The sequence below is a fragment of the Blastomonas sp. CCH9-A1 genome (assembly GCF_001557175.1).
Taxonomy (GTDB): Bacteria; Pseudomonadota; Alphaproteobacteria; order Sphingomonadales; family Sphingomonadaceae; genus Blastomonas; species Blastomonas delafieldii_A.
In genome coordinates this window covers 1-113,975 of record NZ_LSHM01000005.1, presented here as the reverse complement: position 1 = coordinate 113,975, position 113,975 = coordinate 1, and the positions used below count along the sequence as shown (strand labels likewise).

Sequence of the window (113,975 nt, the reverse complement as noted above, 5' to 3'; positions counted from 1 at the left end):
ATGATGGGCATGCCATCGCTGGCCCATCCGGCTGCCACGGGCCTTGCCTTTATCGCCGCGAGCGTCAGTTTTGCGGCGCGGGGCAAGCTGTTCGCCCGCAGCGCAGCCGACAAGGGCTGGTGGATCGCGATGTTCGTGGTTGCCGGCGAGGCTGCGATGCTCGGCACAGCGGCGGCCATGCCGGGGGCTCTGCCGGACTGGCTACTGGTGTTGCTGCCGGCGCAATGGGCCAGCATGGCGATCCAGACTGCGCTGACAGGTGCCGGAACGATCGCAGCCGGCTCCGCGCTGATCGCGCTGGTGGGCACCGCAGCAGTGACGTTGCTGGTCGCGCGGCTGCTGCCCCGGCGCTGGCCCTATGCGCTGATGTTCTCGGCCTGGCTGGGCCTGTCCGCGCTGGTGTGGCATTACCCGCCGCCGCCGTCGCGCGCAGCCTTGAGCGACGGCGGTACTAGGCCTGCAGAGACGGGAATGCGAAAGGCTAGCGGGTTTTCCGCACCGGGCGCGGACAGGCCGCATGCAGCTGTCGCAGCGCCGACCAGACCGGCAGCGAAAGCTGCGCCGCATCGTCCACGGTCAGCGCTGTGATCTGCCACCCGTCATTTGTGGGGCCGAGCTCCAGCGCACTGCTGTTGCGGACGGCCAGCGCGGTCGGCGGGCGGAGATCGACGATGCGGCTGGCGGGCATATAGCCATAGGCATCGTCGCTGGCGCCGAGCTGGTCCGACAGCGACACCACCAGCTCGCAGCCGGATGCCGCATATTGCACGGCCGATACCTTGCGCCGCGACCAGAAGCGATAGTTGCTGGTCCCCTTGACCTGCCTGGCGCCCATGAAGAAACCAAGCTTACCCTCGCGCGCCAGCCGCGAGAGATAGGCGACCCTGCCGACCGGCGATGCCGCGGTCTTGAGCATGTCGGCCTGGTTCGCACCGATGATGTCGGACAGACGCAGCAGGAATTGCGGGTCCTCCAGCAACGCGGCCATGCCCGACAGCGCGGCGAGGAAATCGAGATCGACGAGATTGCGGCGCGCAAGCTCCTTGAGCGAGGCTTCCAGTTCCTCTGCCGATCCCGAGGCCGCCGCTAGCTGCGCCTGCGTCCTGTAGATTTCGGGATAGGCCGGATCGGCAGCGGCGGCGGCGCTCAGCGCCGGGCGCGCTTCCGCCAGGGGCAGGCCGGCCGCTTCCTTCACCCTGGCTGTCGCGATCTGTCGGAGCACAGGCTGCAGCTTGGCGAGCTCTGCTTCCGCGCTGTCGGCTGCGGGACTGCCGGGCAGAGATTCGCGCACCTGCCGCAGCACGCGCGCTGCATCGACCGGCTGGTTGAGGCGCCCGGCATAAAGCTCGGCAGCCTTGAGCGCATAATCTGGCGCGTTGCGCCCGGCCGCCCAGCCCTCCTCGTACAGCCTCGCAGCCTTGCCGATCAGCCCTTCGGCCAATGCCGCATCGGCTGCGCCGACATTCTGGTTGCCCGTTTTCAGCGAGCGGATGGTGAAGACCAGCTTCTCGACCGCCGCACGCGCGCTGGCGGGCGCCTGCGCCAATGCCTGATTGGCCTGCGTCTCCGCCGCGTCATATTGCTGCAGCCCCATATAGGCCATGGCGACATAATAGCTGGCGCGATAATCGGCCGGGTCGACACGCAGCGCGTCCTTGGCGACCGCGAGCGCCTCGATATAGCGGTCCTCGGAAAGAAGCTGTTTCGATGCCTCAATCTGGACGTCGTTCGCCCCCTGCAGCGCCAGCGCAGGCGCAGGCAAGCCGAACGCGGCAATGGCGAGAAGCACCACCGGAGCCGCGCCGGCGGCAAGTCGCTTGCGCGTCATGCTGGGTCCCTTCATCCGATCAGCTTCCCGATCCGGGCGTGTTGGCCAGTTCGCGCTCGCGCGCCTCAGCCTCGGCCTGGCGGCGTGCCTCTTCCTGCTGGCGCTCGAGCGCCGCCGCCGCCTCCTGCTGGCGCTTCAGCTCCAGCGCGGCAGCCAGTCGGGGTTCGATCTGTGCCAGGGCACGGTCGAGCTTCGCCAGTTCCTGGCTGGCCGACGTGTTGTAGCCGGGAGCAGCGCCGATGAAGAGACTGCTGGCGCGCGCGATGAACTCCGCGACGCGCGGCAGGATCTCACCGAACCCGGCGGCGTCATATTTGCCCATGCGGAAGGTATAGCCTGCACCGGCAATAGTCGGGCCGTCGCTGCCGCGTCCCATCAGGGTGGTCAGGATATTGAGATAGCCTGCAAGGCCGAATGCGGTGATCCTCGATGCGACCTCGTTGGCGGTGGACTGCACGCTCGCGGTCTGTCGCTGCGCGGTATTGTCGTTGTTGGTCAGGCCCGTCGCCATGCGCGCGCGATCGTCGGCATGGCGGTCCTCGCATTTGGCCAGCGCATCGCTCCAGGTGCGGGCATCGGCGATACAGGCCTGCAGCGCGGGAATGGTCTGGGCGGTACCGGCATCCTTGATGACCGCATCGATCTGGCGGCTGATCACGGTGCGCTGCTGGACGTAATCCTGCGCATCGAAGGCGAATTCCTGGCGGATGATGCCGCGCTCCATGCTGGTGGCCGTGCGCCACAGCCCCATGCCCTCGAACAGCTGGCTGCGGATCGCATCGATATCGGGCGACAGCTTGGCGAGCTTCGCCTTCGCATCGCGCAGCTGCTGCGCCAGCCGGTCGATGCCCTGTTGCAGTTCGCGCTCCTTCGCGGCGATCTGCTCGGGCGTAGGCTTGATGATCGACTGGCCCGAATGCGGGAACTGCTCGCCCTTCGAGATGATGTCGGACTTGGTGCGCCCGCAGCCCGAGCAGAACAGGCCCTGGCGATATTCGTCGAGGATCGCCTCCTTGTTGCGGATGGCTTCGTTGAGCTTGTCGGTCAGCTGCTTCTCTTCGGTCTGCAGCTTGCCGATCTGATCGGCCGTCGCTCCATAGGCTCGCACCAGCGACAGGATGGCGCTGGTGACGCTGTTCGCCATGTCGCGGGCATATTCGGGACCCTTCCAGTCGGGCGGTCGGTTCGAGCGGGTGGCCAGCGCTTCGGTGCCGACACGGCTGCTGCGCAGGCGGGTCGGGTCGAGCAGATCCTGCGCTGAGGCCAGGTTCGCCCCCATGGCCGGGAGCGCAACCAAGCCGACCACGACGGCACGACGATCAACGGAACTCCGGTCTTCATGGCAGCACGGGCACCGCGTGCCGTGTCGATCGTCCATCGCACACCCCTTTGCGATCTTGCGGTTATGTTGACGACCCTTTTGGCCATGGATAATGAAATCGCACCGCCATGGCAACGGGTGCACCGGGCCAAGCGATTGAATTATCTTGCCTCAGCCCCCTGGCGCTTGAGGCCATCGGTCGGAGCCTGGACGTTGAAAATAGCCCCTATCCTGTCCGCCGCCGCTTTGGCCTTCGCATCGGCTGCCTTGTCGTCGGCTCAGGCCCAATCGGGATATTATCCGGTCTTTTGCCAGGGCATCGCCGTGGGATCGGGGGGCAACAGCATGTTCCTGTCGTCCGGCTTCTACCAGGCGCTCAGCACCCCGCCAGAAGGCTATCTGATCACCGATGCGACGCTGACGGCCGACTTTGCCAAGGCGGTCAAGGCGCAGACCGGCGAGACGGTGCTGGGGCAGACCTGCTATACCCGCGCCGATCGCCAGGAGCTGGAGGCCTTCATCGCCACCACCCGCGCTTCGAACGGCGGCAACTGGAAGCTGGTCGACGTGACCTGGCTGCCGACGGGCGCCTATCCGCTGACGACAAACCTGGCCGATCTTCAACCGGGTGGCGGCCCATCGTCTCGCGCCACCCCTGCTCCTGCCGCGCCTCCGGCATCGAGCGCCGCCGCTACGGCGCGATCGGCAGAGGCGGACCGGGTGGCGATCGAACTGCGCCAGCGCGAGCAGGCCGAGCGGGCTGCGGCAGCCGCACAGGCCGAAGCCGAGCGGCGGCTGGCCATCGCCAAAGCCGATGAGGAGCTGCGCGCCGTCAACGCCCAGCAGGCGCAGATGGCCGAAGCCCAGCTGCGCAAGAATGCCGAGGAGCAGCGGATCTTCGAGGAAAAGCAGCGCGTCTACGAGGAGCGCCAGCGCGCCTTTGCCGCTGCCGAGGCGAAATACCAGGCCGAGGTCAAGGCCGCCGCCGAAGCGCGCAGGAAATGGGAGGCCGATGTCGCTGCCTGCCAGGCTGGCGACACGACACGCTGCGCCCCTGCTCCCCAGCCATGACGGCAAGCGGCTGACGCCCTTCGGAGCTGAGGCCGCATAAGCATACCGGGTGGAGATGGCAGCCAGGGGGAACCATGGCGCGCGGCAAACCGTTGCGGCCATGTAGATACAGCCCATCGGACCCCGCCATTGCCGCGTCGTGTCCCTGCAAGGAGGACCGCCATGCCTGCCCGCCCATCGTGGAAGGGCCAGATTCGTCTGGCGCTGGTTTCGATACCGGTGGAAATCTACCCCGCGACGAAAAGCGGCGCTGGCATCCGTTTCCGCCAGATCCACGAACCGAGCGGCCAGACGATCAAGTACGAAAAGACCGTGCCCGGCATCGGCCCAGTCAAACCGGCGGATATCCTCAAGGGCTTCGAATACGAGAAGGGCAGCTATGTGCTGCTCGACGAGAAGGAGATCGAGGCCGTCCGGCTCGAAAGCCGCAAGACGCTCGAGCTGACGCAGTTCGTGTCGCTGCACGACATCCCCGTGCTCTATTACGAAAAGCCCTATTTCGTGGTCCCCGCCGACGATCTCGCCGAGTCCCCGCCGACGATCTCGCCGAAGAAGCGTTCATCGTGCTGCGCGAGGCGCTCGACCAGGCCAAGAAGGTCGGTCTGGGTCAGCTGGCGATGCGCGGCCGCGAATATATCGTCGCGCTTCGCCCCTGCGGCCGCGGCATCATCATGGAAACGCTGCGCTATGCCGACGAGGTCAACAAGGCCGCGTCCTATTTCCGCGAGATCGGCGACGAGAAGCCCGATGACGAGCTGCTCGAACTGGCCACCACTCTGATCGACAAGAAGACCGCGCCGTTCGATGCAGGCGAGTTTCACGACCGCTATGTCGATGCCCTGCGTGACCTGATCGACACGAAGATGAAGAACAAGGGCAAGCGCGTTACGCCCGATGACGAACCGGCAGCGCCTGCGGGCGGCAATGTCATCGACTTGATGGCCGCGCTCAAGAAATCGGTCAACGCCAAGGCAGCGAGCGCGGGAGGCGCTAAGCCCGCCGCGAAGCGCGCTTCCGCGAAAAAGGCGCCTGCCAAATCGTCGCCCAGGCGCAAGGCAGGCTGATCATGGCGGATCGCACGCCCGATCCGCTCGTCGAATATGCCGCGAAGCGGGACTTTGCCCGCACACCCGAGCCCGACACCGCGCCGGTCCGCCGCAAGGGCAAGCAGCCGCCGATGCTGGTGGTGCAGAAGCACGATGCGACGCGGCTGCACTGGGACCTGAGGCTCGAGGCGGACGGCGTGCTCAAGAGCTGGGCGGTGACGCGCGGTCCGAGCATCGACCCCAGGGACAAGCGGCTCGCGGTCCGGACCGAGGACCATCCCTTATCCTATGCCGATTTCGAAGGCGTCATCCCGGCGCGCGCCTATGGCGGCGGCACGGTCATGCTGTGGGATACCGGGCATTGGGAACCCGTGCCCGGCAAGAGCGCGAGCGATATCGACAAGGGCCATCTGCATTTCATCGCGCACGGCCAGCGAATGCGTGGGCAGTGGATCCTCGTCCGGATGAAGCCGCGCGCCGGTGAAAAGCGCGAGAACTGGCTGCTGCGCAAGGTCGAGGATGCGGAGGCGGGCCAGGGCGACGGGCTGGTCGAACGTGCGCTGACCAGCGTCAAGACCGGGCGGACGATGGATCAGATCGCCTCTGGCGCTGAGCCGGTCTCGCCCCGGCGCAAGCGCGCGAGTGCGGCAGGTTTGCGCGCCAAAAACCCCATGCCGGCCTTTCATCCCCCGATGCTGGCGACGCTGGTGCACCAGCTGCCCGGCGGCGAGGACTGGCTGTTCGAGGTGAAATATGACGGCTATCGCTGCCTGGTCGGCTTGGGCAAGGATGGCGCAGTCGGCTGGACGCGCACCGGGCTTGACTGGAGCGACAGGTTTCGGTCGGTGCTCGATGCGATGCAGGCCGTGCCAGCCGCCTCGGCGCTGTTCGACGGCGAGATCGTGGCGCTCGACGAAGACGGCCGCCCCAGCTTCTCGGCCTTGCAGCGCGCGCTGAAATCGGGCGGGCCGCTTAGCTATTTCGCGTTCGACCTGCTCGCGCTCGATGGCGAGGACCTGACGCAGCGGCCGCTGGCCGAGCGCAAGCAGCGGCTTGCAGCGCTGCTCGAGCGCGTAGACCCGCCGATCTTCTATTCCGACTATATCGAGCGCGACGGGCGCGCCCTGTTCCAGGCGATGGTCGACAAGGGCTATGAGGGCGTGATCGCCAAGCGCGCTTCCAGTCGCTATGTCGGTGAGCGGAGCGATGCATGGCTGAAGATCAAGGTCGAGCGCCGCGAAGAGTTCGTGATCATCGGCTGGATCGCCAGCACCAAGCGCGGACGGCCCTTTGCCTCGCTGCTGCTGGGCCAGCATGAAGGCGGCCAGCTGGTCTACAAGGGTCGCGTCGGCACCGGCTTCGATACCGACACGGCAGCAGAGCTGCAGGCGCGGCTGGCCGACCTCGCGCGGACCGAGCCCGCCATCGCCGATGCCAAGGCTGTGGCCGGCAAGGCGCACTGGGTCGAACCCGTGCTGGTCGCGGAGGTGCGCTATGCCGAATATACGCATGACGGTGTGCTGCGCCATGCAAGCTTCATCGGCCTGCGCGGCGACAAGCCGGCAGCCGAGGTGACCGGGGAGATCGAGATGAACCAACCTGCAGGCTGGATCGCGCCCCAGCCGTCGATCCGCATCACCCATGCCGACCGGCCGCTGTTCGGGGCTGACGGCCCGACCAAGGGCGATCTCGCGAGATGGTACGAGGCGGCCGCCCCGCTGATGCTGCCCTTCATCGCCAATCGCCCGGTGGCGTTGCTCCGCTGCCCGCAAGGGATCAGCGAACAATGTTTCTTTCAGAAGCATGTCCAGAAAGGCTGGGGCAAGGAAATCGGCTCGCTGATGATCGAGGAGGCCGATGGCTCGACCGATCCCGTCTTTGTGCTGGGGGACAAGGCTGCGATCCTGCGCTGCGTGCAGATGGGCGCGATCGAGTTTCACGGCTGGGGATCGCGCGCGGACGATATCGAGCATCCCGACCGGCTGGTGTTCGATCTCGATCCCGATGAAGGCATGGACTTTCCAGATATCGTCATGGCGGCCCGGCAGATGCGCGATCATCTCGCCGATATGGGGCTCGTCACCTTTCCCATGGTGACCGGCGGCAAGGGCATTCACGTGATCGCCCCGCTCGACCCGGGCGCGGACTGGGCGATGATCGAGGGGTTCGCCAAGAGCTTTGCTCAGGCGCTCGAACAGGCCGAACCCCGGCGCTACACCGCGTCCATGTCCAAGGCGCGCCGCAAGGGCCGCATCTTCATCGACTGGATGCGCAACCGGCGCGGATCGACCGCGGTCCTGCCCTATAGCGTGCGTGCGCGCGACGGTGCCCCGGTCGCAGTGCCGGTCGCGTGGGACGATCTCCCGTCGCTCGCTGGGGCCAACCGCTTCACGCTGCTCGATCCCGGAGCGATCCTGGAACATGCCAGCAGCGTTGGTGACGATTGGGGCAAGGCCAGTCAGAGGCTGACGATCGGCGATTAGTCAGGTCGCTCCGGCATCTGGGTCTCGGGGCCATCGAACTGGCTGGATCGATCGCCGGAATTGCTGTCACCTCGCAAAATGTTCTCCTATGCATCACAGGATGGTGCGGGCAGTGAGCGGCTGCCTATCGCCTGGATGGACCTACCGAGGAGCGGGCCGAATGGATCACACCATGGATTATGGTGGTTATATGCCGCACGGCATGTGCCTGTTGTGGGAGCCGTGGCTGGTGCTGCTCTGGGCGGGATCGGACCTGCTCATCTTCCTGTCCTATACCGCCATCCCCATCGCGCTGCTCCGCGTGCTGCGCCAGCGCACCGAGGTGCCGCATGGCGGGTTGGTGGCGCTGTTCGCGTCTTTCATCCTGCTGTGCGGCCTCACCCATGCGCTCGGCATCGTCACGCTGTGGATTCCGATCTATCCCTGGACCGGCTGGGTGAAGCTCGCCACCGGCATCGTCTCGATGACCACGGCGGTGGTGCTGTTCCGGCTGATCCCGGACATCATCCGCCTGCCCTCGCCCGCATCGCTGGCTGCGGTCAACCAGACGCTGAGCGACGAGATCGCGGCGCACAAGGCGACGCTCGCCTCGCTCGACCGGCAGGTGCAGGAGCGGACCCGCGAACTCGAAAAGGCGACCGCCGCGCTGGCGGTGCAGGCGCGCGAGGCGGTGCATCGCAGCGGCAACCTGCTCGCGGTGGTGCATTCGCTGGCGACGCAATCGGCGCGCGGCACCGAGCGGACCAGCGACTTTCTCGACGCGTTTCTGGGCCGGGTCCGTGCGCTTGCCGATACCACCCGCGCGATCGCGCGCAGCGACAAGTCATCGGCCGAGCTCGAGCAGCTGGTCGAGACCGGGCTGGAGGTTCTGAGGAGCACTTATGGCCCGCGCATCGCGATATCGGGTCCGGCACTGTCGATCGATCCGGTGGCGGCGCAGCAGCTGAGCCTCGCGCTCTACGAGCTGGCGACGAACACGCAGAAATATGGCCTGGGTGCCTCGGATCAGGCCGAGGTCGCGGTGCGCTGGAGCGTGGATGGGGGTCGCTTCACCTTTGTCTGGCACGAACGCGGCTTGCCTGCGGCGGTCAGCGACGCGCCGCCCAATCCCGATGGCTTCGGCACCAAGCTGCTGCTGCAGATCGTACCGCGCATGATCGGCGGCGCGGCGGAACGCAAGCTCGCGGGAAGCGAGATGGTCTATTGCCTGTCCGCGCCGGTCGAAGCGGTGGTCGCCGAAGAAACCGATGGCAGCGGCGACCCGCTTGCGGCGCGGATCATCGACACCAGTTTCGGCATTGAATAGCCGGGAACACGCCGCACGCCTCAGGATGCGCGGCGCGCGGGCGCGACCTCTGCAATCGCGCAGCCCAGCGCCTTGCCCTCTTCATCCTTGAGCGCCGCCTCGCGCAGCGCGGCGATCTGCACTGCAGCGTCGGGCCGCCCGAGCAGATGGCGCTCCGCGGTCTCGAGCACCGCCTCGAGATTGGCGATGCCGCGCTCGAACGTATCCGAATAGCCCTTGACCAGCGCCTGACAGGCCAGGATTTCGGCGGCGGCGGCAACATTGCTCGCGGCGGCACGTTCGGCCAGCGCAAGCCAGCGTTCGATCCGCGCCTGCTCCACCGCATAGCGCAAGCTCTTGCGGCGCATCGGACGCATCGCGGCCAGCCCGCGCAGCATCAGGAACCATTTGAGACCGGTCGTCTCGACATGGCGTCCGCGTGCGAAGAACGGCTCCAGCCGGCGACGCAGGCCGGGGCTGTTCAGGATGCGCTCGCCCAGACCGCGCGGCAGCGTTTCGCACACCTCCTGCAAGCGCGGATGCATGTATTCGGTGACGCGCAGCACCTGCCCTTCGCTCACGCGCACCTCCTGTGCGATGCGGCTGCTGCGCGTGGCGCGGATCTTGAGATCGGCGACGCGGATCGGGTCCTCGAAGGCCATCCACAGCGCGAGGTGGCGTGCCACCGGTGCTGCGAGCGCCGGGTCGAGCGCAGCAAAGCGCTCCACCCGGTCGAGATAGAGTTCGGCATAGGCCGCGTCCTGATAGTCCATCAGCCGCGCGGCACCCTCGGTAGCGAGCGCATGCGCATTTTCAGGCAGCGTGCGGCACAGACGTGCGTGCAGCGCGCGGCCCGCCGCAGTGGTGGGCTTGCGGTCCTGCTGGGCCTCGGACACGGCGGCGACACCCTTTTCCGCCGCCTCGAAGCCCAAGGCAAAGCCCTTGAGATTGGCGGCAACCGCCTTGCCGCCGTGGCGCACCGCCTCTTCGAATGCCTCGCGCGAGAAAGGCAGCGCGCCGCTCCCCGCGAGCGCGCCGAACATGACCGAGCTTATGACGCTGCCCGCGCCTTGCGCCGCCGCCGCCATGTCGAAGCCGATGAACCGCGCCGCGCGCCGCTCTGCCGCATCGAGAATGCGGGCATTGGCGCCGGTGCCGTCGCCAAGCGCTGACTTTTCCGAAATCGCATAGACGCGGTGGGTCGATCCGATCAGCGTCGTGCGATCCTGGCTCACGAAGCCGCGCAGGATCGCGCGCCCCGCCTCCATAAGTTCGGACGCGATGACGATGTCCACATCGCCTGGCACCGGCATCATCGCCAGCACCGGATCGGGGCGGTTGTCGCCCTGCGATCCGACGCGGACCAGCTCGATATAATAGACGGTGGAGCCGGTGCGCTGCGCCACGCCAGGGACCGAGGTGCCCTGCGCGACATAGCCGTTCGCGCGCGCGACCACCTGCACCCATTCGGCGAGCACGCCGCCGCCCTCGCCGCCGAGCGCGAGAATGGCGATGGTGATCCGGTCGCGCCCCTGGTTGAAGATATCCATCAGAACGCCCTTGCTGCCAGCGCCCGCTCGTGACGGCGCTGCATCTTCGCGATGATCCAGCCGCGCAGCTTCGCCGCCGTCCGCTCCCACCAGCCCGGATTGGTCACCACCGTCGCCTTCCAGAACGAGGGGCAGAGCACGGCCGCATGCGCCACCTCGCCGCAATTGCCGCAGCCGACACAGCTGTTGTCGATATGCGTGACCGGGTGCTGGCGCAGCGGATCAGGATTGGGACGGATGCTGAGCGAAGGACAGCCCGACAGCCGGATACAGGCATGATCGCCGGTACAGGTATCGGCATCGACTCCGAAGCGTTCGCGCACGACGCGCTTGCCCTCGCTCGCCGCCTTGGCGAGCTGCGGCTTGATGCGGCGCTGCTTGTTGAGCATGCACTCGGACTGGGCGACGATGACCTTGGGCCCCTTTTCCGGTGTTGTCAGCGCCTCGCGCAGCGCGTCGCGCATCCGGGCGACGTCATAGGTGCGGGTCAGCGTCCGCGCCCAGCGGACCCCCATGCCGCGCACCGCCTTCTCGATCGGATGCTTGGTCGTGCGGATATCGTTGTCGGCGCGCGAGGAGAGGATGTCCTGCCCGCCGGTCGCCGCCGAATATCCGTTGTCGACGACGATGGTGACGGTGTCGTCCTGGTTGAACACCGCATTGCCGATGCCCGAGGTCAGGCCATTGTGCCAGAAACCGCCATCGCCCATCATGGCGACGGCGCGCTTGCCGCTGCCATTGGGCTTGAACGCGGAAGCCCCTGCAGTGCCCAGGCCATAGCCCATGGTGGTGTTGCCGATATGGAAGGGCGGCAGGATCGAGAACAAGTGACAGCCGATATCAGCCGAGACATGCAGCTGGCCGAGCTCGCGCTGCACCAGCTTCATTGCCGAGAAGATCGGGCGTTCGGGGCAACCGGTGCAGAAGCCGGCGGGCCGCGCCGGAACATTGGCGGCAAGCTCAGGCTCGGCGGGCATGGACTGGGCACGCGTCGGCGCGCGATCGGGCGCCCATGTCTCCAGAAAGCGCGCCAGCCCCTCGCCGATGACCTGGCCCGAATATTCGCCCGCACGCGGCATCACGTCCTTGCCGACGACCCGGGTCTGGATGTCGGCGCGGCGCAGGATGGTGTTGAGTTCGTGCTCGATGAATTCGGGCTGGCCTTCCTCGAGAACGAGCACCGCCTTTTTCCCGGCGCAGAATTGCGTGACCTCATCGGCAATCAGCGGATAGACGGCGTTGAGGCAATAGACCGGCAGCTTCGTGCCGCCCCAGGTATCGGACAGGCCGGCCAGTTCGAGCGCGCGATTGAGCGTGTTGAACAAACCGCCCTGCACGATGATGCCGATCTCGTCGCGCTCGGGGCCGAACCACTCGTTCAGACGGTTATCGCGGATGAAGGCCTGCGCGGCGGGCCAGCGCCTTTCCACCTTCTCGATCTCGTGCAGGAAGATCGCGGGGGGCAGCACGATCCGGTCGAGATCGCGCGTCGGGCTCTCGGCCGCATCGCCCACGGTCATCGCCGGGCGCCGGTTGTCCTTGGCAACGAAGCTGCCCGTCATATGGCAGCTGCGCACGCGCATCTCCAGCATTACCGGGGTGTTGGACGCTTCGGAGAGCTCGAACCCCTTTTCCACCATATCGACGATGGTCGAAAGATTGGGCCGCGGATCGAGCAGCCACATCTGCGATTTCATCGCGAAGGCATGGGTGCGCTCCTGCATGATCGAGGAACCCTCGCCATAATCCTCGCCGATGATGATCAGCGCGCCGCCGGTGACCCCGCCCGAGGCAAGGTTGGACAGCGCATCCGAAGCGACATTGGTGCCGACCACCGACTTCCACGCGACCGCACCGCGCAGCGGATAGTTGACAGAGGCAGCCAGCATCGCACCCGCCGCCGCCTCGTTGGCGCTCGATTCGAAATGGACGCCCAGCTCCTTGAGCAGCGGATCGGCATCAGCGAACACGTCCATCAGATGGCTGATCGGCGATCCCTGATAGCCGCCGACATAGGCGACTCCGGCCTGGAGCAGCGCCTTGGTGACGGCGAGTATCCCCTCGCCTTCGAAATTCTCGCCCGCGCCCAGGCGAAGCTTCTCGACCTCCTTCTTGAACGACCGCTCCGCCATGGCTCAGCGCTCGACAAAGGCCAGCACGCGCAACGGGCTGCCCGATCCTCGCGCGATCTTGAGCGGGGCGGCGACGATAAAGGCTCCGGTCGGCGGCAGCTTGTCGAGATTTTCGAGGCATTGCAGCCCATAGAGCCCCGCACCGTGCAGCAGCGTGTGCGCGGGATAGGCCGGATCCATCAGATGCGCCTGCCCGGCATCGGTGCCGATGGTCTCGACACCAAAGCCCAGGATGCGGCGCTCTTCGATCAGATAGCGCATCGCATCGGGATCGGGACCGGGCGTGTGCGCGCCATCCTCGCCCCGGTTGGTATAGGCATCGCCGGTGCGCTTCGACCAGTCGGTGCGGAACAGCACCCAGCTCCCGGCGGGGATCTCGCCATGCACCGCCTCCCAGGCGCGGATGAAATCGGCGGTGAGCACGAAATCGCTGTCGGCGGCGGCCTGGGCCGAGGCATCGATCACCACCGCCGGGCCGACAAAGCGCTGGGGCGGGATGGTGTCGACGGTGTTGTCGGCCAGGTCCTTGCCGGTCACCCAATGCACCGGCGCGTCGAAATGCGTGCCGGTATGCTCGCCGGTGGTAAAGTTGTTCCAGTGCCAGGCGACGCCACGCTCGTCATAGCAGGAAATCTCCTCACGGCTGAATGCGGCGGTCTGGCCGAAGGGCGGCGGCAGCACCAGCACCGGGGTTTCCTCCGACAGTGGCTGCGTCAGATCGATCGTCTCGATCGCCCCGCTGGCAATGGCGGCGGCAAATTGAGCAAGCGTGGTTCCCGGCATGATTCTCTCCCCGAACAGGCAATGGCCGAAAGAATGTGCCAGACTTGCGTGCACATGCAACTAAAATGTTGCAAATGCACGTTGTGCCCATTCTGCCGCAGCGTTAAGGCAGGCCAAAACAGAGGAATGGACTGGTGGACAAACGACTCTTGGGCGATCCGGGGACCCCGGCCTTTCAGGTGACGTCCTACCCCTTCTACCTGATCAACCGCCTGGCCAGCCGCTACAATGCCGCCATCGAGGCTATCCTGCGCGACATCGATCTCGACATCCCGAGCTGGCGGGTGTTGATGATCCTGGGCGAGGAAACGCCGCGCGGCGTGCGCAGCATCGCCGAGGCGGCGGTCATTCCGCTTTCCACCATGACCCGGATCGTCCAGCGCATGGCGGCTGCGGGGCTTGTCCATTCCGCACCCAGCGCGCGCGATGCGCGGGTGACCGAAGTGTCGCTGACAGCCGAGGGCGAGGAAAAGCTGGCGCTCGCCCGCAAGGCGACCTCGCCGATCTATCACAAGGTGATCCGCGATCTTTCCGCCGAAGATTTCGGCCAGCTGATCGGGCTGCTGAACCGGCTCTACGACAATCTCGGCGACGGCTGACGGCTCAGGTCGGCTTCGCCCTGCGGTCGAAAGGCGGCACCCCCATACGCATGCACACCGATTATTGGATCCATTAATGCTTGGAAGCCTCTCGAAGCTGTGCCAAGCATCGCTCCGCACTGGCTCCCGATGCGGGGCTCGAATGATCAGGGGAGGACATCATGGCCTTTATCGCGACAACGCATGTGGGGTCGATGCCGCGCGGGCCGGAGCTGACCGAGCTGCTGCTCGCACGCGATGCGGGAAGGCCCTATAATGCGGCGGAATTCGACCGTGCCGTGTCCGATGCGGTGAACCGCTCGGTCGCCTTCCAGCGCGATTGCGGCGTCGACATCGTCAGCGACGGCGAGATGGGCAAGGTCGGCTATTCGACCTATATGATCGAGCGGCTGTCGGGCTTTGGCGGGCATATCGACCGCAAGCCCGCCGCCGATCTCGCCGAAGTGCCCGATCTGGCGAAAAAGCTGTCGGCGATCATGGGCAGCCAGGAATTCGTCCGCGCCTCGTGCATCGGCCCGGTCAAGCTGGTGACGCTCGAGCCCCTGCACGATGACATCCGCCGCTTCCGCGCCGCAATGGACGCCTATGGGCAAGGCGCACGCGGCTTCATGAATGCCGCCTCGCCCGGCCTGATCACCGCGTTCCAGGTCAACCGCCATTATCCCAGCCACGAGGCCTATCTTGCCGATCTCGCCGATGCGATGCGCGAGGAGTACGAGACCATCGTCGCCGCCGGGTTCGACCTGCAGCTCGACTGCCCCGATCTCGCGATGTCGCGTCATACTGGCTATCAGGACCTGAGCGAGGCGGAATTCCTCAAGGTCGCCGCTGCCAATGTCGAGGCGCTCAACGCCGCGACGGCCAACATCCCGCCCGAGCGGATGCGGATGCACATCTGCTGGGGCAATTACGAAGGCCCGCACGACCACGACATTCCGCTCGAGCGGGTGATCGATATCGTGCTCTCGGCCAGGCCCGCCACGGTGCTGTTCGAAGGCGCCAACCCCCGGCACGAGCATGAATGGACGGTGTGGCGCGATGCCGCGATTGCCGATGACAAGCTGCTCGCCCCCGGCGTCATCGACACCTGCTCCAACTATGTCGAGCATCCCGAGCTGATCGCGCAACGGATCGAGCGCTTTGCCGGTATCGTCGGCGCAGACCGGGTGATTGCCAGCACCGATTGCGGGTTCGGCACGTTCGCGGGCTATGGCAAGATCGACCCGCTGGTAACGGCGAAGAAGCTCAAGGCACTGCGCGAGGGTGCGGATATCGCGGCGGCGCGGCTATGAGCCCTGCGGAACGCCAGGCCATCGAATGGGAATGCGCGCGGTTGATCGCGCTCTATGCCAACCTCAATGACGCGCATCGCTGGGAGGACGTAGTCGCGCTCTACCATCCCGACGGGCTAATGACGCGCCCCACTGCGCCCGATATCGAAATCCGCGGACACGAGGCCATTCTCGCCGCGTTCAAGGCGCGCTCGCCGCGGACCACGCGGCATTTCTGCAGCAATGTGGTGATCGACGTCGAGGACGCGCAATATGCGCGCGGCGAGAGCGCGATCCTGCTGTTCACCGGCAGCAGCGCGCCGCTGGTCGGGTCGTTCCACGACCGTTTTATCGCCACCGAACAAGGCTGGCGCTTCCTCGAACGGCGCGGGTCGCTGACCTTCCAGCCCTGAACCGGGCTCAGTGCCCTGCGGGCGCTGGCCTGGCCGCGAAGATATTGCCCGGCAGCCTGGCGGCCAGCAGCACGCTGATGCCCAGCAGGCTGGCGATTACCGCGATCGCTGCGGTCGAGGGCGGGACGCTCGCGCTGCGCCCCCAGGCGAAATAGACGCTGCCGGCGAGCGCAATGCCCAGCGCGCCGCCGACCTGCTGCGCGGTCTTCATCATGCCGCTGGCGGCACCGGCGTGATCGCGATCGACCTGCGCCACAGAGACCGGCGCGATGCAACCCGAAAGCGAACCCATGCCGAGCCCGGCAACGACCAGCACCGGCGCGAGCGAGGTCCACGAAAGATCGAGCATGCCGATGCCGAGCAGCACCAGCGCGCTCGCCACCAGCATCGTCGCCCCGCCCAGCACCAGCACCCATTTGCCGTAACGCGGCAGGAAGTTGCGGCCGAGCACCGCGATGCCGATCATCGCGCCCAGGCCGAAGGGCATGTGCAGCAATCCGGTGGTGAGCGCGCTTTCGCCACGCTCGCTCTGCAGCGCAAAGGCGAAGGTCAACAGGAACCCGGCATTGGCGGCGGCGAACACGATCGAGATGCCAAGGCCCAGCCGGAAGGGCAGGATCGACAGCAGCGATGGATCGAACAAGGCAGGCTGACTTGCCCCTACCCGCGCTGCGACATGCCGCCACACCGCGAACAGCAGCGGGGCCACCAGCAGCAGCGCGCCGATCTCGGCCATGCCCCAGCCCGTCTCCGCGCGGGTTAGCGGCCAGAGCAGGCAGAAAACGGCGATCCCGAACAACAGCACACCGATGAAATCGAAGCCGGCGGGATGCGACGACTTGCGATCGGGCAGGAAGAACCAGCCCGACACCAGCGCAAACAATCCGACCGGCAGGTTGATCAGGAAGATCAGCCGCCAGCCCAGGCCGAACAGGTCAAGCTGGATCAGCAGCCCGCCCAGGATCGGCCCGGCAATCGCGGCCAGCCCGCCGACCAGCCCGAACAAGGCCAGTTTCGACACGCGCTCGAGCGGCGTGAACAGCACCTGCATCAGCGCCAGCGCCTGGGGCGACATGATTGCGCCGCACGCGCCCTGCGCCAGCCGCGACAGCACCAGTTGCTCAGGCGTCTGCGCCAGCCCGCAGGCGACCGAAGCGAGCGTGAACCCGGCGACGCCCCAGAGGAACACGCGACGATATCCCAGCGAATCGCCCAACCTGCCGCCCGCCATCAGCAGCAACGCGAAGCTGAGGGCATAGCCCGCAACGGTCCACTGAATCGCCTCGGCCGAGGCATCAAGGCCCGAGGTTATCGCGGGCAGCGCAGTGTTGACGATCGTCAGATCGACAATCTCGAGCACCACCGCGACGATCAATGTCACCAGCGCCAGATTCTGCTGGCGCTTGGTCAAGGGAACGGGTTCGCTCACGGTCAGATCTTGCCTTCGCGCAGCATCGAAGCGGCGGCATCTGCGGCGCGCGCGGTCAGCGCCATATAGGTCAGCGAGGGGTTCTGGCAGGCCGACGAGCTCATCTGCGCGCCATCGGTGACGAACAGGTTCGCGATGTCATGCGACTGGCTCCATTTGTTGAGCACCGATGTCGCGGGGTCATGGCCCATGCGCGCGCCGCCCATCTCGTGGATCGCGGTGCCGCCCGCCCCCGGCTGGTCGAAGCCCATGATGACCTGGCCACCGGCCCTGGTCAGCATTTCGCCTGCGTCGGTCTTGGCCTGGGCAAGCGCGGCGCGCTCCTCCTTGCCAAACGCAAAGGCGATGTTGAGCTGCGGAATGCCATCGGCATCGACCGCCTTGGGATCGAGCGTCAGCCGGTTGCTCGCGCGCGGTACGCAATCGGCAAAGGCCACCAGCACCATCCGCCACATGCCCGGCTTCTGGAGCTTCTGCTTGAGCTCTGCGCCGATGCCCGGATCGCGCTTGCCCGCGGTCCAGGTGCTCTGCAGCGCCCCGCCCTGGAACGAATAGCCGCGCGTGTGCCCCTCGCCGTCCATCGCGTCCATGTTGCGATAGCGCGCGACGACCACGCCGGTGGGACGGTTACCGGTGGTGGTGCGGTCCTCGAAGCCCGGCATCAGCGCGATCGCCGAAAGGGTGTTGGCATGGTCCATGATGTGCGTGCCCAGCACGCCGCTGCTGTTGGCAAGGCCATTGGGCATCGCCTCGCTGGCCGAATTGAGCAGAACGTGCACCGAGTTGAACGCGCCGGCATTGAGGAACACCATCCGCGCGGTCGCGGTCTTGCGCTCCCTGGTATTGCGGTCGAGATAGCGCACACCGGTGATCCGGCGGGTCGCGGGATCGTAATCGAGCTTTTCCACCACCGCGTCGGTGATGACGGTGAGCCGCCCGGTCGCCATCGCGGCAGGCAGAGTGCTCGACTGGGTCGAGAAATAGGCCCCATAGGAACAGCCGCGCGCACAGATCGAACGGTTCTGGCAGACCCCGCGCTCGCCCTTGCCTTCGGTCAGGTTTGCGGTGCGGCCGATGGTCAGGCGGCGCTCGGGCCAGTTGGCCTGCATCACCTCGCGCACATGCTGCTCGACCGGGTTGAGTGCCATCGGCGGCTGGAAGCGGCCATCGGGCAGCTGCTTCAGACCTTCCTTCGCGCCGGAAACGCCAATGAACTCCTCCACCTTGTCATACCAGGGCGCAAGATCGGCATAGCGGATCGGCCAGTCGGTGCCGTGCCCGTCGCGCTTGTTCGCCTCGAAGTCATAATCCGACCAGCGATAGGACTGGCGCCCCCAGGTCAGCGAGCGACCGCCGAGCTGGTACGAGCGGAACCAGTTGAAATCGGTGCCTTGCGCCTTGCTGTAAGGGTTCTGCGCATCGTTGACGAAATGGTTCTGGGTATATTCGTTGAAATGCCGGTTGAGCATCTGCACCGCATGCTCGCGCGCGTACATTTCCTGGTCGCCGATCCCACGGAACGGCATTTCCCAGGGCGTCTTCAGCTCGGTCGTGTAATCCTGCTGGTGGCGGATATTGCGCCCGCGCTCGATCATCAGCACTTTCAGGCCCGCCTCGGTGAGCTCCTTGGCGGCAAGGCCCCCGGTAATGCCGGAGCCCACGACGATTGCATCGAAATCCATGGTCTTTCCCTTCCCGCTCAGCCGAAATCGACCGCAGTCCAGTCGCTCGAAAAGGCGCGGGTCTGCGGCGTTACAGGGACGTCGGGGTCATAGGTGCCGGGCACCAGGTTGAATTGCAGCTCCTGCGATCCGCCCGGCTCGCTGGTATAGAAACCGGTCAGGATCAGCGCCTTGACCGTGCGCCAAGGGTGTTCGCGGACACCTTCGGCATAGGCTTCGGCATCGAGCGCGGTGAGCCACCCCGCCTGCGCCTCGGGCGCGGCCTTGAGGAAATCGCCCTTGGCGCGCGCATCGAGCTCGGCCTCGAGCCAGGCCGCCTGGTCGAGCGAGCCATCCTTGCGCGCATGGCGCGTGAGCGCGTCGGGCGCATCCTTGGCCAGCGGCGCCCGCGATTTCTCAAGCCCGTGCGCAAGGCCGAGCAGGACGAAATCGCCCGCGCCGACATCACCTGCGCCCGGCGTCTCGGTCTTGGGGATCACGATCTGGCTGACGGTGCGCATCAGCTCGCGCTGGCGCTCGCTTGGCGCTTCGTCGGCTTCGAACAGGTCGAGCCGGATCGCGGCCAGCGGCACGCCGACCACCGCCGCCAATATCGCCGCGCCACCCAGAAACCGCCTGCGGCTCCAGCCCTTGGGCCGTTCTCGCTCCATGATAACCCGCCTCTCCCGTGCGCCTGTGCGTCTTGTCCCACTTTAGAAAATCACGTATCAGAATACAAATTCTATTTATAAAAGGAGAGAGACGATGCTGAGATGGTCCCGCCAGCTGGATTATGGCAAACATGCCGCGCCGTTCGCGCTGCCCGATACCGATGGGCGCATTCGCACGCTGGAAGAGTTCGAGGCCCCGGCACTGCTCGTCGCCTTCATCTGCAACCATTGCCCGGTGGTGCTGCACCTGCTGCCCGGCCTTATCGATTTCGCGCGCGAATATGCATCCAGGGGGCTGCAGGTGGTGGCCATCTCGTCGAACTCGCCGGAAGACTATCCCGAAGACGACTATCCGCACATGCAGCAGTTTGCGAAGGACCACGACCTGCCCTTCCCCTATCTGCACGACGAGAGCCAGGACGTGGCGCTGGCCTATAACGCCATCTGCACCCCCGATTTCTTCCTCTACGGACCCGATCGTGCGCTCTTCTATACCGGCCAGTTCTGTTCCAGCCGCCCCAAGCTGCCGCACCCGCCGGTGCCGGGCGCACCGCCGCAGCGCACCGATGTGCCCGTGACCGGCGAGGACATGCGCGCCGCTGTCGATGCGCTGCTGGCAGGCCAGGCAGCGCCGGAGCATCAGGTTCCGAGCGCGGGCTGCTCGATCAAGTGGCTGCCCGGCAAGAACCCGTCCTGGGGCTGAGGCGATGACGATCATCGCGCGGCACTGGGTGCCAGCCGCCTCCGTGGTGCCGCAGGAGCGCGGGCCCGAGTTCCTGGGCCCCGTCGATGGCGCGGACTGGTCCGATGGCACGGGCTTCTATCGCGGCTTCTTCACCAGCTTTCGCGTTCGCGCGGGCAAGGCGGTGTGGTTCCACTGGCCGCTGCCCACCCCGGTCGAGCTGGGCGACCATCGGGTAGCGCTCCATTCGCTCAGCCTGCTTTGGGAAACCGGCGATGGCGCCCTGCTCAACTGGGCGACAATGCAGCATGGCGGGATGGACCGGATCGAGCTAATCCCGCGCCTCACCGTTCCACCCTCGGCGCCGGTGCCGTTCGAACCGACACCAGAGTTCCGCCCCTATTGCCCGGAGAACAACCGGCAGCTGAGCGAATTCGTGCTGCCCGCGCCGCTGCCGCTGCGCTTCGGCGTGCAGCTGTGCGTGATGGTATCCGCGCCCGAGGATCGCGACGGGCTGGTGCGCTTCTATGGCGCGGGGGCCGATTTCACGGCAGCCGCCGACTGAACGCAAAAAGGGGCGGGTCCCGCCTCACCGGACCCGCCCCCTCTCGTCATCCGCACCCATCCGGGGGCCACCACATACGCCCCCGGGTCCCCTGGTGCAGATCAGAAGTCGAGCAGCATGCGCACGCCATAAGTGCGCGGCGCGCTGAACTGCCAGTTGTAGATGTCGTCGTTGCCCGCAGCCGTGAAGGCGGCATAGGTCAGCGGCTGGTTGTCCTCGAGATTGCGGGCGAACAGCTGGATGCCGAACTTGCCGGTCTCGTCGCGCCATTCGAGCGTTGCGTCGGTCTGGAAGAAGCTGCTCTGGCGCGAATCGCGGAAGTTGAACACGTCCATGAAATAGGCCGACTTGAAGCGGGTGAAGACGCTGGGGGTCAGCGTGCCTGCGCTGCCCAGATCGAACACATGCTCATAGCCTGCCGCGACCACCCATTTCGGCGCCAGCGGGGTGCGATTGCCCGCCAGGTTGGGCTGGACCACCGGGTTCGAGGTAATGTCGCTGTCAAGATCGCCAAGGCCGGTCAGGCAGCCGAGCGTCGGGTGCGTTTCCGAGGCGCAGAACACGGCATAGGACGCCAGGAAGTCATCATATTTCGAGCTCAGATAGTTGATGCTCGCGGTAAAGCGCCCAGAGTCGAACACCTTGATCGACGCATCGAGTTCGAGACCCCAGATGGTCGCGCCACCGGCGTTGAACACCTGGCCACCGATGGTGTTGTCCAGAAGAACGGCCGCCTGGAGATCCTTGTAATCGTAATAGAAGCCCGAGAAGTTGATCGTGCTGGGGCCGAAGCTGCGCTTGATGCCCGCTTCATAGGCCGTGTTGGTTTCAGGCGCATACTGGCCGATCGTGTCGAAGCCACCCGCCTTGAAGCCGGTCGAGACCTTGGCATAGACCAGCGTATCGCTATCCGGCTTGTAGTTGACGCCGACCAGCCATGTCAGCTTGTCCGCCTTGGCGCGGAGAATATCGGTGCGCTGCGGCGCGGCGGTGATTCGGCGGATGCCGGTGTTGAACAGCGGCGACGTCGGGTTGCCCAGGCCGCCCGGATAGAAGGGGAAGATGCCGGTGCGGCTGTCGTCGGTATAGCGCGCGCCTGCGGTCACCGACAGTTCGTCGGTGATCGGAATATCGACCTGGCCGAAAGCCGAATAGCTGCGGCTGCTGACGTCGCGGCGGAAATAGTTGATGAAGGCGCCATTGGGGCCGGTCAGGAAGGCGGGCAGGAACGGCGGGCCGTTGAACAGGCCGCGCTCGATGAACAGATCTTCCTTGAAATAGAAGCCGCCGAACTGCCATTCAAAGCTGCCCGGGCTGCCGCCGTTCAGCCGAAGCTCGTGGCTCTGGGTTTCGACGTTGTTGGCGAAGTTCTTGAACAAAAAGGCCGGGGTCAGCGCCGCGTCGAAGGCTTCGACGGTACGGCGATAGCCGCCGGTATAGGTCAGCGTCGCCGCTTCGAAATCATAGGCGATCTTGCCGCGCACCACCTTGGAGTCCTGCTCGTTGCGGCTCGGTGCGCGCGCCGAGGTGACATAGTTCTTGCGGTCGATCGTCGCCAGGCCGTTGGTGTTCTGCGGAATGCAGACCACGAAGCGCGGATCGGCACCGATCCTCGTCCAGCCATTCTGGTTGCACCCCGGTCCGGGAACCAGAGCGGGATTGGAGCCGAGGCCGTTGTTATAGTTCACGAAGGCGTTGCCGGCGATGATGTTGTCCACCGCGCTCACCTCGAACGCGAGATCGAGCGTCAGCGGATCGATCGGGTTCAGGTGCAGGCTGACACGGCCCGCGCGGCTGTTGTCATTGCCGGTGCGGACATTGACATTGGGATGGCTGAAAAAGCCGTCGCGCTTGGAATAGCTGCCCGAGAAGCGGATGCCGCCGATATCGCCGATCGGCAGATCGACACCGCCCTGAACCAGCACGTGATCGAAATTGCCGTAGGAGGCGGCGAGGTTGAAACCGAAATCGTCGCCGGGCTTGCGGGTGATGAAGTTGACCGCGCCGCCGGTGGCATTGCGCCCCTGCAGCGTGCCTTGCGGCCCGCGCAGCACCTCGACGCGCTCCAGATCGAACAGCGATGCGTTCATCACCGTCGGGCGGTTGATATATTCGCCGTCGATATTGACGACGATCGAGGCGTCCTGCGTTTCGGCATTGTCGTTGGTGCCGATGCCGCGCAGCGTGACGCGCGTCAGGTTGGTGTCGTTGGTGATCTGCACTGCCGGAGCGAGGCGCTGGATGCCGGTCAGATCGCTGATCCCGGCCTTTTCGACATCTTCGCCGCTGACCACCTGAATGGCGATCGGAACATCCTGGACGTTCTGGACGCGGTTCTGCGCAGTAACGACGATTTCCTTGTCGGCATCGACTTCGGTAGCGTCCTGCGCATGAGCAGGCGCTGCGAGCGCTATCGCGCCGACCCCCAGCAACAGCGCAGCACGAATGGCGTGTGAGTGCATCTCGGCAATCCTCCCCTCAAAGGCCCGCCTGCGGATCTGCCCGCTTATGACGGCGTGATTAGAACGACTAAAACTAGAATGATGATTTTATATATCGACCTCGCGGTGTCAAGCTTTAGCCCAATCGATTGAAATTATCCGAGACAATCCGTTTCATGAATGCTCTTTGCCCTGATCAACGGAAAACCGCCATTTAGCGCGCCGTGGTTGCAGCAGAAACCAGTCCGCGCCTTTGACATTCGCGCAACAGGCTATGCAAAAAATGCGTTGCCAAGCCATATCGCGCAGCTTTATACGAATCAGCATTCTAATAAATAGCAGCCAGTCGGAGCTGCCAGGCGATCCAGGCCGCAAGGCCGATCGGTGCCGCTGCATGGGGAGAGGAACCATGTCCGGGACACGTTTGCGGCTGACCGAAAAGCTGAGCTATGGCTTTGGCGATATGGGCTACAGCCTGCCCTACAACATGGCGAGCGGCTTCCTGCTGCTCTATTATGTCAATGTCGTGGGCCTGCCCGCTGCGGCCGTCGGCACGATCTTCCTCGTGGCGCGTTTGATGGACGCGGTGATCGACATGGGTGTCGGCATTGCCGTCGACCGGACGCGGAGCCGCTGGGGCCGCACCCGCCCCTATTTCCTGTTCACCGCCCTGCCCTATGCCCTGCTGTTCGTCGCGACCTTCGCCGTGCCTGCCGGCTGGAACCAGACCGCCCAGCTTGCCTATGCCTTCATCACGTTCAAGCTGCTCGGCATCGTGATGAGCTTCGGCTCCATCCCCTATAGCGCGCTGCTGCCGATGATGAGCAGCGACCGCAGCGATCGTCTGAAGCTGGGCGGAATGCGTTCGATCGGCACCTCGGTGGGCGTCGTTCTGGGCACAGCAGCGGTGCAGCCGATCCTCGCGGCCTATGGCGGCGAAAAGCAACCCGGCGGCTATCTCGCCGCCGCCGCGATCTTCAGCGTGCTGTCGATGCTCTGCATCCTCGCCCTGTTCCGCAACTGCCGGGAGCGGGTGGTCGACGACGCGTCTGCGCGCTTCTCCATTCTGCCGGAGATCGGCAAGATGCTGCGCAACCGCGCCTGGCTGGTCTCCTTCCTGTTCTGCCTGGTCTATTTCGTCCGTTTTGGCGGAATGATGGCGATTACCGCCTATTTCGCGATCGATGTGATGCAGGCGCCCTGGATGATCGGCGTGATGCTGCCGGCGGTGGCGGGCATGCTGCTGCTCTCGGCGTTCGTCGCCCCCACCATCCTCGCCCGCACCGGCATCCGCAACGGTTGCGTTGCGATGCTCGGCATCGCCGCGCTGCTGTTCGCCATCCTGCCGCTGGTCGAAGGCCAGCCGACGGTGTTTCTTGCCATTTACATTGCCGCATGCCTTGCCACGTCGGTCACCACCACCGCCGCCTTCGCGATGATCGCCGAGACGGTGGATTATCACGAGGCACAATTCGGCGTGCGTCGCGAGGGCTTGCTGTCCGCGGGCGTCAGCCTTGCCACCAAAGTCGGCATGGCGCTCGGTACGGCGGGCATCGCCTTCATCCTGGCCGGTGCCGGCTATGATCCCGCCGCAGTCACCGATGGTGCGCGCGCAGCGATCCGCTGGACCTATTATGGCGGGATCATCACCCTGCTGCTCGCGCAGATCGGCATCGTGCTGGCATGGCCGAATGCCCAGACCCGACGGAGCCCGGACGAGGAAGAAGGCGAAATCGGCCTGACGCCATCCAGCATCTGAGCGCTCACCGGAAAGGGCTGTCGGTGCCGCAGGGGCTGTTCTAGAAAGCCCGTATGGACGCGAAATACGACACCATCGGTCTCAACTATGCCGAACTGCGGCGCCCCGATCCCCGGATCGGCGCGCGCATCGCAAAGGCGCTCGGGCCGGCTCGCACGGTCGTCAATATCGGCGCGGGGACAGGATCCTATGAACCATCCGACCGGGATGTCACGGCGGTCGAGCCATCGATCGAGATGATCCGCAAGCGGTCGCCTGGCGCGGCGCCCGTAGTGCAGGCGAGCGCCGACAGCTTGCCTTTCCCAGACCGCAGCTTCGATGCGGCCATGGCCGTCCTCACCATCCATCACTGGCCGGACAAGCAGGCAGGCCTGCGCGAAATCCGCCGGGTAACGCGCGGTCCGATCGTCATCCTGACCTTCGACCCCGGCGCCCGCCCCTGGCTGACCGACTATTTTCCGCAGCTGTCGGCGCTGGATGAGGCGCAGATGCCCTCCCTGACCGATTATGCCCGCTGGCTTGGGTCCGTGCGGATCGAGCCGGTGCCGGTCCCGCGCGATTGCAGCGACGGCTTTCTCTACGCCTGTTGGGTTCGCCCCCACGCCTATCTCGACGCGCGCGTCCGCTCGGGCAGTTCGTCGTTCTGGTCGATCGACGATGTCGGTAGCGGGCTAGAGCGGTTGCGCGGCGATCTGGAAACCGGGGAATGGCAGCGCGCTTATGGGCATCTGCTGCACCAGCCGGATTATGATGCGGGCTACCGGCTGGTCATCGCCGATTAGCGCCCAAAAGCAAAAAAGGGGGTGCCCGTGGCCGGGGCACCCCGAGTGGGAAGCGCGTTGGAGCGGCTGGCCGTCAGGCGGCGAGCGCGCGGATATGCGTCAGCGCTGCAGCGGTATCGCTGGTGCTGGGGGTCAGTTCGAGGCCCAGCGCACCGGTATAGCCGACGCTTTCGATCAACTTCAGCATCGCAGGCCAGTCGATCTGACCGGTGCCCGGCTCAGCCCGTCCCGGCGCATCGGCGATCTGGATATGGCCGACCAGATGCGCGACCTTGGGCAGGACCTCGGCTGGGTTCTCGCGCTCAGTGGTCGAATGATAGAGATCATAGAGCAGCTTGACCTGCGGGCTGCCGATCTTCTCGATCACCGCGACCGCATCCTCGGTCATGCCGAACAGCACGCCGGGATGGTCGACCCGGGTGTTGACCGGCTCGAGCAGGATGGTCAGGCCATGCGCCCCGGCCACTGGCACGACGCTGGCGATCGCCCCGGCGACGATGTCGAGCTGCGCCGGACGCTTCATATAGGGCACCGCGATCCCCGACGGCACGACGATATTCGTCGCCCCCAGCTCGGCTGCCTCTGCAGCTGCCTGCGCGAACATCTCGCGAAAGCGCTCGTGCTGATCGGCCATCACCAGCGCGATGCGCGGATCGGTGACGGTGGCGAGCAGTTCGCACCCCGTCTCTGCCAGCGCGGCCTTGAGGCTGGGCACGTCACGATTGGCGGTGGTGAAGATTTCCACCTTGCGGAATCCCGCCCTGGCCGCTGCGGCCATGCGGTCCTCGAGCCGGTCGCCGGCCTCGTGGAACATGTATTCCAGGTTTACGCTGAGTTCGAAGGGCATGAATTGGTCTTTCGTTGAGACAAAGTCAGTAGGCGAAGGTTTCGCTGAAGGTGCGATAGGGTTCGGGCGGACGCGCCTCGAGCCGCTGGGGGGTGTCGGTGCGGTACATGTTGCCCATGACCGTGGCAGGGCCATCGACCGGCGGCATGAACACCGGTTTGCCATCCTCGCCGACATACATCAGGTCGACATTGAACGAGTCATCCTGGGCAGCGGCGGCGAAGGGAATCCAGCCCATGCCGTAGGGCGCGCGGGCGACTTCGAAGCAGTGGAAATGCCAGATCTTCCACTCGCCATCCTGCTTGATGAAGTCGATGCCGTATTTGAGATACACATTGTGCATCCACACCTTCTTGCCGTTGACCAGCTCCTTCTCGAACATCCAGGCGGGCATGTTCTTGGCATGCTCCGGATCGACCAGGCCCGATTCGATGCCGTTGACGATCCACAGGCCCTTGGCGGTCTGGCCGTCACCGGCAATCTCGATGATCGGCGTAGTGACATAGTGCATGATCAGCTTGCCGCGAGGCGCGGGCCGGCCCTGGTGATAGGAGATGATCTTGTCCCAATCGGTGTAGACGCCGAGGTTGGAATATTGCGCGCGCACGTCGGGCGTGCCCTTCCTGGCCCAGAGCGGAATGATGTCGGTGTCGCGAAAGGCGTTGTGCAGATACATGTAGCGCGAGAACAGGTTTTCCACTTGGGCGCGATCCTGCGCGACCGAGGCGACCTGGCGCAGCGTGGCCAGTTCCTTCTCGAGTGTGGCGACTCGCTGGTCGGCGGTCTCGGCCTGCGCGGTGAATGGCAGGAACAGCGCTCCGCAAGCCATGGCGGCGGCAGCGCCCATCATGTGACGACGGATGGTCATCTTCTCTCTCCCGTTCTGCATGTTTCTACTGAATAGATATCATAATTCTAATTCTGTCAATCCGTCGAATCCGGCTGGAATCCGCCGAATCTCAGGGGTTGACCTCGAAGGAAAATTATACGAATATTGGTTCTAATTAAGGCTTCGGCCCCAGGGAGAGGGGATTGGCAAACCGCCGCAGCGCGGCCCTGCCCTCTTCCGATTCGACCCGTGCGATCCCAGTGGAGAGGACCCAAATGACCTATGACATCAAAAGGGGCGTCAGCCTCTATTCCTATCAGAACGATACCTTTGACGGCACGCTGACCCGCGACGACTGCATCCGGATCTCGTGCGAGCTGGGTGCGAACGGCATCGAGGTGATCGGTGAGCAGAGCTTCTGGGGCTGGCCCGAATGCGGCGTGAACGAAGCCGATGTCGCCGCCTTCCACGAAAGCATGAAGCGCTATGGCGGGGTCGGCGTCAGCCACGATTTCATGCTCGACTACAAGCGCTACAAGGGCCGCCCGATGCCGTTCGAGGAGCAGGTCGCGAGCGTCAAGAAGGACATCGATTTCGGTGCGCTGCTGGGCATGAAGTTCATCCGCGCGCTGGTCTCGATCGCGCCCGAGGTGCTGGTCGCCGCTGCGCCCTATGCCGAAGAAAAGGGCATCAAGATCCTGATCGAGGTGCACGCGCCGCTGCATTTCGACCATCCCTGGATCATCCGCCATGCGGAAGCCTTTGAAAAATCGGGCTCGGACGCGCTGGGCTTTCTGCCCGACATGGGCATGTTCCTGTTCCGCTTCCCGCGCGTGTGGAAGGAAAAGTTCATGCGGCTGGGCGTGCCGAAGAACATCGCCGACTATATCGAAAAGGCCTATGAGGACCGCGTGCTGTCCGAGTACGTCATTCTCGACGTGCGCGAGATGGGCGGCACCGGCCCGGCCATCGCGATGGCCGAGACGCTGCGCCACAATGCCGCGTTCGAACCCAAGCGCATGCTCGACTACATGCACCGCATCCACAATATCCACGGCAAGTTCTACGAGATGACCGAGGATTATGTCGAACCCTCGATCCCCTATGACGAGATCGTCAGGGTGCTGAAACAGGGCGGCTACAAGGGCTATATCTGCTCGGAATATGAGGGCAATCGCTGGATCGAGGACCATGAGGAGCCGAACTCGGTCGAACAGGTCCTTCGCCAGCAGGTGATGCTGGCCCGGCTGCTCGGCGAGACCGAAACCCCCGCGCTCAAGACCCCGCTGGCCGCCTGAGGAGACTGATACCATGATGGACCACAAGATGATCGTCGCAGGCAGCCTGAAGGCTGTCGAGGGTGGCTTCGCGCTCGAGGCACGCCTGCCCTATTATCGCGGCCTCGGCCTGTCGATGGTGGAGGACGTTGCCGTCACCGTCGACGGCACCACCTATCCGCGCGAGGCCGTGCGCTTCACCGTGCGCGAGGCGACCTACACGCTCGATGAGATGGAAACCTGCTACGACAATCGCTGGAATTTCGGTGAGAAGGCGCTGATTACCGTGCTGGGCGCAGAGCTTGCCCCCGGCGACCACAAGGTGACCGTCGCGGTGCGCAAGCGCATCTCGTACCTGCCCTTCATCCCGACGATGACGGCAAGCAAGGACCTGGCGCTCGCCGCCTGATCGCCTGCTGGCAGAAAAAAGCCCTCCGGAATCGTGCGATTCCGGAGGGCTTTTTTCTCGTCTCGGATGCGCCGGGCTCAGTCGATCCCCATCAGCCGCTTGTTCAGTTCCCGGTCGGCACCGCCCGCCGCGAAATCGTCGAACGCATGCTCGGTGACGCGGATGATGTGCTTCGCAATGAACGGTGCGCCCTCGGCCGCGCCCTGTTCGGGATGCTTGAGCGCGCATTCCCATTCGAGCACCGCCCAGCCGGCAAAGTCATTGGCCGCCATCTTGCTGAAGATCGCGGGGAAATCGACCTGTCCGTCGCCCAGGCTGCGGAAGCGTCCGGGCCGGTCGACCCAGGACTGATAGCCGCCATAGACGCCGCTGCGGCCATTGGGGCGGAATTCGGCATCCTTGACGTGGAAGCATTTGATCCGCTCATGATAGATGTCGATATAGGCCAGGTAATCGAGCTGCTGCAGCACGAAATGGCTGGGATCGTAGAGGATGTTGGCGCGCGGATGGTTGCCGACGCGCTCGAGGAACATCTCGAAGGTCACGCCGTCGTGCAGGTCCTCGCCCGGATGGATTTCATAGGCGGCATCGACACCATTCTCGTCGAACACGTCGAGGATCGGCTTCCAGCGGCGCGCCAGTTCGTCGAACGCATCCTCGACCAGACCTGCGGGCCGCGCGGGCCAGGGGTAGAAATAGGGCCAGGCAAGCGCGCCGGAAAAGGTCGCGTGCGCGTTCAGCCCCAGCTTGCGGCTGGCGATCGCGGCATTCTTCACCTGCTGCACCGCCCATTCCTGCCGCGCCCTGGGGTTGCCGTGGACCGATGCCGGGGCAAAGCCGTCAAACTGCGCGTCGAAGGCCGGGTGCACCGCGACCAGCTGGCCCTGCAGATGCGTCGACAGCTCGGTAATCTCCAGCCCCTTGTCGGCGAGCATGCCCTTGATCTCGTCGCAATAGGTCTGGCTTTCCGCAGCGAGCGTCAGGTCGAACAGCCGCTCGTCCCAGCTCGGTATCTGAATGCCCTTGTAGCCCAGGCCCGCGACCCAGTCGGCGATGCTTTCCAGGCTGTTGAACGGCGCAGCATCGCCCGCGAACTGGGCGAGGAAGATCGCCGGGCCCTTGATGGTCTTCATGGGGATTCCTTTCAAACGGTGAGCGGCACCCAGCCGGAGGCTTCCCGGCTGGCACGGACGGCAGTGTCGACAAAACTCATGCCGCGCAGCGCATCTTCGATGCCCGGCAGCAGCGGCGCAGGCTCGCCACGCAGCAGCCCCGCGAAATCGCGATAGATATTGGCGAAGGCCTCCAGATAGCCCTCGGGATGGCCGGTCGGCGTGCGCGTGCGGCTGGCGGCATCGGGGCCGAGTTGAGGGCCGCCGGCATGCACGATCTCGGTCCGGCCATCCAGGCTGTGCAGGGTGAGCGTGTTGGGCACTTCCTGCCGCCAGACGAGGCCGCCCTCGTCGCCATAGACGCGGATGCGCAGCCCGTTCATCTCGCCAACCTCGATCTGGCTGGCGAGCAGCACGCCGCGCGCACCATTGTCGTAGCGCAGCAGGACGGTGCAATCGTCGTCGACCGGACGGCCCGGCACCACTGCTGCCAGATCAGCGAGCAGTTCAACCACTTTCAGCCCGGTAACGAACTCGGCCAGCTGGAAGGCGTGCGTGCCGATATCGCCGATGCACCCGCCCGGGCCCGAGCGCGCAGGATCGGTGCGCCATTCGGCCTGCTTGCCCACCGCCTCGCCCGCGAGCCAGCCTTGCGGATATTCGACTACCAGCTTGCGGATGGTGCCCAGCGCCCCCGCCGCGATCCTGGCTCGGGCCTCGCGCACCAGCGGATAGCCGGTATAGGTATGGGTGAGCGCATAAGGCAGCCCGGCGGCAGAGACGCATTCAGCCAGTTCCTGCGCCTCGGCCAAGGTCGCGGTGGCGGGCTTGTCGCTGATGACGGGGAAGCCTGCGGCGAGCGCCGCGCGCGCAGCGGGCAGATGGTGGTGATTCGGGCTGACGATGCTGACGAAATCGATCCCGTCCTCGCGCGCTCTTTCGCCCGCGGACATGGCGTCGAGCGAGGGATAGGCGCGCTCCGGATCGATGCGATAGCTTTCGCCCGCCTCGCGGCTGCGCCCGGCATCGCTGGAAAAGCACCCTGCGACCAGCTCGATCTCACGGTCCATTTCCGCTGCAATCCGGTGAATCGGCCCGATGAACGAGCCTGGGCCGCCACCAATCAATCCCATTCGCAAACGCCGCATCGTCGATCCGCTCCTGCCTGTCATTTTCGAATTCATATTCTAGTTTGTACCGATCGCGCTCGTCAAGGCAGGTTGTGCGCAAGGCTGCTCCGGGCAAAGCTGAGGCTTGACCGGAGCAGCAACGCGCCATAAACTCGAATGCATATTCTAATAATCAGCCGGATCGGCGGCAGGAGAGAGCAGTGCAGGCATTGGCCAATTTCTATCGGGACCTTACCCTCAAGCCGCAGGGCGTCATCGTGGTGCTCGCGGCGTTCCTGCCGATCATCGCGATCGTCGCCATGGGGCCTGCGGTCCCTGCTATGATCCAGCATTTCGCCAATGATCCCGAGGCGCGCGCCAAGGTGCCCGCGATGATCGGCGCGCCGGGCCTGGCCATGGCGCTGATCGCGCCGTTCGCGGGGCTGCTGGTCGACCGCTACGGACGTCGTTCGCTGCTGCTCTTGTGCACCGCGCTCTATGGCGTGTTTGGTGCCGCGCCGCTGTTCCTCAACGACCTTGATCATATCTATTATTCGCGGCTGCTGCTCGGCGTGTCCGAGGCGGGAATCCTGACTGTCGTCAACACGCTGATCGGTGATTACTGGGACGACAAAGGCCGCAAGAACTGGCTGTTCCTGCAGGGGCTGCTCGGCCCCTTCCTCGCTGGGTTCGTCGCGCTGATCGTCGGTTTTGCCACGACCGTGCAGTGGAACGGCGTGTTCCTGGTCTATCTCGTCGCCTTCCCCATCTGGGCAGCGATGTTTGTCTGGCTGTTCGAGCCCAAAAAGGCCGCGGACAAGGGCGTCACCATCGCCGCTGCGCCCGACGGGCGGAAAACCCCCTTCCCGCTGATCAGCCTGATCCAGGTCGCTTCGGTGACGCTGTTCTGCTCGATGCTCTATTACGTGTTCATCATCAACGGCGCGCTGGTCTTCCGCGAGGTGGGCGTAACCGAGCCGCAGAATTACGCCGCGATCATCTTCATCCCGCAATTCTTCATCCTGGCAGGCGCTGCCCTGTTCAAGCTGCTGTCGGATCGGAGCCACGCGGTGCAACTGGGAACGTTCCTGTCGCTGATGGGGCTGGGCCTGGCCGGCATGGGCCTTGCGCATACGCCCGTAATCATGGCCGCTGCGCTGATCGTGCAGCAGACCGCCGCGGGCATGGCGGTGCCTTCGCTGATCAACTGGACGCAGACCAAGTTCGACTATCACCATCGCGGCACCGGCATGGGCATCTGGACAGCCTCGTTCTTCCTGGGCCAGTCGCAGTCGCCACGGATGGTTCACATGATCGATGCGAGCGCCGGATCGATGCAGGGCGCATTTCTGATCGCCGGCTGTGTCGCGCTGGGCGGCGCGGTGCTGGCGATTGTCACCAGCCTTGCTGCACGTCCGCAAGTGGTCAGGGCATGATGCTGCGCGCGCTCGTCTGTGCAACGGCACTGGCCCTCGCCCTGCCCGTCCAGGCGCAACACACTCCTGCCTTCCAGTTCAGCGATGCGGCACGCGCCGATTATCCCGGTGAAATCGTCCTCCGCACCGGCCTCGGGCAGCCGAAGGAAGAATGGTTCCGCCAGGATGGCGCCTTGCAGGTGCGCAACATCAGCCAGGCCACACTCACCCCGTTCCTGCCCGATCCCAAATCGGCGACCGGTGCGGCGGTGATCGTGGCGCCCGGAGGCGGCTTTCTGGGGCTCGCGATCGAGGATGAAGGCTTTCGCGTCGCCCGCTGGCTCGCCGATCACGGCATCGCGGCCTTTGTGCTGAAATATCGCGTGCTGCCCACGCCGGCCGACCCTGCGATCTTCCGCCGCGAGCTGGTGGCGGTGCGAACCGGCAAGGGCCAGGCCAGTTTCCGTCCGCCCGCCGACACCCCGCCCGAGGCGCTGGCCGACGGACAGGCCGCGTTGCGCCATGTGCTGATGCAGGCTAGCGAATATCGGATCGACCCCAGGCGCACCGGCATGATGGGTTTTTCGGCCGGCGCCTTCCTGACGCTGTCGGTGATGTCCGCCGATGCGCCCGATGCACGCCCTGCCTTTATCGCGCCGATCTATGGACGGCAGTCTGCGGTGGCGATGCCCGCCAAGGCACCGCCGATGTTCGCGCTGATCGCGGCGGACGATCCGCTGTTCGCCCGCGATGGCTTTGCGCTGGTCGATGGATGGCGCAAGGCCGGCGCACCGGTCGAGTTCCACTTCCTGCAAAATGGCGGTCATGGCTTCGGCCTCGGGCGCGCCGGAACCACCAGCACCGACTGGATTTACGGTTTTCACCGCTGGCTTGACGTGAACGGCATGCTGGCTTCGGAACCTTGACTCGCATTTCGCGGTTGCACAAAGTCAATCTTCGCCGCATGTCGGCTGCCACGTAAAGGTGCGATGACGGAAAACTTGATGCCAAACCTGCCCCTGCCCTCCCCTTTCTGCACGCAAGGAGCCGCGCCATGCCCGGCAGCGTGAAGAAGAAGAAGCAGGAGGCTGCGAACGGCTTTGCGGTCGCCGATGTCAGCCGCAAACCGCAACAGGGCCGCTCGCTGGCATCGCTCAAGCGCATGCTGGAAGCCGCACGCGAGCTGATGCTCGAGCGTGGCAGCGAGGAATTCACGCTGCAGGAAGTCAGCGAGCGCGGCCAGGTGTCGATCGGCTCGATCTATCTGCGCTTCGAGAGCAAGGACAATCTGGTACGCGGCGTCATCGCCGAGGCGCTGGAGGAACAGTCCGCCGAGGAAGCCGCCATGGTCCAGCGGCTGAGCACCGAATGCGCGGATCTGGCCAGCTTCGTCTTCGAATATGTCGAAGGCTATGCCGAGGTGCTGCGCAAGCACGCCCCCTTGCTGCGCCTCACGATGATGCGCGCCGAACATGATCCGCTGGTTGCGGCCCCGGGCAAGCAATATGCGCTGCGCGCGGAAACCGATGCGACCCAGGCCATGCTGGCGCATGCTGCGGAATTCGGCGGCGAGGATGCCAGGGACCATGAGGTCAAGGCGCAGTCGGGTTATCACGTGATCTTCGCCACGCTGGCGCGCCAGCTGAGCCTGGGATCGACCGGCGAGTCCGCCCATGCCTATGACTGGAACCTGATGAAGCGCGAACTGGCACGCATGTGCCTGGCCTATCTGCGCGCGGATTGACAATCGCCAAGGCTTAATTAGAGTTCTGATTCTAATAATGGCGCAACGGTAGAGCTGCGCCGGAATCAGGAGACGAGGCCATGGCATCTGCCCCCCCTCTTGCGCAGCGCCTGTCTTGGCCGCAGCGTCTGGCATGGATGGTCTGCGCCATGCCCGAGCTGGTGAAATCTTTCGCCTGGGACGCCTTCGTGCTGTTCTTCTATGCGCAGGTGGTGGGCCTTTCGGGCTGGCTGATCGGCATCGCGATCGCGGTGATCATCGTCTTTGACACATTGGTCGATCCCTGGATCGGGGCGTTTTCCGACCGCTTGACCGGCACCCGGTTCGGACGACGGCACAGCCTGATGTTCGCCGCGATCCTGCCGTTCAGCATCGGCATCGCCATGGTGTTCGCGCCGCCAGCAGGCCTAGCGCAGGTGCAAATTCTCGCCTGGCTGCTCGGCTGGGGCCTCCTCGCGCGCTGCGGCATCTCGTTCTGGACGGTGCCCGCTTATGCGCTGGGGGGTGAGCTGACCAGCGACACGGTCGAGCGGCGGCTGGTCGCGGTGCTGCGCAATATCGGCAACCAGCTCGTCATCCTCACCGTCCCGGCGGTGGCGTTCGAAGTCTTCTTCGTCGCCTCCCCCGCCTTCCCCAAGGCGCAGCTCAATCCTGCTCCCTATCCCGGTTTCGGGCTGTTCGTCGCGATCCTGGGCGGCACGCTGATGCTGCTTGGCGCGCTTGGCACCTATCGCCGCGCGCGCCAGATCGAGGCGCAGGAGAGCTTCAAGCCGAAAAGCGAAGAAGGCAGCGGCCCCATCGCGGTGCTGCTGCGGATGGTCCGGGCGATCCGCATCACACCCAATATCGGCAAGCTGCTGCTGGTCGCATTCCTGGTGCTGTTCGTGAACTCGGTGATCAACCAGCTCTCGCTGCACCTCGCCACCTATTTCTGGCAGCTCGACCCCAGCTGGACCCCGCGCCTGCTGATGGCAGCGACCTTCGGATCGCTGCTGGCGATGCTGCTCGCGCCGCTGTTCCTCAAGCTGTTCTCGACCCGTCAGGCGATGGTCATCGGACTGTGCGGCTTCTTTGCGGTGCAGGCGCTCGCGGTGCTGCTGCCTTTGGGCGGGTTTGCCCCGGCTGCCGGAACCGCTGCAATCGGCGCGCTGATCGCGGGCCTGCGTTTTCTCGGTGGCCTGGCCTATGGCCTGTATGTCGTGCCCTTCAACGTCATCACCTACGAGATCGGCGACGAGCACGCCTATGACACCGGACGCCCCGCCCAGGGGCTGGTCTCGAGCTTCATGTTCATCGGCCTGCAACTGGGCAGCGGCGCGGTAGCGCTGCTGGCGGGATCGTTCCTCGGCGTGATCGACTTTCCGGTCGGCCTGCCCGTGGAGGCCATGCCGCAGGACAAGGTCGATGCGCTCGCCTGGTTCGTGCTGGCGCTGGTGACGCTGGCGGGCGGCGCGATGGCGTGGCTGGTCAGCACGTTCAGGATCAATCGCGACAAGGTCGATGCCCTGCGCACGGCACCGGCGGAAGGAACAGCATGATGCGAAACAAGACCCTTTTCCTCGCCCTGGCCGCCGCGCTGACATACGCCTGCACGGCCGCGCCGCTGGCCAGCCCGACCGAGGCGAACCGGGCGATCGTCGAGGATTTTGCGCGCATCTTCTATACCGAGCGCGACGTGCGCCGGGCGTTCGAAAGGCATGTCGCGCCGGACTATATCCAGCACAATCCGGGGATAGCCGATGGCCGGGAGGCGGCGATCAAGGCGCTGACGCCGATGTTTTCCCGGCCCGAGGCGCGCTTTGAAGTGAAGCGCATCCTGGTCGATGGCGATCTGGCGGCGATCCATCTGTTCGGGCGCGGAGATCCTGCCACGCCGGGCGCGGCGGTGGCCGATATCTACCGGCTGAAGGATGGCAAGATCGTCGAGCATTGGGACATATTGCAGCCCATCCCCACCAGGTCCGCCAATCCGCACCCGATGTTCTGAGCGAATGGCAAGAGAAGGGGCGCGGACCGCAAGGCCCGCGCCCCTTTTTTCGTCAGGACCGGATCAATGGCCGGCGAATATCCGGCGGCACATCGCCTGGTGCTTTTCGACCTGATCGAAGCCGTCATCGCCCAGATAGGCATGGCCTTCCCATTCGCTCACCAGCGTGCCGGTGAAGCCGCCGTCACGGAACAGCGGAAGAATGGTCTCGTAATCGATCGCTTCCTCGCGGCCATCGTCGCCCATGCCGTAGAACTTGCCATGGATGTGGATGGTGCGGTCAACCAAAGCCGCCCAGCTCTTGGGGTCGTGGTTCGACAGAATGAAGAAGGCGAGGCTGGCGGCCTGGATATGGTCGGGCTCATGCCCCTCCTTCAGCGCCCATTCGCGCAGTCGGCCGGCCTTTTCGTGGCTCATGCCCGGCTCGACCCAGACCTCTTTCAGCTTGTCGAGCAGGCTTTCCTTCGCGCCCTTTGCGCGCGCGGCGTTGAGCATCGATTCGGGGATGCGGCTCGCCGTGCCGCCGAAATCGGGAATCCAGCCGAGATAGGGCGTGTCGAGCTTGTCGTACATCTCGCCATAGGCCTGGACCGCAGGGTGACCGGCCCACATCGGCGCGTGCACTTCCACGCCCATGCGGATGTCGAGCTCTTCGGCATAGGGCGCGATCTCGGGCAGCAGCTCGACCGGCAGCGCGAACTGATAGCGCACCAGGCTGAAGCCCATCTTCTTGGCCGAGCGCAGCTGGCGCTTGTGATATTCGACCAGGGTTGCATCGTCGATCGGCTGTGCTCCGGGACGCAGGAAGCGGTCCGAGTTGATCGCGCACGAGGTGGCGTTGAGCCCCGCCTCGGCCATCATCGCCTTGAACTGCTCGGCAAATTCATCCGACACGTCGGGGAATTCGCGGAAATTCTGAAAGCCGATGATCTCGATATTCGGCCCCATGCCGCGCCGGGCGACTTCGTTGAGCAGGCCGTCCAGCTCGAACTTGCGGTTGAGCCAGGCATTGGTGAACGAATAGAGCGTGACGCCGGTCTGCGGGCCGGTGCTGGTTGCGGTGTTGGTCATGTCGATCAGGTCCTTCAGGCGACGCGTAGCGTCTGCGTCTGGGTGTTGGCGCGCTTCATTCCGGGGATGTAGGGCGGGCTGATGAACATGCTCAGCGCCACCTCATGCTCGCTGCCGGGCGCGGCGCTCTGGCCGGGGATATGGAGAAAGGCGCTGTCGCGGACGAACCAGAAGGCATTGGTTTGCTCGCCCAGATCCTTGAGCGGCCATACCGAGCCGTCGAACTCGACCCTGGCGTCGGACAGGTCCACTGGCGCGCCATCGATGTGCACCGAATCGATCTCGACAATGGAAAACGGCAGCGACCTGTACCAGGGCAGGCGCATGGCCAGGCGCAGCCCTTCGGGCGTCGCACTCAGCCCCTCTTCTCCGATGATACGTTCGACCGGAAGCATCGCTCTCTCCTCGCTTAATTAGAATGCTGTTTCTAATTGTCGCTTGACAGCCGGTCAAGGCTGGTGTTGAAAAAATCAGAACAACAGTTCTAGATTGTGCGCTCGTTTTCTGCAGCGCTGCCAGGGGAGAGGGGCTTGGCCCGGTTCGACTATATCATCGTGGGCGCTGGCTCGTCGGGCTGCGTGCTCGCCAACCGGCTCAGCGCCGATCCGCGTCATCAGGTGCTCCTGATCGAGGACGGCGGGCGCAACGACCATCCATTCATCCTGATGGCGGGCGGCTTCGTCAAGATCATGGGCAATCCCGCCTATTTTCGCGCCTATCCGGTCGCACAGCAGCCCGGCCGACGACAGGAAATGCACGCCTATGGCCGAGGCCTCGGCGGTTCTTCGGCGATCAACGGCACCTGGTATCTGCCCGGCATGCCCGGCGACTATGACGGCTGGGCGGCCATGGGCCTGACCGGCTGGGGCTGGGACGAGATGGCGCGCTGCATCCGCAAGGTCGAAAACTACCGCGCGCCCGGTGCGCATCCCGGTCGCGGCCATGACGGCGAGCAGCAGATCACCCCGTCCGACTACAAGGGCCCCGTGTTCGAGGCGCTGGCCGGGGCCTTCGCGCAAGGCGGCATGCCCTGGGTGGACGATATCACCACGCCCGGCATCACCGGCGCGGGTCGCTCGCAATATACGGTCGATCGCGCCGGCCAGCGCCAGTCAACGTATGAGGCGTTTGTCGAACCGATCCGCCACCGCCCCAACCTCACCATCATCCACCCCGTTGCCGTCACCCGGCTGACCGTCGCCGAGGGCCGCGTCACCGGCGTGGTGACCGAGCGCGAGGGCGTGGAGGAAACGCACCAGGCGGGCGAGGTGATCGTCAGCGCGGGCGTCTATGGCTCGCCGCAGCTGCTCCAGCTGTCAGGAATCGGACCGGGAGCGGAACTGCAGCGGCTGGGCATTCCGGTCGCGCACGAGCTGGCCGCCGTGGGCCAGAATTTCGCCGATCACCAGAAGATGGGCGTCTCGTTCGACCTCCACAACAATCCCGGCAACAATCGGGAATTCCTCGGCTGGCGGCTCTATCGCAACGCGATCCGCTATTTCCTCACCCGCACCGGCCCGCTGGCGCGCGTCGGCATGCCGATCACCGGGCTGATCTCGACCGAGGGGCTCGACGACTGGCCCGAATTCCAGGTGGCCGCGGCGCCCTTTGCGATGCGCACGATCAACGAGATGGCCGAACGGCCGGGGAGCCCGCTGACCGACCGGCCCGGCCTCACCTTCTCGGGCTATCACCTGCGCCCGAAGAGCCGCGGCACGGTCACGCTCACCTCGCCCAGCCATCGCGACGCGCCGGTGGTCGACCCGAAAATGTGGTCCGACCCTTATGACCAGCAAAAGGCGCTCGAACTGTTCAAGCTCTTCCGCAGGCTCGCCAGCATGCCCGCGCTCGCGCCCTATATCGGCGATGAGCGCATGCCCGGCGCTGCGATCCAGGACGAGGACGCCCTGATCCCCGAGGTGCGCAAGATGACCGAATGCGGCCTGCACGGCACCGGCACCTGCTCGATGGGCACCGATGCCGCGAACTCGGTGGTCGATGCGCGCTGCCGGGTACACGGCCTGCAAGGTCTGCGCGTGGTCGATTGCTCGATCATGCCGACGCCGGTTTCGGGCAACACCAATGGCCCCGCGATCGCGCTGGCCCAGCGCGCGGCCGAGCTGATCCTGGAAGACGCGCGGGGCTGAACGTATGTTTCTGGGCATCGACATCGGCACTTCGGGGGTCAAGGCGGTATTGCTGGGCGCGAAGGGTCATGTCATCGCCCATGCCAGCTCTGCCCTCACCGTGCAGCGCCCGCACCCGCTCTGGTCCGAACAGGACCCGGCGGCCTGGTGGAACGCCACGCAAGCGGCAGTGCTCGCGCTGCCCGCCGATCTGCGCGCGCGAGTCGAGGCGGTGGGCCTTGCCGGACAGATGCACGGTGCGACGCTGCTGGGTGCAGACGATCGCCCCTTGCGGCCTGCGATCCTGTGGAACGACGGGCGCAGCCATGCCGAATGCGCCGCGCTGGAGGCTGCCGTGCCCGATCTGCGCAGCATCGCGGGCAATATCGCGATGCCCGGCTTCACCGCGCCCAAGCTCGCCTGGGTGCGCGCGCACGAACCCGAAATATTCGCCGCGACCCGCAGCGTGCTGCTGCCCAAGGATTATGTCCGGTTGGTGATGACCGGCGAGAAGATCAGCGACATGTCCGACAGCGCGGGCACGCTCTGGCTCGATGTTGCAAGGCGCGACTGGTCGGACGAACTGCTCGCCGCGACCGGGCTCGACCGATCGCAGATGCCGCGCCTGGTCGAAGGCAGCGCTATCGGTGGCACGCTGCTGCCCGAGGTTGCGGCGCGCTGGGGCATGGGCAGCGTGCCGGTGGCGGGCGGCGCGGGCGACAATGCGGCAGGCGCAGTCGGCGTCGGCGTGGTGCGCGATGGCGATGCGCTGCTCTCGCTCGGCACCTCGGGCGTGATCTTCGTCGCCACCGACCGGTTGCGGGCCAATCCCGATGGCGCGGTGCATGCCTTCTGCCACTGCCTGCCGGGCCTGTGGCACCAGATGAGCGTGCACCTGTCCGCTGCCGTGTGCCTCGATTGGGCCGCGGCGATGATGCACCTCGACGTCCCCGATCTGCTCGCCGCCGCCGAAGAGGCTGGCGCCGGTCAGGGCAGCGAACTCTTCCTGCCCTATCTGTCGGGCGAGCGCACACCGCACAACGACCCGCATGTGCGCGGATCCTTTCTGGGCCTTGGCCATGACAGCAGCCCAGGGCGCATGGCGGCGGCGGTGCTGGAGGGCGTCGCCTTCGCGCATGGCGATGGCCTGGCCGCGCTTCAGGCCGCTGGGACCCGGATCGAGAGCCTTTCGGTGATCGGCGGCGGCGCGCGATCGACCTGGTGGGGCCGCATCATCGCATCGGCGCTGAGCGTTCGGCTGGATTATCTCGACGGCGGTGAGGTCGGCCCGGCGCTGGGCGCGGCGCGGCTGGCGCAGATCGCCGCCACCGGCGCCGATCCTGCCAGCGTCTGCACCCGCTCGCCGGTGCGCGAGAGCATTGCGCCCGATCCCGAGCTGGCCGAGCGGCTGGCGCCCAGGCTGGCGCGCTTCCGCGCCGCCTATGCCGCCATAAGAACGATCTGAGAGGAAACCCGCATGTCCGCCGAATATTTTGCCGCCTTCGACACCGTCCGTTACGAAGGGCCCGACAGCACCAATGACCTCGCCTATCGCTGGTACGACAAGGACCGGGTGGTGATGGGCAAAAGGATGGAGGACCATCTGCGCTTTGCCGTGTGCATGTGGCACAGCTTCTGCTGGCCGGGCAGCGACGTGTTCGGCGCGGGCACCTTCAACCGCCCCTGGCTGCAAGGGCCGATGGACGCCAAGAACGCCGCCGCCAAGCGCGAGGCGGCGCTCGCCTTTGTCGAGAAGCTCGACCTGCCTTTCTATTGCTTCCACGATGTCGACGTGATGGCCGATGCCGAGAATATCGGCGACTTCCGCAGCAGCTTTGCCGAGGCCGTCGATCATCTCGAGGCACTGCAGGCGCAACACGGCCGCAAGCTGCTCTGGGGCACCGCCAACCTGTTCAGCCACCCGCGCTACATGGCGGGCGCGGCGACCAATCCCGATCCGGAAGTCTATGCCTGGGCCGCATCGCAGGTGCGCGATGCACTGGACGCGACGCATCGCCTGGGCGGCGCGAACTATGTGCTCTGGGGCGGGCGCGAGGGCTATGATTCGATCCTCAACACCGAGATCGGCACCGAGCAGGAAAATTTCGGCCGGTTCCTCAGCCTCGTCGTCGATCACAAGTACCGCATCGGCTTTACCGGCACGATCCTGATCGAACCCAAACCGCACGAGCCGAGCAAGCATCAATATGATTTCGACACGCAGACCGTCTATGCGTTCCTCAAGCGCTTCGGGCTGGAGAACGAGGTCAAGGTCAATATCGAGGCCAACCACGCCACCCTGTCCGGCCATACGTTCGAGCATGAAATTGCCATGGCGCGCGCGCTCGGCATCCTGGGGTCGATCGACGCCAATCGAGGCGACCCGCAAAATGGCTGGGATACCGACCAGTTCCCCAATTCGGTCGAGGAGCTGACGCTTGCCATGCTCGAGGTGCTGCGCGCAGGGGGCTTAGGCAATGGCGGCTTCAACTTCGATGCCAAGGTGCGCCGCCAGTCGATCGACGCGGTGGACCTTTTCCACGGCCATATCGGCGGGGTGGACACCATCGCCCGTTCGCTGCTGCGCGCCGCCGCGATCATCGAGGATGGCCGGCTCGAGGCGTTCCGCGCCGAGCGCTATGCCGGGTGGAAGGGTGAACTCGGCCAGATGATCCATGCCGAAGGCACGACGCTTGCGGCCATCGCCGACCGCGCCGTAAGCGCCAACAGCGCGCCCGAATTGAAGTCGGGCCGTCAGGAATATTGCGAGAATCTGGTCAATCGCTTCTGAGATCGCGCACCCCTCGCGTCCGCTTGTGACGCAAGGGGTCGCATGATAGCCTTGAGCCATCATGGCAGAGGCCGAACAGCACGCCGCCGTCATCCGGTCGGCCATCGCCTCCCCCGCTGCGGCGGCGCAATCCTCGCTGGCTGCCTCCTGGTGCCGATCGGCGCTGCGCCACGGGCTCGACCCGGCGCATGGCCCGGCCGCAGACCGGCTCGATGCGGTGCGGCTGGCCGAGGCGCGGCAGGCCAATGCCCGGCTGCTCCACCATGCCCGGCCCGTGCTCGACACGCTTGCGCGCAGCATCGTGCGCACCGGGCGCTGCCTGCTGCTCACCGACGGCAACAGCCTGATCCTGGAAGGTCGGATGACCGATGGCGATGCCGCGATGTTCGACCGCGCGCGGCTCGTCGCCGGCGAATGCTGGTCGGAAGCCGCGGAAGGCACCAACGGCATCGGCACCTGCGTGGTCGAGGACCGCCCCGTCGCGATCCTCAAGGACCAGCATTTCCTCAGCAGCAACACCCAGGTGAGCTGCATGGGCGTGCCGATCCACGGCGCGGACGGGGGGATCATCGCGGCTCTCGACGTCTCGACCAACCGCTATGACCACGACCTCGATACCACCGCGCTGGTGATGGCCGCGCTGCAGGACGCGGCGGGCTCGGTCGAGCGGCTGATGTTCGCCGATGCGTTCAGCGATTGCCGCATCGTCCTGCTCGACCAGCAGACACATGGCCAGGCCGCGATGGTGGCGGTCGATCGCGACGATCTGGTGATCGGGGCGAGCCGCGCCGCGCGCCACCACGCGCTGCTCGCCGGAGTCAGCGCGGCTGCGCCCGTGCCGCTCGCCGATCTGTTCGGCCTGCCCGAAGAGGACCCGCTTGCCGCTGCAGAACGACGCGTACTGCGTCAGGCGCTCGCCCGGTGCGGCGGCAATGTCGCCGCTGCAGCGCGCAGCCTCAAGATCGGCCGCGCGACCTTCTATCGCCGCATGGAGCGCGCCGGACTGAACTGATTGCAGGGCCGATCTGTCTCACTCTTGAGACAGTTGCTCATTGGAACCTCCGCCGCCCCGCTCGTCCGCGTGCTTCGCCCGTGCAAGCCTCTCTTTCGCAAACCGCCGAGTCCCGGATGTCACGGGCCGGCGACCAAGCGAGAGGAGACACTTCATGGACATGCACACCCCAGCCGCGCTGCTGATGCGCCCGCCGCTGAAGGCGCATTACGACAACTGGATCGGTGGCCGCTGGGTGCCCGCGAAAAGCGGCGCGACCTTCGACAATGTCTCGCCGCTGACCGGCAAGGTCATCGGCACCATCGCGCGTTCGGGTCCTGAGGATATCGAGGCCGCGCTCGACGCAGCCCATGCCGCCCGGGTCGCCTGGGGCCAGACCAGCGTGGCCGAACGCGCGCTGGTGCTCACCCGCATCGCAGACCGGATGGAGGAGAATCTCGCCCATCTCGCCCAGGCCGAGACCTGGGACAATGGCAAGCCGATCCGCGAGACCATGGCCGCCGACCTGCCGCTCGCCATCGACCATTTCCGCTATTTCGCCGGGTGCATCCGCGCGCAGGAAGGCGGCATTTCCGAAATCGACCGCAACACCATCGCCTATCATTTCCAGGAACCGCTGGGCGTGGTCGGCCAGATCATCCCGTGGAACTTCCCGCTGCTGATGGCCTGCTGGAAGCTTGCGCCTGCGCTGGCCGCCGGCAATTGCGTGGTGCTGAAACCCGCTGAGCAGACCCCCGCCTCGATCATGGCGCTAATCGACATTATCGGCGATCTGCTGCCCGATGGCGTGCTCAACATCGTCAACGGCTTCGGGCTGGAAGCGGGCAAGCCGCTCGCCTCATCCAAGCGCATCGCCAAGATCGCGTTTACCGGCGAGACCTCGACCGGGCGGCTGATCATGCAATATGCGAGCGAAAACCTGATTCCGGTCACGCTCGAACTCGGCGGCAAGTCGCCCAACCTGTTCTTCGCCGATGTGATGGCCGAGGATGACGATTATCTCGACAAGGCGATTGAGGGCTTCGTGATGTTCGCGCTCAACCAGGGCGAGGTGTGCACCTGTCCTTCGCGCGCGCTGGTGCAGGAATCGATCTACGACCGGTTCATGGAGCGCGTGCTGAAGCGCGTCGCGGCGCTCAAACAGGCCAATCCGCTCGATCCCGAAACCATGATCGGCGCGCAGGCCAGCGTCGAACAGCAGGCCAAGATCCTGCGCTATATCGATATCGGCCGGGCCGAGGGGGCGGAGGTGCTCGCCGGGGGCGCCGCCGCGCAGCTCGGCGGCGATCTGGCCGGGGGCTATTACGTCCAGCCCACGGTGCTGCGCGGCCACAACAAGATGCGCGTGTTCCAGGAGGAAATCTTCGGCCCCGTCGTCTCGGTCACCACCTTCCGCGACGAGGACGATGCGCTGGCCATCGCCAATGACACGATGTTTGGGCTGGGCGCGGGCGTGTGGAGCCGCGACATCAACCGCTGCTATCGGCTGGGCCGGGGCATCGAGGCGGGTCGCGTCTGGACCAATTGCTACCATGCCTATCCCGCGCACGCGGCGTTCGGCGGCTACAAGCAATCGGGCATCGGCCGCGAGACGCACCGCATGATGCTCGACCATTATCAGCAGACCAAGAACCTGCTGGTGTCCTACGAGCCGAAAAAGCTCGGCTTTTTCTGACACCTGACGCCGGGCGCGGCATCGCGCCGCGCCCGGTCCTCTATGTCAGCCAAGGGCGCAACCTCATGCGGGCAGGTTCGTACGCTCCTCGACCCCCCCTCATAAGGATAAAGCCCCCATGACCCTCAAAGCCGTCGCGATCAATTGTACCCTCAAGCGCTCGGGCAAGGAGAGTTCCTCGACCGATGCGATGATCGAGCTGATCGCCGAGCAACTCTCCAAGCACAAGGTCGAGCTGACCGAGACGATCCGCATCGCCGATTACAACGTGCTGCCCGGCGTCAGCTCCGACGAGGGCGATGGCGACGAATGGCCGGACCTTCGCAAGCGCATCCTTGCCGCCGATATCCTCATTTTCGGCACGCCAATCTGGATGGGCCAGATGTCGAGCATCGCCAAGCGCGTGCTCGAGCGGATGGACGCCTTCATGAGCGAAACCGACGAGACGGGCCGGATGCCCAGTTTTTCCAAGCTCGCGGTCGCGGCGATCGTCGGCAACGAGGACGGCGCGCACCGCATTTCGGCCGACCTGTTCCAGGCGCTGAACGATGTCGGCTTCACCATCCCCGCCGGGGCCGCATGCTACTGGGTCGGCGAGGCGATGGGCAGCACCGATTTCCAGGACCTCGACGAGACGCCTGAAGCAACCTTCGAAACCGCGCGCATGCTCGCCGCCAACACCGCGCATCTGGCCGGGCTGCTCAAGGCCAAGCCCTATCCGGGCGACGAGGAGCATGACGACGAGAGCTGATTTCTGCGGCGCATGACCGTCACGTCCCCGGTTGCACGATGGATCAAGCTTGTATAAGCATACCATCAAAGCAGGAGAGGCGTGATGGTTTATGTGCTGGGCGGATACCAGAGCGATTTTGCGCGCAACTGGGCGCGCGAGGGGCTTTCGATAGGCGACGGGTTCGTCGAGACGGTTCGCGGAGGACTGGATGCGACGCGGCTCGATGCCGACGAGATCGAAAGCGGCCATGTCGGCAATTTCGTCGGTGACCTGTTTGCCGGGCAAGGCCTGCTCGGCGGCTTTTTCGCTTATGTCGATCCCGCGCTCGACGGCCTGCCAACTTCGCGCCACGAAGCGGCCTGCGCCTCGGGCAGTGTATCGGTGCTCGCCGCAGCGGCGGAGATCGAGGCGGGGCGCTATGACCTTGCCTGTGTTGTCGGCATCGAGATGATGCGCAACGTTCCGGGACAGAAAGCCGCGGAAAATCTCGGCGCTGCCGCCTATCATGGGCGCGAATTTGCCGACGCGCAGTTCCTCTGGCCGCGCGCCTTTTCCGATCTCGCCGAGGAATATGACGCGCTCTACGGCCTGAACTACGACCATTTGGGCCGCATCGCCGAGATCAACTTCGCCAATGGCAGGCGCAACCCCGCCGCGCAGACGCGGCAATGGCAGTTCGGCCCGAAGAGCTTTACCGAGGATGACGAGGCCAATCCGGTGGTCGAGGGGCGCACGCGCAAGAACGATTGCGGCCAGGTGACCGATGGCGCAGCGGTCGTCTTCCTCGCCTCCGAAAGCCGTGCCCGCGAATATGCGGCGAAACGTGGCATCCCGATGGAACAGCTGTCGCGCATTGCTGGCTGGGGGCATCGCTCCGCCGCGCTCGGCTATCGCGACAAACGGCGCATCGCGCGCGACAGCGCTTACGTCTTCCCCCAGGTCAAGCGCGCGATCGACGATGCCCGCGCCCGCGCAGGCGTGTCCGGGGTCGAGGCGATCGATGCGGTCGAGACGCACGATTGCTTTGCGATGACCGAATATATGGCGATCGACCATCTCGGCCTGACAGCTCCCGGCGAGGCGTGGAAGGCGGTGGAGGCGGGCGATATCGAGATCGGCGGCAAGCTGCCGATCAACCCCTCGGGCGGGCTGATCGGTCTCGGCCATCCGGTAGGCGCGACGGGCGTGCGCATGCTGCTCGATGCGCATCGCCAGGTCACCGGCCAGGCGGCGGACAATCAGGTCGAAGGCGCGCGCCGCGTGCAGACACTCAATATCGGCGGATCGACCACCACCACCGTCAGTTTCATCGTGGAGCAGGCCGCATGACCGACACCCGTTTCAACCAGTTCAAGCAACTGATCGCCGCTTGGACCCGCAAGGATGCCGAAGCCGTGCTCGCCATGCTGCACGACGATGTCGTCTGGCATTATGCCGCCGCCATCGCCCCGCCCGCGCGCGGCAAGGCCGAGGCGCGCGCGTTCATCGAGCGCTTCGGGTCGACCATCGCAGAGGTCAACTGGCGCATTTTCGCGCATGCCGAGACCGCCGACCGGCTGTTCGTCGAGGGCGTCGACGAATATGTGACGACCGACGGCGTCCGCGTCGCCGCGCCCTATGCCGGCATCATCGAATATCAGGGCGACAAGATCATCGGCTGGCGCGATTATCTCGATCGCGGCACGGTCGATGCGATCAAGGCGGGCAAGCCCTACCCTGCCCAGGTCAAGGAACTGATCGACCGGCCCGCCGCATGACCACGACAATGCTGGCCGATGCCCCGTTTCGCGAGGCGGAGTTCATGCCCGTCGACCTCGATGTCGAGCGGCGCGCCGATGGCATGATCATCCTGAAGAGCCGCGTGCCACTGCGCGCCTTCGACGCCAATATCCCGCGCGCCTTTGCCGAGCGGGCGGCGCTCAAGGGCGATACCCCCGCGATCGGCTGGCGCGGGACGGACGCGCAATGGGCCTATCGCAGCTATACTCAAATCAAGCGCGACATGGACGGCGCGACACGCTGGCTGGCGGAGAATTTCCCGCGCGGCACCCGGCTGCTGATCATCGCGGAAAACAGCCTGCCGGTCGCGGTGATGACCTTTGCTGCCTGGGCTGCGGGGATGATCATCGTGCCGGTGAGCATTGCCTATGGGCTCGCCGGTGGCGATCATACGCGACTTCGTCACGTCATTGCGCGGACCCAGCCGGATGTGATCCTTGCCGAACCGCACCCGGCCATCGCCGCCGCGCTTGCTGCGACCGCGCCGGGCGCGCGCATCGTCAGCAGCGACCCTGCGCCGTTTGCCGATGCCTCCGCCTATGCCGATGTGATCTCCACCGACCCCGGTGCATTTGCAAATGAGGCCATCGCTGCGGTCGATCCAGCTGCACCCGCCATCTACATGCTCACCTCCGGCTCGACCGGCCTGCCCAAGATTGTGCCGCATTCGTTGACCGCGCTCGCCGCGTGCGGGGCGCAGGGGCTGGACATGATCGGCAAGGCCGCGGGCTGGGACGATGTGATGCTCGACTGGCTGCCCTGGCACCATGCCGCAGGCGCGTCCGTCATGCGCACCTGCCTGCTGGAGGGTGGCACGCTGCATATCGACGCGGGCAAGCCGCTGCCCGGCCTGTTCGACCAGACCATCGCCAATCTGCGCGAGATTTCGGTTTCCTATTTCAACAATGTCCCCACCGGCTATGCGATGCTGGTCGAGGCGATGGAGCACGATGCCGAGCTGCGCGCGCGCTTCTTCGCCAAGATGCGGCTGATGCTCTATGGCGGCGCGGGGCTCCCTCAGCCGGTGTACGACCGGTTGCAGGAACTCGCTATCGCCGAGACCGGCCACCGCATCCACATGACCACCGGCTATGGCATGACCGAGACCGTTTCGGGTTGCATGGCGATCCATTTCCCCGCGACGCGCGTCGGCATCGGCCTGCCCGCGCCGGGCCTGTCATTAAAGCTCGTGCCCTGTGACGGCCGCTATGAGGTGCGGCTCGCCGGGCCGAACGTCATGAAAGGCTATCTGGACGAGCCCGAGAAGACCGCCGCCGCGTTCGACGACGAGGGCTATTATCGCACCGGCGATGTCGCAGTGTTCCATGACGAGAACGACTATGGCCAGGGCCTCGCCTTTGCCGGGCGGCTGGCCGAGGAGTTCAAGCTCGCCAATGGCAACTGGGTCTATGGCGGCGCGGTGCGCGAAAAGCTGCTCAAGGCGTGCGATGGCCTGATCGCCGATCTGGTGCTCGCCGATGACGGAAGGCCGTATCTGGCGATGCTCGCCTGGCCCAAGCCGGGCGCGACGCTCGACACGGTGGCCGAGGCGGTGCGCGGCTATAATCGCGAGGCGCGCGGCGGCGCGGTAATCCGCCGGGTCGCGCTGTTCGACACCCCGCCCAATCCAGGCGCGCACGAGCTTTCCGACAAGGGGACGATCAACCGCCGCGCGGTGCTTGATGGGCGGCGCGAATGGGTCGAGCGGGTGTTTGCCGATCCGCCGGACGAGGGCGTTGCCATCACCGGCTAGAACGCTGGAACAATTCATAAAATTGGGAGGAAACGGGATGCTGACGATTCTCGCGATCAATGCGGCTGTGCTGGCCGCATGCTTTGTCGCGCTATGGCTGATCTGTCTGGGGACGCGCGATGTTACCCCGGTGGACAGCTTCTGGGCCTGGGGCATGCTGGTGATGGCCGCTTCCACTTTTGTTCAAGCCGAGGGCGATCCGACGCGGATGCTGATGTTGCTCGCCATCTGCGGCCTGTGGGCGGCGCGGCTGGGGACGTTCATGCTCTGGCGCTGGCGCAGCCATGGGCCCGACCGGCGCTATTCGGCGCTGCTCGGCAAGGCGCAGCAGCACAAGGGCTGGAGCTTCGCGCGCGCCTCGGGCCAACTGGTCTTCGCCACGCAAGCCCCGCTGCTCTTCATCGTCTGCCTGCCGGTGCAGCTGGGCCAGATCGATGCCGCGCCGCCGGTCGGAACGCTGGGCATGATCGGCGCAAGCATCGCATTGTTCGGTATCGCGTTCGAGACGATCGGCGATGCGCAGCTCGTGGCGTTCAAGGCGAAGCCCGAGAACCAGGGCAAGCTGATGACCAGCGGCCTGTGGCGCTATACCCGCCACCCCAATTATTTCGGCGATGCGACGACCTGGTGGGGCCTGTGGCTGATCGCGGCGGAAACCTCGACGGGCCTTGCTGCGATCATCGGACCCGTGCTGCTGACCTGGACGCTGATGAAATGGTCGGGCGCGCCGACGGTGGAAAAGCGGCTCGCCAAGACGCGCGAGGGCTATGCCGAATATGTCGCGCGCACCTCGGGCTTCATCCCGATGCCTCCCAGGCGCGGCTGAAACCGGCGGGTCAGTTGGTCTCGGCCCGCTGACCCAGCCGCTCGGCGGCGGCGCGGAAGCCGGTCTCGATCTCGTCGACTATTGCGCTCACCGGCTCAACGCTGCGCACCGTGCCGACGCCCTGCCCTGCCGCCCAGAGATCCTTCCACTTGGCATGCGGATCGCCGCCATAATCGCGCGTGGCGGGCTTGCCGAGGTCCTTCGGGTCATAGCCGCAGGCGACCAGTGAGGGGATCAGCCAGGACGCGGGCGTGCCTGTAATGGCGGGGCTGACCACGAGATCCTCGATATGGCTGTCGACCACCATCTGCTTGTAGCCCGGCACCGCCATGCTCTCTTTCGCCGCGAGGAAGCGTGTGCCCATGTACACCAGGTCCGCCCCGGCGGCGATCGCGCCCGCCAGCGCCGCGCCATCGGCGATGCCACCGCCGACGCAGATGATGCCGTCGAACTCGGCGCGCAGCGCGGTGATGAAGGCGAAGGGGGAGAGGAAGCCGGTATGCCCGCCCGCGCCCGCCGAGACGCAGACCAGTCCATCTGCGCCCGCCGCCGCTGCCTTGCGCCCCAAAGCCACCGAGATCACGTCCGCCAGCACGATGCCGCCATAGGCGTGGACGGTATCCACCGCCGGCGCCGGGCTGCCCAGCGCCGTAATCACGATCGGCGGCTTGTGCTTCGCAATCAGCGCCAGGTCATCGGCGAGCCGCTGGTTGCTGCTGTGCGTGACAAGGTTTGCCGCCCAGAGGCCGGGCGCGCCTTCCGTCTCCGCCGCGATCCGCGTCATCCACGCATCGAGGTCCGCCGCCGTTCGGCAATTGGGCGTGGGAAAGGCCCCGATAATGCCCGCGCGCGCCGCCGCGATCACCATTTCTGGGCCGGACACCAGGAACATCGGCGCGGCCACCACCGGCAGGCGCAATTTGTCGATTTTCATTCAGATACGCTCCACTATGGTTGCCACGCCCACGCCCTGCGCCCCGGTCGCGACGACCAGGCCCAAAGTGCCGCCGGATTCGGTCAGCGCGTCGATCAGGGTCGAGAGCAGCACGCCGCCAGTCGCGCCCATCGGGTGGCCTTTGGCGACATGACCGCCGCTGACGTTCACCTTGCTCGGGTCGGGCGCGCGGTCGCGCAGGAACTTGGCATGGGTGACCGCAAAGGCTTCCATGAACTCGATTCGGTCCATATCCGCGAGCGTCAAACCGGCCTTGGCCAGCGCCTTGTCCATGGCAGCAAAGCCGGCGGTCAGCGAATCCCAGGGATCGCCCCCGACCTCCTGATGCGCGACGATGCGCGCGATCGCGCCTTCGCGCGGGCCGATCAGCGCCAGCGCCGCGCCATCGGTCATCGGCGGGGCATGCGCGACGGTGTGGCGATGGTCGATCTGCCGGTCGCCCAGAATGTCGCGATAGGCTTCGGCCAGCGGGGGGAAGGCAGGCGGCAAGGATTGCAGCCGCTCGAGCGTCATCGGCCGCACCGCTTCCTCGCGGTCCAGCCCCGCCACCGCGATGCGCGAGGCGAGCAGGCCCGGCTTGGCCTCTGCCGCTGCGGCGCGTGCCTGCGATTCCAGCGCGACCGCATCGAGTTCAGCGCGCGATATCCCCTCCTTCTCCGCGAGCAGATCGGCGGCGAGCGCGACCTGGATGTAGCGCCGGTCGGGCGGCATGTCGGTGGCGGTATAATAATCCGCCTTGTCGGCCATGAAGGCGACTTTGGACAGCATCTCCACCCCGCCGCCCAGCGCCCATTGCGCCTGGCCCGAGGCGACCGAGGCTGCCGCTGCCCCAACTGCCGACAGGCCCGAGGCGCAGAAATTGTTGAGCGTGTGCACCGCGACGCCATCGGGCAGCTCGGCCTTGAACTTGGAAACCAGCGCGATGTGGCCGCCCTGCGCCCCAACCTGGCCGACACAGCCCAGCGTCATGCGCTCGGCGCGCCCGCGCGGATCGTGCCCCCGCGCCTCCATCGCATCGACCAGATGCGCGACCAGCCCGTGCGGCGTCTCGCTGGCCAGCCCGCCATCGGGGCGCGCCTTGCCGCGCGGGGTGCGCAAGGCGACGTGCAGATAGGCCTCGCTCATGCCGGGGCTCTCCACGCGCTGGGGGGCTGAAAGGCGAACAGGCCGGGCGGCGCGGCAATCACGGCGGGGATGGCGTTGATCGCCACCGCGACGGTCGCATCGGTCAGCGCGCGCGACGGCGGCGCGGTCGGATCGGATTCGGTAATGTCCATGGTCAGATGGATATTGGGCCGCCCCTCGATGCGCACATCCCAATGCCCGCGCCCGCCCTCGTGCAGCCCGGGATCGGCGGTCCACAGGATCGACAGGGTGAAGCGCGCGCCGCACGCATAATGCGCGGTCCAGCGCCATTCGGTCGCGGCAACCGTACCCCTGGGGATGGTCCCTGCCGGAATGACGATATCCGCTGGGGCAAGCGTGAGCTGATGATCCGGGTCGATTCGTTCGACCGATGTACCCATCTGGTACCCAGCGAACACCAGCACCTCGGAAAACAGCGCGCGATACAGTTCGGCCAGCGGGCCGGTGCGGATGTCGCGGACGGCAGGATCGCTGCCCAGCCCCATCAGTTCGAACACGAAGGCGGCGCTCGCCATGGCCGAAGCATCGACCGTTTCGCTGACCCGGATATGCTCGACCTCGACCGACATGGCGGTGGCGGCGAGCGCGATGCGTTCGACGATCATGCCAGGGCTGACCCCGACCCCCGCCAGCGTCGCCCCGCCCTCGATCGCGGCGCGGTGCAGCCGTTCGGCATAATCCGGCCCTTGTGCAGCAGGCCAGTGGAAGCCGGCGGTGGAGATCACATTCTTGCCCGATCGCAGCAGCGCCTCGACATCCGGCACCAGCGCGTCATAGGGCAAGGTGATGCGCGGCGTGTGGATCACGACATCGGCGTCCGTTGCCAGCGTCTGCGCCAGGTCGTTCGTCGTCAGCACCCCGGTCAGCGGACGCCGGGCGATCTCGCCGGCATCCTTGCCCGCCTTGTCTGCCGAATAGACATGCACGCCCGCCAATGTCAGCGCGGGATCGTTGATGATCCGGCGCAACGCGGTGCGCCCCATCGCGCCGGTCGCCCATTGAATGACATTGCAGGTCATGCCCGCCCTCCCCTTCTGCCGTCTCTTCTGGAAGCCGAATAATCGCACTCCGCGCCGCAGCTCTGGCTTGCCTTGGGCTTAGGTATCTTTATGAAAGTTGTAAAGCACAGACAGGAGAGAGCGATGTTTCTGACCCCGGCAGAGAGGATTGCGGACTATCAGGCGCGCGGCTGGTGGGAGGGGAAAAGCGTCGATGCGCTGTTTTGCAAAGCGGTGGCCGAACGCGGCGACGCGCTGGCGCTGGTCGATCCGCTTAACCGCGACACGCTCGACGGATGCGCGCCCGAACGGCTGAGCTGGACCGAACTCGATGCCAGGGTCGACACGATGGCCGCCGCGCTGATCGAACTGGGGCTGAAGCGCGACGACGTGGTCTGCGCACAGCTGCCCAACACCGTCGATGCGGTGATCCTGTTCCTCGCGGTCGCGCGGCTGGGGCTGATCATCAGCCCGATCGTGATGCAGTATCGCGAGCATGAGCTGGGCCATATCCTCTCGCTCACCGATGCCCGCGCCTTCGTCACCGTGCCCGCCTTTCATGGCCATGACTATGCAGCGATGGCGGCGGGACTGATCGCCCAGCGCCCCGGCATGATGCTGCTGACCATGGGAGCGGCTGAGCATGGCGCCGACCTCAAGGCCCTCGCTGCCAGTGCCGATCCGGCGAGCGTCGCTCCCTGGTGCGCCGCGCATCCGGTGCAGGGCGGCGAGGTGCTGACCATCTGCTGGACCTCCGGCACCGAGGCGCGGCCCAAGGGCGTGCCGCGCGATCACAACCATTGGCTGCTCAACGCTAAGGTGGTCGTCTGGGGCACCGGCATGCAGCCGGGCGATGTACTGCTCAACCCCTTTCCGCTGGTCAATATCGCCTCGATCGGCGGGCTGATGCTGCCCTGGCTCGAGGTGCGTGGCACGATGGTGCTGCACCATCCGTTCGACCTAGGCGTGTTCCTGAAGCAGATCGCGGCCGAGCGCGTCACCTATACCATCGCCCCGCCTGCGGTACTGACCGCCTTGCTCAAGCAGCCGCAGATCGCCGCGTCGGTGGACCTGTCCTCACTGCGCGCGATTGGCAGCGGATCGGCTCCGCTCACGCCTTGGCTGATCGAAGGCTGGGCAGAGACGCACGGGATCGAAATCTGCAACATCTTCGGATCGAACGAGGGCATGGCTCTGATGTCCTCGCCCGGCGACGTGCCCGACCGGGCCGAACGCGCGCATTATTTCCCGCGTTTCGGCGCCGAAGGAGTGGAGTGGGACAGCCCCGTCTCTGCGGTCATGCGCACGAGGCTGGTCGATCCCGATACCGGCGCGATCATCACCGAGCCGGGCCAGCCCGGCGAGATGCACATTGCAGGCGGCACGGTCATCTCGGGCTATTGGCGCTCGCCCGAGCTCAATGCGGCGAGCTTCGACGGCGAATGGTTCCGCACCGGCGACCTGTTCGAGATCGCGGGAGATGGCGCGCTGTCGCGCTTCTACCGTTTTGTCGGACGCTCGAAGGAGATCATCGTGCGCGGCGGGGTGAACATCTCCCCGGCGGAGATCGACGAGCTGCTGGTCAGCCTGCCGGGTGTGCGCGAGGCGGCGAGCGTTGGTATTCCCGATGCCGATCTAGGCGAGCGGATTGCGGTCGCGGTGGTGGTCGATGACGGCGTCACCCCGCCCGATGTTGCGGCGGTCGGCGCGCATCTCGCAGCGGCGGGCGTGGCGGTGTTCAAGCGGCCCGAGCGGCTGGTCGTTCTGCCCGCATTGCCGCGCAACGCGATGAACAAGGTAGTGCGCGCCGATCTGCGCGCGGCGGTGCTGGCGGCGCTGGAGAGTTAGGCGGCGCTCAGGCCGCCGTCGCCATCATCCGTTCGCGCCGCGCTGCCCGCTCGCGCAGCGCTTGCTTGTCGCGCTCCAGCACCTCGCGCTCAACCCAGTGCGAGTGCGTGCCGCTGCTGATCTTGTGCGGCAGCGCGATGCGGCAGATGGGGCCATCGGCAAAGCGCTTGCAGTCGATGATGATGCACTCGGACGTGCCCTGGTTCTCGTCGATCACAAAGCTCACCAGATAGCCGTCATCCTCGTCCTCTGCTCCCACGCGCGGGGCGAACGGCGCTTCGGAGGCATAGCGGCCCTCGGGCAGCGTGATCGTGGTCGATTCGCCGGTTTCCAGGTCGTGCTTGACGAAGCCGTTGAACAGGAACCAGCCGGGCCTGGTCGTGGTCGAATAGGCATAGCGATAGGGCTGCGCCAGATAGCGCTGGTTGATCATGCCGAATTCGACCAGCTGATCGCCCAGCGACTGCTCGCGCGTCTCGCCGGTCCGCAAGTTGAACCGCCAGCGGTGGAGCGTGGGCCGGAAGCTGTTCTCGTCGATATGCGCCATCATCGCGCCCAGCCCGCCATCGTGCGGCAGCGGATCGGGCGTGGGATTGTTCTGGAAATAGCCGTCGAGCACCACCTCGTCGCCCTCTTCCCAGGCGTTCAACCAGTGCAGCACATAGGTCGGCGCGGCATCGAACCAGCGGATGTCGCTGGGGTCGTTGCGGTTCACCAGCGCGAAGCGTGAGGGCAGATCGTGCAGCCGCACCGCATGGATATTGTGTTCGAGCAGCGCCTCGTCCCAGAAGACCGGGAAGTCGTTGAGGATCGCCCAGTTCTCACTGAACGCCATGTCGTGCGGCAGGCGCGGCCCCGGCAGCGGCACCGGCGTGTAGCTCTTGAGCCTGCCGTCGGCATCGACCACGCCATAATGCATGTACGGCGCGTGCTTCGAATAGTTGAAGAACAGCAGTTCGCCGGTGCGCTCATCCACCTTGGGATGCGCCGAGATCCCGTCGATCGGCACCCAGGGCGCGGGGCCCAGCTGCTCGAGCGTTTCGGGGTCCATCACATAGCCCTCGCCGCACTGGTAGAAGGTGGCGATCGCCTGGCCAGCATGGACGATGATGTCGGTCGAGGCGCTGTCCTTCAGGCTGCCATGCGCGCCGAAACCGGGGCGGCGCGACAGGCTGGGCTTGTCCTGCAGGCCGCCCCAGAGCGATCCGCCCGCCTCCTGCTCCGCCTGGAAGCAGCGCGAGCGGACGAAACGGTTGCGATAATGCGCCTTGCCGCGGCGGAAATCGATCTGGTGGATCATCCCGTCGCCATCAAACGGATGATATTTGCCCAGCGGCTGGTGGATCTGGTTTTCGGTGTTGCGGAGATAAATGCCGTCGAGATCTTCCGGTATCGCGCCTTCGATCACCTCGAGGTCATAGGCGTTGACCTCTTCGTGCTGGGGTGTCCAGGCTCCGGTCAGATACGGGTGGTTGCTCGGCTGCAATGTGCTGCGGATCGCGGGCAGCCGCTCAATCTTCATGACCATGTCCTCGCCTCTTCCCTGGCTTTTTCGAATGTGTTCCCCGGATAGCAGAATGGTCTGGTTACGCAAGTCTCTTTGCGATACACCGTGCATGCAGGCCGGGATCACCGGCCGCATCAACCGGAGGATGCCATGACGAAATTCCGTATCGCCGCGAGCATGTTCGTGGCCGTTGCAGGGCTGATGCTGCCCGGCGCGGCTGCGGCCGAAACCGCCCCGGCACCCGCCGCCCCCAAGGAGAGCACCATGACCGACCCCAAGATTGCCGTTGTCGAGAAGATGATCGACGCCTGGAACCGCCGCGACTGGAAGCTGGTGGGCGATCTGTTCGCCGAGGATGGCGTGCTGCATTCGATGATGATCGAGCCGGTCAACGGCCGCCCCGCCATTGCCGAGCGGATCAACGCGCTGGGCGCGGGCATCGAGAGCATCACGCTGCACATTCACAATATCGGCCGCATCGGCGATGTCGTCGTGATCGAGCGGACCGACGAGTTCGTGTACAAGGGCCATCACGGCAAGGTGCCGGTGGTCGGAATCCTCGAGGTCGAGGGCGATCATGTGAAGGTCTGGCGCGAATATTACGACCGCGCCGAGCTGCTGCGCGAAATGGGCATCGGCGAAGAATTTCACAAACCCGCTGCGGCGCATTGAATAACAAGGGCATGCCGGAGCGAAAGGCTCGACGTATCGCTCCGGCGTGCTTATTGTGGTGGGCGTGACTGTTGAACCACAACTCATTCGTACCTGCTCGATCTGGCGGGCGCTCGAAGTGGTGGGCGATGCGCCCACGGTGCTGGTGATCGAGGCGATTTGGCTGGGCACCCGCCGCTTCGATGCGCTGCGCAAGCGCACCGGCCTGCTGAAAGCGTTGCTCAGCGACCGGCTCAAGCGGCTGATCGCCAATGGCATGATCGAGAAATGCCTGAGCAGCGACGGCGGCAACCGGCACGAATATGTGCTGACGCAAAAGGGTCGCGATCTCTACTGGACCTCGCTGATGCTGCTGCGCTGGGAACAGCGCTGGGGCGCGGGCCGCACCAAGCTGCGCGTCGAACTGACGCACAAAAGCTGCGGCCATGTGTTCGAGCCAGAGCCCGCATGCAAGGCGTGCAACCAGACGATCGATGCGACGCAGATGGAATGGGAACCCGGCCCCGGCGTCGGCATGATGGAGCCGGTCTATTCGCGCCGCCGCCAGCAGCGCGAGACGACCGAAAGCGCGGCGACCCTGTTCGATGAGGCCGCGCGGATCATGGGCGACCGCTGGGCTAGCCTGATCATGCGGTCGATCTTCACCAACATCAACCGGTTCGACGACATCCGCCGCGACACCGCGATCGCCACCAACATCCTCGCCGAACGGCTCGCCTGGCTGACCTCGATCGGCGTGATCCGGCAGGAGCAATATATCGAAAGCCCGCCGCGCTTCGAATATCGCCTGCGCCGCAAGGGCGTCGATTATTACCCGGCGCTGCTGATGCTGATGATGTGGGGCGACAAGTATTTCTGCTCGCCCAACGGCCCGCCGGTGCTGCTCACCCACCGCAATTGCGGCCACAGGCTCGAACCCCAGGTGGTCTGCTCGCACTGCCGCGAACCGCTCGAGGCACATGAGGTCGATTTCCGGCTGATCGAGGTGGCGGGCGATGCGGCGGAGGAGCGCCAAGCGGTTTCGGCGTAAAGGCACTGCTCTGGCTTCATTTCTTATCGTCACCCCCGCGCAGGCGGGGGTCCCGCTATGTCGGATAGGGTGAAGAAAGCGGGATTCCCGCGTTCGCGGGAATGACGGGATTGCGCTAGGATGGGATGCGCTGTGACAACCCTGGCCCCACCCGCATTTATCACTTTCATTATCATACCAAACTGGCTAGCCTCGCTTCAGCGGGAGAGAGAAAGCCATGGATTCCAGCGTCGAACGCGCGGTCATCGTCACGGGTGCGGGCAAGGGCCTGGGCGCAGCCTTTGCCAAGGCACTGGCATCCGAAGGCACGGCGGTGCTGGTCAACAACCGGCTGCGCAAGGGCCAGCCAGACAGTGCAGGTGCGGTCGCCGACAGCATTCGCGCCAACGGAGGTAGAGCCCTCGCCAACTATCAGGACATCGCTGCCCCCGGCGCGGCCCAGGCGCTGGTCAAGGCTGCGCTCGAGGCGTTCGGGCGGATCGATGCCATCGTATTCAACGCCGGGATTATCGGCCCGGCGGCCAAGCTGCCCGATATGGACATGACGGCGCTTGGCGAGGTGCTGAATACCAATTTCGTGGCGCAGGTCGCGCTCGCCCAGGCCGCGCTGCCGCATCTGCTGCAGGGCCCCGCCGGGCGGATGGTGTTCGTGTCCTCCTCCGCCGGGCTGCATGGGGTGCGCGGGCGCATTCCCTATGCCGCGTCCAAGGGCGCGCTCAATTCCATGGCGCTAACCCTGGCCGACGAACTGAAGCGCACGCCGATCAGGGTGAACGTGCTGTGCCCCTATGCGTCGACACCCATGACCGCGCAGGATGGCGTCGCGGGCGATCCCCGGCTCGATCCGGCTTATGCAGCGGGAATGGCCGCCTATCTCGCGAGCGAGGCGTGCAGCGTCAACGGCCAGATCTTCCTCGCCGGGGGCCGTCGCTATCGCCGCGCGCACATGGTCGAGGGGCGCGGTGCTTCCGCCCCCGATGACAGCACCACCTGGGTGGCAGAGCATCTCGAGCAGATCGCGTCGATGGACGGCGCGCGCGAATTTCCGGGTGCCGAGAGCGCCTTTGCCGATCTTTACGCCAGCATAGACATAACCAGTACCGGAGAATGAGGATGCGATTGACCGTGGAACAACTGCTCGACCGGCAGGAGATAGAGGACATATTGATCGGCTATGCGCGCGGCGCCGACCGCGCCGATGTCGACCTGATCCGCGCCGCCTATCATCCCGATGCGATCGAGGATCATGGCGGGGTCTATGTCGGCCCCGCCTCCGACTATGTCGCGCTGATGGCGAAGATCCTGCCCACCGCGCCGCTGATGTCGCACCTGTGCACCAACATCTCGGTCGAGTTCGTCGAGGCCGATCTTGCGGTCACCGAATGCTATTTCCTCACCTTCTCGCGCCGCGAGTCCGAGAGCGGATCGTTCGACAGCCTGACCATGGCGCGCTGCGTCGACCGGTTCGAGCGGCGCGACGGCGCCTGGAAGATCGCGCATCGCCGCCTCGCCTGGGAATGGAACCATGAAATGCCGATCAACGAGACCTGGGGTCGCGGCATGATCATCCCCGATATGGGCAAGGCTGTGCGCGGCGCGAAAAAGCCCGATGACATTCTCTACGGCGCCTGGGCGCGTCAGCGCAGCGGTGAGGAGATCGCAGCATGAAGATCGAAGGATGCACCGCCATCGTCACAGGCGCCAATCGTGGCATCGGCTTCGGTTTTGTCGAGGAGCTGCTCGATCAGGGCGCGGCCCGGGTCTATCTCGGCGCGCGCCAGCTCGCCGATGCCGAGGAAGCCGCGCGCAGCACGGGCGACACCCGTGTCGTGCCGGTCCAGCTCGATGTCACCAAGGCTGAGGATGTAGCCGCCGTCGCGGCGCACTGTACCGATGTCGATCTGGTGGTGAACAATGCCGGGGCCTTCCATCGCCAGACGCTGCTCGAAGCCGAGGACATGAGCTTCGCGCGCAACGAGATGGACACCAACTATTTCGGCATGCTGGCGATGGTCCGCGCCTTTGCGCCGGTGCTCAAGGCCAATGGCGGCGGCGCGATCGTCAACGTGCTGTCCGCCGGCGGAATCTGCGCAGTGCCGAACATGGGCGGCTACAGCCCCAGCAAGTTCGCCGCGCGCGCCGCGAGCGACTGCCTGCGCGCCGAGCTCGAACCGCAGGGCACGCATGTCGCCGCATTGATCGTCGGATCGGTCGACACGCGCATGGCCGAGCATGTCACCTGGCAGGCCAAGTCGAGCCCGCGCGACATCGGCAAGGCAGGGCTCATGGCCGCCGCACGCAAGGTCGACGAGCTTGATACCGACCCGCATGCCGAGTCCGTTCGCGCCTTCCTGGCGCGTGATCCGTACACATTGAAGCGCTCGATGGCCAAGGCGCTGCACGACGGGAGGCGCTGAGATGAAATATGCCAACACTCTGGAGACGATGCTCGCCAAGCAGGACATTGCCGATTGCCTCGCCCGCTATGCGCGCGGCGTCGATCGCGCCGATGGCGAGCTGCTGCACAGCTGCTATTTCGACGACAGCATCGAGGAGCATGGTTCGAGCTATTCGGGCCCGGCGCGCGCCTATATCGACGGCGCGATCCAGCGGATGCAGGGCGGCGACGTGATGGGGCATTACCTGTGCAACCTGCATGTCGAGTTCGAGAGCGACACCCTCGCCTATGCCGAATGCTATGTCCTTACCTTCGCGCGCTTCCCCAAGGACGGGGAGCGCTGGGACACGCTGACCGGCGGGCGCATCGTCGACCGGTTCGAGAAGCGCGACGGCGAATGGCGCATCGCGCATCGCAAGATCACGCTCGACTGGAATCGCGACATGCCGATGGCGGAAACCTGGTGCCTGGGGCTGTTCAAGCCCGAGGACCCGCGCATGCATATCGGCGAAAAGGGCAAGGGGGACTTGAGCTACAGCCGCTTCTGACCCCGCCCGGTCAGGCCAAAACAAAAGGGGCAGCCGGATCGCACCGGCTGCCCCTTTCTTTTCAGCCTGGTCAGGCCGTTCAGAACTTGACGGAGACCTCTGCACCGTATTGGCGGGGGGCGCCCAGACGGCTGACTTCATCGCCGAAGAACGCGATGATGTTGGTGCGATACAGCGTGTTGGTGAGGTTGCGGCCCCAGAGCGAGAAGGTGATGTTGCCATTGCCCGGGGTGAACGAGACGCGGCTGCCCAGCTGGCCATAGCCGCCTTCGCGCTGCAGATTGTCGGGTGCCCAGAACAGCCGCGCCTGGTGGCTGTAATTGACGTTGAAGCGCAGCGCGTCCGACCAGTCGCCAATATCGGTGACGAAATCCGCCGCGACATTCCACTGCGCCTTGGGCGTCCGCTGAAGGAAGTTGCCCGAATTGTCGTTGCCGAGCGAATCGATGAACGCGATATATTTGGTGTCGAGTAGCGTCAGGCCGCCCGACAGCGTCAGCCCCGTCGCCACCGCGACGGTCGCTTCGGCCTCGATGCCCTGGATCTTCGCGTCCGCCGCATTGTCGGTGATGTTGCACAGGCACGCCGCAGAGGTCTGGGTGACCTGCAGGTTCTTGTACTTCATGTCGAACAGCGCGACGTTCAGCCGCAATCTGCGGTCGAACAGGTCGAGCTTGCCGCCAATTTCGAAGCTGGTCACGGTTTCAGGGTCATAGCTCGATACCGCCGCTGCCGCATTGGCTGGATCGTCCTCGAAGCCGCCGCCCTTGTAGCCAGTCGAGAAGGTGCCGTAGAACAGCATGTCATCATTGGGCTTGAACTCGATCGTCGCCTGCGGCGTGATCTCGCTCCAGCTGTCCGAATAGCGTGCGGTAAAGCTCTGGCCTTCGCGGAACGTGCCCGCCAGAGGGGTCAGTGCAACCTGATCATTGGGGTTGAACTTGTCGCCGCCTTCGGTCGCCGTGCCGGTCACGATGCCCGACTTGCGATCTTTCGAATAGCGGATGCCCGCGACCACACGCAGCTTGGGCGAGAAGCGATAACCCAGCTGGCCGAAAAACGCATAGCTCTCGTTCGTCGCGCGGTTGTCCCAGCGGCTTTCGCCCGACAGGGTGGTGAGCACCGTCAACGGCACTTCGGCCCAGAACCGGTCGAGCTTGCGCACCTTGTCATGCTGGTAATAGGCACCGAAAATCCAGTCGAAACCGCGATCGGACTGTTCCTCGGACACCACGCGCAGTTCCTGGCTGAACTGGCGGATATCCTCGTCCTCGTTGACCGGGAAGGTGAACAGCGTCGGCGAAATGACGCCAAAGCCGTTATCGGGGCCGATGCCGGTCTGATCATAGACGTTGAACGCCTCGCCCTTGCGATAGCCGGTGATCGAGGAGAGCGTGCCGAACCCGCCGAGCCCCTGGTCCATGCGCAGCGACAGGCCCCAGGCCTCGCGGTTGAGCTGTTGCGGCGTATCGGCGGTGTCGCCCTTGTAGCGCGGCCATTCGGGCAGGCCTTCGCGCAGTTTGAGCGGGCGGCCCCGGATCGTCCCGATGGCGGCGCGCGCGGCGCTCCACGGGCCAGAGCCTGCAGCGGGGCCATCGATCGCGACCGAGTGGAAGCCGTTCGATTTGTCCTTGGTGTAATCGAACACCAGCCGCGCGGTGAAATCGCTGTCGTCGGGTTCGACCATCAATTGGCCGCGGAACTGGATGCTGTCGACATCGTCGAGATCGACATCGTGCAGCAGATCCTGGTTGAAGCCATCACGGTTGCGATACTGGAAGCTCAGGCGCCCGGTCAGCGGACCGCTGATCGTGCCGGTAATGTGCCCGCGCGCCAGCTTCTCGTTGTAATTGCCATAGGATACCGCGAGCGAACCACCGGTATCGGCCTGGGGCCGCGCGCTGTAGATGCTGATCGCGCCGCCGACGACGTTGCGGCCCAGCAGCACCCCCTGCGGCCCGCGTACCACCTCGACCCGCTCGATATCGTACATGTCGAAATTGAACAGGCCCGAGCGGCCGACATAGACGTCATCGACGAAGATGCCGATCGACTGGTCCGCCGAAGGGCTGTCGAGCCGGGTGTTGGTGATACCGCGAATGTTGAATTCCTGATCGATCGGCGACAGCGCGGTAAAGCTGAGCGACGTCGCCTGCCCGGCCAGGTCCTCGAAGCTCAGGATGCGCGCGGTCTCGATCGATTCCGCGCTGAATGCCGAGATGGCTGCCGAGGTATCCTGCACCGTCGAATCGCGGCGCTGCGCGGTCACGACGATATCGGCGATCTGCGGTCCCTGGCTGTCCTGCTCGCTCCCGGCCTGCTCACCGGCGTTCTGCGCGGCGGCAGGTGCGGCGACCGCTGCCATTAGCGCCAGGCCGATCGCGGTCATCGAAAAACGGTTGAATCGGCAACGCGCAACAAGATTGTGCTTCAGCATCAATCAGTTCCTCCCCTCAATGCCAGCGCTTGTCGCCGGTCACTTGCAATACTAGACCTATGATAAAGGTTCGTCAATGCAAGTTACTGTTGCCGTTACGGGAACATGGCAAAACGCCCGACCAGCAGGGCTGACCGGGCGCGGGGAAACAGGCAAAATGGGGATATCGGCCCGTCAGACGGGCAGACCGACATAGTTTTCCGCAATCGCGGTCTGCATCGCGGGTGATCGGGACAGGTAATCCATCTCCGCCACCTGCATCTGCCGCTCGAACGCGTTCTGGTCGGGGAAGCTGTGCATCAGCTTGGTCAGTGACCAGCTGAACCGTTCCGACTTCCAGATGCGTGCCAGGGCGCGGTCGCGATAGCCGAGCAGCGCGGTCTCATCCTTGCGCTTGTAATGCGCGATGATCGCATCCGAGAGATAGAGTACGTCCGATGCGGCAAGGTTGAGCCCCTTGGCGCCGGTCGGCGGCACGATATGCGCCGCATCGCCCGCCAGGAACAGCCGCCCGTAATGCATCGTCTCGAACACATAGGACCGCAACGGCGCGATCGACATTTCGAGCGCCGGGCCACGCGTCACGCCATGCTGCGAGATGGTGTTGAAGCGCAGTTCCAGCTCGTCCCACAGCCGGTCCTCGGGCCAGTCCTCGATCTTCTCGGTCAGCGGCACCTGGATGTAATAGCGGCTGCGCGTCGGCGATCGCATCGAGGCGAGCGCAAAACCGCGCGGACCGTTGGCATAGATCAGCTCGTCATGGCAGGGCGGCACATCGGCCAGGATGCCAAGCCAGCCGAACGGGTATTCGTGCATATACTCGCGCGCCAAGCTGGCTGGAATCGCGCGGCGCGAGGGGCCGTGAAAGCCGTCGCAACCGGCAATGAAATCGCACTCCAGCGTCACCGGCACGCCATCCTTGGTATAGGTGACCTTGGGATGCGCGCTTTCGACGCCGTGCAGCGCCAGATCGCCTGCCTCGAACACGATCTCGAGCTCGCGCTGCGGCGCGGCGGCGATCAGGTCGCGGGTCAGCTCGGTCTGGCCATAGACGACCACGGTCTTGCCGGTCAGCGCCTTGATGTCGATGCGGACCATCTGGTCGCCATCGGCGAGGTTGAAGCCGTCCTCGACCATGGCCTCGCGGTTCATCCGTTCGTCCAGCCCCAGCCGGTGCATGAGATCGGTGGTCACCGTCTCGAGCACCCCTGCCCTGATCCGGCTCTCGACATGCTCGCGGCTCGCGCGTTCAAGCAGCACGCAATCAATGCCTTCGGCCTTGAGCAGGTGGCCGAGCAGCAGCCCGGCAGGGCCCGACCCGATGATCGCGACCTGGGTGCGACGCGCGGTCATGCGAGCAACTGCGCTTCGAGTTCGCCGAGCACCCGGTAGCAATCGAGCACCTGTGCGACCGAGCTGTTGGGCTCGCGGCCTTCGCGGATGGCGGCAATGAATTCGCGGTCCTGCAGTTCGATGCCGTTCATCGAGACGTCGACCTGGCTCACATCGATCGGCTCTTCCTTGCCGTTTACGAGGTCATCGTAGCGCGCGATATAGGTGGCGGTGTCGCCGATATAGCGGAAGAAGGTGCCGAGCGGCCCGTCATTGTTGAAGCTCAGCGACAGCGTGCAGATCGCGCCGCTTTCGCTCTTGAGCTGGATCGACATGTCCATCGCGATGCCGAGATCGGGATGGTGCGGCCCTTCGAGCACGTTCGCCTTGACGATGCGGCCTGCCTGATAGGCGAACAGGTCGACCGTGTGCGCGGCATGGTGCCACAGCAGATGGTCGGTCCAGCTGCGCGGCTCGCCTTTCGCGTTCATGTTCTTGCGGCGGAAGAAATAGGTCTGCACGTCCATCTGCTGGACGTTGAACTCACCCGCCTTGATGCGGTTGTGGACGTACTGGTGGCTGGGGTTGAAGCGCCGGGTATGGCCGACCATGCAGACGAGCCCGGTTTCCTGTTGCTTCGCCAGGACCGCCTGGCTGTCCGCCCAGCTGTCCGCCAGCGGAATTTCGACCTGCACATGCTTGCCCGCGTTCATGCAGGCGATCGCCTGAGCGGCGTGCATCTGGGTCGGCGTGCAGAGGATCACGGCATCGACATCGTCGCGCGCCAGCGCCTCGTCGAGCTCGGTCGTCGCGTGGATCGCGCCATATTTCTGCGCGACGGCTTCAGCCTGTTCGAGGCGGCGGCTGACGATCGAGACGATCTCGACCCCGTCGATCAGCTTCAAACCATCCAGATGCTTTTCGCCAAACGCTCCGGCGCCGGCAAGGGCAATACGCATGAGACACTCCTGTTCATCGATGCGGTGCCCGGATCGAGCACCTCAAACGGCAATTTTCCAATCGACCTCATATCGCTCGATCAAATCCTGCATCACCGTCTTGAATTCGATGAAGCAGTCGTGAACCCGGTCAAACGACGCCATGAAATCGGGACCATCGAGCACCAGCGTTTCGATCGGGTGCTGTTCCTGATGTCTGGCGAGCTTGGCCCGGCAAACCTCGACCGTAGCCTTGAGCACCCGAGCATCCCGCCTGCTCATTCCCAAATCATGGTTTGCCAAATTAACCATCTCGGTTAAGCATAATCCGAGCTGGCGACGATATGATGCGTAGCTTGCTTTCCAGTCCTCCGGCTGGTTTTCGACAATAGACCGAAGCTCAAAAGCGAGACGATCCAGTTCCTTTATTACGGCAGTCAACACGATATGCTGTGACATGACGCTCTCCTTGCCTTTCGGCACAATGGGGACTTCCCCATGCGAGAGCGTCAATTACAGACATTGAGAAATCCCTAATTTGGGGCCAATACGATATGGCCAATGGCGGTGTTGCTGCAGGGCACGTGATAATGGCGGTGCAGCGTCTTCACGCGCTGGCCCAGCGCACCGCGCATGATCAGCCACATCACCATCTCGATGCCTTCCGATCCGGTTTCGCGCAGATACTCGATATGCGGGATATGGCGGACGGCATCATCGTCGGCCTCGAGCAGGTCGAGAAAGCGGTTGTCCCATTCGGGGTTGATCAGGCCCGCACGCGCGCCCTGAAGCTGGTGGCTCATCCCGCCGGTACCCCAGATCTGCACGTTCAAGTCCTCGGGGAAGCTTTCCACCGCGCGCGCGATCGCCTCGCCCAGCGCCCAGCAGCGGTTGCCCGATGGCGGCGGATAGGTGACGACATTGACCGCGAGCGGAATCACCGTGGTCGGCCATTGCTCGCACGCGCCGAACATCATGCTCAAGGGCACGGTGAGACCATGGTCGACATCCATCTCGTTGATGATCGTCATGTCGAATTCATCGAGGATCAGGCTCTGCGCGATATGCCAGGCGAGATCGGGATGACCGGTGACATCGGGCACCTTGCGCGGCCCCCAGCCTTCGTCCGCCGGCTTGTATCGCTCGCCGCAGCCGATCGCGAAGGTCGGGATGAACTTCATGTCGAAGGCCGATGCATGGTCGTTATAGACCAGGATCACGACATCGGGCTTTTCCTGCTTCTCCCAGTCGCGGGTCCAGTCATAGCCCGCGAAAATGGGGCCGAAATAGTCGTCGCGCTCCTTGCCCTGGTCGTGCGCCACGCCCAGCAGCGGCACATGGCTGCTGCCCACACCTGCGGTAATCCGGGCCATCTATCGTCCCTCCCTGATCGAACGGACGCCTTGCGGAGAACGGCCGCCGTCGAGCATCATCTGGCGATATTCGGGCCAGCTCATGTCGGTCATCGTGCTGACCGCCTCGGCAAAGGCGATGCCGTCGGTCGAGAACAGCTTGGACAGGAAATAGATGTTCCCGCCCATGTCGAGCAGCGCGTTGTAATCACGCGCCAGCACCGCCAGCTTGGCCTCCTCGCTGATCGCCCATTCGTCGAGATAGGCGCGCTCGTCGGCCTTGAACCGCTCGCGATTCTCGGGCTTCATCAGGCTCATCGCGAACTGGTTGAGGTGATAGCCCTGCCGCGCACGCTTGGCCGTGAACACGCGGGTGCCGGGAATGTCGTCGAACTCGGCGAGATAGGCGTGAATGTCCTGATGGCTCACAGTCCGCGCTCCCTCAGTTTCGCGTCGAGCCGGGGGAAGACGCGGCGGGCATTGCCCTCGAAGATCATGTGCCGCTCCTCATCGCTGATATCGAGCGCATCGACATAGCGCTTGGTATCGTCGAAATAATGGCCGGTGGTGGGATCGATGCCGCGCACCGCGCCGACCATCTCGCTGCCGAACAGGATGTTCTTGTTGTCGATCACATCGGCGAGCAGATCGATGCCGGGCTGGTGATAGACGCAGGTGTCGAAGAAGATGTTGTTCATCAGATGCGTGTCGAGCGCGGGCTTCTTGAGCATGTCGGCCAGCCCCCGATAGCGCCCCCAGTGATAGGGCACCGCGCCGCCACCATGCGGGATGATGAAGCGCAGGGTCGGGAAATCGGCAAAAAGGTCGCCCTCGAGCAGCTGCATGAAGGCGATGGTGTCCGCCGCGATATAATAGCCGCCGGTGGCGTGCATCGCCGGGTTGCAGCTCCCCGAGACATGGATCATCGCCGGGACGTCGAGCTCGACCATCTTTTCGTAGAAAGGGTACCAGTAACGGTCGGTCAGCGGCGGATGAGTGAAATGACCGCCGCCCGGATCGGGATTGAGGTTGCAGCCGATAAAGCCGAGCTCGGTGACGCAGCGTTCGAGCTCCTCGATCGAGCCCGCCATGTCGGCCTTCGGGCTTTGCGGCAACATGCACACGCCGACAAAGGTCTCGGGGAACAGGCCGACGACGCGCGCGATCAGGTCATTGCAGCGCCGCGCCCATTCGCGCGCCACTGCCTCATCTCCGACATGCGGCGCCATGGCTGAGGCGCGCGGCGAGAAGATCGTGAGGTCCGCTCCGCGCTCCTTGATCAGGCGCAACTGGTTCGCCTCGATCGTTTCGCGGATCTCGTCGTCCGAGATTTCGGGATAGGGCGGGCACGGCGTCCCGGCCTTGAACGCGGCCTTCTGTTCCTCGCGCCAGGCGTCATGTGCCTTGGGCAGGACCGTGTAATGGCCGTGGCAGTCGATGATCAAAGTCATGCGGTTCTCTTGAGCTGGGGCGTTTCGAGTGCGGCGAGCTTGGCCTGCAGGCCATCGGGCGGCGACATGCGGAGCGTGCCAATCTCGCGCTGGCGCTGGATCGTGCCGCGCGACATCACGGGGTCGACACCCAGATCGGCGAGCGTCGCGGCAACCTCTTCCATCTCGGCGGCGCGGCGAAGCCCGTGCGCCATCATCCGGTCGAGATTGTAATCAAACCGCTCGGCCCAGCTTTGCTGCTTCCAGCTGGCATCGAGCGAGGCGGTGACGGCATCGAGCACGCCCGCCTGGGCTGCCGCGAGCGCGCATTCCGCAGAGAGCGCCTCCAGCCCCTTGACCATCACCGACCGGATCATCTTGATCGCGCTTGCCTGACCGACTGCGTCACCGGCATTGGAAACATTTGCAAAGCCAAGCGCCTGCAGCGTTTGGACGGCCCCGGCGGCGTGCGGACCAGATACCAGCAGCGGCACGTTGCGACGCTGCGGCAGCACCGGCGCCATCACCGCGACATCAGCATAACGCCCGCCCGCTGCCTCGATCACGGTGGCTGCTTCCGCCTTGGAATTGGGGGCAACACTGTTCATGTCGAGCCACAACGCGCCGGGCCGCAGCATCGGCGCATAGGCTCTTGCCGCAATAACGGCCTCATCGGCAGTCACCAGACACAGCACGACTTGGGCATCGGCCAGCGCGGTGGCGACCTCCTCCTCGCCCTGCACCCCGGCCTCGGCATAGGCGGCGAGCATCGCGCCGCGTTCTGCCAGCAGGTCGGTCTTGCGATCGAACGCGCGTGCGCCTGACCACGCAAAGGCCCTGCCCACCTCGCCAAAGCCGATAAAGGTTGCGTTCAACGTCATGCCAGCGGCCTAGGCGATGGCACGCCCCCGCCACCAATCCAATTGAGCTGCCGCTTATTGGTTTTCGTGAAGTCTTGTTTCATACGATGCGAGATGGATCAGATCGATCAGCCGCTGCTGCGCCTGAGTCGGCCGCCATCCACGCCGCGTGGTGAGGCCGATGGTACGCACGGTGCCGGGCAGATCGACATCGATCCGCACCAGCATCTCAGCATCCAGTTCGACCGAAATCTGGTCGGGCGACAGCAGCGTCAGCAGGTCGCTCTGCATGATCAGGCCGCGGATCACCATTACCGACCCGCATTCGACCGGCACCGGCGGCGGATCGCCCGCGAACAGCGCCTGCCAGTGCGCGCGCAGGGGCGTGCCCTGCGGCCCCACCACCCAGGATTGCGCCTGCAGTTCAGCGAGCTCGACCCGTCGTCCGGCGAGCGGATGGCCCTTGCGCGCGAACACCGCGAGCCGATCGGTGAACAGCGGCACCTGTTCGACATCGGCGGGCGGCGTCTCGCGCAGCGCGCCGATGGTGAGGTCGATCACGCCATCGAGCAGCGGATCGATCAGCTCACGCCAAGAGCCCTCGATCACGTCGACAACCGTGCCAGGGCAATCATCAAGAAAACGCGCAATCGCGCGTGGTACGACGAGCGCGCGGCTGAGCGGCATCGCACCGATCGCGATGCGGGTCGCCGGATGCGCTTCCCCCAAAGCCTCGGCAATTCCGGCAGCGAGCTCGCCCGACGCCAGGCGCACGCCGCGCGCCATCGCCCGCCCTGCGGGGGTCAGCGCCATGCCGCGTCCGCGCCGCTCGGCGAGGATCTGACCGCTGATCTGCTCGAGCTCGCGCACCGCGCGGTGGATGCCGGGCTGAGACAGCCCGCTCGCCAGCGCGGCGCCTGCGAACCCCTGTGCATCCGCAAAATGCAGGAATGCCTGAAGCTGCGTGCTCGTCATCAGCTGCTCGGGGCGGGAAAAGCCGCGCGTCCCTGCCCGGCCCTGCCGCCGCACTGCCGCTGCCAGATGCACGAACGCCCGCTCGACGCGCTCGGCGAGCGCCTCGCCCGCCAGGGTCGGCTCGACCCCGCCCGAATGCCGGTCGAACAGCAGCACGCCCAATTGCCGCTCGAGCTTGGCCATGCCCTGGGTCAGCGCCGGTTGCGACAGCCCCGCCGCCTCCGCCGCGCGGTTGAGGCTGCGCAAGGACACGACGCTGACCAGCGCGCGCAGATGCCGCAAATTGAGATCGAAGGGCTGGATCATGGACACAACACATAGCAAAATCTTATTACCCGTCCATAATCTGGATTGGCATGAGACAGGCGCGCGGGGCCACGGCAGGAGCAAAGGAGCATCGCCATGGGAATTGTCGTCCAGAATATCGAACGCACCGATCTTGTGCTGGTGGATGGGCTTGCAAGCGCAGGCGTCGCCACGGTGCACGAGGCGCAGGGCCGGACCGGCCTGCTGGCGCATCATATGCGGCCGATCTATTCCGGCGCGCGGATTGCGGGCAATGCGGTCACCATCTCGGCCCCTCCTGGCGACAACTGGATGATCCATGTCGCGATCGAGCAGTTGCAGCCCGGCGACATCCTCGTCCTCGCGCCCACCAGCCCGTGCGTCGACGGGTATTTCGGCGACCTGCTCGCGACCAGCGCGATGGCGCGCGGTTGCCGGGGTCTGGTGATTGATGCCGGCGTGCGCGACGTGCGTGACCTGACGCAGATGGGCTTTCCCGTCTGGTCCAAGGCGGTGTTCGCCCAAGGCACGGTCAAGAACACGCTGGGCAGCGTCAATGTGCCGATCGTCTGTGCGGGTGCAGCGATCGAACCGGGTGATGTGATCGTCGCCGATGACGATGGCGTGTGTGTGGTCAAGCGCGCCGATGCTGCGGCCGTGCTGGAGAAAGCGCAGGCGCGCGAAGCCGCCGAAGAGGCCAAGCGCCAGCGGCTCGCGGCGGGCGAACTGGGCCTCGATATCTACAACATGCGGCCGCGCCTCGCCGAAATGGGCCTGAAATATGTGTGAGCTGGCGTCACGATCCCTCTCCCTTCGGGAGAGGGAAGGGGCCCACGCGGCGCAGGCGTGTGGGAAGGGTGAGGGTGAGGCCGGCCACATCGCCCTCACCCTTCCGGCGCTTTGCGCCTCCCTCCCTCTCCCGGCGGGAGAGGGAATGTGAACAGCGCCCGCTGCATGTGGATGCGTGGAGGGACGTCCAAGGGCGGCTATTTCCTGAAATCCGACCTTCCCGCCGATAGCGCCGAGCGCGATGCGTTCCTGCTGCGCGTCATGGGATCGCCTGACCCGCGCCAGATCGACGGCATGGGCGGCGCGGATCCGCTGACCAGCAAGGTCGCGGTGGTGAGCAAATCCGATCGTCCGGGCGTCGATGTCGATTATCTGTTCCTGCAGGTGTTCGTCGATCAGGCGATCGTCACAGATGCGCAGAATTGCGGCAACATCCTGGCTGGCATAGGCCCGTTCGCCATCGAGCGCGGGCTGGTCCAACCGACCGGCGATGTAACGCGCGTCGCGATCTTCATGGAAAATACCGGCCAGGTCGCCGTCGCCAGCATTGCGACGCCCGGCGGCACGGTCACCTACGAAGGCGATGCGGCGATCAGCGGCGTGCCCGGCACCGCAGCACCCATCCCCCTCGCCTTTCGCGATACCGCAGGCTCCTCTTGCGGCGCGCTGCTGCCCACGGGCCATGGCGTCGACGAGATCGATGGCGTCGCGGTGACGATGATCGACAACGGCATGCCCTGCGTCGTCATCGCCGCCGAGGACATGGGCATAACCGGCTATGAGGACCGCGATACGCTCGACGCTGACGCCGCGATGAAAGCCAGGGTCGAGGCGATCCGGCTGAGGGCCGGGCCGCTGATGAACCTGGGCGATGTATCGGCCAAGTCGGTGCCCAAGATGATGCTGGTCGCGGCGCCGCGCGAAGGCGGTGCGATCGCGGTACGCTCGCTGATCCCGCACCGCGTCCATGCCTCGATCGGCGTGCTCGGCGCGGTCAGCGTCGCGACCGCCTGTCTGATCGAGGGATCGCCCGCCGCAAAGGTGGCAAAAGTTCCCGATGGCGCGTCCAAGACTCTGGGGGTCGAGCATCCGACCGGCGTCACCGAATGCGTCGTCACCGTGGACGAGCAGGGCCAGCCGGTCGAGGCGGGCATGCTGCGCACCGCGCGCAAGCTGATGGATGGCGAGGTTTTCGGGTGAATATGCGCCACTCGCCCTCACCCTTCCCAAGCCTGACGGCGCGGGCCCCTTCCCTCTCCCGGTGGGAGAGGGAGGGAGGCGCGAAGCGCCGGAAGGGTGAGGGCGACCTGCCCCTAATAACAGGATCGACTGCATGACCACCACCGACGCCAATGGCCGCATCCGCAGCTGGAACCTTGCGCCGAGCAAGCCGCGCTTCACCCCGCCGCCGGGCGCGGTCGATGCGCATTGCCATGTCTTCGGGCCGCAGGCGGAGTTCCCGTTCAGCTCCAAGGCCAAATATCTGCCGCAGGACGCCGGGCCAGACGCATTGTTCGCCCTGCGCGATCATCTGGGCTTTGCCCGCAACGTCATCGTCCAGGCGAGCTGCCACGGGACGGACAATAGCGCTACTTTGCACGGCATCGCCCGGTCGAACGGCCTCGCGCGTGGCGTCGCGGTGGTCGATCCGGCGATCTCCGACGCCGAACTCGACGCGCTGCACGCGGGCGGTATTCGCGGCGTGCGGTTCAACTTCCTGAAAAGGCTGGTCGACGATGCACCCAAGGACAAGTTCCTCGATATCGCGCAGCGGATCGAGCGGCTCGGCTGGCATGTCGTGGTCTATTTCGAGGCGGACATTCTGGAGGAATTGCAGCCCTTTCTCGCCGCGATCCCGGTGCCGATCGTGATCGACCATATGGGCCGCCCCGATGTGACCCAGGGACCGGACGGACCGGACATGACCGCGTTCCGCCGCCTGCTCGACAGCCGCGACGACATCTGGACCAAGGTGACCTGCGCCGACCGGCTCGATGCCGCAGGTCCGCCTTATGCCGATTTCGTCCGTGCGGTGCGCCCGCTGGTCGAGGCCTATCCCGACCGGGTGCTCTGGGGCACCGACTGGCCGCACCCGAACATGGAAAAGGTGCTGCCCGATGACGGGCATCTGGTCGACACCATCCCCGAAATCGCGCCCACGGCAGAGCTGCAGCACAAGCTGCTCGTCGCCAATCCGATGCGGCTCTACTGGGCGGACTAGAAGCGGTCGAGATCGCTGGCGAGCGTCACCGGGCCGCTGTAGCGCGTCGCAATCTCGGCGATATAGCCCTTGGTGCGTGCAGGGTCGGGCGTGCCTGCGGCAAAATGGGTGATGACCAGCGCCTTCACGCCGGCGCGCGAGGCGAGTTGCCCCACGGCATCGGGGGTCAGATGGTGTGAGGACAGGTGCTGCTCGAGCTGCTGCTTCGCCTGGGGCGGCATGTCGGGCGAGTTGCGTGCGACATTGGCCATGGTGCCGCCCATATCGATCATCTCGCTGACCAGCAGGTCGGCGCCTTTGGCCAGCTTCTCCACCGCCGGGCTGGGTCCGGTGTCGCCGGTATAGACGATCGACCGCGCGCCCAGATCGAAACGGAAGCTGAAGGATTTGTAGTTGCGGTCCTCGATGCTTCCCGGCGCGAAGTCGTAATGCGAATTCTGCGCGGCGGTGACGGTGAAGCCATCCACGGTCAGCCGTTCACCATCGGCCAGCTCGATCACCCGCACCGTATCGGCGGGCGGTGCCCAGGGCTGGCCGGGAATGCCATAACCGACGCGCGCGGCGGGCTGCATCGAGGCGACCATGCCCGCGACCAGCTCGCGCGTGCCCGGCGGGCCGTAGACGGTGATCGAATCGCGCTGGTTGGTCTGGTTGCGCAGCGCCAGCACGGCGGAAAGCCCGCCGGTATGATCAGCATGCAAATGGCTGAGGAACACCGCGCGCACCCTCGGCAGCAGGATGCCGGCACGCGCAAGCTGCTGCACCGTGCCGTCCCCCGCATCGACCAGATAGACCTTGTCCTGATGGACCAGCGCATTGGCGGGCTGCGACCGGTCGGGCGACGGCACCGGCCCGCCCATCGTGCCCAGGGTGATGAACCCGTCAGCAGCCGGACCAGGCTGAGCCAGAACCGGTGCGGCGAGCAGACACGCCGCCAGCACCGGCCCGATGGCGCCCCTTGCCATCAGAAATTGAACCCGACGCGCACGCCATAGGTCCGTGGCGGACGCAGCGTCGCCACCGGGAAGTCGAGGATCGGGCGGGTGCCCGCGCGTGCCAGCACTTCCTCGTCAGTGATATTGTTGATGAACGCGGTGATGTTCCAGCCGCCGCGATCTTCCAAGGTCGCATAGGCATCGGCCATTGCGAAGCTGCCCTGACGCTCTTCCGGACGGAAGTTCGAGTTCATGAAGCGGCTGCTCTCGATATTGCCGCGCGCGCCAAGGATGAGGTTGAGGTCGCCGGTCAGCTCGAACGTGCGCTCATAGCCCAGGTTCAGCGCCCATTTGGGCGAGTTGACCGTCGGGCGGCCCGAACAGTCGATATCGAAGAAGCGCGCGGCGTTGACGCCCGGATTGGCAAGACGGCTGCCCAGCGTCGTGCATCCCGTGGTCACCGGCGCGCCGGTGGGCGAGAAGTTTGCCGTGGTCAGCCGGTCGTACTTGCCGTTGAGATACTGGACGTTGAGGCTGAACAGGTCGTTGCGGCTCGGCGCGAACCGGGCTTCGAACTCGGCACCATAGATGCGCGACTTGCCCGCGTTGACCGTGGTCGAACCCTGCGCGAAGATTCCGCCCGCGGCGCGCACGCCGCCGACAAAGGTAATCTGCTGGTCCTTGTAGTCCCAGTAGAAGGCCTCGATGTTGAGCTGCAGCTTGTTGTCGAAGAAGCGGTTCTTCGCACCCACGGTGAACGCGGTGAGGTTCTCCGGCGCGAAGGTGTTGTTCGGCGGCTGTGCGACAAAGAACCCGCCCGACTTGAAGCCGGTCGCGGCATTGGCATAGACCAGCGACTGCGGTCCGGCATCCCATTCGAGACCCGCCTTCCAGGTGAATTTCTCGAACGACAGGTCGCCGGTGAACGGCGCGCTGAGCGGCGGATTGATCGGACCGGGCAGACCGCCGGCAGCGACCGAGGTCAGCTGCTTCTTGTCTTCCTTGGTGTAGCGGCCACCGGCGACGAGGCGCAGCGTGTCGGTTATGTCGAAGGTCAGCTGCCCGAACGCGGCGACGCTCTCGGTGCTCAGACGCGGGGTGAAGCGCGTGGTCGAGATATTGCCCTGGCGGAAGAAATTCTCGGTTTCCTGGTTTTCGCCGAAATAGAACAGGCCGACGACATAGCGCAGCCGCTGGTCCTCGTTAGATGCGAGGCGGACTTCGAGCGAGCTCTGCTCGGCAACGTCGCGGATCGTTCCGGCAAAGCCCGGCAGATAGGTGAGCACGTTCACGTCCGATCGGCGATAGGCCGGAATGAAGGTCAGCGTGCCGAAGCCCATATCACCGGTGATCGTGGCGCTGACGCCGATAAATTCGTTGTCGAGGAAACCGTCGGTGCCGGGCAGCGCAACGCAGCCGCTGTTGACGAAATTGCCCGGGCCTCCGCAGAACGGCGGCGCGAAGATGCCGGACGCGAGTTGGCGGATGGCGGCCCGTGCCCTGGGATCGGAGATGCTCACGCGGTCTTCCAGCGCGGGGACCGTGTAGCGAGTCTCGGGCAGCAGCACCGCGCCCGCGCCCTTGCCGCCCTGATTGTAGTAATCCGCGACCAGCAGCATCGACCAGCGATCCGACGGTTCGATCAGCAGCGACGCGCGAAAGGCCTCACCCTTGTCGTCGTCATAGCCGTCCGAGATATAGCCGTCACGATCGACCACCTGGCCCGCGAGGCGCAGCGCGACCGTGTCGCCAATCGGAATGTTCAGCGCGACGACCGACTTCTTGCTGTCGTAATTGCCATATTCGAAGAATCCCTCGCCGCCGAACGTGCCCAGCACCGGCCTTTTGGGGATCACGTTGATCGCGCCGCCGGTGGCGTTGCGGCCGTAGAGCGTGCCTTGCGGACCCTTGACCACCTCGACGCGTTCGAGATCGTAGAACACGCCTGCCGGCGCTGTCGGGCGGCCGACATAGATGCCGTTGAAGTTGAACGCGACCGCATTTTCCGCGAACGAGTTTTGCGAATTGGTGCCGACGCCGCGCAGGAAGAAGCTGGTGGTGCCGCCGGTCGGCTGGACGACCAGCGAGGGGACCAGACGGCCGAGATTGGCGGTTTCGGTAATTCCCGCATTGACCAGATCCTCGCCGCCCACTGCGGTCACGGCGACGGCAGCGCGCTGCAGGCTTTCCTCGCGGCGCTGCGCGGTCACGACGATTTCGCCCAGACCCTGGTCTTCGGTGGCTTCGGATTGCTCGGAGGCGGTGGCATCCTGTGCAATGGCGGTGGCGGGAACGCTCAGTGCGCCAAGCACGGTAGTGGCCAGCAGGAATGCCTTCATCATCTATCTCCCCAAATGCGCGCGATGCCTGCATGGGCACCCGCTGTATCGGCGCGATGTTTACGGGAAATGCTAGCCATAGGTGAAATCTTTTGTTTTAATGATAATCCAGCAATCACACTGATAGGTTCAAGCCATGCGCTTCAAGGGTCTCGATCTCAATCTGCTCGTCGCCTTCAGCGTGCTGATGGAGACGCGCAGCGTTTCGCGCGCGGCCGAACAGCTCAACCTCAGCCAGCCTGCGATGAGCGCGGCGCTGGGGCGGCTGCGCGACTATTTCGGCGACGATCTGCTGGTGCTGCAGGGCAAGCGCATGTTCCCCACCCCCTATGCCGAATCGCTGGTACCGATGGTGCAGGACACGCTGCGCCGCATCGACGCGCTGATCACCACCTCGACCAGCTTCGACCCTGCCACCTCGCAACGCGTGTTCCGGCTCATCGCATCGGACTATATCACCGCAGCGGTCATCGCGCCGCTCTCGCGCCGCCTGTCGCATGTCGCGCCCGGCATCCGGCTGGAAGCTGTTCTGCCATCGGACGGCAGCGCGGACCTGATCGCGCAAGGGGCATTCGACCTGCTGATCACGCCCGAGGAGTTCATCAACCCCGGCCAGCCCGCCGAACTGCTGTTCGAAGAGCGCCATGTCATTGTCGGGTGGAAGGGCAATCCCGTCTTTGCCGGCGAGGTGACTCTCGAGGATGTGCTGCGCGCCGGCCATGTCGGCATCCAGATGGGCAACCAGCGCACCAGCGCCTTTGCCGACAGCATCATGGACAAGCTCGGCCATTTCCGCCGGATGGAAATGACCGCCTCGTCGTTCACGGTCGTGCCCTGGCTGATCATCGAGACCAATCGGCTCGCATTGATGCACGAACGACTCGCGCGCGTGATGGCACGGATGTTCCCACTGGCCATCGCGCCCATTCCCTTCGAGTTCCCGGCGATGCGCGAGATGATGCAGTTCAACCATGCCCGCAGCGCCGATGAAGGGCTGGCCTGGCTGCGCGGCGAACTGCGCCGCGACAGCAAGCTCGATTGAGGCAATCATTCACAAATCTGATACCTAGGCATAAATACAATAAGATTTACAGATTTACGGCTCTCCCCTTATCTAGGCCGGGATGAACAGGCCCGGCGACGCAATGCCGGGCGGGGAGAGGCGTATCGGCATGAAGGACATGCGAATCTTGATCGTGGGCGGCGGGATCGGCGGACTGACCTCCGCCATCGCATTGTGCCGCAAGGGGTATGAAGTCGAGGTGATCGAGCGCGATCCTGACTGGTCGGTCTATGGCGTCGGCATCATCCAGCAGGGCAATGTCGTCCGCGCGATGACCGAGCTCGGTCTGATCGACGATTATATCAGTGCGGGCTTCGGCTTCGACCGGGTCCAGGTCTATATCCCGACGGGCGTGTGCGTGGCGGACATTCCGACCCCGCGTCTGGTCGAAGGCTATCCGGGCAATGTCGGCATCGGCAGGCGGGCGCTGCACAAGGTGCTGGGCGACCGTGCGAAAGAGGCGGGCGCGGACATTCGCCTTGGCATCACCATCAGCACCTTGGTGGATGATGGCGAGGGTGTAGCGGTCACCTTCAGCGATGGATCGAGCGGTATCTTCGATCTCGTGATTGGCGCCGACGGGCTCTATTCGCAGACGCGCGGGATGATCTTCCCCGATGCGCCCAAGCCCGAATTCACCGGCCAGTCGGTGTGGCGCTACAATTTCAAGCGCACCCCCGATGTCATCGGCTTGCAGGCCTATGAAGGCCAGACCGGCATCGGCCTTGTCCCGCTCTCGGACGAGCTGATGTACATGTACGTCACCACGCCCGAGCCGGGCAATCCCTGGTACGCCAAGGAAGATCTGGCGAGCACAATGCGCTCCAAGATCGCCGGCGTGCCTTCGCCCGCGATCCAGGCGCTGGTCGGCCAGATCACCGAGGATGACGAGGTGGTCTACAAGCCGCTCGAATGGATGTTCCTTGAAGGCGCGTGGCACAAGGGCCGGGTCGTGCTGCTGGGCGATGCAGTGCACGCGACCACACCGCATCTCGGCCAGGGCGCAGGGATGGCGATCGAGGATGCGCTGGTGCTGGCCGACGAGCTGGTCAAGGCCGACACGCTCGACACCGCGCTCACCGCCTATCGCGACCGCCGCTTCGAACGCTGCCGCTATATCGTCGAATCCTCGCGCGCGATCTGCTTCGGCCAGATCGGCAAGGGGCCGCTGGTCGATAATGCCAAGGCCACGCAGGAAATGTTCATGAAGGTGGCAGAGCCGATCTGACGCTCGCCCCTTTCCAATACAATCAAGGAGTTACCATTATGGCACGTGTCAGCGAAATTCGCCATGTCGGCTATGCCGTCACCGATCTGGCCGCCGAGGCCGCATTCTATCGCGACGTCTGGGGCCTGAAAGAAGCCGGCGAGAAGGACGGCATGCTGCACTTTGCCGCCGAGGGCAATGACGAGCTCTATGTCGTGCGCCTGCGGCAATCGGACACGCAGCGGATCGACATCATCACCCTTGCCGCAGATAGCCGCGAGGATGTCGATGCGCTGCATGCCAAGGTCGCCGACTATGGCTGCCAGATCGTGTTCGCGCCCAAGCAGCTCGACACGCTGGGCGGCGGCTATGGCTTCCGCTTCTTCAGCAAGGACGGCCTGCCATTCGAGATTTCGAGCGATGTCGCCCGCGGCACTGCGCGCGAGCTGACCCGCTGGGAAGGCATTCCGCAGAAGATCAGTCATATCGTGCTGCACTCGCCCGATCACAAGGAAATGGTCCGCTTCTTCACCGACGTGCTCGGCTTCAAGGTCAGCGATTGGCTGGGCGACTTCATGTGCTTCCTGCGCTGCAACCAGTGGCACCACCGCATTGCCCTGCTGCCCGGACCCGCCTGCCTCAACCATGTCGCCTATGACATGCTGGGCGTCGACGATATGATGCGCGGCATCCACCGCCTCAAGCAGCAAGGCACCGATATCCGCTGGGGCCCCGGCCGCCACACTGCGGGCAACAACACCTTCAGCTATTTCACCACGCCCGCAGGCTTTGCGGTCGAATATACCGCAGACCTGGAGGAAGTCGACGACGCCAGCTGGGAAGCCAAGGTGCACACCCCTGCCCCGATGGTCATGGACCAGTGGGGCATCGGCGTCGGCGGACCGCAGACCATGCCGCATCCTGCGCCCGACGCAGGCCTTTTCCAGCCTGCCGGAGTCTGACCTTATGGCCCTGTTCGAATATTTCCCCAATTATGTCTGGAACCTGTCGGTCTCGATCGCGCTGGAAAGCGGCGGCAAGATCGGCGAGATCATCGACATGTGCAAGCCGATCCGCGATGCGGCAGCCAATGGCGAGGATGCCGGCACCGGCGCGTTCCTGCAACAATGGGTGGCGATGGGCGAGAAGCTGATCGGACTCGCCGCCGAGGACGAGGCGCGCGGCCGTACGCTCTCGGCTTCCAAGAAGCTGGAGCGCGCCGCGCTCTACCTGCTGGTCGGCGAACGCATGCAGGGCCATGGCAACCCCGCGCGCGTCGCGACCTTCGCGCTGGCGCAGGACACGTTTGCGCGCGCGATGAAGCTCGGCAACCACCCGGTCGAACGCGTGATGATCCCCTATGAGGGCAGCGAATATCCCGCGCTCTATGTCCGCGCGCCGGGCGATGGCCCCAAGCCGGTCGTGGTCTATTGCAATGGCCTCGATAGCTCGAAAGAGCTGCTCTACTGGTCGAACCTGCCCCAGGCACTAGCCGCGCGTGGCATTTCGACGCTGTGCGTCGAAATGCCGGGTACCGGCGAGGCGCTGCGCATCAGCAACCTGCCCGCCACCCCGCATTCAGAAAAATGGGCCTCGCCCGCGGTCGACTGGCTCGAGAAGCAGAGCGATGTCGATCCCAAGCGCATCGGCATGACCGGCATCTCGCTCGGCGGCCATTTCGCGCCGCGCGCGGTCGCGTTCGAGCCGCGCTTCGCCAGCGGCGCAGTCTGGGGTGCGAACCACAACTGGGCCGAGGTGCAGCAGAAGCGCCTGCGCCGCGAGGGCGAGAACCCCGTGCCACACTACTGGGCCCATGTGCTCTGGGTGTTCGGTGCCAAGGACATGGACGATTTCCACGAAAAGTCGAAGGACATGACGCTCGATGGCGTGATGGAGCGGATCAAGGTGCCGTTCCTGGTCACCCATGGCGCTGAGGACCGCCAGATCAGCGTCGATTATGCGCACCAGAGCTATGAGCAGCTGACCAACTCGCCCAAACGCGAGCTCAAGATCTTTACGCCGCGCGAAGGCGGGGTCGAGCATGTCGGGGCTGACAACATGTCCTATGGCTGCGACTATATCGCCGACTGGTTCGCCGACACCCTGGGCGGCGACATCACCGGAAAGGCCAATCCATGAGCTTCACCGCCACCGCGCGCATCCCCACCGCCAGTGCCAGCAAATACCTGCAACAGGTCTGCAAGCACTGGGAGCACAATCTGCCCGTGAACTTCGACAAGACGCATGGAGAGATCACCTTTGCCAAGGATGCGCGCGGGGCGGACTGGCCCGCCGATGCGCTGGTCACGCTCGATGCCGAAGAAGGCACTCTCGTCTGCACGATCAACGCCAGCGCCGAGGGCCAGCGCGACGGGCTGAAGGGCGCGCTTGAACGCCATATCGACCGCTTTGCGTTCCGCGAGGTGCCGCTCGCCTATAACTGGGTCGATGGATGACTGCGTCTGCCGCACATCTGCGAACAAGCACGCTGATCTCGATCGTCATCTCGATGGCGATCAGCGCAGCGTTCTTTCTGCTGGTGTTCGGCTTGGCGGTGGACGTTCCGGTGTTCGGCACATCGAGTCTGGCACTCGATTTCGTGCCGCAGACGCTGGCCGCAGGGTTCATGGCGGCGTTGATGCCTTGCCTGCAGACCCGCGCGAAGATCATTGCCGGAGATCTGCCCGGCACACCTCTTTCGCCGCTCGCCATTGCCAGGCGCGCGCTGCTGCTCGCGGTGGCGGCGCTGGCGCTCGCTGCATTCGTCACCGCAGGACTGTGGTTCGCCGGAACTACCGCGCTACCCTGGACGGGAGCGCTGGCGCTCAAGATCGGCTATGGTGGCCTGATCGGGCTGATCGTCACGCCCGTCGCGCTTCACGCCCTGCTTTCCAAAGGATAATCCATGGCCCGCACCTTTGTTGACCTTTCGATCTTCCTCGAAAACGACGTCATTACCGATCCGCCGTTCATGCGGCCGAAGATCACCTATCAGCAGCATGCCGATACCGTGGCCGAGCTGGGCCATTTCTTCCCCGGCGTCACGCAGGAACAGACCCCCGATGGCGCGGGCTTTGCGGCGGCGGAATGGGTGACGCTGACCACGCATAACGGCACGCATCTCGACGCACCGTGGCATTTCCACCCGACGATGGACGGCGGTCAACGCGCGATCACCATCGACGAGGTGCCGCTCGAATGGTGCTTCAACCCCGGCGTGAAGCTCGATTTCCGGCATTTTCCCGACGGCTATGTGGTCACCGCCGCCGATGTCGAGGCCGAACTGAAGCGCATCGGCCACGAATTGCAGCCGTTCGAGATCGTGCTGGTCAACACCGCCGCAGGGGGCGCCGTCGGCAATCCCGAATTCGTCAATATCGGCTGCGGCATGGGCTACGAGGCGACCATGTATCTGCTCGAACGCGGCATCCGCGTCACCGGCACCGACGCCTGGAGCTGGGACGCGCCGTTCAGCCATACCGCGAAGAAGGTGGCGGAGACCGGCGACACCTCGCTGATCTGGGAAGGCCACAAGGCCGGGCGCGACATCGGCTATTGCCATCTCGAAAAGCTGCACAACCTCGAAGCCCTGCCCTCGCACGGCTTCACGGTGAGCTGCTTCCCGCACAAGATTCGCGGAGCCTCTGCCGGATGGACGCGCGCGGTGGCGATCATCGAAGACTGATCGATGCAAGGGGGCGCGTTCGATCTTGCCGGCCGCACGGCCATCGTCACCGGATCGACGCGCGGCATCGGGCTGGGCATCGCGCAGCTGTTCGCCGAGATGGGCGCGAATGTCGTCGTGTCGAGCGAAGACGCGGGCGATGTCGCCGAGACCGAAACCGTGCTCGCGGGCCAGGGCTATCGGGTGCGCGGCATCGCCTGCGACGTGACCGATGGCGCGGCGATTACTGGTCTCGTCGATGGCACGATAGCGGCCTTTGGCCGGCTCGACATCCTCGTGTGCAATGCCGGGATCACCGGCGAGGGCGGCAGCTGGGCGCTGGAAGATTTCGACCGGGTGATGGCGATCAACCTGCGCTCGATGGTCACGCTGACCCAGCTTGCCCTGCCGATCATGGCCGAGCGCGGCAGCGGCAGCGCCATCCTGATGTCGAGCCTGTCCGCGCTGCGCGGCAATGGCAGCATCAACGCCTATGCGTTGGCCAAGGCGGGCGTTGCGCAGCTTGCGCGCAACCTGGCGGTGCAATGGGGGCCGAAGGGCGTGCGCGTCAACGCGATCGCGCCGGGGCTGATCCGCACGCCACTCTCCGAACCGCTCATCGCCAACGCGGATTTCATGGCACGGCGGCTGCAGATGACACCGCTGCGCCGCGTCGGTGAGGTCGAGGATATCGCCTCGACCGCGCTGTTCCTCGCCTCGGACGCCAGCCGCTTCATCACCGGTCAGCAGATCGCCGTCGATGGCGGCACATCGGTGACCGATGGCAGCTGAGCGCATCCTGATCACCGGCGCGGGAGGCTTTGTCGGCCAGGCTTTGGTGCGCGCGCTGGCGGGCACGCGGTCGATCGTCGCGACCGACCGGGCGGGGCTGGACGACCTTACGATGCCAGGCGTCACGGCGATGCCCGGCGAGATTGACGATCCGGCGCTTGTCGCCGCACTCACCGCCGAACCGCTCGCCGCGATCATCCATCTCGCGACCATTCCCGGCGGCGCAGCAGAGGCCGATCCGGCACTTGCCGCAAAGATCAATGTCGCCGCGCCGATGGCGCTGATCGATGCCGCCGCCGCGCACGGCAACGCCCCGCGCCTGCTGTTCGCCAGCAGCATCGCGGTGTTTGGCGACCCGCTGCCGCCACATGTCGATGACGCGACCCCGGTCAGCCCGATGCTCCGCTATGGCGCGCACAAGGCGATGATCGAGGAATGGATCGCGACGCTCACCCGGCGCGGCGCGGTGCGCGGGCTTTCCTTGCGCCTGCCCGGCATCATCGCGCGCCGGCTCGCGCCTTCGGGGATGAAATCGGCCTTTCTCAGCAACCTGTTCCACGCGCTGAAGGCCGGGGAGCCGATCACCCTGCCCGTCTCCGCCGATGCGACCTGCTGGCTGCTCTCGCGCCGGGCGCTGGTGGCGCAGCTCGTCACCGCGCTCGACTTGGCCGAGGACCCCGACAGCGCCCGTCTGAACCTGCCCGCGCTCCGCATCCACATGGGCGATCTGGTCGCCGAGGTCGCGCGCCAGACCGGGGCCGATGCCGCTCTTGCGACCTATGACCCCGATCCGGCGATCGAAGCCGCCTTCGGCGCGCAGCCGCCGCTCTCCACCCCCGCCGCCGATGCGCTCGGCCTTGCGCATGACGGCACGCTTGCCGATCTGGTCGCCCACGCGCTCGCCGATCTGTAATTCTTGGAAAGGACGCCCGCATGAAACTCGCCACCATCGAGAACGGCACGGCCGACGGCGCACTCGTCGTCGTCAGCGCCGATGGCAGCCGCCATCTGCCCGCCGCGATTGCCACGCTCCAGGCGGCGATCGAGAGCTGGGAAACGTCCGAACCGGCGCTGCGCATGCTGGCCGCGCGGCTCGATGCGGGCGAAGGCGACAGCACCGATGGCCTCGCCTTCGCGGCCCCGCTACCCCGCGCCTGGCAATGGCTCGACGGCTCGGCCTATCGCAGCCATGGCGAGCTGATGGAGACGCTGTTCGGCACAGAACCCCCGCCGCCGGGACGCCCGCTGATGTATCAGGGCCTGTCGCACCAGTTCCTATCCGCCACTGCCGATGTGCCGCTGCCGCGCGAGGAGGACGGCATCGATTTCGAGGGCGAATTCGGCGTCATCACCGATTTCGTGCCGATGGGCGTCACGGCCGAACAGGCACTGTCGCACATCAAGCTGCTGGTGCAGATCAACGACTGGTCCCTGCGCGCGCTGGCACCCATCGAGATGAAGACCGGTTTCGGCTGGGTCCAGGCCAAGCCCGCCTGTTCGGTCGCGCCCTTTGCCGTCACCCCCGATGCGCTGGGCGATGCGTGGAGTGAGGGCCGCGTCCATCTGCCGCTCACCGTCGATTGGAACGGGACAAGGTTCGGCAATGCCGAGGGCGGCGCGATGGAGTTCGGCTTTCACGAACTGGTCGCACATGCCGCGAGCACGCGCTCGCTCTGCGCAGGCACGATCATCGGATCGGGCACGGTCTCGAACAGCAACTTCCGCGAGATCGGTTCAGCCTGCATCGCCGAGCGGCGCGGCATCGAGATGCTCGACGAGGGCAAACCGCGCACCAGCTTCATGCATTTCGGCGACACCGTGCGCATGGAAGCGCGGCTGCGCGACGGCGGGCTGCTGTTCGGCGCGATCGACCAGAAGGTGATCAAGGGATGACCGGCTCTCCCCCCGTGCGCCGCATCGTCACTGGCCATGACGCGGCCGGGCGCGCGGTGTTCACCGCCGACGACCTGCTGCCGGTCACCCCGATCCCCTCGGGCGATGCCGCCTTCAGCCTGATCTGGACCACGGCGAGCGTGCCTGCAGACAATAACGATGATAGCGACGGGCGCAGCCGCGATGCCGGGCTGACGCTGCACCAGGGATCGGTGATCCGCATCGTCGACATGCTGCCCGGCGGGGTTTCGCCCTTCCACCGGTCGAGCAGCATCGATTACGGCATCGTGCTGTCGGGCGCGGTCGAACTGGAGCTGGACGATGGCGCGGTGACGACCGCGCGCGCGGGCGACATCATCGTCCAGCGCGGCACCATCCATCTGTGGCGCAACCCTTCCGCGAGCGAAAATTGCCGCATCGCCTTCGTGCTGATCGAGGCGGCGCCCAGGATCGTGGACGGAAAGCCCCTGCCCGATGTAATGGGCTGAGCTTATGATCACGCGCGAAACCGTCATTCTCGTCCCCGGCCTGTTGTGCGATGCGGATGTCTGGACGGACCAGATCGCCGCCTTGTCGCCGCTGTACGAGGTCATCGTTCCCGACCTCACCCGGCACGATTCGCTGCAGGGCATGGCCGCGCACATCCTGGAGGGCGCGCCCGAGCGCTTTTCGATCATCGGCCATTCGATGGGCGGACGCGTGACGCTCGAGGTATTCCGCCTGGCACCGGAAAAGGTCGAGCGGATCGGCCTGCTCGACACCGGCGTACATCCCGCGCCACCGGAGGAATTGCCCAAGCGCCAAGCGATGCTCGACATCAGCGCAGGCCAGGGCATGACCGCGCTCGCCGATGCGTGGCTTCCGCCGATGGTGCGGCCCGGCCTGCTCGATGCCGACCCGGCGCTGCGCGCGACGCTCTATGCGATGATCGAGCGGATGACGCCCGCGATCCACCGCCAGCAGATCACCGCGCTGATCAACCGCCCCGACGCTGCCCCGCTGCTGTCGCAGATCGCCTGCCCGGCGCTGGTCGGCGTCGGCGAACTCGACCTGTGGAGCCCGCCCGACCAGCACGTCCCCATCGCCGAAGCGATCGTAGGCGCGACGATGGTGGTCTTTGGCGGCGCAGGCCATATGGCCCCGATGGAAAAGCCCGATGCGGTCAACGCGGCGCTGCTGGAGTGGATGGCACGCCCCGTTGCGGGGTGATGGCGGGCGTCGGCGGAGTCAGGAGGCTTCGCGGCACAAGTTCGAGACAGGTTAGCGCCTCCCCCCCTCCGCTCAGCCTGAGCTTGTCGAAGGCCCCGTTAGATGGCCTACATATGCGCGGGGCCTTCGACGGTCGCGGGCTTGCGCCCGCTGCTCAGACTGAGCGGACATGGTGATGGCCTGCCGCTCAGGACTTGTGCTCCTCGGCCTGCACTGGCTAGGCCTCGTGTCCCCGATTAACCCGTTCTAGAAAATTCTCTGCCATGAAGCGAAACTCTCGCCCATCATGGTCAGCAATTGGCCGGGCGAAGGAAGTCATCATATTCAGGGCGCAAGGGCATGAAGGACCTCGACACCTCCACCGACACATCCGCGTTCGAGCTGCCTGCGGAACTCGACGCGCAGGGCCGGCTCACGGCGGCTTGCGCGGCCGCAGCCCTGGTGCGGATGGAGGCGCATGGCCTCGTCATGCTCACCAATCTTTTATCCGACGCGGAAGCCGCAACCGGGCTCGCGCTGATCCGCGAGACCATCGACGATCCCGACCGCCAGCGCTGCGCCTTTGCGAGCGAGACCGACAATCGCTATGTCCGCCGCGATTTCTGTTCGCTGCCCTCCACGCCGCCGGTGGCGGATCTGGTCGCGACGCTCGCGCAGCGGCTGGAAGCCGTGCTGTCGCATTATTGCCACCGCTCCCATCCGCTGCTCGAAGTCACCACGCTCACCAGCTATCGCGGCTCGTCGCACCAGTATATCCATCGCGACCCCAGCGGCGTGATCAGCCTGTTTGCGGCGGTGGAGGACGTGTCCGAGCAGCAGGGCGGGACGGTTTTCGTCCCCGGCACGCAACTGTTCGATGGCACCGCGCCCAAGCATGACGATGCGGCGCTGGAGCGGATGGAGCTGTTCCGCCTCGCGTGCAACTGGCGCATCCTGCGGCACAATCTGGCCAAGCTGTGGGCCATGGGCCGCAACAATGACGCGCCGCTCGCGCCGGGCGAGTTTGGCGACCGGGTGTTCTCGCGCATCTGGGACGAGCACCAGCCCAATCTGCTGCGCTTCTTGCTCGGCAAGAATTCGCAGTTCAGCCTGCGCATGCTGAGTCCAGGCCGGTTGCTGAAGCTGGTCCGCCAGCGCGCCGAACACGACGGCGAGTTCCGGCTCGTTTCCACCGCGCCGCGCAAGGGCACGGTGATCCTCTACCAGAGCGACATGCTGCACGCAGGCCCCGACAACCGTTCGGCTGAGCCCCGGCGGCTGTTCAGCATGAGCATCGCACGCGAGACCATCTCGGCCAAGCGGTGGCACGACGGCTATTCGCCGCACCCGAGCCTGATCGCCGAGCCGCTGAGCTTCGGCGACCTGCTGGACCGGCCCGTCCGCAAGGACCGGGCTGGAAGCGAACTGCGCATCGCAAGCTGATCTGGCGCGCGCCCCTTACCTTCTCCGCTCAGCCTGAGCCTGTCGAAGGCCACGCAATTTGGCCAGCGTCGGTGCGGGGCCTTCGACGGTCGCGGGCTGCGCCCGCTGCTCAGGCTGAGCGGCGGTCGCTGGCGCCGACAAATCGGAAGCCGCCTTGGCCCTCAAACCGTCCCCACCAGCGGCATGAGCCCGGGGTTGAGCGCCGCTCTTGCATGCTGGCGCATGCGCTGCTCGGCTTCGTCTGCGCGGCCAGACAGGATCGCGTCGGCGACCGCGAGATGTTCTGCGTGCGCGGCCTTGAGGTTCGTGTGCGCATTGGCAAGATCGTCCCAGTCGAGCGCCAGCGCCGCAGCCGAGGCGAGCGGGAGGTGGTTGTTGCGCGACAATGCCACGCCGATCGCGCGGTTGCCGCTGGCATCGAGCAGCAGGTCGTGAAACGCAAGATTGTAACTGTAGAAGCGGTCGATATCCTCGGACGCGAAGCTGTCGCCCGCAAACAGCGCATCGCCCTCGGCCAGCACCGCCTTCAGCCGGCGCGCAAAGCCGGGCGCGATCGGGCGCGAGGCGATCAGCCGCACTGCCAGCCCTTCGAGCACGCCGCGCACCTCGATCGCATCGTCGATCTGGGCAGGCGTCACCCCGCGCGCCGCATAACCGCGCCGCCCCAGCTTCGCCACCAGCCCTTCCTGCTCCAGCGTGCGAAGCGCGGTGCGCACCGGCATGCGCGAGACGCCGAAGCGCTCTGCCGTCGCGATCTCGGCGATGCGCGCGCCATCGGGAATCTCGCCCGAAACGATCATCTTGCGCAGGGCAAAGAGCACGCGCTGGCCGGGCTTCATCGGGGCAGTCATGCCGCCCTGTTTAGCCTGTGCGCCCGCACCGACAAGCCCCCGCATCTGGCTTGCGCCGCCAAGCAAACTGCATTATTGGATCCAATAACGATTTATCTCAGGAGAGGCACCGATGGCCACCGCCCCCGATCTGGAAGAGCGCAGCGCTGCGCACACCACCGCGCCCTGGCCGCGCAACGCCTGGTATGTCGCGTGCACTCCGCAAGAGATAGAAGGCAAGCCGCTCGGCCGCACGATCTGCGGCGAGCCGATGGTGTTCTTTCGTGGGCGCGAGGGCAAGGTCGCCGCGCTCGAGGATTTCTGCCCGCATCGCGGCGCGCCGCTGTCGCTCGGTTTCGTCCGCGATGGCGCGCTCGTCTGCGGCTATCACGGGCTCGCCATGGGCTGCCATGGCAAGACCGAGGGCATGCCCGGCCAGCGCGTCGGCGGTTTCCCGCCCATCCGCACCTTTCCGGTGATCGAGCGCTATGGCTTCATCTGGGTCTGGCCGGGCGATGCCGATGCGGCCGATCCCGCCAAGCTCAGGCACCTCGAATGGGCCGAGGACGAAGGCTGGGCCTATGGGGGCGGGCTGTATCATATCCGGTGTGACTATCGGTTGATGATCGACAACCTGATGGACCTGACGCACGAAACCTATGTCCATGCGACCAGCATCGGCCAGAAGGAGATCGACGAGGCCCCGGTCAAGACCAGGCTGGTCGGCGATGAGGTGGTGACCAGCCGCTTCATGGACGACATCGACCCGCCGCCCTTCTGGGCGATGGCGCTGCGCGGCGCGGGGCTTCCCGATAGCGGCCCGGTCGATCGCTGGCAGCTCTGCCATTTCCATCTGCCCAGCAGCGTCGAGATCGAGGTCGGCGTCGCGCCGGTCGGCGAAGGCGGCTATGAGGCCCCGCTCGATCGCAAGGCCTATTCAGTGGTTGTCGATTTCATGACGCCGGAAACCGAAGGCTCGCACTGGTATTTCTGGGGCATGGCGCGGCGCTTCGCGGTCGACGATGCCGAACTTACCACCACCATCCGCGACGGCCAGGGCAAGATCTTCGCCGAGGACATGGAAATGCTCGAGCGCCAGCAGAAGAATCTCGACCTCTATCCCGACCGCCGCCTGCTGCTGCTCAATATCGACGCCGGCGGCGTCCGCGCGCGCCGGCTGATCGAACAGGCGATTGCGGCGGAATCAGGCTGATGCGACAGGCCGCAGCCCTACCTACAGCATTGTCAGTAGACGCGCGCTGATTGGTTGATAAGGTGCGCGCCATGCGTGTGCTCAAACGTCTGGCGCTCAGCCTTCTCGTCCTTGTCGTCGTAACCGCCATTGCCCTTGCGGTGTGGGAGCCGCTGGTGGCCGAATCGGGCAAGGCCCCGGCGTCGCGCAAATATGACGTGGAGATCGTCCGCGACGATTTCGGCGTGCCGCATATCTTCGGCAAGACCGATGCCGATGTCGCCTATGGCGTCGCCTATGCGCATAGCGAGGATGATTTCTCGACCATCCAGGAAGTCGCCGCGATGACCCGCGCGCGCACCGGCGCGATGACCGGTCAGGATGGCGCCAAGGTCGATTTCGCTGCGCATCTGCTCGATATTCGCGGCACGGTGGACCGCAAGTACGACACGCTGCCCGCCGATATCCGCGCGCTGCTCGATGCCTATGCCGCCGGCCTCAACCATTATGCCGACAAGCACCCCGAAGAGGTACGCCTGTCCGGCCTGTTCCCACTCGAAGGTCGCGACATCGCCGCGGGCTTCGTGCTGCGTTCGCCCTTCTTCTTCGGGCTCGATTCGGTGCTGGGCGCGCTGGTCGAGGGCAAAGACCTGCCGATCGAGGGCGGGCCGAAGCTCTCCGGCAAAGAAGTCGCGCGCGTCACCCCGATCGGTCCCGAGCCCGACATGAATGGGTCGAATGCCTTTGCCGTCGCCCCTGCGCGCTCGACCGACAATGTCACGCGGCTGATCTCCAACTCGCACCAGCCCTGGCGCGGCGGCGTCGCGTGGTACGAGCTGGTGGTGCATTCGGAAGAGGGCTGGGATTTTGCGGGTGCGACCTTCCCCGGATCGCCCTATCCGTTCCTGGGCCATAACAAGTATCTGGGCTGGACCAACACGGTCAACCGGCCCGACCTGATCGATGTCTACAGACTCGAGCTGAACGACGACAGGACGCAATACCGGCTCGACGGAAAGTGGCGCGACCTCGAATCCAAGCGCGTCTGGCTCAAGGTCAAGATGGGCCCCTTCACCCTGCCCGTGCCGCAGACCGTCTATCGCTCGGACCATGGCCCGGTCATCATGAACGACAAGGGCGCGTTCGCGATCCGCTATGCCGGCATCGACGAATTGAAGATGCTCGAGCAATATTTCCGCATCAACAAGGCGCGCGATTTTGCCGAATGGCAGCAGGCGATGGCAATCCAGGGCGTGCCCGCGACCAATTTCATCTATGCCGATGCCAAGGGCAATATTGCCATGGCGTACAACGCGCTGTTCCCTGCGCGCAAGCCGGGGGCGAACTGGCGCGGGGTGCTGCCTGGCGATCGCAGCGACCTGATCTGGAAATCGCACCTGCCCTGGGACCGGGTGCCGCTGCTGGTCAATCCCGCGTCCGGCTATATCATGAACGCCAACAACACGCCGTTCGTCGCGGCGGGTCCCGGCGACGAGCTCGATCGCGCCAGCTTCTCCCCTCTCTTGGGGATCGAGGACGACATGACCAATCGCGCGCGCCAGGCGATCAAGCTGTTCGAGGCGGCAGGCCAGATCGACGCGGCAACGCTGGCGCGGATCAAGTACGATGTCGGCTATGACAAGTCGGATTACGCCACCGGCTGGATCAACGCCGTTCTCGCGGTCAAGCCCGATGGCGACAAGCGCATTCCCGAGGCGCAGGCGCTGCTGCGTGCCTGGGACTGGCAGATGGACGGCAAGGGCAAGGGCGATGCCTTGGCGCTGATGCTGATGCGCCCGGCGATGCGGCAGAGCTATCGCCGCCTGCCGCTGCCCGATCCGCGCGAGGAGCTGGTCGCGGCGATCGATCATCTCGAGAAGCATTTCAAGACGCTCGATCCGAAGCTCGGCACCGTGCTGCGGCTGCGCCAGGGCAAGGTCGATCTGCCGATGGACGGCGGATCGGACACGCTGCGCGCCGCGACTCTATGGGACGTCGACGAGAAGGACGGCCGCTTCGCCGTGCGCCATGGCGACAGCTTCATCCAGTTCGTCGAATGGGATGATCAAGGCAATGTGACTTCGCGCTCGATCCAGCCGTTCGGCGCGGCGACGACGCGGCCGGACAGCCCGCATTATGCCGACCAGGCCAAGCTGTTCGTCGAACACAAGACGAAGCCCGTCTATTTCACCCGCGAAGCACTGATGCCGCATGCCAAGCGGCGCTATCGCCCGTGATTGCGCTTGAAACCGGTTGGACAAACCTTATGGTTTCGAACAGCAACCTGAAGGCGGCACCGGCGCTCCTACATCAGCCGGTGGCACCCGATAGAACAGTCATATTCGCTCCCAAGAGAGGCTCCATATCCATGCTCAAGCCCTTCCGCTCGCTGATCGCCGTATCCTCGCTGGCGCTTGCCGTGGCGCTTTCCCCCGCCCAAGCACAACAGGCCGCGCCCGTCGCTGATCTGGTCAAGACGGTGAACATCCCCTATCAGCAGTTCACGCTGGCCAATGGCCTCACCGTCATCGTTCACGAGGACCGCAAGGCCCCGATCGTGGCGGTTTCGATCTGGTATGATGTCGGCTCGAAGCACGAGCCCAAGGGCAAGACCGGCTATGCCCATCTGTTCGAGCATATCATGTTCAACGGATCCGAAAACGCGCAGGGCGACTATTTCGAATATCTGAAGAAGCTCGGCGCGACCGATTTCAACGGCACCACCTGGTTCGATCGCACCAACTATTTCCAGACCGTGCCCAAGGCGGGGCTGGAAGGCGCCCTGTTCCTGGAAAGCGACCGCATGGGCCATCTGCTCAACGGCATCACCCAGGAGAAGCTGACCAACCAGATCGGCGTGGTGCAGAACGAGAAGCGCCAGGGCGATAACCAGCCTTATGGCCTGGTCGAATACAAGCAGATCGAGATGCTCACGCCCCCTGAGCATCCCTATGGCCATTCGACCATCGGATCGATGGAGGACCTGCAGGCCGCCTCGCTCGACGACATGAAGAAGTGGTTCACCGACCATTACGGCCCGAACAATGCGATCCTGGTGCTGGCGGGCGACATCAACGTCGCCGAAGCCAGGCCGCTGGTCGAGAAATATTTCGGCGATATCGCCAAGGGTCCTGAAGTTGCCAAGCTGAACCCGCCGCTGCCGACGCTCGACAAGGAGAAGGTCGCGGAGATGAAGGACAAGGTGCCGACCGCGCGCCTCTATCGCTTCTGGACCGTGCCCGGCCTCAATGACCCCGATTATGCCGCACTCGACGTTGCCGCGACCGTGCTCGGCGGCCTGGCCAGCTCGCGGCTCGACAACATTCTTGTGCGCGACGAGCAGACCGCGGTCGCCGTCACTGCATCTGCCCAGCCCTTCGTCCATGGCAGCGTGTTCGAGGTCTATGTCGATGTGAAGCCGGGCGCGGATGTCGACGCGGTATCCAAGCGGCTCGACGCGATCATGGCCGATTTCATCGCCAAGGGCCCGACCGCCGACGAGGTGCAGCGCGTCGCGACGCGCGAGGCGGCCCAGCGCATCAACGGCCTGGAACAGGTCGGCGGCTTTACCGGCAAGGCGGTGACGCTGGCCGAAGGCGCGCTCTATTCGGACGATCCGGCCTTCTACAAGAAGCAGCTCGACATGCTGGCCGCGATGACGCCGGCCAAGGTCACGGCTGCGATGCAGAAATGGCTGACTCGCCCCGTCGCCAAGCTGCACGTGCTGCCCGGTGAGCGCGATGCCTATCAGGAAGTCGCGGGCGGCAACGGCCAGGTGACCGGCAGCGGCCCGGCGATGCGCACGGGCGTTCTCAATGCACCGGCGTTCTATTCAAGCATGGCCGAAGACGCGATGGCGGCCGGCGCTGCGAGCAAGCAGCCGCTCGCCGCGGTCGATCGTTCTACCTTCCCTGAAGCCGGCGCGGTGCCTGATCTCGACTTCCCCGATGTCGAGGAAGCCACGCTCTCGAACGGCATCAAGGTGCGCTTCGCCAAGCGGACTGCCGTGCCGGTGGTGCGCGTCGCCGTCAGCTTCGATGCCGGCTATGCGAGCGATCCCAAGGATGCGCTCGGTACCAACAGCCTGATGATCGCGCTGCTGCAGGAAGGCACCCAGAAGCTCAATTCGGTGCAACTGGCCGAGGCGCAGGAGCGCCTGGGCACCAATATCAGCGCCTCGTCGGACCTCGATCGCACCATCGTCTCGATGAGCGCGATGAAGGCCAATCTCGGCGCATCGCTCGACCTCCTCACCGATGTCATCCGCAACCCCGCTTTCGATGCCAAGGAGCTGGAGCGCGTGCGCGTGCAGCAGTTGACCCGCATTCAGGCGGAATTTACTCAGCCGCAAGGCATCGCGCTGCCCAACCTGCCGCCGCTGCTCTACGGCCCGGCCCATCCCTATGGCGTGCCGCTGACCGGCACCGGCGATCCGGCGGTGGTCGCCAAGCTGACCCGCGACCAGCTCGCCGCCTATCACGCCCAGTGGATGCGGCCTGAGCGCGCATCGATCTTCGTCGTCGGCGACACCAGCCTCAAGGACATCATGCCGATGCTCGAAGAGCGTTTCGGCAAATGGCCGTCGAACCGCATGGCGCTGATGCAGAAGGATTTCAGCGCGGCGATCCCGGCTGGCCAGGGCCGCATCATCCTGATCGACCGTCCCAATTCGCCCCAGTCGCTGATCCTGGCGGGTCAGGTGCTGAAGGCCAAGGGCACCGACAATCTGCTGGCGCTCGAAACCGCGAACGACATTCTGGGCGGCGATTTCCTCTCGCGCATCAACATGGACCTGCGCGAGACCAAGGGCTGGTCCTATGGCACCCGCACGCTGATCCAGCGGCCCAAGAACGACGTGCCGTTCCTGGCCTTTGCGCCGGTGCAGACCAACCAGACCGGCCCCTCGGTGACCGCGATCATCCAGCAGATGAACGATTTCATCGGCTCCAAGGGCGTGACCCCGGAAGAGCTCGACCGCACGGTCAAGGGCAACAGCCTGGAGCTGGCAGGCACCTATGAGCGCTCTGCCGCAGTGCTGTCGCAGATGCAGTCGGACGCGCTCTATGGCCGCCCGACCAACTATGCCGAAAGCCTGGCCGCGCAATATCGCAGCATGGATGCCGAGAAGCTCAACGGGGCGATGCGCACCGCGCTCAACCCCAAGACGCTGACCTGGGTGATCGTGGGCGATGCCGCCAAGGTCGAGCCGCAGCTCAAGGAACTGGGCATGCCCGTCGAGGTTCGCCGCGCGGCACCTGCCGCCGGAGACAAATAAGCCAACTACCCTTCAACCCACCACAGAGAGGACGAGTATTATGTCAGTTGCTGGACAATATGATTGCGTGACCAAGTCGCCGATGGGCGACCAGAAGTCGGTACTGACCGTCAATGTCGATGGCGACAGCTGGACCGGATCGAATGCCGGCCAGATGGGCTCGCTCGACATCACCGACGGCAAGGTCGACGGCAACACGCTGACCTGGACGATGGACATGAAGGTGCCGATGCCGATGAAGCTCGAAGGCACCGCGACCGTCGATGGCGACACCATCACCGGCCAGATCAAGGCCGGCGCATTCGGCACCATGGCGATGAGCGGCACCCGCAAGGCGTAAGCTTTCGCCATAGATTCGAAAGACCCTCCCCGTGGCCGTCATGGGGAGGGTTTTTTATTGGCGATGCGCGGCCACTGGGTCGTTCGGATCGGGCGTTTCGCTCGACGACACATGGTTGAGCGCGATCACCCAGCGCCCACCGACTTTCCGCATCAGCCGGGTGTTGATGCCATATTGCGGGCTTTGTGCCCGATCGAGATGATAGCGACTGATCAGCTGCGCGGCGTCGTCGCTCAGCATCTCCACCTTGATGTCGTAGAAATGCAGCGTCCCGCGCTTTTCCGGCGCGCCGCCATAATCGCGGACATAATGGTCGAGCGTTCCCTGCCAATCGCGCTGGAACTGCCCGCGCGAGACGAACACCACTCCGGGGTTGAGGAAGCCGCGCATATAGCCCTGAAAGTCGCCGCGATTCCACGCGGCTTCCATGTCCGCGATGACATTGCGGATTTCCGCTTCGGCTGATGGCACTTCGGCGTGGGCAGGCGATGCTGCGAGGCAGAGCGCCAGTGCTGCCAGAAACCAAAATCGCCCTCCCCCGTCATTCCCGCGAACGCGGGAATCCCGCTTTTGCGCAAAGCTTTGAACAGGAAGCGGGACCCCCGCCTTCGCGGGGGTGACGGAATTGGTGAGTGCGCGGGACCTCACTTCCCCGCCTTGGCGAGCTTTGCCTTCTCCGCCGCGATGAATTCCTCCATCTTCTGCTCCATCACCGGCAGCGGCACCGATCCCAGCATCAGATAGGTGTCGTGGAACGGGCGCTGGTCGAAGGCCGCGCCCAGCTCGGCTTCCGCCTTCGCACGCATCTTGCGCAGCGCCAGCTCGCCCAGCTTGTAGGCGAGCGCCTGGGCCGGCCAGGAGATATAGCGATCGACCTCGGTCTCGACATCGCGCGGGGCCAGCGCGGTATGGCTGGCGAGATAGTCGATGGCTTGGCTCCGGGTCCAGCCCTTGGTATGCACGCCGGTATCGATCACCAGCCGCGCCGCGCGCCACATTTCGAAGGTCTGGCGGCCGAATTCCTCATAGGGCGTCTCGTAGATGCCGATCTTCGATCCCAGCCATTCGGTGTACAGCCCCCAGCCCTCGCCATAGCCGGAGAAATAGGTCTGGCGGCGGAATTCGGGCCGGTTGGGGGCTTCGAGCGCCACCGCCGCCTGGAAGCTGTGCCCCGGATTGCACTCGTGCAGCGCCAGCGCGGGGATGTTGTACAAGGGCCGCTGCGGCAGGTCATAGGTGTTGAACAGGCACGCATCCAGACCGCCGCGCCCCGAGGTGTAGATCGGCGCGATCACATCGGGCACCGGCAGCACGGTGAAGCGATAGCGCGGCAGGAAATTGAACGTGTCCTTGAGCTTGCCGTCCATCTTCTTGACCGTATAGGCCGCAGCCCCCAGCAGCTCGCGCGGTGTTCTGGCATAGAATTGCGGGTCGGTGCGCAGGAATTGCAGGAATTCGGGGAAACTGCCCTTGAACCCGGTCTCGCGCATCGTCCGCTGCATGTCGGCATCGATCCGCGCCACTTCCTTCAGCCCGATTTCGTGGATCTCCTCGGGCGTCAGGTCGAGCGTGGTGAAGACCTTGATCATGTCCTGATAGAAGCGCTTGCCATCGGGCAGCGCATAGGCGGCGATGGTCGTGCGCGCCTTGGGCATGTACTCGGTCCGCATGAAACCGAGCAGCTTGGTATAGGCGGGCACCACCGACGTCTCGATCGTCTTCAAGGCCTCGGCGCGGAGCGCGGCCTGTTCGGCGGGCGGTATGCTCTGCGGCATCACGCGGAAGGCATCGTAGAACGGATTGGCCTCGCCCGGCACCGTATAGGCCTCGATCGTCTTGTCGCGCCCCTCAATGCCGACGCGCGGCACGGTATAGCCCCGGGCCAGCCCTGCGCGCATGTTGACGATATTCTCGTCGAAATAGCGCGGAACATCGCGCATCCGCCCCAGATAGCGCTTGTAGCCGGTGGCATTGCCAAAGCCCTGGCGCGGGTTCAGCCCGCCCCAGAAGAAGGTGTCGCTGTTGAACGGCGCTTCATAGGTCTTGTATTCCAGCCCCTTGGCATTTTCCCAGACCGACTGGCGGAACACCGCGGCGTTGACCTGCTCTTCGGGCGACAGCTGATCCATCGGGATCGCGTCGAGCTGTTTCAGCACATCCTGCCAATAGGCGAGCCTGCGCGCCTGATCCGCCGGGGTTTCGCTGGTCAGCCGGTCGCCATCGACCCAGCGGCCATTTTCCTTGATCTGGGCCAGTTCCTTCTGCCGCCAGTCCCACTCCGCATCATAGAGCGCGCGCAGCTTCGCATCCATCGGGCCGGGCGCGGGCTTGGCGGCGGCGGGTGCAGACGCGGCGTCCTGCGCCATGGCGGGAGCGTTCGCCGTGCCGAGCAGCAGCGATGCGATAAGGATGGATGCGCGCATGGTGATGGGCCCCTTCGGAATGCCGTAAGCAGTTGTTCGGCATTAGAATGAAGGGCATTCGGCAGGTCAAGCGATCAGTATACGAAACGCGGCAGGCGATTGAATTGCATGCTCTTTTCCGCCACTCCGGCGCAGGCGGGGGTCCCCCTGATGCACGACAGCGAACGAGCGAGCGGGATTCCCACGTGCGCGGAAATGAAGGGTTCAGGCGTCTCTCTTCTTCACCAGCGCCGACCGCAGGCACCGGCACACCACCTCGCCCCGCTGGTTGATCAGTTCGTGCGTGAAGGTGACGATCCCGGCATTGGGCCGCGATTTCGACTCCTTGAGTTCGGTCACCTCACTGGTCGCGCGCATCGTATCGCCGATGAACACCGGCTTGGGCATGACCAGCTTGTCGTAACCGAGGTTCGCCACCAAAGTACCCAGCGTCGTATCCCCCACCGACAGACCGACCATCAGGCTGAAGGTAAAGGTGCCGTTAACCAGGATCTGCCCGAACTCGCTCGCCTTGGCCGCCTCGACATCGAGATGCAGCGGCTGCGGATTGTGCGTCATCGTGCTGAACAGCAGATTGTCGGTCTCGGTCACCGTGCGCCGGATCTCATGCTCGATCCGGTCACCGACCTGCCATTCGTCGAAATATCGTCCTGCCATATTTCCCTACCTCAACTACCCCTCTCCCTCGATGGGAGAGGGCTGCGAAGACTTATGAGCGAAGCGAATTAGTCGAAGCTGGGTGAGGGTGAGAATGCGCCAGCTCGCAACCATCACCCTCATCCAACTGCGCCTAGCCGGCTACGCCGACAAGGCTCCGTATCCTTCTCCCTGTCCAGGGAGAAGGACCAGCGCGCATCACTCCGCCGCCGCTTCGATCCGCACCAGCAACGCCTCGACCTGCACCTGCGCGCCCTCGCTGGCGTTAAGCTCCGCCACCACGCCATCGAACGGCGCGACAAGCGAATGCTCCATCTTCATCGCCTCGAGCGTCAGCAGCTTCTGCCCCTTGGCGACCTGTTGACCCGCCGCCACATCCACCGCAATCACCTTGCCCGGCATGGGGGAGAGGATGGAGCCGCTGCCTGCCGCCGCCGCACCTGCATTGAATCGCGGCAGGCCAATAGCAAAGCTCTGGCCTGCCTTCGTTACCAATGCAGAATCTTGATCTATCGCTGAGGAATAGACATTGCCGCCGAAGTCCGGGACCTTGGAAAGATGATGGACTGTACCACCGGCCTGCAAGACCAATGCCGTCCTTTTGCCGCTGTTGAGCCTGAAGCCTTCCAGCAATTCGTTGTCACGCGAATGACGCGAAGCGTCCGCATAGGCATGAACCAGGTGACGGCCAGCCTGACCGAGCAACTCATGATCAGGCTCTGCTGGCGGGATGAGAGCGTCCCCCTGCTCTGCAATGAAGGCTGTCGTGATCAGCGCAGATCGGAATGGTGCACTGCTTGCCGCCTTGTGCAAGAAACCTGCATTGGACTTGACCGGCCAGACCGCAGTGCCCTCAAGCGCGGATAGCAACCTGTCGACAGCATCATCCCGATCCGAACCATGGACGATGATCTTGGCAATCATCGGGTCATAGAATGGAGAAACAACCGACATTTCCTCGACGCCGGTATCAACCCGAGCTTCCTCTTCGGGAAGGCAATAGCGATCCAGCCTGCCGGTGCTGGGAAGAAATCCGCTCGCCGGGTCCTCCGCATACAACCGCGCTTCCATCGCCCAGCCGTTGATGCTGAGCTCCTCTTGGCGCAGCGGGATCGGCTCGCCGCTCGCCACGCGCAGCTGCCATTCGACCAGATCGACCCCGGTAATTTCCTCGGTCACCGGATGCTCGACCTGCAGCCGCGTGTTCATTTCCATGAACCAGATGCGATCCGCACGGAGGCCTTCGGAGCCATCGGCGATGAACTCGATCGTGCCTGCGCCCTGATAATCCACGGCTTTCGCCGCGCGCACCGCCGCGCCGCACACCGCTTCGCGCGTTGCCTCGTCCATGCCGGGCGCGGGGGCTTCCTCGATCACCTTCTGGTGGCGGCGTTGCAGCGAGCAATCGCGCTCGAACAGATGGACGACATTGCCATGGGCATCGCCGAACACCTGCACCTCGATATGGCGCGGGCTTTCGATCCATTTTTCCAGCAGCACGACATCATTGCCAAAGCTCGCCGCCGCCTCGCGCTTGCAGCTGGTGAGCGCGTCGGCGAAACCGGCGGCGTCATCGACCTTGCGCATCCCCTTGCCGCCGCCCCCCGCGACCGCCTTGATCAGCACCGGATAGCCGATGCGTTCGGCCTCTGCCGCGAGCCGCTCGGGGCTCTGGTCCTCGCCCAGATAGCCCGGCGTGGTGGGTACGCCGGCTGCGTCCATCAGCTTTTTCGCCGCGTCCTTGAGGCCCATGGCGCGGATCGAGTCCGGCTTGGGGCCGACCCAGATCAGCCCGGCGGCGATCACGGCCTCGGCAAACTCGGCGTTTTCCGAAAGGAAGCCATAGCCCGGATGGATCGCCTCCGCGCCGGTCGCCTTGGCGGCGGCGATGATCTTCTCGCCCACCAGGTAGCTCTCGCGCGCCGGTGAAGGTCCGATATGTACGGCTTCATCCGCCTTGCGCACATGCAGCGCCCTGGCGTCGGCGTCCGAGTACACCGCGATGGTGCGGATGCCCATCGAGCGCGCCGTACGGATGATCCGGCAAGCGATTTCGCCCCGGTTGGCGATGAGGAGGGATTTCAGCATGGGGTGTTCCCTTGAAATCCTCCCCGAGCTTGTCTCGGGGAGGGGGACCGCCCGGCCCTTGCCGGGTGGTGGAGGGGCAATCGCGCGACCGCGTAGTCGACAATGCCCTCGGCAACCTGCGCGCAATCCATCAATACGTCACTGGCCGGAACCCGCAGCGTTTCGATGCCTTGCGATGCCAGCCAGGCATCGCGTCGTTGGTCTCGCAGGGGTCGGTCCGCACAGTCATGATCCGAGCCGTCGATCTCGACCGCCAGACGAGCATCCGCGCAGTAGAAGTCGAGCACCAATTCGCCGCTTGGATGCTGGCGACGGAATTTGATGCCTTCGGGCGCGCCTTTAAGATGCTTCCAGAGAAGCACCTCCGGCAGGCTCATGACCCTGCGCAACCGACGGGCACGGGTGACTGCTCCGATTGCGGGCCTTGGGGCCTCATCCTTGAGCATGAAGAGCCCCTCCACCACCCGCTGCGCGGGTGGTCCCCCTCCCCGAGCGAGCTCGGGGAGGATTTTGGGTGTCCGCGCGTCCCCTCACATCCGGAACACCCCGAACCGGGGGGCCTCCTCGACGGGCGCGTTGAGGCACGCGGCGAACGCCAGGCCCAGCACGTCGCGCGTCTGTGCGGGGTCGATAATGCCATCGTCCCACAGCCGCGAGGTCGCGTAATAGGGGTTGCCCTCGTCCTCGTATTTCTGGCGGATCGGGGCCTTGAACGCCTCGGCCTCGCGCTCGTCCCATTTGTCGGCATCGCGGTGCACGGTCGCGAGCACGCTGGCCGCCTGCTCGCCGCCCATCACGCTGATGCGCGCATTGGGCCAGGTGAACAGGAAGCGGGGCGAATAGGCGCGGCCGCACATGCCGTAATTGCCCGCGCCGAAGCTGCCACCGATGAGCACGGTGACCTTGGGCACGCTCGCCGTCGCCACCGCCGTCACCAGCTTGGCGCCATGCTTGGCGATGCCTTCCGCCTCGTATTTGCCGCCGACCATGAAGCCGCTGATATTCTGCAGGAACAGGAGCGGAATGCGCCGCTGGCAGGCAAGCTCGATGAAATGCGCGCCCTTGACCGCGCTTTCGCTGAACAGCACGCCGTTATTGGCCAGGATTGCGACCGGCATGCCCCAGATATGCGCGAAACCGCAGACAAGCGAGCTGCCATAGAGCGCCTTGAACTCGTGGAACTCGGACCCGTCGACCAGCCGCGCGATCACCTCGTGCACGTCATAAGGCGCGCGGACATCGGAGGGGATGATGCCGTACAGCTCTTCCGCGTCGAATTTCGGTGCGCGCGGATCGCGGACATCGATGTCCGGCTTGGGGATCGGGCCGAGGTGCGAGACGATATCGCGCACGATGGTCAGCGCGTGCTCGTCATTCTCCGCGACATGATCGACCACGCCCGACTTGCGCCCGTGCAGGTCGCCACCGCCCAGGTCCTCGGCGCTGATCTCCTCGCCCGTGGCGGCCTTGACCAGCGGGGGACCTGCGAGGAAGATCGTGCCCTGGTTGCGCACGATCACCGTCTCGTCGGACATCGCCGGGACGTACGCACCACCCGCCGTGCAGCTGCCCATCACGCAGGCGATCTGCGGGATGCCTTTCGCGCTCATGTTCGCCTGGTTGAAGAAGATGCGGCCGAAATGCTCGCGATCGGGGAAGACCTCGGCCTGGTGCGGCAGGTTCGCGCCGCCGCTGTCGACAAGGTAAATGCACGGCAGCCGGTTGGCCTCGGCAATCTCCTGCGCGCGCAGGTGCTTCTTCACCGTCATCGGATAATAGGTGCCGCCCTTCACGGTGGCGTCGTTGCACACGATCATGCATTGACGACCCGAGACGCGGCCGATCCCGGCGATCATGCCTGCGCCAGGGATTTCGCCGTCATATTGATCGTTTGCTGCGAGCTGGCCGATCTCGAGGAAGGGCGAACCCGGATCGAGCAACCGCTCCACCCTTTCCCGAGGAAGCAGCTTGCCCCGCGCGGTGTGCCGCTCCCGCGACTTGGCGTTGCCGCCGAGCGCCGCTTCGGCGACCCTGGCCCAGAGCTCATCACGCAGCGCGCTGTTGTGCGCAAAGGCGGCGCGGTAGCTTTCCGAATTCGTGTCGATTTTCGTGTCGAGAACGGGAGCGGTCATTGCATAACTCCGTCATGCTGAACTTGTTTCAGCATCCATCGTGCCTGATGAGCCGAAGCCGCGTGGCGAGAAATGGACCCTGAAACAAGTTCAGGGTGACGGCTAAAGCATGAAGCCGACCCAATTCGCATCACCGCGCTCCGATCAATTCACGCGCGATCAGGAACCGCCGGATCTCGTTGGTCCCCGCGCCGATGTCGTACAGCTTGGCATCGCGCAGGAAGCGCTCGACCGGCCAGTCGGTGGTGTATCCCGCCCCGCCCAGCGCCTGGATCGCCTCGAGCGAGCATTTCACCGCATTCTCGCTCGCCAGCAAAATCGCGCCCGCGGCATCGAAGCGCGTCGTCTTGCCCGCATCGCACGCCCGCGCCACCGCATAGACATAGGCGCGCGCGCTGTTCAGCGCGACATACATGTCGGCGACCTTGGCCTGCACCATCTGGAACGCGCCGATCGGCTGGCCGAACTGCTTGCGTTCGCGCACGTAAGGCAGCACCACGTCAAGACACGCCTGCATGATGCCGAGCGGCCCTGCGGCGAGCACCGCGCGTTCGTAATCCAGCCCGCTCATCAGCACGCCGACGCCGCCGTTCAGGGGGCCCATCACGTTCTCCTCCGGCACGAAGCAATCGTTGAACACCAGCTCCGCCGTGGGGCTCCCGCGCATTCCCATCTTCTGGATCTTCTGGCCGATCGAGAAGCCCGGCATGCCCTTTTCGATGATGAACGCGGTGATCCCGCCCGATCCCTCGCCGGTCTTGGCATAGACGATCAGCGTCTCGGCATAAGCCGAGTTTGTGATCCAGAATTTGGTGCCGTTGAGCCGGTAACCGCCCGCGACCGCATCGGCCTTGAGCTTCATCGACACGACATCCGAGCCTGCGCCGACTTCCGACATCGCCAGCGAGCCGACATGCTCGCCAGAGATCAGGCCGGGAAGATATTTCGCCTTCTGCTCCGCATTGCCCCAGCGGCGCAGCTGGTTGACGCACAGGTTGGAATGCGCGCCGTATGAAAGGCCCAGCGAGGCGCTGGCGCGGCTGACCTCTTCCATCGCGATGACATGCTCGAGATAGCCGAGGCCCAGGCCGCCATCGGCTTCGTCCACGGTAATGCCGTGCAGCCCGAGCTCGCCCATTTGCGGCCACAGATCGATCGGGAACCAGTCTTCGGCATCGATCTTCGCCGCGATCGGCGCAATTTTGTCAGTGGCGAAGCGCCGCGTGGTGTCGCGGATCATCTCGGCGGCTTCGCCCAAAGCGAAGTCGAAATCGGGCATCATGGACATGGCGGCATCCTCTCCTGGAGCTCTGATCGCACAGGTTCTAGGGCCGCAAGTCAACAAAGGAAAATTGATATTGAAAGGGGTTTATCCTAGACGCTGTCTATGATCGAACGCTATCTGCTGCGCTATTTCCTCGCCGTGGTCGAGCATGGCAATTTCACCCGCGCGGCGGAAAGCTGCAACGTCACCCAGCCGACGCTCTCGGTCGGCATCGCGCGGCTGGAGGAAAGCGTCGGCGCGCGGCTGTTCCACCGCTCCAATCGCCGGGTGGACCTGACGCCGACGGGGGCGCAATTTGCCGAGCATGCGCGGCGGATCGAGGCGCAGTTCAACCTGGCCGAGGCCGCGATGAAGCAGCACCGGCCCGAGGCGATCGTGCGGCTGGGCGTACTCTCCACGCTCCCCACCGCGATCATCGCCGCGATGGCCGCCGCGCTTGCCGAATTGGACGGCATCCGCACCGAGTTCGTCGAGGGCCGCGCGAGCGAGCTGACCGACCGGCTGGAGGCGGCGCGGATCGATCTGGCGATCACGATGGAGCCGCAGGGCCGGTTGCGCGCCGATTTCGAGCCGGTGGTGACCGAAGGCTACAGCCTTGCCCTGCCCGCCAGCCACCCGCTCGCCGAGCGCACCGCCATCGCTGCACCCGAGCTGGCGCGCGACGTGATGCTGGTCCGTCGCCATTGCGAGCTGCTCGCGGCGACCAGCCAGCATTTCACCGCGCGCGGCGTCCGCCCCTTCTTCGCCGCCCGCTCGCGCAACGACGACCGCATCCTGGCGCTGGTCGCTGCGGGCGTGGGCGTGACGGTGATGCCGGACTGCTTTGCTGCGCCGGGCGTGGCGCGGGTGCGGATGGAGGATTTCGCGCATGTGCGCACGCTGGGGCTGCTGGTGCGCGAGGCGGGGGTGGTGCTAGACGAGGTGGTGGAGCGGGTGCGCGGGGTTATACGGGGAAGAATTGGGGGGTGGTGATGCTGAGCAAATTGGGATACCGTAATCACAAATTCTGCGAAACATTAATTACAAATGTTAGCTTATAATTACGAAAACTCGGCTCGATAAAAACTTGGGTTATTTTGTTCATCCATAATAATTGGAAGTGATTTTATCAAATTATAATGTTCCTTTGACTTTTCTAAAATTTTCATATTATTAATATACTGAGCCAGACATTCCAGTAGCCCCACATATGCAAATGAAGTTGATATAAATAAACTGAATTGATGATTGAGTAGATTTAATTCGATTGCTTTAGACGACGATAGTTTAGGCCTTCCCGGCAGAGTCAGGCCCCAGAAATAACAAGCGCTGAAATAAGTGCTATGCGTCATTTCTGATGCGTGACTATAAATGTTGAATACGGACCCAGTCAGCATAATCATAGACTTAGATGAAAAATTTCTTGAGATTATGTCAAGTCTTTGCCTGAGGTTGTGATCTGTCCAATCCTTTTCTCTACCGCCCTTTGTTGTAAACTCTGGCAACATCGCCTCTAGCCTGTCGATATCTTCTTTAGAGAGGTTACCCAAATACTCTATATCAACTTTCATACCAGCAACGTTCCACTGCCGCTTTAAGTCACGGTAAGCCTTAACCTCAGCGTGCCGCTCAGCCTTTGCAGCCACCTCTGGACCTAGCGACATAATATAGCATATGTTTACCACTCCCTCGACCAATGATCGAACAATTGGAAAAGCGTCTCTTACATTCAGACTAATTTCTTCAGTTAACTTTAACAAAGAATTGCCAGACATAGATACCAAATCGATCATAGGAACGACAACTTTGATCACCTCAGGCGCCGCACCACTAAAATTTAATAAGCCCTTTTTCTCCATAATAATAAGCTTCAAACAATCACTTACAAGATCAATCTGAGAAAAAATAATATTTCTCAGACCAAATATTGTATCAACAAACTTTTCTTTGGAGTCATCTCTCGCATTTGTCACCAAAATCAGCTCCTTATGCAGAACATATTTATGTCAAATGCTATTTTTATTTATTTAAATTATTTTATAATACAAGTTCCAGGCGGACTCCAGGACACAATACTAAATTACTTCCGCGTGCCCTACCCCAAAACCCCCAACCCATGCTTCTGCACAATCGAAAGCAGTTTAAGCGCCATGCCGCTGGGGCGTTTGGCGCCGGTTTCCCATTTCTCGACAGTGCTTTCGCTGGTATTGAGATAGCGCGCAAAGACCGGCTGGCTGACGCGATGGGCTTCGCGCAGTTGCTTGATCTATTCGGGCTTGAGTTCAGGCGGCGCTGACAGGCAGCTTTCGTCGAAGCTGCGCATGGTCGCCTTGTCCATCGCACCCACCTTGTGCAACGCAGTGGCGGAGGCGTGGACCGCCTCGAAGGCGTCGCTCTTGAACTTAACCTTGCTGGTCATTGCCAATCTCCCCGCCACCGCCAAGAGCGATTTAGCAGATACTATAGCGCAGTCCCGCTGCAAAATCCTCACCTGCAAGGGGAGGTGGCAGGCGGAGCCTGACGGAGGGGTGTCACCGGCCCAAAGGCGCCGACACCCCTCCACCACCCGCTGCGCGGGCGGTCCCCCTCCCCCGCTGGGGGAGGATTTGGCGGCCCCTCAAAACCGCGCCGATACCCCCGCGTAGACCTGCACATCGGGCGTCGCCTGATTGAGCCCGAAATTGACGCCGCCGTCGAGTTGCAAGTCGTCGCTGAGCAGGTGTGCGATGGCGAGGTCGGCGGAATATTCGCGGACGGTGCCGGAGGAATCCCAGTTCTGCGAGGTCCAGACCTCGCCCGAGACATTGGTCCGCTCGGACAGCTGATAGCCCAGGTTGAGCACGGTCTGCAGTTCCAGATGCCGCTCGTCGGGGTCGGCCGCGCCCGCGAGCAGGCTCAGCTGCGGGTTCACGGTCAGCGACCAGCGGTCGTCGAGCGCGTATTGGATCGGCACACTGATCCCCGCCTCCCACTCGCCATTGCCGATGCCGCTCTTCGCGGTCGGGGCCTTGATATAGGGAATGAGGCCGAGTTCGAACCGGGCGTCCTTGGGCGTGATGCGCTGCTTGTAGCGCAGGACAATATCACCGAAGCCGGTCTGGCTGGTGGTGCGTCCGGCAAAGCGGTTGCGGTTCTCGACCAGCGGGGTCAGCGTGAGCTGCACGTCGCTGCTGTCGGTGAGGCCCAGCTTGATCGTCGGGCTGGCATAGGCAAAGGCATCGCTGCGCGCGCCGCCAGCATTCAGCCGCGACCAGTTGATCGCCTCGAATTCGACCTGCACCATGCCCTTGGGCACGCTGCACGCGTTGTTCGCCTTGGTCGGCCGATCGGTGCAGATCGGATCGTCGCCGATGGCCGATTGCGCCATCGCGCCGCTGGTGCACGCCATGCCCATCAGCAGTGCCATCAGACCCGCCCGCGCGGCTGCCCATCCCGTCATCTTCCAACTCCCCCTTTGACACAGCGATCGCTGCCCGCAAGGACAGTCGCCATAGCCGGGGCCTAGACCAGCCGGGATTATCCGAAAGTAAACATGGGCCGATAAATCCTTCGCGATGTCCGCAAAGGACCTATCGCCCGCGTATCAGCCCTCGGTCGTGGTATCGACGATCGGCGCTTCGGGGCCGTTCTTCTTCATCGATTCGATCGCGTTCTTGGCCGAGGCCTTGCTGGCATAGCCTTCGGTCGAGAACATCACTTCCGAATTATACTTGAACCGCACGCGAAACTCGCCGGCCTTGTCCTTGTAGATCTCGAAATGGTGCGCCATCGACTCGTCTCCCTCAAACTGGGGCGAGGATATAAAATATGGCGATCCGCTGCCAGCACAGTCAGCCGAAACGCGCAGGATTATACAACTGCCCATCCACCTCGTTCAGCATCGCATCGGGGGTGAGGCCGAGCAGCACCGTCGCGGCCAGGCGCGCGGCGGCGGGCGCGGTCTGGATGCCGAAGCCGCCCTGGCCTGCGAACCAGAAGAACGCCGGTTGATCAGGGGCATAGCCGATGACCGGCAGCCGGTCGGGCGCGAAGCTGCGCTGCCCCGCCCAGCGATGCTCGACCGCCTCGATCGCCCAGTCCACCACCTGGGTGAAGCGGTCGATCGCGATCGCCATGTCGAGCTCGTCGGGCGCGCTGTCGCCGGGCGCTTCGGGCGTCTCGTCATGCGGGCTGAGCCAGAGCCTGCCGGCTTCCGGCTTGAAATAATAGTCGCCCTTGACGCCCAGGGTCAGCGGCAGATGCGCCACCGGCGCGGGACGGGTGCGCAGCTGCACGACGGTGCGGCGATAGGGCTGCACGCCGAGCGGGCGCACGCCGCAGCGGGTCGCCACCGGATCGGCCCAGGCACCGGCCGCATTGGCGAGGCGGGAGGCGGTCACCGACTGCCCGCCCAGCACCAGATGCCACTGCCCGCCGCGATACTCGGCATGCTCGAGCGGGGCCTTGAGCGCGATCTGCGCCCCGCCGCGCCGCGCAACCGAGAGGAAGGCCTGATGCAGCCCGCCGACATCGATATCCTGGCAATCGGGCTCGTACACGGCGGCCACGATGTCCTCAGCCAGCCCCGGCAGCAGCGCCGCGATCCGCTCGCGACCCCAGCGCTCCATCCGCACGCCCGAGCCTGCAAACTCCGCTTCGAACGCGTCGAGCAGCGGTTCCTCGCCCGCACGCGCCAGCGTCAGCGCGCCGCGCGGGGCGAGGAAGCTGCGCTCCCCATAGCCGCCCGGCGGCGAATGCAGCCAGGGGCCGGACGCGGTGGTGAGCGGCTGGACCTTCGGCCCACCATAGCTTTCCGCCCAGAACGCGGCGGATCGCCCGGTCGAATGATAGCCGGGCCGGTCCTCGGCCTCTGCGACCAGCACGCGCGCATGCGGCGCGGTCTCGGCGGCAAGGCTCGCTCCGGCGATCCCGGCGCCGATGATGACAACGTCGTAATCGGCCATCAAGCGGCGGCCCCGGCCTTTTCGCTGTGCGCGGCGGGGGCCTTGCGCGCGAGGAAATCGTCGATGGTCGCGAGGATGCGGTCGCGGATCGGATCGACCTCGCGCAGCACCTCGTGCCGCGCCTCGCGCCCGAAGCTGAGCAGCTCGGCCCCCGGAATGCGCGCAGCCGCCGCGACCGTCGCCTTGTTGTCGACCAGCTGGTCGGCGCTCGTGCCGATCAGCAGCATGGGCACCTTCACCTTTTCCCAGGCGCCGGGGGCATTGAGCCGGATGATCGATTCATAGGCGCGCTCGACCCAGTGCCAGCTCGCCGGGCCCATCACCAGCTCGGGCCGCTCGGCCCACCACCACAGTTCGTCCTGATAGCGCGCATCGTCATGCGTCAGCAGCGTCTGGCGGATCGCGAGCGGCGAGGCGGGCTTTTCGCTGACCTTCCAGGCGGGGCGTTCGGGTTTGCCGAAGCCGCGCATCAGCTTCGTCACCATATGCCCGACCGAGAGCGGCAGGCCGAGGCCCTTCAATCCCAGCATCGGCGCGCTGAGCACCGCCGCATCCGGGGTGATGCGCTTTTCCTGGATCGCGCGCGCGATCAGATGTCCGCCCATCGAATGGCCGACCACGACATAGGGGCCGGGGCGCGAGACCACCCAGTCCGCCCAGAAGCCGCCAATGTCGTCGATCCACTGGCTGAAGTCGTTGATATGGCCGACATATTGATGATCGCTCATCCGGCCGCTGCCGCCCTGCCCGCGCCAGTCCGCGGCGGTGACGTTCCAGCCCTGGGCCTGCCAGTGCGCGAGCGTCTCGAGATATTTTTCGTAAATGTCGCCGCGCCCCGGCATGAACAGGATCGACCCGCGCGCGGGGCCGTCGGCCATCCAGTCGATGCGGCGCAGCGGCCAGCCATCGGCGGCGTTCCAGCGGCTTTCCACCGCGCCTGCCGGGATCGCGCGCCGGTCAATGGTTACTTTTTGGTAAGTCATGCCCGCTATACGCCAGACCCCATGGAAAACGGTCCTCTCGTCTACGGTCTGCTGGCGGCCTTGGCAATCGCGCTGTTGCACGCGGCCTATACCGATATCAAGCGGCGCGAGATCGAGGACTGGCTGAACGCCGGGATAGCGCTCGCTGCACCGGTCTTCTGGTGGGCCTGCGGGCTGTCCTTCTGGCCGGACATGGCGTTGCAGCTGGCGCTGGGCGCCGGCGTGTTCGTGTTCTTTGCCCTGATGTTCGCAATCGGCGCGATGGGCGGCGGCGACGTCAAGCTGCTCGGCGCCATCGCCCTGTGGTTCCCGTGGGTCGAAATGGCGCGGATCACGATCATCATGTCGCTGATCGGTGCGGCGCTCACATTGATCGTTCTGGCCGAACACAAATGGAAGCGAAAGCCGGGTCAGCCGGAGGTTCCCTATGGCGTTGCCATCGCAATTGCGGCGCTTTGGCCCGTTGGCGAACGGTTTTTTAACCATTTTGCCTGAAAATATGAACATTCTGAAGGGTTTTGGGGGCTGCAAACGCCATGGATAGACGCAAAGTAATCCTGCTTGTAGGCGCGCTGATGATCGCGCTCTGCACAGCCTTTCTGGCCAGAAGCCTGTTCACCGGATCGGCAGCGCCTACCGTCACGGCAGCGCCGCAACAGGCGGTGGCCACGGGTCCGCGCGTACTGGTCGCCAAGCGCTCGCTGCCGGTCGGCACGATCATCACCCCCGACAGCGTGGCCTTCCAGCCCTGGCCGAGCGAACTGGTGAGCAACGCCTATTTCCTCGAAGCCGATTCCAAGATCGATTCGCTGCTGGGCACCGTCGTGCGCAACGCGGTGACGGCCGGACAGCCGGTAACCCAGGGTTCGCTGGTCAAGCCCGGCGATCGCGGCTTCCTCGCTGCAGCGCTCGGCCCGGGCATGCGCGCCGTCACCGTACCCGTTTCCGCCCGCACGGGCGTTGCCGGCTTCGTCTTTCCGGGTGACAGGGTCGATCTGGTGCTGACCCAGTCGATCAGCGGCGACAGCGGCCCCGCACTCAACGCCTCTGAAACCATCATCCGCAACCTGCGCGTACTTGCCACCGACCAGCGCGTGTCGGCGGAAGACGCCGAGGGCAAGCGCGAGGTCATCGCCTTCACCACCGTGACCGTGGAAGCCACGCCCAAGCTGGCGGAAAAGATCGCGGTTGCGCAGACCATCGGCACGCTCAGCCTGTCGCTGCGCTCGATCGCCGATAACGAGGCCGAACTCGAACGCTCGATGGCCGCAGGCGACATCAACCTGCCCGCCGGTGCCGATCGCAAGACCGAGGACAAGCTGCTCAAGGCACTGGCCACGCGTCCGGTCGATACCGACGTCACCTTTGTCACCGGCGGCGATGTATCGCGCTTCCAGCGTCGGTCGGTCCCCGTCTCGGGTTCCGCCAACCGCCAGAACGGCCCCAGCGCATCCAGTGCAGGCCCCATGCAGGTCGCAGCTCCGGCTGCACCGCCTGTCCCGCGTGGCCCCGTCGTACGCGTAGCTCGCGGCAATACAGTGACCGAAGTTCCGGTCGGAGGGAAATGACCATGCGTTTTTCCAAGTTCATCAAGGGCGCCCTGCTGGGTAGCGCCGTCGTGGCCACCGCATCGCTGACCGGACTGGTTCCGGCCATCGGAGGTGCCGCCCTGGCGCAGTCCGCCGTTCAGCGTCCGACCGAAACGCTGGTGCTCTCCATCGGTCGCGGCCAGCTGATCCAGTTGCCCGGCACCATGGCCGATCTGTTCGTGGCCGATAACAGTGTTGCAGATGTGCAGGTCAAGTCGGCCAGGCAGCTTTATGTCTTCGGCAAGGCCGGTGGCGAGACCACGCTCTATGCCAGCAACGCGGCGGGCCAGGTGGTCTATTCGGCGACCGTGCGCGTCGGATCGAACATCGATTCGGTCGACCAAATGCTGATGCTGGCCATGCCCGACGCCAAGGTGCGCGTCAGCACGCTGAATGGCGTGGTGCTGCTCACCGGGACGGTGGGTGCGCCCGAGGACAGCGCCGAGGCCGCACGCCTTGTCCAGGCCTTTGTCGGCGATAACGTGAAGGTCATCAGCCGCCTCTCCACCGCCACCCCGATGCAGGTCAACCTGCAGGTGCGCATTGCCGAAGTCAGCCGATCGCTGGTCAAGGAAATCGGCGCGAACCTGCTGACGCGGGACCTTACCGGAGGCTTCCAGTTCGGCGTCAGCCGCGCATCGCGCAATTTTGCGGCAATCGGCAACACGATTGACGTCAGCACATTGCCGCGCATCGATGCCTCGGCCCAGTTCGGCCTGCCCGCGGGCTCGCTCAGGCTGCCGTTCAACCCGTCGACCGGCCAGTTCGTCACCGGGGGGACCACCACCACCTTCAACAACGTGCTCGACGGCAAGACCGCTATTCAGGCGGCCGGACGTCTGTTCGGCGTCGATATCGCCAGCGCCTTCGACCTCGCCGAGCAGGTCGGGCTCGTGACCACGCTGTCGCAGCCCAACCTCACCGCGCTGTCAGGCGAAACCGCCGACTTCCTGGCGGGCGGCGAGTTTCCGATCCCGATCAACCAGGGCCTCGGCACCACGACGATCGAATACAAGAATTTCGGTGTCAGCCTGGCCTATACGCCGACAGTGCTGGCCAATGGCCGCATCTCGATCCGCGTCCGCCCCGAAGTGTCCGAACTGTCGTCCGCCGGATCGGTGACGCTGAACGGCTTTCAGGTGCCTGCGCTGACCGTTCGCCGCGCCGAAACCACGGTGGAACTGGGGTCGGGCGAAAGCTTCATGATCGCCGGCCTGCTCAGCAACAACTCGCAGAACCTGGTCGACAAGGCCCCCGGTCTCGGCGACGTGCCGGTGCTCGGCAATCTGTTCAAATCGTCCAATTTCCGTAAGGGCGAGACCGAACTGGTGATCGTCGTGACGCCGTATCTGGTGAAGCCGGTCAACGCCAATGACATCAAGCTGCCCACCGACGGCTATCGCTCTCCCGACGATCTGCAGCGTCTGATCAACCATCAGAATGCGGATGGCGTTACGGGCGGCGATCGCCCCAAGCCGAGCGTTGCACCGACAGAAGGCACGGGAGGGCCGGATTTCGGCGCGCTGCCCGATCAGCCGCGCGCACTGCCCCAATCTGCGTCCAAGCCGCAGCGCGAGGCCAGACAGGGCAAGGCGAAACAGGGTGACAAGTCTGCCGGTCTCGCCGCGGCCCCCGGTTTTTCGTTCGATTGAGGCCAGACCCCGCTTTGAGGAGAATAGCAATGCGCGCTTAGGTCACGTCCGTCAATGAGGTGTAATTTGGGGTGTGGTCACCGGGCTGCATGGTC

At 65.0% G+C, this 113,975-nt stretch carries 104 protein-coding genes and 1 pseudogene (1 of these 105 running past the window's edge); 60 read left to right on the top strand and 45 right to left on the bottom strand.

The features are described 5' to 3' along the window. Positions 1–588: the 3' portion of a hypothetical protein gene (locus tag AX725_RS02350; protein ID WP_196490696.1), read on the top strand. The gene continues 225 nt to the left of window position 1, outside the view; only the last 588 of its 813 coding nucleotides appear in the window; its start codon lies off the left edge, out of view; its stop codon occupies positions 586–588. On the opposite strand, the gene AX725_RS02345 is transcribed toward AX725_RS02350, so the two are convergent. After that, positions 482–1,828: a tetratricopeptide repeat protein gene (locus AX725_RS02345; RefSeq protein ID WP_156439050.1), complete on the bottom strand. Its 1,347-nt coding sequence runs from the start codon at positions 1,826–1,828 to the stop codon at positions 482–484. The two genes, AX725_RS02350 and AX725_RS02345, sit on opposite strands and share 107 nt — an antisense overlap. A 19-nt stretch (positions 1,829–1,847) precedes the next feature. Next, positions 1,848–3,206, bottom strand: a complete 1,359-nt coding sequence (locus tag AX725_RS02340) for a hypothetical protein (RefSeq protein WP_156440702.1) — start codon at positions 3,204–3,206, stop codon at positions 1,848–1,850. Between the two features lie 156 nt (positions 3,207–3,362). Here AX725_RS02340 and AX725_RS02335 point away from each other — a divergent pair, with 156 nt between their 5' ends. From AX725_RS02335 to AX725_RS02320, 4 genes and pseudogenes are all read left to right on the top strand, one after another. After that, on the top strand, positions 3,363–4,220 hold the full coding sequence (locus AX725_RS02335) for a hypothetical protein (RefSeq protein WP_156439049.1): 858 nt from the start codon (positions 3,363–3,365) through the stop codon (positions 4,218–4,220). Between the two features lie 162 nt (positions 4,221–4,382). Continuing rightward, positions 4,383–5,284: pseudogene (ku, locus tag AX725_RS02330) on the top strand (non-homologous end joining protein Ku). Positions 5,285–5,286: 2 nt separating this feature from the next. After that, complete coding sequence (gene ligD / locus AX725_RS02325; protein WP_060979300.1) at positions 5,287–7,749, top strand: DNA ligase D; 2,463 nt, start codon at positions 5,287–5,289, stop codon at positions 7,747–7,749. Between the two features lie 160 nt (positions 7,750–7,909). After that, complete coding sequence (locus AX725_RS02320) at positions 7,910–9,055, top strand: sensor histidine kinase (RefSeq protein ID WP_060979299.1); 1,146 nt, start codon at positions 7,910–7,912, stop codon at positions 9,053–9,055. Positions 9,056–9,075: 20 nt separating this feature from the next. Here AX725_RS02320 and AX725_RS02315 read toward each other — a convergent pair whose 3' ends face one another. From AX725_RS02315 to AX725_RS02305, 3 genes are read right to left on the bottom strand one after another with little or no spacing between them, the layout of a single operon-like run. After that, entirely contained in the window at positions 9,076–10,584 is a 1,509-nt protein-coding gene (locus AX725_RS02315; protein ID WP_060979307.1) for an indolepyruvate oxidoreductase subunit beta family protein, read from the bottom strand. Continuing rightward, entirely contained in the window at positions 10,584–12,716 is a 2,133-nt protein-coding gene (locus tag AX725_RS02310) for a ferredoxin family protein (RefSeq protein ID WP_060979298.1), read from the bottom strand. Before AX725_RS02310 ends, AX725_RS02315 begins: the two co-directional genes overlap by 1 nt. Positions 12,717–12,719: 3 nt before the next feature. Then, positions 12,720–13,499 (bottom strand): cyclase family protein, encoded by a 780-nt coding sequence (locus AX725_RS02305; protein WP_060979297.1) that lies wholly within the window; start codon positions 13,497–13,499, stop codon positions 12,720–12,722. A 134-nt stretch (positions 13,500–13,633) separates the two neighbouring features. On the opposite strand from AX725_RS02305, the gene AX725_RS02300 reads away from it, so the two are divergent. From AX725_RS02300 to AX725_RS02290, 3 genes are all read left to right on the top strand, one after another. Next, complete coding sequence (locus AX725_RS02300; RefSeq protein WP_208598008.1) at positions 13,634–14,098, top strand: MarR family winged helix-turn-helix transcriptional regulator; 465 nt, start codon at positions 13,634–13,636, stop codon at positions 14,096–14,098. Positions 14,099–14,259: 161 nt separating this feature from the next. Beyond that, positions 14,260–15,390, top strand: coding sequence for a cobalamin-independent methionine synthase II family protein (locus tag AX725_RS02295; protein WP_060979295.1), 1,131 nt, complete (start codon positions 14,260–14,262; stop codon positions 15,388–15,390). Beyond that, positions 15,387–15,782, top strand: a complete 396-nt coding sequence (locus tag AX725_RS02290) for a nuclear transport factor 2 family protein (RefSeq protein WP_060979294.1) — start codon at positions 15,387–15,389, stop codon at positions 15,780–15,782. Before AX725_RS02295 ends, AX725_RS02290 begins: the two co-directional genes overlap by 4 nt. Positions 15,783–15,789: 7 nt before the next feature. On the opposite strand, the gene AX725_RS02285 is transcribed toward AX725_RS02290, so the two are convergent. From AX725_RS02285 to AX725_RS02275, 3 genes are read right to left on the bottom strand one after another with little or no spacing between them, the layout of a single operon-like run. Further along, complete coding sequence (locus tag AX725_RS02285; RefSeq protein WP_060979293.1) at positions 15,790–17,211, bottom strand: MFS transporter; 1,422 nt, start codon at positions 17,209–17,211, stop codon at positions 15,790–15,792. Between the two features lie 2 nt (positions 17,212–17,213). Beyond that, a complete protein-coding gene (locus AX725_RS02280; RefSeq protein WP_060979292.1) occupies positions 17,214–18,893 on the bottom strand; it encodes a GMC oxidoreductase in 1,680 nt (559 codons plus the stop codon). 17 nt (positions 18,894–18,910) lie between these two features. Further along, positions 18,911–19,543 (bottom strand): gluconate 2-dehydrogenase subunit 3 family protein, encoded by a 633-nt coding sequence (locus tag AX725_RS02275; RefSeq protein WP_060979291.1) that lies wholly within the window; start codon positions 19,541–19,543, stop codon positions 18,911–18,913. A 94-nt stretch (positions 19,544–19,637) separates the two neighbouring features. Here AX725_RS02275 and AX725_RS02270 point away from each other — a divergent pair, with 94 nt between their 5' ends. Both AX725_RS02270 and AX725_RS02265 read left to right on the top strand, forming a co-directional pair. Further along, complete coding sequence (locus AX725_RS02270) at positions 19,638–20,246, top strand: thioredoxin family protein (RefSeq protein WP_060979290.1); 609 nt, start codon at positions 19,638–19,640, stop codon at positions 20,244–20,246. A gap of 4 nt (positions 20,247–20,250) precedes the next feature. Next, a complete protein-coding gene (locus tag AX725_RS02265) occupies positions 20,251–20,790 on the top strand; it encodes a hypothetical protein (protein ID WP_060979289.1) in 540 nt (179 codons plus the stop codon). A 101-nt stretch (positions 20,791–20,891) separates the two neighbouring features. Here AX725_RS02265 and AX725_RS02260 read toward each other — a convergent pair whose 3' ends face one another. Next, positions 20,892–23,252, bottom strand: coding sequence for a TonB-dependent receptor (locus AX725_RS02260; protein WP_060979288.1), 2,361 nt, complete (start codon positions 23,250–23,252; stop codon positions 20,892–20,894). A 388-nt stretch (positions 23,253–23,640) separates the two neighbouring features. Here AX725_RS02260 and AX725_RS02255 point away from each other — a divergent pair, with 388 nt between their 5' ends. Both AX725_RS02255 and AX725_RS02250 read left to right on the top strand, forming a co-directional pair. Then, positions 23,641–24,990 (top strand): MFS transporter, encoded by a 1,350-nt coding sequence (locus AX725_RS02255; protein WP_060979287.1) that lies wholly within the window; start codon positions 23,641–23,643, stop codon positions 24,988–24,990. 53 nt (positions 24,991–25,043) lie between these two features. After that, a complete protein-coding gene (locus tag AX725_RS02250; RefSeq protein ID WP_060979286.1) occupies positions 25,044–25,772 on the top strand; it encodes a class I SAM-dependent methyltransferase in 729 nt (242 codons plus the stop codon). 73 nt (positions 25,773–25,845) lie between these two features. Here the strand turns inward: AX725_RS02250 and AX725_RS02245 are convergent, their stop codons facing one another. Next, positions 25,846–26,619, bottom strand: coding sequence for a TIM barrel protein (locus AX725_RS02245; protein ID WP_060979285.1), 774 nt, complete (start codon positions 26,617–26,619; stop codon positions 25,846–25,848). A 25-nt stretch (positions 26,620–26,644) separates the two neighbouring features. Beyond that, positions 26,645–27,487: a nuclear transport factor 2 family protein gene (locus AX725_RS02240; RefSeq protein ID WP_208598007.1), complete on the bottom strand. Its 843-nt coding sequence runs from the start codon at positions 27,485–27,487 to the stop codon at positions 26,645–26,647. Between the two features lie 236 nt (positions 27,488–27,723). On the opposite strand from AX725_RS02240, the gene AX725_RS02235 reads away from it, so the two are divergent. Together AX725_RS02235 and AX725_RS02230 are read left to right on the top strand one after the other, a co-directional pair. After that, entirely contained in the window at positions 27,724–28,746 is a 1,023-nt protein-coding gene (locus AX725_RS02235) for a sugar phosphate isomerase/epimerase family protein (RefSeq protein ID WP_060979284.1), read from the top strand. A gap of 13 nt (positions 28,747–28,759) precedes the next feature. Continuing rightward, positions 28,760–29,134: a C-glycoside deglycosidase beta subunit domain-containing protein gene (locus AX725_RS02230; protein ID WP_060979283.1), complete on the top strand. Its 375-nt coding sequence runs from the start codon at positions 28,760–28,762 to the stop codon at positions 29,132–29,134. A 77-nt stretch (positions 29,135–29,211) separates the two neighbouring features. Here the strand turns inward: AX725_RS02230 and AX725_RS02225 are convergent, their stop codons facing one another. Then, positions 29,212–30,267, bottom strand: a complete 1,056-nt coding sequence (locus AX725_RS02225; protein WP_060979282.1) for a sugar phosphate isomerase/epimerase family protein — start codon at positions 30,265–30,267, stop codon at positions 29,212–29,214. Between the two features lie 11 nt (positions 30,268–30,278). Then, entirely contained in the window at positions 30,279–31,379 is a 1,101-nt protein-coding gene (locus AX725_RS02220) for a Gfo/Idh/MocA family protein (RefSeq protein WP_099046538.1), read from the bottom strand. 197 nt (positions 31,380–31,576) lie between these two features. On the opposite strand from AX725_RS02220, the gene AX725_RS02215 reads away from it, so the two are divergent. From AX725_RS02215 to AX725_RS02195, 5 genes are all read left to right on the top strand, one after another. Next, positions 31,577–32,791: an MFS transporter gene (locus tag AX725_RS02215; RefSeq protein WP_060979280.1), complete on the top strand. Its 1,215-nt coding sequence runs from the start codon at positions 31,577–31,579 to the stop codon at positions 32,789–32,791. Continuing rightward, positions 32,788–33,696 carry an alpha/beta hydrolase gene (locus AX725_RS02210; RefSeq protein WP_060979279.1) on the top strand — a complete coding sequence of 303 codons (909 nt, stop codon included), beginning with the start codon at positions 32,788–32,790 and terminating at the stop codon, positions 33,694–33,696. The genes AX725_RS02215 and AX725_RS02210 overlap by 4 nt, the downstream gene beginning before the upstream one ends. A gap of 128 nt (positions 33,697–33,824) precedes the next feature. After that, complete coding sequence (locus AX725_RS02205) at positions 33,825–34,514, top strand: TetR/AcrR family transcriptional regulator (RefSeq protein WP_060979278.1); 690 nt, start codon at positions 33,825–33,827, stop codon at positions 34,512–34,514. An 80-nt stretch (positions 34,515–34,594) separates the two neighbouring features. Beyond that, a complete protein-coding gene (locus tag AX725_RS02200) occupies positions 34,595–36,052 on the top strand; it encodes an MFS transporter (protein WP_208598005.1) in 1,458 nt (485 codons plus the stop codon). Continuing rightward, on the top strand, positions 36,052–36,501 hold the full coding sequence (locus tag AX725_RS02195) for a nuclear transport factor 2 family protein (RefSeq protein ID WP_067513246.1): 450 nt from the start codon (positions 36,052–36,054) through the stop codon (positions 36,499–36,501). Before AX725_RS02200 ends, AX725_RS02195 begins: the two co-directional genes overlap by 1 nt. 63 nt (positions 36,502–36,564) lie before the next feature. On the opposite strand, the gene AX725_RS02190 is transcribed toward AX725_RS02195, so the two are convergent. Then, complete coding sequence (locus AX725_RS02190; protein WP_060979276.1) at positions 36,565–37,572, bottom strand: sugar phosphate isomerase/epimerase family protein; 1,008 nt, start codon at positions 37,570–37,572, stop codon at positions 36,565–36,567. Positions 37,573–37,586: 14 nt separating this feature from the next. Then, positions 37,587–37,967, bottom strand: coding sequence for a C-glycoside deglycosidase beta subunit domain-containing protein (locus tag AX725_RS02185; RefSeq protein ID WP_060979275.1), 381 nt, complete (start codon positions 37,965–37,967; stop codon positions 37,587–37,589). A 135-nt stretch (positions 37,968–38,102) separates the two neighbouring features. On the opposite strand from AX725_RS02185, the gene AX725_RS02180 reads away from it, so the two are divergent. The 10 genes from AX725_RS02180 (at position 38,103) to AX725_RS02135 (ending at position 50,267) form a co-directional block, all read left to right on the top strand. Continuing rightward, complete coding sequence (locus AX725_RS02180; protein WP_060979274.1) at positions 38,103–39,719, top strand: GMC family oxidoreductase; 1,617 nt, start codon at positions 38,103–38,105, stop codon at positions 39,717–39,719. Between the two features lie 4 nt (positions 39,720–39,723). Then, positions 39,724–41,163 carry a xylulokinase gene (xylB, locus tag AX725_RS02175; protein ID WP_060979273.1) on the top strand — a complete coding sequence of 480 codons (1,440 nt, stop codon included), beginning with the start codon at positions 39,724–39,726 and terminating at the stop codon, positions 41,161–41,163. 12 nt (positions 41,164–41,175) lie between these two features. Beyond that, on the top strand, positions 41,176–42,489 hold the full coding sequence (gene xylA, locus AX725_RS02170; RefSeq protein WP_060979272.1) for a xylose isomerase: 1,314 nt from the start codon (positions 41,176–41,178) through the stop codon (positions 42,487–42,489). Positions 42,490–42,550: 61 nt separating this feature from the next. Then, positions 42,551–43,501: a helix-turn-helix domain-containing protein gene (locus AX725_RS02165; RefSeq protein WP_060979271.1), complete on the top strand. Its 951-nt coding sequence runs from the start codon at positions 42,551–42,553 to the stop codon at positions 43,499–43,501. A gap of 154 nt (positions 43,502–43,655) precedes the next feature. Next, positions 43,656–45,176, top strand: a complete 1,521-nt coding sequence (gene adh, locus AX725_RS02160) for an aldehyde dehydrogenase (protein ID WP_060979270.1) — start codon at positions 43,656–43,658, stop codon at positions 45,174–45,176. A gap of 118 nt (positions 45,177–45,294) precedes the next feature. Then, a complete protein-coding gene (locus AX725_RS02155) occupies positions 45,295–45,927 on the top strand; it encodes a flavodoxin family protein (RefSeq protein ID WP_066114863.1) in 633 nt (210 codons plus the stop codon). A gap of 84 nt (positions 45,928–46,011) precedes the next feature. After that, a complete protein-coding gene (locus AX725_RS02150; protein WP_060979268.1) occupies positions 46,012–47,238 on the top strand; it encodes an acetyl-CoA acetyltransferase in 1,227 nt (408 codons plus the stop codon). Then, positions 47,235–47,666, top strand: coding sequence for a nuclear transport factor 2 family protein (locus tag AX725_RS02145; protein ID WP_060979267.1), 432 nt, complete (start codon positions 47,235–47,237; stop codon positions 47,664–47,666). The genes AX725_RS02150 and AX725_RS02145 overlap by 4 nt, the downstream gene beginning before the upstream one ends. Then, positions 47,663–49,441 (top strand): AMP-binding protein, encoded by a 1,779-nt coding sequence (locus AX725_RS02140; protein WP_060979266.1) that lies wholly within the window; start codon positions 47,663–47,665, stop codon positions 49,439–49,441. The genes AX725_RS02145 and AX725_RS02140 overlap by 4 nt, the downstream gene beginning before the upstream one ends. A 37-nt stretch (positions 49,442–49,478) precedes the next feature. Beyond that, the gene (locus AX725_RS02135; protein ID WP_060979265.1) at positions 49,479–50,267 is read left to right on the top strand and encodes a DUF1295 domain-containing protein; all 789 of its coding nucleotides are present in this window, start codon (positions 49,479–49,481) and stop codon (positions 50,265–50,267) included. Between the two features lie 10 nt (positions 50,268–50,277). Here AX725_RS02135 and AX725_RS02130 read toward each other — a convergent pair whose 3' ends face one another. The 3 genes from AX725_RS02130 to AX725_RS02120 are packed head-to-tail and all read right to left on the bottom strand — an operon-like array spanning position 50,278 to position 53,387. Continuing rightward, positions 50,278–51,201, bottom strand: coding sequence for an NAD(P)H-dependent flavin oxidoreductase (locus AX725_RS02130; RefSeq protein WP_060979264.1), 924 nt, complete (start codon positions 51,199–51,201; stop codon positions 50,278–50,280). Beyond that, on the bottom strand, positions 51,202–52,347 hold the full coding sequence (locus AX725_RS02125; protein WP_060979263.1) for a thiolase family protein: 1,146 nt from the start codon (positions 52,345–52,347) through the stop codon (positions 51,202–51,204). Further along, positions 52,344–53,387, bottom strand: coding sequence for an NAD(P)H-dependent amine dehydrogenase family protein (locus AX725_RS02120; protein WP_066114860.1), 1,044 nt, complete (start codon positions 53,385–53,387; stop codon positions 52,344–52,346). The genes AX725_RS02125 and AX725_RS02120 overlap by 4 nt, the downstream gene beginning before the upstream one ends. Before the next feature lie 123 nt (positions 53,388–53,510). Between AX725_RS02120 and AX725_RS02115 the strand changes: the two genes are divergently transcribed. Then, a complete protein-coding gene (locus AX725_RS02115) occupies positions 53,511–55,214 on the top strand; it encodes a class I adenylate-forming enzyme family protein (protein WP_060978002.1) in 1,704 nt (567 codons plus the stop codon). A 7-nt stretch (positions 55,215–55,221) separates the two neighbouring features. Here AX725_RS02115 and AX725_RS02110 read toward each other — a convergent pair whose 3' ends face one another. Continuing rightward, positions 55,222–56,742, bottom strand: coding sequence for a carotenoid oxygenase family protein (locus AX725_RS02110; protein ID WP_230962517.1), 1,521 nt, complete (start codon positions 56,740–56,742; stop codon positions 55,222–55,224). Between the two features lie 129 nt (positions 56,743–56,871). On the opposite strand from AX725_RS02110, the gene AX725_RS02105 reads away from it, so the two are divergent. From AX725_RS02105 to AX725_RS02080, 6 genes are all read left to right on the top strand, one after another. Then, entirely contained in the window at positions 56,872–57,393 is a 522-nt protein-coding gene (locus AX725_RS02105; RefSeq protein WP_196490698.1) for a nuclear transport factor 2 family protein, read from the top strand. A 64-nt stretch (positions 57,394–57,457) separates the two neighbouring features. Next, entirely contained in the window at positions 57,458–58,423 is a 966-nt protein-coding gene (locus tag AX725_RS02100) for a winged helix-turn-helix transcriptional regulator (RefSeq protein WP_060978043.1), read from the top strand. 217 nt (positions 58,424–58,640) lie between these two features. Beyond that, complete coding sequence (locus AX725_RS02095) at positions 58,641–59,534, top strand: SDR family NAD(P)-dependent oxidoreductase (RefSeq protein WP_060978003.1); 894 nt, start codon at positions 58,641–58,643, stop codon at positions 59,532–59,534. 2 nt (positions 59,535–59,536) lie between these two features. Beyond that, positions 59,537–60,091: a nuclear transport factor 2 family protein gene (locus tag AX725_RS02090; protein ID WP_060978004.1), complete on the top strand. Its 555-nt coding sequence runs from the start codon at positions 59,537–59,539 to the stop codon at positions 60,089–60,091. After that, positions 60,088–60,840 (top strand): SDR family oxidoreductase, encoded by a 753-nt coding sequence (locus AX725_RS02085; RefSeq protein WP_060978005.1) that lies wholly within the window; start codon positions 60,088–60,090, stop codon positions 60,838–60,840. The genes AX725_RS02090 and AX725_RS02085 overlap by 4 nt, the downstream gene beginning before the upstream one ends. A 1-nt stretch (position 60,841) precedes the next feature. Beyond that, entirely contained in the window at positions 60,842–61,369 is a 528-nt protein-coding gene (locus tag AX725_RS02080) for a nuclear transport factor 2 family protein (protein WP_060978006.1), read from the top strand. A 79-nt stretch (positions 61,370–61,448) separates the two neighbouring features. On the opposite strand, the gene AX725_RS02075 is transcribed toward AX725_RS02080, so the two are convergent. The 9 genes from AX725_RS02075 to AX725_RS02035 all read right to left on the bottom strand — a co-directional run bounded on the left by AX725_RS02075 (position 61,449) and on the right by AX725_RS02035 (position 70,999). Continuing rightward, entirely contained in the window at positions 61,449–63,806 is a 2,358-nt protein-coding gene (locus AX725_RS02075; RefSeq protein WP_060978007.1) for a TonB-dependent receptor, read from the bottom strand. A gap of 174 nt (positions 63,807–63,980) precedes the next feature. Continuing rightward, entirely contained in the window at positions 63,981–65,159 is a 1,179-nt protein-coding gene (gene pobA / locus AX725_RS02070; protein ID WP_060978008.1) for a 4-hydroxybenzoate 3-monooxygenase, read from the bottom strand. Continuing rightward, on the bottom strand, positions 65,156–66,097 hold the full coding sequence (locus tag AX725_RS02065) for a Gfo/Idh/MocA family oxidoreductase (RefSeq protein WP_060978009.1): 942 nt from the start codon (positions 66,095–66,097) through the stop codon (positions 65,156–65,158). Before AX725_RS02065 ends, pobA begins: the two co-directional genes overlap by 4 nt. A 42-nt stretch (positions 66,098–66,139) precedes the next feature. Then, a complete protein-coding gene (locus AX725_RS02060) occupies positions 66,140–66,535 on the bottom strand; it encodes a hypothetical protein (protein ID WP_066117832.1) in 396 nt (131 codons plus the stop codon). A 74-nt stretch (positions 66,536–66,609) separates the two neighbouring features. Continuing rightward, positions 66,610–67,449 (bottom strand): class III extradiol dioxygenase subunit beta, encoded by an 840-nt coding sequence (locus AX725_RS02055; RefSeq protein WP_060978011.1) that lies wholly within the window; start codon positions 67,447–67,449, stop codon positions 66,610–66,612. Beyond that, positions 67,450–67,857, bottom strand: a complete 408-nt coding sequence (ligA, locus tag AX725_RS02050) for a protocatechuate 4,5-dioxygenase subunit alpha (protein WP_060978012.1) — start codon at positions 67,855–67,857, stop codon at positions 67,450–67,452. Then, positions 67,854–68,879 carry an amidohydrolase family protein gene (locus AX725_RS02045; protein ID WP_060978013.1) on the bottom strand — a complete coding sequence of 342 codons (1,026 nt, stop codon included), beginning with the start codon at positions 68,877–68,879 and terminating at the stop codon, positions 67,854–67,856. The genes ligA and AX725_RS02045 overlap by 4 nt, the downstream gene beginning before the upstream one ends. Continuing rightward, positions 68,876–69,739: an NAD(P)-dependent oxidoreductase gene (locus AX725_RS02040; RefSeq protein ID WP_060978014.1), complete on the bottom strand. Its 864-nt coding sequence runs from the start codon at positions 69,737–69,739 to the stop codon at positions 68,876–68,878. The genes AX725_RS02045 and AX725_RS02040 overlap by 4 nt, the downstream gene beginning before the upstream one ends. Positions 69,740–69,793: 54 nt before the next feature. After that, a complete protein-coding gene (locus AX725_RS02035; RefSeq protein WP_060978015.1) occupies positions 69,794–70,999 on the bottom strand; it encodes a LysR family transcriptional regulator in 1,206 nt (401 codons plus the stop codon). A 96-nt stretch (positions 71,000–71,095) separates the two neighbouring features. Here AX725_RS02035 and ligK point away from each other — a divergent pair, with 96 nt between their 5' ends. The 3 genes from ligK to AX725_RS02020 all read left to right on the top strand — a co-directional run bounded on the left by ligK (position 71,096) and on the right by AX725_RS02020 (position 73,988). Beyond that, positions 71,096–71,767 carry a 4-carboxy-4-hydroxy-2-oxoadipate aldolase/oxaloacetate decarboxylase gene (gene ligK, locus AX725_RS02030; protein WP_060978016.1) on the top strand — a complete coding sequence of 224 codons (672 nt, stop codon included), beginning with the start codon at positions 71,096–71,098 and terminating at the stop codon, positions 71,765–71,767. 165 nt (positions 71,768–71,932) lie between these two features. Further along, the gene (locus tag AX725_RS02025) at positions 71,933–72,967 is read left to right on the top strand and encodes a 4-oxalomesaconate tautomerase (protein ID WP_060978017.1); all 1,035 of its coding nucleotides are present in this window, start codon (positions 71,933–71,935) and stop codon (positions 72,965–72,967) included. Between the two features lie 133 nt (positions 72,968–73,100). Further along, positions 73,101–73,988, top strand: a complete 888-nt coding sequence (locus tag AX725_RS02020; protein ID WP_060978018.1) for an amidohydrolase family protein — start codon at positions 73,101–73,103, stop codon at positions 73,986–73,988. On the opposite strand, the gene AX725_RS02015 is transcribed toward AX725_RS02020, so the two are convergent. Both AX725_RS02015 and AX725_RS02010 read right to left on the bottom strand, forming a co-directional pair. Further along, the gene (locus tag AX725_RS02015; RefSeq protein ID WP_060978019.1) at positions 73,985–74,953 is read right to left on the bottom strand and encodes an MBL fold metallo-hydrolase; all 969 of its coding nucleotides are present in this window, start codon (positions 74,951–74,953) and stop codon (positions 73,985–73,987) included. The genes AX725_RS02020 and AX725_RS02015 overlap by 4 nt on opposite strands. Then, positions 74,953–77,265 (bottom strand): TonB-dependent receptor, encoded by a 2,313-nt coding sequence (locus AX725_RS02010; RefSeq protein ID WP_208597896.1) that lies wholly within the window; start codon positions 77,263–77,265, stop codon positions 74,953–74,955. The genes AX725_RS02015 and AX725_RS02010 overlap by 1 nt, the downstream gene beginning before the upstream one ends. Before the next feature lie 133 nt (positions 77,266–77,398). Here AX725_RS02010 and AX725_RS02005 point away from each other — a divergent pair, with 133 nt between their 5' ends. From AX725_RS02005 to AX725_RS01945, 13 genes are all read left to right on the top strand, one after another. Further along, positions 77,399–78,304 (top strand): LysR family transcriptional regulator, encoded by a 906-nt coding sequence (locus AX725_RS02005; protein WP_060978020.1) that lies wholly within the window; start codon positions 77,399–77,401, stop codon positions 78,302–78,304. Between the two features lie 130 nt (positions 78,305–78,434). Beyond that, on the top strand, positions 78,435–79,553 hold the full coding sequence (locus tag AX725_RS02000) for an FAD-dependent oxidoreductase (RefSeq protein ID WP_060978045.1): 1,119 nt from the start codon (positions 78,435–78,437) through the stop codon (positions 79,551–79,553). Positions 79,554–79,591: 38 nt separating this feature from the next. Then, positions 79,592–80,494 carry a VOC family protein gene (locus AX725_RS01995; protein ID WP_060978021.1) on the top strand — a complete coding sequence of 301 codons (903 nt, stop codon included), beginning with the start codon at positions 79,592–79,594 and terminating at the stop codon, positions 80,492–80,494. Between the two features lie 4 nt (positions 80,495–80,498). Next, a complete protein-coding gene (locus AX725_RS01990; protein ID WP_066114859.1) occupies positions 80,499–81,671 on the top strand; it encodes an alpha/beta hydrolase family protein in 1,173 nt (390 codons plus the stop codon). Further along, positions 81,668–81,988 carry a DUF2218 domain-containing protein gene (locus tag AX725_RS01985; RefSeq protein ID WP_060978023.1) on the top strand — a complete coding sequence of 107 codons (321 nt, stop codon included), beginning with the start codon at positions 81,668–81,670 and terminating at the stop codon, positions 81,986–81,988. Before AX725_RS01990 ends, AX725_RS01985 begins: the two co-directional genes overlap by 4 nt. Beyond that, positions 81,985–82,434 carry a hypothetical protein gene (locus tag AX725_RS01980; RefSeq protein ID WP_060978024.1) on the top strand — a complete coding sequence of 150 codons (450 nt, stop codon included), beginning with the start codon at positions 81,985–81,987 and terminating at the stop codon, positions 82,432–82,434. The genes AX725_RS01985 and AX725_RS01980 overlap by 4 nt, the downstream gene beginning before the upstream one ends. A gap of 3 nt (positions 82,435–82,437) precedes the next feature. Further along, positions 82,438–83,217 carry a cyclase family protein gene (locus AX725_RS01975; protein ID WP_060978025.1) on the top strand — a complete coding sequence of 260 codons (780 nt, stop codon included), beginning with the start codon at positions 82,438–82,440 and terminating at the stop codon, positions 83,215–83,217. 3 nt (positions 83,218–83,220) lie between these two features. After that, positions 83,221–83,988: an SDR family NAD(P)-dependent oxidoreductase gene (locus AX725_RS01970; RefSeq protein WP_060978026.1), complete on the top strand. Its 768-nt coding sequence runs from the start codon at positions 83,221–83,223 to the stop codon at positions 83,986–83,988. Next, positions 83,978–84,901, top strand: coding sequence for an NAD-dependent epimerase/dehydratase family protein (locus tag AX725_RS01965; RefSeq protein WP_060978027.1), 924 nt, complete (start codon positions 83,978–83,980; stop codon positions 84,899–84,901). Before AX725_RS01970 ends, AX725_RS01965 begins: the two co-directional genes overlap by 11 nt. A 20-nt stretch (positions 84,902–84,921) precedes the next feature. Next, positions 84,922–85,881: a fumarylacetoacetate hydrolase family protein gene (locus AX725_RS01960; RefSeq protein WP_060978028.1), complete on the top strand. Its 960-nt coding sequence runs from the start codon at positions 84,922–84,924 to the stop codon at positions 85,879–85,881. Further along, complete coding sequence (locus AX725_RS01955) at positions 85,878–86,369, top strand: cupin domain-containing protein (RefSeq protein WP_060978029.1); 492 nt, start codon at positions 85,878–85,880, stop codon at positions 86,367–86,369. The genes AX725_RS01960 and AX725_RS01955 overlap by 4 nt, the downstream gene beginning before the upstream one ends. A gap of 4 nt (positions 86,370–86,373) precedes the next feature. Continuing rightward, complete coding sequence (locus tag AX725_RS01950; RefSeq protein ID WP_060978030.1) at positions 86,374–87,090, top strand: alpha/beta fold hydrolase; 717 nt, start codon at positions 86,374–86,376, stop codon at positions 87,088–87,090. Between the two features lie 339 nt (positions 87,091–87,429). After that, positions 87,430–88,512, top strand: coding sequence for a phytanoyl-CoA dioxygenase family protein (locus tag AX725_RS01945; RefSeq protein WP_060978031.1), 1,083 nt, complete (start codon positions 87,430–87,432; stop codon positions 88,510–88,512). A 161-nt stretch (positions 88,513–88,673) separates the two neighbouring features. Here the strand turns inward: AX725_RS01945 and AX725_RS01940 are convergent, their stop codons facing one another. Next, on the bottom strand, positions 88,674–89,363 hold the full coding sequence (locus tag AX725_RS01940) for a GntR family transcriptional regulator (protein WP_060978032.1): 690 nt from the start codon (positions 89,361–89,363) through the stop codon (positions 88,674–88,676). A gap of 112 nt (positions 89,364–89,475) precedes the next feature. Here AX725_RS01940 and AX725_RS01935 point away from each other — a divergent pair, with 112 nt between their 5' ends. From AX725_RS01935 to AX725_RS01920, 4 genes are all read left to right on the top strand, one after another. Then, positions 89,476–90,555 (top strand): Rieske 2Fe-2S domain-containing protein, encoded by a 1,080-nt coding sequence (locus tag AX725_RS01935; protein ID WP_060978033.1) that lies wholly within the window; start codon positions 89,476–89,478, stop codon positions 90,553–90,555. 71 nt (positions 90,556–90,626) lie between these two features. Next, entirely contained in the window at positions 90,627–92,771 is a 2,145-nt protein-coding gene (locus AX725_RS01930; RefSeq protein WP_060978046.1) for an acylase, read from the top strand. A gap of 131 nt (positions 92,772–92,902) precedes the next feature. Next, positions 92,903–95,809 (top strand): M16 family metallopeptidase, encoded by a 2,907-nt coding sequence (locus AX725_RS01925; protein ID WP_066114857.1) that lies wholly within the window; start codon positions 92,903–92,905, stop codon positions 95,807–95,809. 40 nt (positions 95,810–95,849) lie between these two features. Beyond that, on the top strand, positions 95,850–96,149 hold the full coding sequence (locus AX725_RS01920; protein WP_023838966.1) for a hypothetical protein: 300 nt from the start codon (positions 95,850–95,852) through the stop codon (positions 96,147–96,149). A gap of 54 nt (positions 96,150–96,203) precedes the next feature. Here the strand turns inward: AX725_RS01920 and AX725_RS01915 are convergent, their stop codons facing one another. The 7 genes from AX725_RS01915 to AX725_RS01885 form a co-directional block, all read right to left on the bottom strand. After that, complete coding sequence (locus tag AX725_RS01915) at positions 96,204–96,620, bottom strand: YybH family protein (protein WP_208597897.1); 417 nt, start codon at positions 96,618–96,620, stop codon at positions 96,204–96,206. A gap of 173 nt (positions 96,621–96,793) precedes the next feature. Next, complete coding sequence (locus AX725_RS01910; RefSeq protein ID WP_060978035.1) at positions 96,794–98,572, bottom strand: DUF885 domain-containing protein; 1,779 nt, start codon at positions 98,570–98,572, stop codon at positions 96,794–96,796. Between the two features lie 204 nt (positions 98,573–98,776). Further along, on the bottom strand, positions 98,777–99,229 hold the full coding sequence (locus AX725_RS01905) for a MaoC family dehydratase (protein ID WP_060978036.1): 453 nt from the start codon (positions 99,227–99,229) through the stop codon (positions 98,777–98,779). Between the two features lie 198 nt (positions 99,230–99,427). Beyond that, positions 99,428–101,317 carry an acetyl/propionyl/methylcrotonyl-CoA carboxylase subunit alpha gene (locus tag AX725_RS01900; RefSeq protein ID WP_060978037.1) on the bottom strand — a complete coding sequence of 630 codons (1,890 nt, stop codon included), beginning with the start codon at positions 101,315–101,317 and terminating at the stop codon, positions 99,428–99,430. Next, a complete protein-coding gene (locus AX725_RS01895) occupies positions 101,311–101,694 on the bottom strand; it encodes an endonuclease domain-containing protein (protein ID WP_331710219.1) in 384 nt (127 codons plus the stop codon). Before AX725_RS01895 ends, AX725_RS01900 begins: the two co-directional genes overlap by 7 nt. A 153-nt stretch (positions 101,695–101,847) precedes the next feature. Continuing rightward, the gene (locus AX725_RS01890) at positions 101,848–103,449 is read right to left on the bottom strand and encodes a carboxyl transferase domain-containing protein (RefSeq protein ID WP_060978038.1); all 1,602 of its coding nucleotides are present in this window, start codon (positions 103,447–103,449) and stop codon (positions 101,848–101,850) included. Positions 103,450–103,579: 130 nt separating this feature from the next. Then, positions 103,580–104,728 carry an isovaleryl-CoA dehydrogenase gene (locus AX725_RS01885; protein WP_196490469.1) on the bottom strand — a complete coding sequence of 383 codons (1,149 nt, stop codon included), beginning with the start codon at positions 104,726–104,728 and terminating at the stop codon, positions 103,580–103,582. Between the two features lie 108 nt (positions 104,729–104,836). Between AX725_RS01885 and AX725_RS01880 the strand changes: the two genes are divergently transcribed. Beyond that, complete coding sequence (locus AX725_RS01880; RefSeq protein WP_066043781.1) at positions 104,837–105,706, top strand: LysR family transcriptional regulator; 870 nt, start codon at positions 104,837–104,839, stop codon at positions 105,704–105,706. Between the two features lie 68 nt (positions 105,707–105,774). Here the strand turns inward: AX725_RS01880 and AX725_RS20830 are convergent, their stop codons facing one another. From AX725_RS20830 to AX725_RS01855, 7 genes are all read right to left on the bottom strand, one after another. Next, positions 105,775–106,686, bottom strand: coding sequence for a DUF5677 domain-containing protein (locus AX725_RS20830; RefSeq protein ID WP_155645732.1), 912 nt, complete (start codon positions 106,684–106,686; stop codon positions 105,775–105,777). Positions 106,687–106,808: 122 nt separating this feature from the next. Next, on the bottom strand, positions 106,809–106,970 hold the full coding sequence (locus AX725_RS21400) for a helix-turn-helix domain-containing protein (RefSeq protein WP_230962367.1): 162 nt from the start codon (positions 106,968–106,970) through the stop codon (positions 106,809–106,811). 9 nt (positions 106,971–106,979) lie between these two features. Further along, positions 106,980–107,132: a hypothetical protein gene (locus AX725_RS21395; protein WP_230962366.1), complete on the bottom strand. Its 153-nt coding sequence runs from the start codon at positions 107,130–107,132 to the stop codon at positions 106,980–106,982. 198 nt (positions 107,133–107,330) lie between these two features. Beyond that, positions 107,331–108,152, bottom strand: coding sequence for a transporter (locus tag AX725_RS01870; RefSeq protein ID WP_060979017.1), 822 nt, complete (start codon positions 108,150–108,152; stop codon positions 107,331–107,333). A 144-nt stretch (positions 108,153–108,296) separates the two neighbouring features. Beyond that, positions 108,297–108,482, bottom strand: coding sequence for a YegP family protein (locus AX725_RS01865; RefSeq protein ID WP_023838955.1), 186 nt, complete (start codon positions 108,480–108,482; stop codon positions 108,297–108,299). A 61-nt stretch (positions 108,483–108,543) separates the two neighbouring features. Further along, positions 108,544–109,656: an NAD(P)/FAD-dependent oxidoreductase gene (locus AX725_RS01860; RefSeq protein WP_196490413.1), complete on the bottom strand. Its 1,113-nt coding sequence runs from the start codon at positions 109,654–109,656 to the stop codon at positions 108,544–108,546. After that, the gene (locus tag AX725_RS01855; RefSeq protein WP_060979019.1) at positions 109,656–110,639 is read right to left on the bottom strand and encodes an alpha/beta hydrolase; all 984 of its coding nucleotides are present in this window, start codon (positions 110,637–110,639) and stop codon (positions 109,656–109,658) included. The genes AX725_RS01860 and AX725_RS01855 overlap by 1 nt, the downstream gene beginning before the upstream one ends. Positions 110,640–110,660: 21 nt before the next feature. Here AX725_RS01855 and AX725_RS01850 point away from each other — a divergent pair, with 21 nt between their 5' ends. The 3 genes from AX725_RS01850 to AX725_RS01840 are packed head-to-tail and all read left to right on the top strand — an operon-like array spanning position 110,661 to position 113,880. After that, entirely contained in the window at positions 110,661–111,134 is a 474-nt protein-coding gene (locus tag AX725_RS01850) for an A24 family peptidase (protein WP_060979020.1), read from the top strand. A gap of 41 nt (positions 111,135–111,175) precedes the next feature. Then, a complete protein-coding gene (gene cpaB, locus AX725_RS01845; RefSeq protein WP_060979021.1) occupies positions 111,176–112,207 on the top strand; it encodes a Flp pilus assembly protein CpaB in 1,032 nt (343 codons plus the stop codon). After that, positions 112,204–113,880 (top strand): type II and III secretion system protein family protein, encoded by a 1,677-nt coding sequence (locus AX725_RS01840; protein ID WP_067512875.1) that lies wholly within the window; start codon positions 112,204–112,206, stop codon positions 113,878–113,880. The genes cpaB and AX725_RS01840 overlap by 4 nt, the downstream gene beginning before the upstream one ends. Positions 113,881–113,975 lie beyond the last annotated feature (95 nt).

What these genes read in the sequence shown, in the direction of transcription:
- AX725_RS02060 (WP_066117832.1), bottom strand. Translation starts at nt 66,535, where the DNA reads ATGTCACAGCATATCGTGTTGACTGCCGTAATAAAGGAACTGGATCGT.
- AX725_RS02340 (WP_156440702.1), bottom strand. Translation starts at nt 3,206, where the DNA reads ATGGACGATCGACACGGCACGCGGTGCCCGTGCTGCCATGAAGACCGG.
- AX725_RS01870 (WP_060979017.1), bottom strand. Translation starts at nt 108,152, where the DNA reads ATGACGGGATGGGCAGCCGCGCGGGCGGGTCTGATGGCACTGCTGATG.
- AX725_RS01900 (WP_060978037.1), bottom strand. Translation starts at nt 101,317, where the DNA reads ATGCTGAAATCCCTCCTCATCGCCAACCGGGGCGAAATCGCTTGCCGG.
- AX725_RS02290 (WP_060979294.1), top strand. Translation starts at nt 15,387, where the DNA reads ATGAGCCCTGCGGAACGCCAGGCCATCGAATGGGAATGCGCGCGGTTG.
- AX725_RS02275 (WP_060979291.1), bottom strand. Translation starts at nt 19,543, where the DNA reads ATGGAGCGAGAACGGCCCAAGGGCTGGAGCCGCAGGCGGTTTCTGGGT.
- AX725_RS02305 (WP_060979297.1), bottom strand. Translation starts at nt 13,499, where the DNA reads ATGCCGGGAACCACGCTTGCTCAATTTGCCGCCGCCATTGCCAGCGGG.
- AX725_RS02015 (WP_060978019.1), bottom strand. Translation starts at nt 74,953, where the DNA reads ATGGCAAGGGGCGCCATCGGGCCGGTGCTGGCGGCGTGTCTGCTCGCC.
- AX725_RS02220 (WP_099046538.1), bottom strand. Translation starts at nt 31,379, where the DNA reads ATGGGATTGATTGGTGGCGGCCCAGGCTCGTTCATCGGGCCGATTCAC.
- AX725_RS01865 (WP_023838955.1), bottom strand. Translation starts at nt 108,482, where the DNA reads ATGGCGCACCATTTCGAGATCTACAAGGACAAGGCCGGCGAGTTTCGC.
- AX725_RS02075 (WP_060978007.1), bottom strand. Translation starts at nt 63,806, where the DNA reads ATGCTGAAGCACAATCTTGTTGCGCGTTGCCGATTCAACCGTTTTTCG.
- AX725_RS01920 (WP_023838966.1), top strand. Translation starts at nt 95,850, where the DNA reads ATGTCAGTTGCTGGACAATATGATTGCGTGACCAAGTCGCCGATGGGC.
- AX725_RS01890 (WP_060978038.1), bottom strand. Translation starts at nt 103,449, where the DNA reads ATGACCGCTCCCGTTCTCGACACGAAAATCGACACGAATTCGGAAAGC.
- AX725_RS02125 (WP_060979263.1), bottom strand. Translation starts at nt 52,347, where the DNA reads ATGAGCGAGGCCTATCTGCACGTCGCCTTGCGCACCCCGCGCGGCAAG.
- AX725_RS01910 (WP_060978035.1), bottom strand. Translation starts at nt 98,572, where the DNA reads ATGCGCGCATCCATCCTTATCGCATCGCTGCTGCTCGGCACGGCGAAC.
- AX725_RS02140 (WP_060979266.1), top strand. Translation starts at nt 47,663, where the DNA reads ATGACCACGACAATGCTGGCCGATGCCCCGTTTCGCGAGGCGGAGTTC.
- AX725_RS02250 (WP_060979286.1), top strand. Translation starts at nt 25,044, where the DNA reads ATGGACGCGAAATACGACACCATCGGTCTCAACTATGCCGAACTGCGG.
- AX725_RS02185 (WP_060979275.1), bottom strand. Translation starts at nt 37,967, where the DNA reads ATGCTTCCGGTCGAACGTATCATCGGAGAAGAGGGGCTGAGTGCGACG.
- AX725_RS02090 (WP_060978004.1), top strand. Translation starts at nt 59,537, where the DNA reads ATGCGATTGACCGTGGAACAACTGCTCGACCGGCAGGAGATAGAGGAC.
- AX725_RS01945 (WP_060978031.1), top strand. Translation starts at nt 87,430, where the DNA reads ATGAAGGACCTCGACACCTCCACCGACACATCCGCGTTCGAGCTGCCT.
- AX725_RS01925 (WP_066114857.1), top strand. Translation starts at nt 92,903, where the DNA reads ATGCTCAAGCCCTTCCGCTCGCTGATCGCCGTATCCTCGCTGGCGCTT.
- AX725_RS02190 (WP_060979276.1), bottom strand. Translation starts at nt 37,572, where the DNA reads ATGACCAACACCGCAACCAGCACCGGCCCGCAGACCGGCGTCACGCTC.
- AX725_RS02200 (WP_208598005.1), top strand. Translation starts at nt 34,595, where the DNA reads ATGGCATCTGCCCCCCCTCTTGCGCAGCGCCTGTCTTGGCCGCAGCGT.
- ligD (WP_060979300.1), top strand. Translation starts at nt 5,287, where the DNA reads ATGGCGGATCGCACGCCCGATCCGCTCGTCGAATATGCCGCGAAGCGG.
- AX725_RS02020 (WP_060978018.1), top strand. Translation starts at nt 73,101, where the DNA reads ATGACCACCACCGACGCCAATGGCCGCATCCGCAGCTGGAACCTTGCG.
- AX725_RS02295 (WP_060979295.1), top strand. Translation starts at nt 14,260, where the DNA reads ATGGCCTTTATCGCGACAACGCATGTGGGGTCGATGCCGCGCGGGCCG.
- AX725_RS02110 (WP_230962517.1), bottom strand. Translation starts at nt 56,742, where the DNA reads ATGGTCATGAAGATTGAGCGGCTGCCCGCGATCCGCAGCACATTGCAG.
- AX725_RS02005 (WP_060978020.1), top strand. Translation starts at nt 77,399, where the DNA reads ATGCGCTTCAAGGGTCTCGATCTCAATCTGCTCGTCGCCTTCAGCGTG.
- AX725_RS02035 (WP_060978015.1), bottom strand. Translation starts at nt 70,999, where the DNA reads ATGATCCAGCCCTTCGATCTCAATTTGCGGCATCTGCGCGCGCTGGTC.
- AX725_RS02155 (WP_066114863.1), top strand. Translation starts at nt 45,295, where the DNA reads ATGACCCTCAAAGCCGTCGCGATCAATTGTACCCTCAAGCGCTCGGGC.
- AX725_RS02230 (WP_060979283.1), top strand. Translation starts at nt 28,760, where the DNA reads ATGATGGACCACAAGATGATCGTCGCAGGCAGCCTGAAGGCTGTCGAG.
- AX725_RS01955 (WP_060978029.1), top strand. Translation starts at nt 85,878, where the DNA reads ATGACCGGCTCTCCCCCCGTGCGCCGCATCGTCACTGGCCATGACGCG.
- AX725_RS02280 (WP_060979292.1), bottom strand. Translation starts at nt 18,893, where the DNA reads ATGGATTTCGATGCAATCGTCGTGGGCTCCGGCATTACCGGGGGCCTT.
- AX725_RS01935 (WP_060978033.1), top strand. Translation starts at nt 89,476, where the DNA reads ATGGCCACCGCCCCCGATCTGGAAGAGCGCAGCGCTGCGCACACCACC.
- AX725_RS01905 (WP_060978036.1), bottom strand. Translation starts at nt 99,229, where the DNA reads ATGGCAGGACGATATTTCGACGAATGGCAGGTCGGTGACCGGATCGAG.
- AX725_RS01960 (WP_060978028.1), top strand. Translation starts at nt 84,922, where the DNA reads ATGAAACTCGCCACCATCGAGAACGGCACGGCCGACGGCGCACTCGTC.
- AX725_RS02025 (WP_060978017.1), top strand. Translation starts at nt 71,933, where the DNA reads ATGTGGATGCGTGGAGGGACGTCCAAGGGCGGCTATTTCCTGAAATCC.
- AX725_RS01885 (WP_196490469.1), bottom strand. Translation starts at nt 104,728, where the DNA reads ATGCCCGATTTCGACTTCGCTTTGGGCGAAGCCGCCGAGATGATCCGC.
- AX725_RS02095 (WP_060978003.1), top strand. Translation starts at nt 58,641, where the DNA reads ATGGATTCCAGCGTCGAACGCGCGGTCATCGTCACGGGTGCGGGCAAG.
- AX725_RS02270 (WP_060979290.1), top strand. Translation starts at nt 19,638, where the DNA reads ATGCTGAGATGGTCCCGCCAGCTGGATTATGGCAAACATGCCGCGCCG.
- AX725_RS01860 (WP_196490413.1), bottom strand. Translation starts at nt 109,656, where the DNA reads ATGGCCGATTACGACGTTGTCATCATCGGCGCCGGGATCGCCGGAGCG.
- AX725_RS02195 (WP_067513246.1), top strand. Translation starts at nt 36,052, where the DNA reads ATGCGAAACAAGACCCTTTTCCTCGCCCTGGCCGCCGCGCTGACATAC.
- AX725_RS02045 (WP_060978013.1), bottom strand. Translation starts at nt 68,879, where the DNA reads ATGACTTTGATCATCGACTGCCACGGCCATTACACGGTCCTGCCCAAG.
- AX725_RS02040 (WP_060978014.1), bottom strand. Translation starts at nt 69,739, where the DNA reads ATGACGTTGAACGCAACCTTTATCGGCTTTGGCGAGGTGGGCAGGGCC.
- AX725_RS02240 (WP_208598007.1), bottom strand. Translation starts at nt 27,487, where the DNA reads ATGACCATCCGTCGTCACATGATGGGCGCTGCCGCCGCCATGGCTTGC.
- AX725_RS01990 (WP_066114859.1), top strand. Translation starts at nt 80,499, where the DNA reads ATGGCCCTGTTCGAATATTTCCCCAATTATGTCTGGAACCTGTCGGTC.
- AX725_RS01895 (WP_331710219.1), bottom strand. Translation starts at nt 101,694, where the DNA reads ATGAGCCTGCCGGAGGTGCTTCTCTGGAAGCATCTTAAAGGCGCGCCC.
- AX725_RS01970 (WP_060978026.1), top strand. Translation starts at nt 83,221, where the DNA reads ATGCAAGGGGGCGCGTTCGATCTTGCCGGCCGCACGGCCATCGTCACC.
- AX725_RS02055 (WP_060978011.1), bottom strand. Translation starts at nt 67,449, where the DNA reads ATGGCCCGGATTACCGCAGGTGTGGGCAGCAGCCATGTGCCGCTGCTG.
- AX725_RS02320 (WP_060979299.1), top strand. Translation starts at nt 7,910, where the DNA reads ATGGATCACACCATGGATTATGGTGGTTATATGCCGCACGGCATGTGC.
- AX725_RS02210 (WP_060979279.1), top strand. Translation starts at nt 32,788, where the DNA reads ATGATGCTGCGCGCGCTCGTCTGTGCAACGGCACTGGCCCTCGCCCTG.
- AX725_RS01980 (WP_060978024.1), top strand. Translation starts at nt 81,985, where the DNA reads ATGACTGCGTCTGCCGCACATCTGCGAACAAGCACGCTGATCTCGATC.
- AX725_RS02105 (WP_196490698.1), top strand. Translation starts at nt 56,872, where the DNA reads ATGACGAAATTCCGTATCGCCGCGAGCATGTTCGTGGCCGTTGCAGGG.
- AX725_RS02150 (WP_060979268.1), top strand. Translation starts at nt 46,012, where the DNA reads ATGGTTTATGTGCTGGGCGGATACCAGAGCGATTTTGCGCGCAACTGG.
- AX725_RS02345 (WP_156439050.1), bottom strand. Translation starts at nt 1,828, where the DNA reads ATGACGCGCAAGCGACTTGCCGCCGGCGCGGCTCCGGTGGTGCTTCTC.
- AX725_RS01880 (WP_066043781.1), top strand. Translation starts at nt 104,837, where the DNA reads ATGATCGAACGCTATCTGCTGCGCTATTTCCTCGCCGTGGTCGAGCAT.
- AX725_RS02065 (WP_060978009.1), bottom strand. Translation starts at nt 66,097, where the DNA reads ATGCGTATTGCCCTTGCCGGCGCCGGAGCGTTTGGCGAAAAGCATCTG.
- AX725_RS02310 (WP_060979298.1), bottom strand. Translation starts at nt 12,716, where the DNA reads ATGGCGGAGCGGTCGTTCAAGAAGGAGGTCGAGAAGCTTCGCCTGGGC.
- AX725_RS01930 (WP_060978046.1), top strand. Translation starts at nt 90,627, where the DNA reads ATGCGTGTGCTCAAACGTCTGGCGCTCAGCCTTCTCGTCCTTGTCGTC.
- AX725_RS02265 (WP_060979289.1), top strand. Translation starts at nt 20,251, where the DNA reads ATGACGATCATCGCGCGGCACTGGGTGCCAGCCGCCTCCGTGGTGCCG.
- xylB (WP_060979273.1), top strand. Translation starts at nt 39,724, where the DNA reads ATGTTTCTGGGCATCGACATCGGCACTTCGGGGGTCAAGGCGGTATTG.
- AX725_RS01850 (WP_060979020.1), top strand. Translation starts at nt 110,661, where the DNA reads ATGGAAAACGGTCCTCTCGTCTACGGTCTGCTGGCGGCCTTGGCAATC.
- AX725_RS02205 (WP_060979278.1), top strand. Translation starts at nt 33,825, where the DNA reads ATGCCCGGCAGCGTGAAGAAGAAGAAGCAGGAGGCTGCGAACGGCTTT.
- AX725_RS02000 (WP_060978045.1), top strand. Translation starts at nt 78,435, where the DNA reads ATGAAGGACATGCGAATCTTGATCGTGGGCGGCGGGATCGGCGGACTG.
- AX725_RS02135 (WP_060979265.1), top strand. Translation starts at nt 49,479, where the DNA reads ATGCTGACGATTCTCGCGATCAATGCGGCTGTGCTGGCCGCATGCTTT.
- adh (WP_060979270.1), top strand. Translation starts at nt 43,656, where the DNA reads ATGGACATGCACACCCCAGCCGCGCTGCTGATGCGCCCGCCGCTGAAG.
- xylA (WP_060979272.1), top strand. Translation starts at nt 41,176, where the DNA reads ATGTCCGCCGAATATTTTGCCGCCTTCGACACCGTCCGTTACGAAGGG.
- ligK (WP_060978016.1), top strand. Translation starts at nt 71,096, where the DNA reads ATGGGAATTGTCGTCCAGAATATCGAACGCACCGATCTTGTGCTGGTG.
- AX725_RS02145 (WP_060979267.1), top strand. Translation starts at nt 47,235, where the DNA reads ATGACCGACACCCGTTTCAACCAGTTCAAGCAACTGATCGCCGCTTGG.
- AX725_RS02245 (WP_060979285.1), bottom strand. Translation starts at nt 26,619, where the DNA reads ATGCCCTTCGAACTCAGCGTAAACCTGGAATACATGTTCCACGAGGCC.
- AX725_RS01995 (WP_060978021.1), top strand. Translation starts at nt 79,592, where the DNA reads ATGGCACGTGTCAGCGAAATTCGCCATGTCGGCTATGCCGTCACCGAT.
- AX725_RS02235 (WP_060979284.1), top strand. Translation starts at nt 27,724, where the DNA reads ATGACCTATGACATCAAAAGGGGCGTCAGCCTCTATTCCTATCAGAAC.
- AX725_RS02260 (WP_060979288.1), bottom strand. Translation starts at nt 23,252, where the DNA reads ATGCACTCACACGCCATTCGTGCTGCGCTGTTGCTGGGGGTCGGCGCG.
- AX725_RS01975 (WP_060978025.1), top strand. Translation starts at nt 82,438, where the DNA reads ATGGCCCGCACCTTTGTTGACCTTTCGATCTTCCTCGAAAACGACGTC.
- AX725_RS02085 (WP_060978005.1), top strand. Translation starts at nt 60,088, where the DNA reads ATGAAGATCGAAGGATGCACCGCCATCGTCACAGGCGCCAATCGTGGC.
- AX725_RS01855 (WP_060979019.1), bottom strand. Translation starts at nt 110,639, where the DNA reads ATGACTTACCAAAAAGTAACCATTGACCGGCGCGCGATCCCGGCAGGC.
- AX725_RS02115 (WP_060978002.1), top strand. Translation starts at nt 53,511, where the DNA reads ATGTTTCTGACCCCGGCAGAGAGGATTGCGGACTATCAGGCGCGCGGC.
- AX725_RS02165 (WP_060979271.1), top strand. Translation starts at nt 42,551, where the DNA reads ATGGCAGAGGCCGAACAGCACGCCGCCGTCATCCGGTCGGCCATCGCC.
- AX725_RS01840 (WP_067512875.1), top strand. Translation starts at nt 112,204, where the DNA reads ATGACCATGCGTTTTTCCAAGTTCATCAAGGGCGCCCTGCTGGGTAGC.
- AX725_RS01940 (WP_060978032.1), bottom strand. Translation starts at nt 89,363, where the DNA reads ATGACTGCCCCGATGAAGCCCGGCCAGCGCGTGCTCTTTGCCCTGCGC.
- AX725_RS02225 (WP_060979282.1), bottom strand. Translation starts at nt 30,267, where the DNA reads ATGAAGACCATCAAGGGCCCGGCGATCTTCCTCGCCCAGTTCGCGGGC.
- AX725_RS01985 (WP_060978023.1), top strand. Translation starts at nt 81,668, where the DNA reads ATGAGCTTCACCGCCACCGCGCGCATCCCCACCGCCAGTGCCAGCAAA.
- AX725_RS02010 (WP_208597896.1), bottom strand. Translation starts at nt 77,265, where the DNA reads ATGATGAAGGCATTCCTGCTGGCCACTACCGTGCTTGGCGCACTGAGC.
- AX725_RS02120 (WP_066114860.1), bottom strand. Translation starts at nt 53,387, where the DNA reads ATGACCTGCAATGTCATTCAATGGGCGACCGGCGCGATGGGGCGCACC.
- AX725_RS01950 (WP_060978030.1), top strand. Translation starts at nt 86,374, where the DNA reads ATGATCACGCGCGAAACCGTCATTCTCGTCCCCGGCCTGTTGTGCGAT.
- AX725_RS02315 (WP_060979307.1), bottom strand. Translation starts at nt 10,584, where the DNA reads ATGGATATCTTCAACCAGGGGCGCGACCGGATCACCATCGCCATTCTC.
- AX725_RS02130 (WP_060979264.1), bottom strand. Translation starts at nt 51,201, where the DNA reads ATGAAAATCGACAAATTGCGCCTGCCGGTGGTGGCCGCGCCGATGTTC.
- AX725_RS01965 (WP_060978027.1), top strand. Translation starts at nt 83,978, where the DNA reads ATGGCAGCTGAGCGCATCCTGATCACCGGCGCGGGAGGCTTTGTCGGC.
- AX725_RS02080 (WP_060978006.1), top strand. Translation starts at nt 60,842, where the DNA reads ATGAAATATGCCAACACTCTGGAGACGATGCTCGCCAAGCAGGACATT.
- AX725_RS21395 (WP_230962366.1), bottom strand. Translation starts at nt 107,132, where the DNA reads ATGACCAGCAAGGTTAAGTTCAAGAGCGACGCCTTCGAGGCGGTCCAC.
- AX725_RS02255 (WP_060979287.1), top strand. Translation starts at nt 23,641, where the DNA reads ATGTCCGGGACACGTTTGCGGCTGACCGAAAAGCTGAGCTATGGCTTT.
- pobA (WP_060978008.1), bottom strand. Translation starts at nt 65,159, where the DNA reads ATGACCGCGCGTCGCACCCAGGTCGCGATCATCGGGTCGGGCCCTGCC.
- cpaB (WP_060979021.1), top strand. Translation starts at nt 111,176, where the DNA reads ATGGATAGACGCAAAGTAATCCTGCTTGTAGGCGCGCTGATGATCGCG.